Consider the following 113737-nt stretch of genomic DNA (forward strand, 5'->3'; position numbering starts at 1 on the left):
ACGCGCGGCCGCCTCCCCCGCTCGGTCATCCGACGGCCGAAGACGCGCACGACCTCGGAGATGCCGTCGGCCGCGACCTGCGGATCGACGTCCCACGCGAGGTCCGGGAGGCCGAGGGCCTGCGCGAGGTCGACCCGGTGCACGCACGTCTCGTGCAGCTGGCGGCGCGGCCAGAAGCCGGCGACCTCGTCGATGCGGGCGAAGTTGGGGACGGGCTCGTCGGGGTCAACGGCCTGCAGCGCGGCGATCAGCGCCGTGGCCGTGCCGGCGTACCACTCGTCGAGCGGCTCGGTGGCGCGCGCGTCGGGCTCCTCGGCGATGCGCTGGCCCGAGAGCACGATGGCCGCGGCCCAGCGGTGGATCGACCCGAGGTGGCGCACGAGGTCGGCGGTGGTCCATCCGGGACAGGCGGGCACGGGCTCGTCGCCCTCGATGCGTCCGACGAGGGAGGCGACGCCGGCCATCTCGCGGCCCAGCAGGATCAGCGGATCTTCCACGGTGCCCTTCCTACCGGTCGCCGACGAGCAGCTGAGCGAGGTGGACGGCCTGCACGTCGGCCAGGTCGTCGAGCTGGGTGCGGCAGCTGAAGCCGTCCGCGACGACGATCGCGTCGGGTCCGGCCTCCCGCACGGCCGGCATGAGCTGCTGCTCCGCGACCGCCACGGAGACCTCGTAGTGGCCCTTCTCGACGCCGAAGTTGCCGGCGAGTCCGCAGCAGCCGCCGACGCGCACGACGTGGGCGCCGGTGCGCGACAGCAGGCGCAGGTCGGCGTCGAACCCGATCACCGAGGCCTGGTGGCAGTGCGGCTGCACGACGAGGGTGCGGCCCGACAGGTCGGGAACCTCGAGCTCCTCGCGGTCGGCCAGCAGCTCGGCCAGGGTGAACACGCCCTTCGCCACCTCGGCCGCCCGGGGATCGTCGACGAGCTCGGGGGCGTCGGTGCGCAGGGCGGCCAGGCACGAGGGCTCGAGTCCCACCACCGGGATGCCGGCCTCGACGTACGGGTGCAGCTGCTCGACGGCCGCCGCCGCCAGCTCGGCAGCCTTGTCCAGCTGACCGGTGGAGATCCAGGTCAGGCCGCAGCACTGCTGGCGCTCGAGGAGGCGGATCTCGTAGCCCGCCGACTCCAGCAGTCGCACGGCGGCGCGGCCCGCGTCGGTGGAGAAGTACTCGGTGAAGGAGTCGGCCCACAGCAGCACCGGGTCGCCCCCGGTGGCCCGCTCCTCGCGGGACAGCACCTTCGACAGCGTGCGGGTCGCGAAGGTGGGGATGCTGCGGCGCTGGTCGATGCCCGCGACCCACCGGGCGACGTGGGCCAGGCCGGGAACGCGCAGGGCCAGGTTCGCCAGCCGCGCCACCGGCGCGGTGAGCCGGGCCCACATCGGCAGACGCCCCAGGACGTAGTGGCTCCGGGGCCGGATCCTGCCCTTGTACGTCTGGTGCAGTACCTCGGCCTTGTAGGTCGCCATGTCGACGCCCGTGGGACAGTCGCCGGCGCAGCCCTTGCACGACAGGCACAGGTCGAGTGCCTCGTGGACCTCGGGGCTGCTCCAGCCGCCGTCGACGAGCCGGCCGTCCACCATCTCCTGCAGCACGCGCGCGCGTCCGCGCGTGGAGTCCTTCTCCTGGCGAGTGGCCTGGAAGGAGGGGCACATGACGCCGGCGCCCGGCGCCGCGAGGCACTTGCCGACCCCGGTGCAGCGGTGGACCGCCGCGCCGAAGTCCCCGTCGTCGTGCAGCAGGCGCAGGCTGCGGCGCCGCTCGGGCATGCCGGCCGGCCACCCGGCGCCCATCCCGCGGAGGTCCTCGTCGAGGGGACGCGGACGCACGAGGACGCCGGGGTTCATGAGGTCGTCGGGGTCGAAGACCTGCTTGACCTGCTCGAACAGGCCGACCGCCTCGGGCGAGTACATGAGGGGCAGCAGCTCGGACCGCGCGCGGCCGTCGCCGTGCTCACCGGAGAACGAGCCGCCGTGCGACGCGGCCAGCGTGGCGGCGTCGGTGAGGAACGAGCGGAACCCGCGGCGGCCGTCGGGCGCGTCGAGCGGGAAGTCGATGCGCACGTGGACGCAGCCGTCGCCGAAGTGGCCGAACAGCGTGCCGTGCAGGCCGTGCTGGTCGAGCAGGGCCTCGAAGCCGCGGAGGTACTCCCCCAGCCGCTCGGGCGGGACGGCGGCATCCTCCCAGCCGGCGAGTGCCGGGCGGTCCCAGGCGCGGGACGCCAGGCCGGCGCCCTCCTCGCGGATCCGCCACAGCACCGACTGCTCGATCGGCGAGGTGACGTGGCGGTGCCCCATCGCGCCGGACTCGCGCACCACGCGGTCGGCGCGCGCCTGCAGCTCGGCCGCGTCGTCGCCGGCCAGCTCGACGTAGAGGTAGCCGTCGCCCGGCGGCAGATCCGGCACCGCCGAGGCACCGTGCGCGGCGCGGTAGACCTCGACGATGCGGCCACCGAGTCCCTCGCACGCGATCGGCTCGAAGGGCAGGATCGCCGGCACGTGGTCGGCAGCCTCGGCCATCGACGGGAACGACAGGACGACGAGGTGGCGCACCGGGGCGTCGGCGACGAGGTCGACGGTGGCGCCCAGCATCACCGCGAGCGTGCCCTCGGTGCCCGCCATGAAGGAGGCGACGTCGAAGCCCTTCTCGGGCAGCAGGTGCTCGAGGCTGTAGCCCGAGACCTGGCGGCCGAAGCGGCCGAACTCGGTGCGGATCGTCGAGAGGTTCGCGCCGACGAGAGAGCGCAGGCTCTCGAGCCGCTCCGAGGTCACGGCGACGTCGCGGCCCACCTGGAACCGCTCCCCCGCCATCGTCAGCAGGTCGAGCGCGGCGACGTTGTCGGCGCTGCGACCGTAGCCGAGCGCGCGGTTGCCGCAGGCGTTGTTGCCGATCATGCCGCCGACGGTGCAGCGCGTGTGGGTGGACGGGTCGGGTCCGTAGCGCAGCCCCGCCGGGGCCGCGGCCCGCTGGAGCGTCGCGTGGACGACGCCCGGCTCGACCTCGGCGGTGCGGGTGGCCTCGTCGATCGCGAGGATGCGGTTCATGTGGCGCGAGAAGTCGAGCACCACGCCGGTGCCGATGGCGTTGCCCGCGATGGACGTGCCCGCGCCGCGCGAGGTCAGCGGGGTGCCGGACGCCCGGCAGGCCTCGACGACCGCGTGGACCTCGTCGAGGTCGTGCGGCCGGACGACCACCTGGGGCTCGACGCGGTAGAGCGAGGCGTCGGAGCTGTAGAGCGCGCGGGCCAGCGACGAGGCGTCGACGTCGCGCACGCCCGACTGCTCGAGCCGGGCCAGCACGTCGCGACCGGTCTCGAGCCGCTCGAGGGGAGGCGTGGTCATGACTGTCCTTCGTCCGCGGGTTCCGTCAGTAGCATGCTACTGCCCGCTGCCTCGACCGCGGCGCGGACGTCCCCGGCCCAGCCGTCGTCGACCTCGTCCCCCACCCGGGCCACCTGGTGCATGAGCAGTGTGCCCGTGCGCTCGAGATGGGCGGCCATGGCCCGTCCGGCGGCCTCGGGATCGCCGTCCACGATCGCGATCGCGACGGGCTCGTGCTCCGCCGCGACCTCGGCGAGCGGACGCGAGCGGCCGAAGGTGGAGACGCCCCGGGCCTGGATCGAGTCGCGCAGCCGGGTGACCTCGGACTCGAGACGCGGGTTCCGCGCCGCGGAGGCGACGAGCGCGTGGAAGTCGCGGTCGACGCGGCTGAAGTCGGTCTCGCGGCCCGCGGCGGCGTGGTCGCGGGTGGCTGCCACGTTGGCGGCGAGCCGCTCGCGCAGGTCGCGGTCGGCCAGCCGCGCGGCGGCCGCGGCGGCCGGGACCTCCAGGAGCAGCCGCAGCTCGAAGACCTCGCGCACGTCGGCGACGGTGACGCCGCGGATGCGGACCCCGCGGTTGCGCTCGATCTCGACCAGGCCCAGGTCGGCCAGCCGCAGCACCGCCTCACGGACCGGCGTGCGCGAGACGTCGAGCTGCTCGGACAGCCGGTAGATCGAGTGCTGGGAGCCCGCCGCCAGCTCTCCCCCGACGATGCGCTCGCGCAGCAGGGCGAAGACGCGGTCGGTGGCGGTGGTGCGGGTGTCCACGGTCACACCCGACCTGGGTGCGCCGGGGTGGGGTCGAGCATGGACAGAACCATACGACGGCACCGGCTACCCTTGACTTCTCCTACTACCTGGCAAGGGGATCGATGCGCCGTCTGACCGCCGCCATCGCCGCGACGGCGGCGATCCTGACGCTGTCGAGCTGCACCACCGACGCCGGCGTGCCCAGCGCCGACCGGACGACCGTGCCGCCGGAGATCGACTCGCACGAGTCCGGCCCGGCCAGCCCGATCGCGTACGGCCTGAGCGTGCCCGCCGGCGCCACCCAACTGGGCCCGCTCGTCCGCTACCGCAGCGAGCGCCTCATCGCGGCGTACAAGCCCGAGCTCGATGCCGTGCGCGCCGAGCAGGCGCTGGAGGAGGCGGAGGAGGCCGAGGAGCAGGGCACCGAGGCCACCGAGACGCCGACCCCCACCCCCACGATCGACAACCGGCCCGAGGGCGACTTCTTCGAGGACCTCGAGGACCCGCCGAAGCCCGACACCTTCGTGTCGCTCATGCGCATCGACGGCAACCCCACGCTCGTGGTCCGCCGCCTGCTGGCCGAGCTGTCGGTGCTGCTGCCGGAGGCCGGCATCGTCACCGACGACCTCTCGGCCTACTGCAAGGCCAGCGACCGCCGCGTCACCGGTTGCTCGCTCGACGTCTCGGGCACCACGCCGGGCGGCCGCGACCTGCGCGTCCGGATGAGTGTCGATCCCGGCGACGTGTCCGCCCGCACCGGCAACTTCGCCTCGCTCGAGCGCCCCGTCATGCGCCTCGACGTCGCCTACGTCGGCGACCCGCGCGCCGGCCAGGAGGACCGGACGCCCGAGGACCTCGACAACCCGCCGCGCATCGAGGACACGGCCGAGAAGACCGACTGGATCTGGCCCAAGATGGACGAGGACGCCTCGGTCGACGAGCCCGTCATCGACGGCTTCTCGCCGCCGTCCAGCGCCACCGTCCTGCTGTCGGGGCAGCGCCCGCCGTTCGCCACGATGACCACGCTGCGGGCGTCGATCGCCACCGAGGTCGCCGAGAGGTTCACCAGCGAGCGCATTGAGGGCACCGTCCAGCGCGACGTGATGGCCGACCTCAACGAGGTCGTCATCTCCACGTGGGGCACCGGGGCCGACGGTCGCGAGGTCCGCACCGTGCACACGCTGTCGGCACGCGGCAATTACCTCTCGCTGTTCCTCAACCCCGCGTCCTGAGGCCTCGATCGCTCAGGCTGTCGAGGGACGGCTGAGCCTCTAGGGTTGAGGCGATGAGCGAGCGTCAGCGAGTGAACGATGCAGAGGCCCGAATCGCGCCTCCGGCCTACCCTGCGCTTCGTGAGGCGGTGGCGCGATGAGTCGTCTCGATCCGCTGCCGCTCAGCACCTCTGCACCCAAGGAGCGCGTCGCCTACCTCGACAACGCGCGGTACTGGGTCATGCTCCTGGTCGTCATCGGCCACTCCCTGACCGAGCTGGTGGTGATGGACTCCGCCCGCGGCGTCTACACGTGGATCTACCTGTTCCACATGCCGTTCTTCGTGCTGATCTCGGGCTACACGGCTCGTCACTACGTGGGCGACTTCCGCCAGATCCGGCGCATCGTGTCGACCCTGATCGTGCCGTACCTCATCGTCGAGACCGGCCTGCAGCTGATCACCCGCCACTACGACGGCGAGCCCGAGCACTTCATGATCCTGTCGCCGCAGTGGCTCGGCTGGTTCCTGGCCGCCCTGTTCATCTGGCGTCTGACGACCCCCATCTGGCGGGCCCTGAAGTACCCGATCACCACCGCCGTGCTGATCTCCCTGCTCGCCGGCCTCATCGAGATCCCCAACGTGCTGGCGCTGCCGAAGGTCCTCGGCCTGCTGCCGTTCTACGTCATCGGGCTGCACTTCGACCGCGAGGTCTTCCTGTGGCTGGGTCACGCGCGCAACCGCATCGTCGCGGCGGTGCTGCTGGGCGGCTCCTTCGTCGTCTGCCTGGCGTTCGCGCAGTCCTGGGCCGACCGCTGGCCGCTCACGACGTGGCTGCTGTGGAAGGCCCGCTACGACGAGCTCGGCGCGGGTCCGCTCGAGGGCATCGCGATCCGGGCGCTGCTGCTCGTGATCGCCTTCGTGCTCACGCTGGCCGCCCTCTCGCTCGTGCCGCGGGGCCGCTCGTGGACCACGACGATGGGCGGGCGCACCTTCTACTGCTACCTGCTGCACGGCTTCGTCATCCTGTGGCTCGACCGTCACTTCGACCTGTGGCAGCGCATCGAGCCCTACGGCGCCACCGCCGTGCTGGGCTGCATCGCCACCGCGACGATCGTGGCCAACCTGCTCATGACGAAGCCGGTCGCCACGGTGTTCCGCCCGATCTTCGAGCCGCGACTGACGTGGATGTTCCGCGACCCGAGCGAGGACACCCAGCACCTCCCGGGCGATCACCCCGACGTGTGGGACCGCGGCGTCGAGCGCACCCTCCCCCGCCGTGCGCACCGGCCGCCGAGTCACCACCACCTCCGCTGAGCCCGGCGCCTCCGCCCGGGCATGACGAAGGGGCCCTGCCGATCGGCAGGGCCCCTTCGCGTTGACTCAGCTGTCGAAGCTGAAGTCGTAGTCGTCCAACGCCACCGGCGCCGCGTCCGAGGCTCCGAACTGGTAGTCGAAGCTGTCGTAGCCCGTGACCGCGTAGGCGTTCTGACGCGCCTCCTCGGTGGGCTCGACCCGGATGTTGCGGTACCGCTCCAGGCCGGTGCCGGCCGGGATCAGCTTGCCGATGATGATGTTCTCCTTCAGACCGCGCAGCGAGTCCGACTTGCCCTGGATCGCGGCCTCGGTGAGGACGCGGGTCGTCTCCTGGAAGGAGGCGGCCGACAGCCAGGACTCGACGGCCAGCGAGGCCTTCGTGATGCCCATCAGGACCGGACGGCCCGAGGCGGGGGTGCCGCCCTCGGCCACGACGCGACGGTTCTCCTCCTCGAAGATCGCGCGGTCCGCGAGATCGCCGGGGATGAGCTTGGCGTCACCCTGCTCGATGACCGTCACGCGACGGAGCATCTGGCGCACGATGATCTCGATGTGCTTGTCGTGGATCGCCACGCCCTGGCTGCGGTAGACCTCCTGGACCTCGTCCACGAGGTGCTCCTGCGCCTTGCGGACACCCAGGATGCGCAGGACCTCCTGCGGATCGGGCGTACCGTGCGTGAGCTGCTGACCGACCTCGACGGAGTCGTTGTCCTGGACCAGCAGGCGCGCACGCTTGGTGACCGGGTACTCCATCGGCTCGGCGCCGTCGTCGGGCGTGACCACGATCTTGCGACCCTTGTCGGTGTCGTCGATCGTGATGCGGCCCGCGGCCTCGGTGATCGGGGCCTTGCCCTTGGGCTGACGGGCCTCGAAGAGCTCCACGACGCGCGGCAGACCGTGCGTGATGTCGTCACCGGCCACACCACCGGTGTGGAAGGTACGCATCGTCAGCTGGGTGCCGGGCTCACCGATCGACTGGGCCGCGATGGTGCCGACGGCCTCGCCGATGTCGACGAGCTTGCCGGTGGCCAGCGAACGGCCGTAGCACTTGGCGCAGGTGCCGGTCTTGGCGTCGCAGGTCAGGACCGTGCGCACCTTGATCGTCTCCACACCCGATGCGATGAGGTGGTTGATCTCGACGTCGCCGAGGTCCTCACCCGCACCGACCAGGACCTCGCCCGACTCCGGGTGGACGATGTCCACCGCGGCGTTGCGGGCGTAGGCCGACGTCTCGACGTTCTCGGCGGCGACGAGGGTGCCGTCGTCGAGACGCGTCGCGATCACCTTGGGCAGACCACGCTCGGTGCCGCAGTCCTCCTCGCGGATGATGACGTCCTGGCTGACGTCGACCAGACGACGGGTCAGGTATCCCGAGTCGGCCGTGCGCAGCGCGGTGTCGGCCAGGCCCTTGCGAGCACCGTGGGTCGCGATGAAGTACTCGACGACCGACAGGCCCTCGCGGTAGTTCGCCTTGATCGGGCGCGGGATGATCTCGCCCTTCGGGTTGGCGACCAGGCCTCGCATGGCGGCGATCTGACGCAGCTGCATCATGTTGCCTCGCGCACCGGAGTTGACCATCATCCAGATCGGGTTGTCCCCGCTGGCCTTGAACATCTCCTCCATCGTGCCCGCGACCTCGGCCGTGGCCTGGGTCCAGATCTCGATGAGCTCCTGGCGACGCTCGTCCTCGGTGATGAGACCGCGGTCGAACTGCTGCTGAACCTTGGCGGCCTGACCCTCGTACTTCTCGAGGATCTTGCCCTTCTCCTCGGGACTGACGACGTCGTCCATCGAGATCGTCACGCCCGAGCGGGTCGCCCAGTGGAAGCCGGCGTCCTTCAGGTTGTCCAGCGCGACGGCCACGTCGACCTTGCTGTAGCGCTCGGCGAGGTCGTTGACGATGACGCCGAGCTCCTTCTTGCCGACCTGGAAGTTGACGAACGGGTAGTCCTGCGGCAGGGCGTCGTTGAAGATCGCGCGACCGAGCGTGGTCTCGCGGATCTCGCCGTCGATGCGGATCTTCACCTTGCTCTGCAGCGTGATCTCGCCACGCTCGAACGCCATCGTCGCCTCGGCCGGCGAGCTGAACGCACGACCCTCGCCCACGTGACCGTCACGGTCCAGGGTCAGGAAGTACAGGCCGATGATCATGTCCTGGGTGGGCATGGTCACCGGACGGCCGTCCGACGGCTTGAGGATGTTGTTCGTCGAGAGCATCAGGACGCGGGCCTCGGCCTGCGCCTCGGCGCTCAGCGGCAGGTGCACGGCCATCTGGTCACCGTCGAAGTCGGCGTTGAAGGCCGAGCAGACGAGCGGGTGGATCTGGATGGCCTTGCCCTCGATGAGCTGCGGCTCGAACGCCTGGATGCCCAGACGGTGCAGGGTGGGCGCGCGGTTCAGCAGCACGGGGTGCTCGGTGATGACCTCTTCGAGGACGTCCCACACGACCGGGCGGGCCCGCTCGACCATGCGCTTGGCGCTCTTGATGTTCTGCGCGTGGTTCAGGTCGACCAGACGCTTCATCACGAACGGCTTGAACAGCTCGAGCGCCATCTGCTTGGGCAGACCGCACTGGTGCAGCTTGAGCTGCGGGCCGACGACGATGACCGAACGGCCCGAGTAGTCGACGCGCTTGCCGAGCAGGTTCTGACGGAAGCGACCCTGCTTGCCCTTGAGCATGTCGGAGATCGACTTCAGCGGACGGTTGCCCGGACCCGTGACGGGACGGCCACGACGGCCGTTGTCGAACAGCGAGTCGACGGCCTCCTGCAGCATCCGCTTCTCGTTGTTGACGATGATCTCGGGCGCGCCGAGGTCGAGCAGTCGCTTGAGGCGGTTGTTGCGGTTGATCACGCGGCGGTACAGGTCGTTGAGGTCGGAGGTCGCGAAGCGGCCACCGTCGAGCTGCACCATCGGGCGCAGCTCCGGCGGGATCACCGGGACGGCGTCCAGGACCATGCCTGCCGGGTTGTTCTCGCTGCCCATGAAGGCCGAGACGACCTTGAGGCGCTTGAGGGCACGCGTCTTGCGCTGGCCCTTGCCCGTGGCGATGATCTCGCGCAGCGACTCGGCCTCGGCCTGGAGGTCGAAGTCCTGGAGGCGCTTCTGGATCGCCGCGGCGCCCATGAAGCCCTCGAAGTACTTGCCGAAGCGGTACTGCATCTCGCGGAAGAGCAGCTCGTCACCCTCGAGGTCCTGGACCTTGAGGTTCTTGAACCGGTCCCAGACCTCCTGGATGCGCGCGATCTCACGGTCGTGACGGTCGCGCAGCTGGCCCATCTCGCGCTCGGCCGCGTCGCGGACCTTGCGCAGCTCGGCCGCCTTGGCGTCCTCGGCCTCGAGCGCCGCGACGTCCTCCTCGAGCTTGACGGCCCGAGTGTTGATCGCGTCGTTCTTGCGGTTCTCGATCTGGTCGATCTCCTGACGGATCCGACCCTCGAGGCTGTCGAGGTCGCGGTGACGCGCGTCCTCGTCGACCGAGGTGATCATGTAGGCCGCGAAGTAGATGACCTTCTCCAGGTCCTTCGGGGCGAGGTCCAGCAGGTAGCCCAGCCGACTCGGCACGCCCTTGAAGTACCAGATGTGCGTGACCGGGGCGGCGAGCTCGATGTGGCCCATCCGCTCACGGCGCACCTTGGAGCGGGTCACCTCGACGCCGCAGCGCTCACAGATGATGCCCTTGAAGCGCACGCGCTTGTACTTGCCGCAGTAGCACTCCCAGTCCCGGGTGGGACCGAAGATCTTCTCGCAGAAGAGTCCGTCACGCTCGGGCTTGAGCGTGCGGTAGTTGATCGTCTCCGGCTTCTTGACCTCGCCGAACGACCAGTTGCGGATGTCGTCGGCGGTCGCGAGACCGATCTTGAGCTGATCGAAGAAGTTCACGTCGAGCACGGTGTCTTCTTTCCCTTTCGAAAGGTGTGTGGAGTCCGGACTCAGAGCTCGTCGACGGACGACGGCTCGCGGCGGGACAGGTCGATACCGAGCTCCTCGGCGGCGCGGAAGAACTCCTCCTCGGAGTCCTTCATCTCGACGGCGGTGCCGTCGGCCGAGAGCACTTCGACGTTGAGACACAGCGACTGCATCTCCTTGACGAGAACCTTGAACGACTCCGGGATGCCCGGCTCGGGAACGTTCTCGCCCTTCACGATGGCTTCGTACACCTTGACGCGGCCGACGATGTCGTCGGACTTGATCGTCAGCAGCTCCTGCAGCGCGTACGCGGCGCCGTAGGCCTCGAGGGCCCAGACCTCCATCTCACCGAAGCGCTGGCCACCGAACTGGGCCTTACCGCCGAGCGGCTGCTGGGTGATCATCGAGTACGGGCCGGTCGAGCGCGCGTGGATCTTGTCGTCGACCAGGTGGTGCAGCTTCAGCATGTACATGTAGCCGACGCTGATCGGATCCGGGAACCGCTCGCCGGTGCGACCGTCGAACAGGCGCGCCTTGCCGTCGGGGCCGACCATGCGGTCGCCGTCGCGGTTCGGACGCGTGTTGGACAGCAGACCGGAGATCTCGTCCTCGCGAGCACCGTCGAACACCGGGGTGGCGATGTTCGTGTTCGGGTCGGCCGAGTCGGCACCGATCTTGCGCAGGCGCTCGGCCCACTCCTCCTTGGTGGAGTCGGGGACCTCCCAGCCGGCCTTGGCGATCCACCCGAGGTGGGTCTCCAGGACCTGGCCGACGTTCATGCGGCCGGGCACGCCGAGCGGGTTCAGGACGATGTCGACCGGCGATCCGTCCTCGAGGAACGGCATGTCCTCGACGGGCAGGATCTTGGCGATGACGCCCTTGTTGCCGTGGCGGCCGGCGAGCTTGTCGCCGTGGCTGATCTTGCGCTTCTGGGCCACGTAGACGCGGACCAGCTGGTTCACGCCGGGGCTCAGCTCGTCACCCTCGGACGCGTCGAAGACGCGGACGCCGATGACGGTGCCGGACTCGCCGTGCGGGACCTTGAGCGACGTGTCGCGCACCTCGCGCGCCTTCTCGCCGAAGATCGCGCGGAGCAGGCGCTCCTCGGGGGTCAGCTCGGTCTCGCCCTTGGGCGTGACCTTGCCGACGAGGATGTCGCCGTTGCCGACCTCGGCGCCGATGCGGATGATGCCGCGCTCGTCGAGGTTCGCGAGGGTCTCCTCGCTGACGTTCGGGACGTCGCGCGTGATCTCCTCGGGGCCCAGCTTGGTGTCGCGGGCGTCGACCTCGTGCTCCTCGATGTGGATCGAGGTCAGCAGGTCGTCCTGGACGACGCGCTGGGACAGGATGATCGCGTCCTCGTAGTTGTGACCCTGCCAGGGCATGAAGGCGACGAGCAGGTTGGTGCCCAGCGCCATCTCGCCCTCGTCGGTGCAGGGGCCGTCGGCCAGCGGCGTGCCGACCTCGACCCGCTGGCCCTCGCGCACCAGCGGACGCTGGTTCGTGCAGGTGCCCTGGTTCGAGCGACGGAACTTCGCCAGGCGGTACGTGGTGTACGTGCCCTCGTCCTCCATGATCTCGACGAGATCGGCGGAGACCTCCTTGACGACGCCGGCCTTCTTGGCGACGGTGACGTCGCCGGCGTCGACGGCGGCACGGAACTCCATGCCGGTGCCGACCAGGGGCGCGTCGTTGCGGATCAGCGGCACGGCCTGACGCTGCATGTTGGCGCCCATGAGCGCGCGGTTCGCGTCGTCGTGCTCGAGGAACGGGATCAGCGCGGTCGCGACCGACACCATCTGGCGCGGCGAGACGTCCATGTAGTCGACCTCGCCGGCCGGGCGGAGCTCGGCCTCGCCGCCACGCTGGCGCACCAGCACGGCGTCCTCGGCGAACGTGCCGTCCTCGTTGAGGACCGAGTTCGCCTGCGCGACGATGTAGCGGTCCTCGTCGGTGGCGGTCAGGTAGTCGATCTGGTCGCTGACCTTGCCGTCGACGACGCGGCGGTACGGCGTCTCGACGAAGCCGAACGGGTTGATCCGTCCGAACGACGCGAGCGAGCCGATCAGACCGATGTTCGGGCCCTCGGGCGTCTCGATCGGGCACATGCGGCCGTAGTGCGACGGGTGGACGTCGCGGACCTCGTAGCCGGCGCGCTCACGCGACAGACCACCCGGGCCGAGGGCCGACAGACGACGCTTGTGCGTCAGGCCCGCGAGCGGGTTGTTCTGGTCCATGAACTGCGACAGCTGGCTGGTGCCGAAGAACTCCTTCAGCGCCGCCGTGATCGGACGGATGTTGATCAGGGTCTGCGGCGTGATCGCCTCGACGTCCTGGGTCGTCATCCGCTCGCGCACGACGCGCTCCATGCGGGCCAGGCCGGTGCGGAGCTGGTTCTGGATCAGCTCGCCGACCGTGCGCATGCGACGGTTGCCGAAGTGGTCGATGTCGTCGGCCTCGACCGGGACGGTGCCGGCCGGGGTCTCGAGCTCGGTGGCGCCGTCGTGGAGGGCCACGACGTAGCGGATCGTGGCGACGATGTCGTCGAGCGTCAGCGTCTGCTGGTCGAACGCGGCGTCGGTGCCGAGCTTCTTGTTGATCTTGTGGCGACCGACCTTGGCCGTGTCGTACCGCTTCGGGTTGAAGTAGTAGTTCTCCAGCAGGGTCTGCGCGGCCTCGACACTCGGCGGCTCGCCCGGACGCAGCTTGCGGTAGATGTCGATGAGCGAGCGGCGGGTGACCTCGGCGTCGACCATCTCGTTGGTGACGGCGGTGTCGCGGGCCTTCTTCTCGAGCTCCTCGCGCACGATCTCGCTGCGGACGGAGTCCTTCTCCATCGTGATGCGGATCGACTCGTACTGGCCGAACTCCTCGACGATGCGCTCCTCGGTGAACCCGAGGGCCTTGAGGAGCATCGTGACGGACTGCTTGCGCTTGCGGTCGAGACGGACGCCGACGATGTCGCGCTTGTCGATCTCGAACTCCAGCCACGCACCGCGCGACGGGATGACGCGCGCCGTGAAGATGTCCTTGTCGGACGTCTTGTCGGGGGTGCGCTCGAAGTAGACGCCCGGCGAGCGGACGAGCTGGGAGACGACGACACGCTCGGTGCCGTTGATGATGAAGGTGCCCTTGTCGGTCATGAGCGGGAACTCGCCCATGAAGACGGTCTGGCTCTTGATCTCGCCGGTCTCGTTGTTCATGAACTCGGCGGTGACGAACAGGGGGGCGGCGTACGTGACGTCGCGGTCCTTGCAGTCCTCGACCGAGTACTTCGCGGGCTCGAAGCGGTGGTCGCGGAAGGACAGGCTCATCGTCTCGGAGAAGTCCTCGATGGGGCTGATCTCCTCGAAGATCTCCTCCAGGCCGGACTTGCCGGAGACGTCGTTGCGCCCGGCGGCCAGATCGGCCTCGACGCGCTCGCGCCAGGCATCGCTGCCGATCAGCCAGTCGAAGCTGTCGGTCTGCAGGGAGAGAAGCTCAGGAACCTCGAGCGGTTCGGCGATCTTCGCGAACGAGATGCGCGAGGTGGTGTTCGTGGGTGCGGCGGTACGCGAGGCGGCCAAGAGAAGTCCTTCCGAAGGAACTCGCATGCGGTGAACGTGGCGGTTCTGTACTCTTCAGTTGTCGTCGAGCGGCTCGTGCCGCTCCACCACACGGCTGGTGCCGTGTGCGCGCACGCTTCGGGAGCCCCGTCAAGTCCTGCACACAGCGAGCAGGACGGAACCAGGGCATGACAAAGTGGGCGCGAACCTCAAGCCTATCGCGCCGACACTCCGATATCAACCCCGGGTCTTGACATCGGCGCGATGATCGGGAACGATCATTCGTTTCCCCTTTGCTCCCGGCGAATTCGACACTCCCCCGGAAACGGCGAAGACGCCCGTCCCCCGAGGGGAACGAGCGCCTTCGCGCGAGCAGTCAGCCGAAGATCACTTGAGGGTGATCGTGGCGCCGGCGGCCTCGAGGGCCTCCTTGGCCTTGTCGGCGGTCTCCTTGTTGACACCCTCGAGGACGGCCTTGGGGGCGCCCTCGACGAGGTCCTTGGCCTCCTTCAGGCCCAGGCTCGTGAGGCCACGGACCTCCTTGATGACCTGGATCTTCTTGTCGCCGGCCGACTCGAGGACGACGTCGAACTCGTCCTTCTCCTCAGCGGCGGCGGCGTCGCCGCCGCCAGCGGCGGGAGCGCCCGCGGCAGCCACGGCCACCGGAGCGGCGGCGGTGACCTCGAAGGTCTCCTCGAACTGCTTCACGAACTCCGAGAGCTCGATCAGCGTCATCTCCTTGAAGGCATCCAACAGCTCGTCGGTGCTCAGCTTCGCCATGATTGGCGTCCTTTCTGCAATGAGACCCCGAGGGGGTCCCGATGGGAATCGGGCGGTTCAGCCCTCGGTGACGTCGGTCTCGACGTTCTCGGTGTCCGACTCGGCCGCGGGGGCCTCGTCGGCGGGTGCCTGCTCGGCGGTCTCGGCGGCGGGAGCACCCGCAGCCAGGACCGACGGATCGGCTTCGGCCTTCGCCTGCAGCGCCGCGATGGTGCGGGCCGCCTGCGACAGCGGGGCGTTGAACAGCCCCGCGGCCTTGGCCAGGTTGGCCTTGAGGCCACCAGCGAGCTTGGCGAGGAGGACCTCGCGCGACTCGAGGTCGGCCAGCTTGTTGATCTCGTCGGCGGAGAGCGTCTTCCCCTCGAGGAAGCCGCCCTTCAGGACGAGAGCGGGGTTAGCCTTCGCGAAGTCGCGCAGACCCTTCGCCGCATCGACCGGATCGCCCGTGATGAAGGCGATCGCGGTGGGACCGGTGAGCAACGACTCGTCGAGCTCGAGGCCGGCATCCCTCGCGGCGATCTTGGTCAGCGTGTTCTTGGCGACGGCATAGCTCGCGGCATCGCCAAGCGCGCGCCGCAGATCCTGCAGCTGCTTGACGTTGAGGCCGCGGTACTCGGTGAGCACCGCGCCGTTGGACTCGCGGAAGCTGTCCGCGAGCTCGGCGACGGCTGCTGCCTTGTCCGGGCGTGCCATGGGTCTCCTTCACTGTCATGCGAAGACCACCTGCACGAGAAGAGCGTCCCGTGCCACTGGCACAGGACGCTCGTGTGAACGCAGGGACGAACCCTGATCTGCACCTGCGCAGGTCGCCCTCTCGGGCACTTCGGGTGACTCGTGGGAGACACCACCGGCGGTCTTCGGCTCGTCCAGTCTAGGCGGCCGCCGGGGGTTCCTCCAAATCGGGGTCGCTCAGCCCTCGCGCGTGGGGTCGGCGGTCGGGAACGCGCCGAGGCCCTTCATGTCCGAGATCTCGTCCTTGGCCGGGGCCTCGACCTCGACGGGCTCACCCCACTTGCTCCAGGTGATGGTGCTCTCGGTGCCGGCCAGGTCCATCGTCATCTTGCGCAGGAGGTCGTCGGCGCCGACGTGCATGACGTAGCGCAGCTCCTTCGGCATCGACTTCGGCAGCTGCTGGCCCTGCTCCTCGAGCACCTTGGCGGTGTCGACCGCGACCTCGATCCTCGTCGTGTCGACGCCGTCGACCTGGCCGCCGTCGCCCTGGTTGTCGAACTCGACCAGCGCGGACTTGAAGGTCTCCAGCTGCGCCGTGGGGTCGGCCTGGTCGGCCATCGAGCCGTACTGCCTCGCCAGCGGGCTGTCGGGATCGGTGAGGTCGATCTTGGCGTACTTGCCGCCGGTCATCTCACCCATCTTGAGGTACATCACGCCCTCGACCAGGCGCAGGTCCATCGTCATCGCGCCCATGTCCATCGTGAGGTGCGAGGCGGAGTCGGTGACCGACTCGGCCATCTGCACGTCGCCGTTCATCGTGATGGACTGGCCGCCCATGCCGGAGGTCATCTCCATGTGAGCGCTGCCGGCCTCGAGCTGGGCCGCGCTGAGGCGCTCGACGAAGTTGTCCTGCGTGAGCTCGCCCTCGGCCGGAGCCGCGGCCGGCTCCTTCGCGGCGGCCGCGGCGCTGGGGCCGTCGGAGGCGGCCGGCGTGGTGTCACCGTCCCCGGAGCCGCCACAGGCGGAGGTGAGTGCCAGCAGGCCGGCGGCGAGCGAGATCCCGAGCGTCTTCCTCATGCCGCCGACCCTACCCGGCGGGCCCCACCCGCCCTGCATGCGAACGCGACGACGCCGCCCTCGCGAGGAGGACGGCGTCGTCGGGTGAACGTGAAGGCTCAGGCCTCCTCGTCGACCGCCCAGTTGCGCGAGCGCGAGGGGTCGACCGGGATGCCGGGGCCGTTCGTGGTGGAGATCGTGGCGCGCTTGATGTAGCGGCCCTTCGAGCTGGCCGGCTTGAGACGCAGGATCTCCTCGATGGCGGTGCCGTAGTTCTCGGCGAGCTGCTCGGCCGAGAACGACGCCTTGCCCACGATGAAGTGGACGTTGGCGTGACGGTCCACGCGGAACTCGATCTTGCCGCCCTTGATGTCGCCGACGGCCTTGGCCACGTCGGTGGTGACGGTGCCGGTCTTGGGGTTCGGCATCAGGTTGCGGGGGCCGAGGACACGACCGAGGCGGCCGACCTTGCCCATCATGTCGGGCGTGGCGACGACGGCGTCGAAGTCGAGCCAGCCCTCGTTGATCTTGTCGACGAGCTCGTCGGCACCGACGAAGTCGGCACCGGCCTCACGAGCGGCATCGGCGTTGGCGCCGGTGGCGAAGACCAGGACCCGGGCGGTCTTGCCGGTCCCGTGCGGCAGGTTGACGGTGCCACGCACCATCTGGTCCGCCTTGCGGGGATCGACGCCGAGACGCACGACGGCGTCGACGGTCGAGTCGTACTTGGTGGAGCCGGACTCCTTGGCCAGGGTGGTGGCCTGGAGCGGCGTGTAGAGCGCGTCGCGGTCGATCTTCTCGGCGACGGCGCGGTACGCCTTGCTGCGCTGTGTCATGACTGGCTTCTCTCTGTGTACCAGGTGTGGTGCGGGCCCAGCTGGCCCTTCCACGGGGGATGTTCGGGGTGGTTCAGCCGTCGATGGTGACGCCCATGGAGCGGGCGGTTCCCTCGACGATCTTCATGGCGCCGTCGATGTCGTTGGCGTTGATGTCGGGCATCTTCGTCTGGGCGATCTCGCGCACCTGATCCTTGGTGAGCTTGCCGACCTTGTCCTTGTTCGGGACGGACGAGCCCTTCGACAGGCCGGCGGCCTTCTTGATCAGCTCGGCGGCCGGCGGCGTCTTCGTGATGAAGGTGAACGAGCGGTCCTCGTAGATCGTGATCTCGACGGGGACGACGTTGCCGCGCATGGACTCGGTCTGGGCGTTGTACGCCTTGCAGAAGTCCATGATGTTGACGCCGTGCGGGCCGAGCGCGGTGCCGACGGGCGGCGCCGGGTTGGCCTGGCCGGCCTGCAGCTGCACCTTGACGACAGCTGCGACCTTCTTCTTGGGAGGCATTTCGGGTCCTTCTAACTGGTTGTGCGTTCTGTGTCCGTCACCGCTCGAACGGCTCGGCGACCGACCTTTGATCGCGGGGCGATCAAACCTTCTGGATGTAGTCGAACGGCAGCTCGACCGAGGTCTCGCGACCGAAGATCTCGACGAGGCCCTTGACCTTCTGGCCCTCGAGGTTGATCTCGGTGATCGTCGCGTGCAGCGTGGCGAACGGCCCGTCGATGACGAGGACCGAGTCGCCGGCGGCGAAGTCGCTGAACTCGACCTTGGCGGGCGCGCTCTGCTGCGGCTCGGCGGTGGCGGTGGCCTCCGCGGCGACCTCGGCCTCGACGGCCGGGGCGAGCATCTTCTCGACCTCGGACAGGCTCAGCGGCACCGGCTGGTGCGCGTTGCCGACGAATCCGGTGACCGACGGCGTGTGGCGCACGACGCCCCACGAGTCGTCGGTGAGGTCCATGCGGACGAGCACGTAGCCCGGGAGCACGGTGCGCTTGACGAGCTTGCGCTGGCCGTTCTTGATCTCGGCGACCTCTTCGGTCGGCACGACGATCTCGTGGATGTAGTCCTCGGCGTTGAGCGCGACCTTGCGGTTCTCGAGGTTCTGCTGGACGCGCTTCTCCATGCCGGCGTACGTGTGGATCACGTACCAGTCGCCGGGCTGGCTCCAGAGGCGGTCGCGGAACTCCTGCAGGGGGTCGACGGACTCCTCGTCGGCCGCGTCGGCCTCGGAGGTCTCGGTCGCGGCGTCGGTGTCGGCGTCGGCGGCCTCGTCCGCGCCCTCGGCGTCGGGGGTCTCGTCGGACGACGGCTCGTGCGCGGACGTCTCGTCCACGGGCGCGTCGGTCTCGTCGAATTCGGAGGTCAAGATGTCAGTCCTTGGTCTAGGCGAAGATGGCGAACGCGGCCTTGCCGAACGCGTAGTCCAGTGCGGAGACGAACGCCATCATGATCAGCACGAAGACGAGCACGACGAAGAAGTAGTTGACGACCTGCGGACGGGTCGGCCACACCACCTTGCGCAGCTCGGCGACCACCTGGCGGTAGAACGTGAGCGGGGACGTGCGCTTGGTGCGCGTCCCGGCCAGTTCGTGATTCTCGCTCACGGTGCTCCTTCGTCGAACGGTGTCGGCTCACCGCCGACCTTGCAGGGCACGAGGGACTTGAACCCCCAACCTTCGGTTTTGGAGACCGATGCGCTGCCAGTTGCGCCAGTGCCCTTTCGCCCGGTTCCGGGCATGACGAAACAGGGTGAGTTTCGCCGGTTTCGTCAAGTGTACGCGGCCGGGCCACGAATGCGAAACCGGGCTTCCCCGGTGTCCCCCGAGCCCCTCTCCCACGGCCGTGACACGATGGCCGCGTGCGGCCCCTGACGACTCTTCCCAAGGCTCACCTGCACCTGCACTTCACCGGGTCGATGCGTCACGGCACGCTCATCGAGCTGGCCGAGCGCGACGGCGTGCACCTGCCCTCGGCGCTCGTCGAGGAGTGGCCGCCGCAGCTCTCCGCCGCCGACGAGAAGGGCTGGTTCCGCTTCCAGCGACTCTACGACGTGGCGCGCTCGGTCCTGCGCACGGAGGACGACGTGCGCCGCCTCGTGCGCGAGGCCGCCGAGGACGACCTCGCCGACGGCTGCGTGTGGACCGAGATCCAGGTCGACCCCTCCGGCTTCGCCTCGCGCTTCGGCGGCATCACGGCGTTCACCGACCTCGTGCTGGACGCGGTGCGTGACGCCTCGGCCTCGACCGGTCTGGGCATGAGCCTGATCGTGGCCGCCAACCGCACCCGGCACCCGATGGACGCGCGCACCCTCGCCCGCCTCGCGGCGCAGTACGCGGGCCGCGGCGTGCACGGCTTCGGGCTGTCCAACGACGAGCGGCGGGGCGACACGGCCGCGTTCGGCCCGGCGTTCCGCATCGCCGACCGCGCGGGACTCGTGCTGGCGCCCCACGGCGGCGAGCTGCGCGGGCCCGACCACGTGCGCCAGTGCCTCACCCACCTCGCGCCCCATCGGCTGGGCCACGGCGTGCGGGCGGCCGAGGATCCCCGGCTGCTGGAGACGATCGCGAACGCCGGGATCGGCCTCGAGGTGTGCCCTGCCTCCAACGTCGCGCTCGGCGTCTACGCCACGATCGACGAGGTCCCGGTGCGCGACCTGCTCGAGGCCGGGGTCGACGTCGCCCTCGGCGCCGACGACCCCCTGCTGTTCGGCACCCGCCTCGCGGGCCAGTACGCCCTCCTGCGCGCCGCGCAGAACTTCAGCGACGAGGAGCTCGCCGAGCTGGCCCGGCGGTCGCTGCGCGCCTCGCACGCCCCGGACGACCTGCGCGCCTCCGCCCTCGCGGGTGTCGAGGCCTGGCTGACCGACGCACGTGGAACGATGGCGCCATGAGCGACAACCAGCCGCCGTACCCCGGCGATTCCTCGGGTCAGCAGCCGAACGACCCCACCCCGGGCCCCGAGCAGCCCGGACACTCCGGACAGCCCGCGTACCCCGGCCAGCAGCCCTACGGCGCCCAGCCCGGCCAGCCGTACCCCGGTCAGCAGCAGTGGGGCGCGCCCGGCCAGCAGCAGTGGGGCGCTCCCCCGCCCAAGCACCCCAAGGCCACCCTCGTGCTCATCCTGGGCATCCTGGGCCTCATCGTGTGCGGCGTCCTGGCGCCCTTCGCCTGGGTGATGGGCAACCGCGCCGTCGCCGAGATCGATGCGAACCCGGGCGTCTACGACGGTCGCGGCGAGGCGCAGGCCGGCCGCATCCTGGGCATCATCGGCAGCGTCCTGCTGATCATCGGCGTCGTGGTGTTCGTCTTCGTGATCGTGCTGATCATGATCGGCGTCGCGTCGTCCTCGACCAGCACGTCGGACTACTCCGACCTCTCGCTGATCTCGCTGTTCTCCTGAGTGCCGTCGGCGCCGGCTACAGGTCGGCGCCGACGAGCACCGGCTCGTTGACGAGCCGGATCCCGAACTCCCGCTGCACCCCGTCGCGCACCTCGCGCGCCAGGTCGAGCAGCTCGGCCGTGGTGGCGCCCCCGCGATTGGTGAGGGCCAGCACGTGCTTGCCGGAGAGGCCCACGGGGCCCCGGCCGAACCCCTTCTCGAAGCCCGCGTGGTCGATGAGCCACGCGGCACTGGTCTTGACCGACCCGTCGGGCTGCTCGAAGCGCGGAGCGCCCTCGGGCAGCGCCGTGGCCTCCTGCGCCGAGAGGATCGGGTTGGTGAAGAACGACCCGGCGCTCCACGTGTCGTGGTCGTCGGCGTCGAGCACCATCCCCTTGCCCCGCCGCAGCGCCAGCACCGTCTCGCGGACCTGCGCCAGGCGCGCCCTGGCGCCGACCTCGACGCCGAGGTGGCGGGCCAGCTCGGCGTAGCGCACGGGGGCGCTGAGCGCGCCGGCGAAGCGCAGCTGGAAGGCGACCGTGAGCACGACGAAGCGGCCGGGCTCGTCCTTGAAGCGGCTGTGCCGGTAGGCGAAGCCGAGGTCGGTGAACATGAGCGTGCGGACGCGCTGCTCGACGCGGTCCCACGTGCGGACGCTGACGATCGTGTCGGCGACCTCCTGGCCGTAGGCGCCCACGTTCTGGATCGGGGTGGCACCGACCGAGCCGGGGATGCCGGCGAGGGCCTCGACGCCCTCCCAGTCCTGCGCGACGGCGTGGGCGACGAACCCGTCCCAGCTCTCGCCGGCGGCCACGGTGACCATGGCGCCGCTGCACGCGTCGGCGGAGACCTCGATCCCGCGCGTGCGGATCAGCACGACGGTGCCCTCGAAGCCGTCGTCCGCGACGACGAGGTTGCTGCCGCCGCCGACCAGCAGGACGGGCTCGCCGGCCTCGTCGGCCGAGCGGACGGCGGCGATCAGCTCGTCCTCGGTGGTGGCCTCCACGACCTCTCGGGCCGGACCTCCCAGGCGCAGCGTGGTGACCTCGGACAAGTGCATGCCGGTGACGCTAGCAGGCGGCTTCGGGAGGCCTGACAAACGTCGACGACCCCCGTGCCCAGGGGCACGGGGGTCGTCGGAAGTCGGGTTCAGCGCGTCTCGCGGTGCGCCTGGTGGGCGTCGCAGCGCGGGCAGTACTTCTTGACCTCGAGGCGGTCGGGATCGTTGCGACGGTTCTTCTTCGTGATGTAGTTGCGTTCCTTGCACTCAGTGCAGGCCAAGGTGATCTTGGGACGAACGTCGGAGCTCTTGCTGGCCACGGTGTGCCTCTTCTGGTCGGTGCCCCACCCGTTCCCGGGCGGGTGATGTGATGCTGACTTGCCGGTTCGGTAGCTGGGGCGGGGCTCGAACCCGCGACCTCACGATTATGAGTCGTGCGCTCTGACCAACTGAGCTACCCAGCCACGGAGTTGCGAGTCGCCTCGCTCCTCAGAGCCCCTTTACGGAATCGAACCGTAGACCTTTTCCTTACCATGGAAACGCTCTGCCGACTGAGCTAAAGGGGCAAGCCGACAAGTAAAGATACCGGGTCAGGTGCCGGGTTCCCAAATCGGGGTGGGCACGTCGTGGTGCGCCCTTGGCATCGCAGGGATTATCGAGCGGCTCGGGCGAGCCGGGAGGGCCACGACGGGCCGCCGTAGATGAAGCCCGTGTACGCCTGGACGAGGTCGGCGCCGGCCTCGATCCGGGTCCTCACGTCGGCCTCGCCGGTGACCCCGCCGACGCCGATCAGCGTGAGTCCCTCGCCGGCCCGCGCGCGGATCCGGCGCAGCACCTCGGTGGCGCGCTCGGCCAGGATCGGCCCGGACAGGCCACCGGCGCCCGCGGCGTCGACGACCTCGCGTGACGTGCGCAGGGTGTCGGGCCGGGCGATCGTCGTGTTGGTGGCGCTGATGCCGTCGAGGCCGAGCTCGAGGACGAGGTCGGTGACCTGGTCGATGTCCTCGTCGGCGAGGTCGGGCGCGATCTTCACCACCAATGGCACGCGGCGGCCGTGGTTGCCGTCAGCGACGGCCTTGACCGCAGCCAGGATCGGCTCGAGCGACTCGACGGCCTGCAGGTCGCGCAGCCCGGGCGTGTTCGGGCTCGAGACGTTGACGACGAGGTAGTCCGCGTAGGGCGACAGCAGGCGCGCACTCTCGACGTAGTCCTGCGCGGCACGCTCGGCGGGGACGACCTTCGTCTTGCCGATGTTGACGCCGATGACGGCCCGCTGCCCGGCGGCGGTGCCGCGCAGGCGGTGCAGGCGCGCGGCCACCTGGGCCGCGCCGTCGTTGTTGAATCCCATCCGGTTGACGATCGCGTGGTCGTCGACGAGCCGGAACAGACGCGGGCGCTCGTTGCCGGGCTGCGGGCGGGCGGTGACCGTGCCGATCTCGACGTGGCCGAAGCCCAGGGCGAGCAGGCCGAGGACGCCGCGCGCGTTCTTGTCGAAGCCGGCGGCGAGGCCGAAGCGGTGCGGGAACTCGACGCCCATGACGGTGACGGGGCTCGGCTCGACGCGGTAGGCCAGCGAGGTCAGCGGGCGACCTGCGCGGATCGCGGCGAAGGCACGCTCGTGGATCCGCTCGGGATCCATGCGGGCGAAGACGGTGTCGAAGAGCGCGTCGTAGGCCACGGCGCCACCCTAGGCCACCGCCGACCTCACCCCTCCGGTGCGCGAGATCTGTGGCACTGTCCACCCTTTTCGCGCCGGATCCGCCCGAAACCAGTGGATGCCGCTACAGATCTGGCTGACCGGAGGTCAGTGGAGCCAGGCGGCGACCCACCAGAGGACGCCGTAGGGAGCGTCGGCGTAGGGGACGGAGACGCGCCAGCCGTCGCCCAGCTGTTCGCCGAGGTCCACCAGCGGCTCGATCCCCGACGCCCAGAGCTCGGCGCCGAGCTGCGGATCCAGCGCCGCGAGCCGCGAGCCGTCGCCGGAGCGCAGCGCGAGGTCGACGGTGTCGTCGAAGTCGAGCGCGCGCTCGTCGAGGTGACCGGGGGCCTTCTCGCCGCGCTTGGCGCTGCCGTTGGCCATGACGAGCAGCACCTCGGCGCCGTCCTCGACCCGGCCCGTGAAGCCGGCCGCGTCGAGCAGGGCTCGCGCCACCTCGGGGGCGAAGGGGTCGTCACCGACGACCGAGACCGCCTCGACGCCGCGCGTGATCGCCTGCACCGCCGCGACGGCGGAGACGCGGAGCTCGGCCACGGGGTCCTCGAGGCTCGCGTAGCGCGGCAGCAGCGCGGGCACGGGCGGCAGCACGACGAGTCGGCGGATCACGCGAGACCTCGGATCGCCCGGGCGGGCGGACGGCGCCCCGCGATCGTCCACGCCATGTCGACGACCTGGCGCGTCTCGGGCACCTGGTGCACGCGGTAGACGCGCGCCCCGGCCGTGGCGGCGACGGCGGTGGCCGCGAGCGTGCCCAGCAGGCGCTCTCCGACCGGCGCGTCGAGCGTCTCGCCGACGAAGTCCTTGTTCGACAGCGAGACGAGCACGGGCCAGCCGGTGTCGACCATCTCGCCGAGCCGTCGAGTGACCTCGAGCGAGTGGAACGTGTTCTTGCCGAAGTCGTGGGCCGGGTCGATCAGGAGGCTCTCACGGGCGACGCCGAGCGAGACGGCGCGCTCGGCCTGGGCCACCGTGGAGGCGATCGCGTCGGCGACCACGTCGTCGTACTCCAGCCGGTGCGGCCGGGTGCGGGGCGTGACGCCGCCGGTGTGCGTGCAGACCATCGCGACGTCGAACTCGGCGGCGACCTCGGCCAGGCCAGGGTCGGCACCGCCCCAGGCGTCGTTGAGCAGGTCGGCGCCGGCCTCGCAGACGGCACGGCCGACTTCGGCACGCCACGTGTCGACGCTGATCACGACGCCGGGGAACGCCGATCGCACGCGCTCGACGAAGCCGACGACGCGGCGCTTCTCCTCGTCCGCGTCGATCTCTACGCCGGGTGCCGCCTTGATGCCGCCGATGTCGACGATCTCTGCGCCCTCCTCGACGACCTGCTGCACGCGGTCGAACGCGGAGTCCTCGGCCCACGTGGCGCCCTTGTCGAAGAACGAGTCGGGGGTGCGGTTGACGATCGCCATCATCAGCGTGGCGTCGTCGGCGAAGGTGTGGCGGCCGAGGCGCAGGGTCATCGTGCGACCTCCGCGGCCGGCGGGCGCTCGGAGAGGTCGACCTCGCGCGCGATCTCCTCGAGACCGCGGAACTGGTGGAGCACGACGCGATCCTCCCCCACGCGGGCGTCGGAGCGCGACAACACGGCCGCGGTGAGCTGCACCGCCATGGGTCCGAGGTCCTGCAGCGACTGGTGCGAGTGGGCGCGGCGGCCGAGGTCGACCTGCGCGATCGCGTCGAGGCCGAGGCGGTCGGAGACGTCGATGAGGGCCGCGAGGTCGACGCCGTAGCCGACCGGGACGTGGAGGGTCTCGTAGACCGAACGGCGCACCGCCCACTCCCCCGCGAGCGGCTGCACCACGCGGCCGAGGTGCGGTCGGGCCAGCGCGAGCAGCGGACGGGCGACGAGCTCGGTGGCGCGACCGCCGCCCTGCGGGTCGTCGGCGGCGCCCGCGCGGAACGGCCGCTCGTAGAAGCCCTTGACGAGGGCGACCCCCGGGTCCGTGAGCAGCGGGCCGAGCAGGCCGGTGACGAAGTGCGTGTCCCACTCGGTGAGGTCGGCGTCGACGAACGCGAGGACGTCGCCCGTGGTGACGAGCTGCGACTTCCAGATGGACTCGCCCTTGCCGGCACGGTGGCCGAGGTCGGGGCGGATGTCGGCGAGGGAGTGGACGCGGGCACCTGCCTCCGCCGCGATCCGGGCCGTGTCGTCGGTCGAGCCGCCGTCGACGACGACGAGCTCGTCGACGAGGTCGGAGTCGCGGACGAATGCGTCGTGGATCCGGCCCACGACGTCGCCGACCGTGGCGGCCTCGTTGACCGCGGGGATCACGAGGCTGACTCGGGTGCCCGTCGCGCGCTTGGCGTCGAGCAGCCCGTCGAGGTCCCACGGACGCCGGAACGTGCGCCGGTCGAACCACGTGTCTGCCACGCGTTCACCGTACTCGTGGGGTCAGCGGGGGTCGCCGTCGACGACCACGCCGCCGAGCAGCCGCTCGACCGTGAAGCGCGCCTGGGCCGGCGACGGCACCGGGGCGTCGACCTCGGCCGCGGACTCCACGTCGTGGCCCAGTGCGGCGATCGCCTCGCGGCGGGCGTCCTCGAGAGCGGCCGCGACCTCGGCACGGGAGTGTCCCCCGGCGGGGCGGCGGGCCTCCTCGAGCAGGTCGAGCTCGTACGCGTCGGGCACGAGGTCGTAGAGGGCGTGCAGCGTCCAGTCCTCGCCCGGGCGGTCGTCGGTGGCGCTCATGCCACCGACGATAGGGGCCACCACCGACGGATGTGGGGGTGGGAAAAGGGACGAGCCCCCGACCGTCTCCGGTCGGGGGCTCGCGTCACGTGGCAGGTAGAGGATTCGAACCTCTGAAGGCAATGCCGGCTGATTTACAGTCAGCTCCCTTTGGCCGCTCGGGCAACCTGCCGCGACAGTCTGCAAGATTACCCCAGCGTCCCGCCGGGCCCGAAATCAGGGCCGCCTCGGAGCACCGCTCCCGCGCGGCGCGGCAGGCCGTAGGGTGGCCCCATGGCCGACTCCTCCTTCGACATCGTCAGCAAGATCGACCGCCAAGAGGCCGACAACGCCCTCAACCAGGCGGTCAAGGAGATCTCGACGCGCTACGACTTCAAGAACACCAACGCCTCCATCGAGTGGAAGGGCGAGTGGGGCGTGGAGATCACCGCGAACGCCGAGGAGCGCGCCCGCGCCATCCTCGACGTCTTCCAGACCAAGCTGGTCAAGCGGAACATCAGCCTCAAGGCCTTCGAGGCCGACGAGCCGCGCCAGTCGGGCAAGGACGTCAAGATCAACGGCACCTTCGGCGAGGGCATCAGCACCGAGCAGGCCAAGAAGGTCAGCAAGCTGATCCGCGACGAGGGGCCCAAGGGCGTGAAGGTGCAGATCCAGGGCGACGAGCTGCGCGTCACGAGCAAGTCCCGTGACGACCTGCAGGAGGTCATCGCGCTGGTCAAGAACGCCGACCTCGACTTCGCGGTGCAGTTCACCAACTACCGCTGATCCCCGGCCGCGGCGCCCGCCGCCTCTCACTTGTTACTCGTCCGTCCCGTGGCGGGGCACTGGCGCATGTTCCGGGCAGTGTAGAGAATCTCCCCACGGGGACCCCCGACCCCGAGGTCCGCTCTTCCCCGGCAGCGGATCACTGAAGAGGCCCCAGGTGACTCCCTCCCTGGGGCCTCTGCCTGCTCCCCGTCGTGTCGCGCAGTCTCCGCATTCTCCGGAAACTCGTTGAGGATTGAACTACATTCGAACGCGCGGGCCGTTGGGGAAGACCGCCCGCACTGGGGGAAAGGCCCCGGTGCCCGGTGGGAGGACGGCATCGGGGCACACCTCCCGACTACCGCTGAACCGTGACGCCGCGCTGGCGGGCGGCGCCCGCCACGAGGACCGCGGCGAGCAGCATGACCGCCGCGGCCGGGACGAGGGCCCACGCGGCGCTGAGCTCGTCCGCGACGAACCCGAGCGCCACTCCCCCGGCCGAGGCCGAGCCCAGGAACGCCATCGAGGTGACCGAGAGCGCCGTGGCGCGGTTCGCCTCGGTGACGCGGTCGTGCACGAGCGCGTTGTACGCGGCGCCGAACGACGTGTGCACGAGGTAGCAGAGCCAGAAGCCCGCGATCAGCGCGACCGGGCCGCCGGCGATCGCCATGATCGCGAGACCGATCGCCTCGGCGGCGCCGAGGATCGGCGCGAGGACTCCCGGACCGACCTCGCGCAGCACCCGAGAGGCCACCGTGGCACCGAGCGCCGCCAAGCCCCACGCGATCGACGACACGATGCCGAGCACGGTGCCCGCGCTGCTGGTGTCGGACGAGAACTCGGCGAGCCGCACCGGCATCAGCAGCTCGAGCCCCGCGACGGCAACACCGCACAGCAGCATCGCGGCGGTCAGCAGGCGCAGACGGCGGCCGAAGGCGACCCGCACGCCCGAGACGAGCGTCGCGCGCCAGCCGGGCGCGGCCTCCTCGGTGTGCTGGACCGACTCCATCAGCAGCCGCGCGCACCCGATCTGCACGACGACGATGGCGATCGACAGCGTGTAGGGCACGGCCAGCGCGACCCCGTCGGACCACGGGGCGACGTAGAGCAGACCCGCGGTGAGCACCGAGCCGACCGCGATGGCTCCGCTGATGACGCCACCGGCCAGGGCGAGCGCGGAGGGCACCTCGTCCGAGGCGCCGCGGGCGTTCTCGGCGTCGACGAACCACGACTCGAGCGCCCCGCTGTCGAGGGCCCTGAACAGGCCGCTGACGGCCCACGCCAGCGCGAACGCCAGCACCGACTGCGCCACGAGCGTGAGGCCGTAGGCCGCGATCGCCGCGACGCCCGACGCGATGAACACCGGCCGGCGCCCCCACGAGTCCGCGAGTGCCCCGCTGGGGATCTCCATGACCAGCACGACGACGCCCTGCGCGGCCATCGCCAGGCCGACCTCGGCGATCGTCAGACCGCGCTCCAAAGGCAGCAGCAGGGACACCGGCATGAGGAGCCCGGTGGCCAGCCAGCGCAGTCCGAGCAGCAGCAGGAACCGGCCTCTCACCCCCATGCCACGACTCTAGGACCACCCGCGGGGAAGACGGCGGCAGGAAAGGGTGTTGACTCAGCACGTGGCGACGACCAATTCCGACTCCAAGGCAGGGCTGATCTACGGGACGGCCGCCTACCTGTGCTGGGGCTTCTTCCCCCTCTACTGGCCCCTGCTCGAGCCCGCGTCGGCGTACGAGGTGCTCGCGCACCGCATCGTCTGGACCTTCGTCTTCTGCCTCGGCCTGCTGACCATCGCACGCAAGTGGGGCGCGTTCCGCGCGATCATCGGCCAGCGTCGGCTCATGGTGCCGCTCGCGCTCGCCTCGGTGGTCATCACCATCAACTGGGGTGCGTTCATCTGGGGCGTCACCAACGGTCACGTCATCGAGACGAGCCTCGGCTACTTCATCAACCCGCTCATGACCGTGCTGCTCGGCGTCTTCGTCCTGGGCGAGAGCCTGCGGCGCCTGCAGTGGGTCGCGGTCGGGCTGGGCATCCTCGCGGTGGTCGTGCTGACCGTGGACTACGGCCGTCCGCCGTGGGTCGCCCTCGTGCTGGCCACGAGCTTCGCGACCTATGGATTCCTCAAGAAGCGCGCGAACCTCGGCACGATCGAGGCGCTCTCGGTGGAGACGACGATCCTCACCCCGTTCGCCATCGCCTTCCTGGTGTTCCTCGGGGTCAACGGCACGCTGGCGTTCGGGCACGAGGGCGCGCTCAACACGGTGCTGCTGATGGGCACCGGCATCGTCACCGCGATCCCACTGCTGATGTTCGGCGCCGCCGCGATCAGGCTCTCGCTCACGACCATCGGCATCCTGCAGTACCTCGGACCGATCCTGCAGTTCATCTTCGGGCTGACGATCTTCGGCGAGCACATGGGCACGGCGCGCTGGATCGGCTTCGTGATCGTGTGGGCGGCACTGGTGATCTTCACCTACGACGCGATGCGCACGCGGCGTCGCGCCAAGCGCACCGCCGACGAGTGCGCGGCTGAGTCGACCGCGATCTGACCGCCTCCCCCGCGAGTGCGCGGTTCCGGCCGGCGGCGGAGGGCTGGTCAGCCGAGGCGGTCGGTGGCGCGGGTGCAGATGTCGTCGAGGGCGTCGCGGGCCGGGCCGGCCGGGAGCTTCGCGAGCAGGGCGCGGGCCGCGTCGGCCTCGGCACGGACGTAGGCGCGGGCGCGGTCCATCGCGGGGTGCTCGCGCAGGGCGCGGATGACCCACTGGACGTCGTCCTCGTCGGCGATCGGGCCCGAGAGCAGCTCGCGCAGGCGCTCGTCGCCCTCCACCGGCGCGGACTGCACCAGCAGGGTGGGCAGCGTGGGCACGCCCTCGCGCAGGTCGGTGCCGGGCACCTTGCCCGAGTCGTCGGCGTCGCTGGCGACGTCGATGATGTCGTCGGCCAGCTGGAAGGCGACGCCGATGCGCTCGCCGAACTCCAACAGCGTGGCCTCGACGTCCTCGCCCGCACCGGACATCATCGCGCCGAAGCGCGCGGCGGTGGCGATCAGGGAGCCCGTCTTGTCGGCCACCACCGAGAGGTAGTGCTCGAGCGGGTCGTCGTCGGGACCGGGACCGAGGGTCTCGCGCAGCTGGCCGTGCACCAGGCGGGCGAACGTCTCGGCCTGGATGCGGACGGCCTCGGGACCGAGGTCGGCCACGAGGGACGAGGCACGCGCGAACAGGAAGTCGCCCACCAGGATCGCGACCGAGTTGTTCCAGCGCGCGTTCGCGCTGGGAGCACCGCGGCGCATGGACGCCTCGTCCATCACGTCGTCGTGGTACAGCGTGGCGAGGTGCGTCAGCTCGACCACCACGGCCGCCGGGACGATGTGCGGAGCGGTGGGGTCGCCGAACTCGGCGCACAGCACCGTGAGCAGGGGGCGGAAGCGCTTGCCACCGGCCTGCAGCAGGTGCGAGGAGGCCTCGGCGACGAGGGGCTCGGGGCTGTGGGCCGAGGTGACGAGCAGGTCCTCGACCTGCTGCACGCCGGCCGAGACCCGCTGCTCCAACGCGTCATCCGCGAACGACCCGACGCTGGCCACGTCCCACTTCCTTCCCACGACCGCCGACGACATGCCCGCTAGCGCACGAAGGCGCCGGCGTTCTGGGCCAGATCGAGCATCGGACCCGGCAGGAGGCCGAGCACGACCGTCGTGATCACGGCCAAGGCAATCACCACGGTAGTCGTCACGCCCGCGACGGCCACGGTCGGCCCATCACCGACGGGGTCGGTGAAGAACATCAGCACGATCACGCGGACGTAGAAGTAGGCCGCGACGGCGCTGCACAGCACGCCGATGACGACGAGGAGCCAGGCCCCACCGCCCCACGCCGCGCTGAAGACGGCCCACTTGCCGTTGAAGCCCGCGGTGAGCGGGATGCCCGCGAACGACAGCATGAACACGGCGAACGAGCCCGCCAGGAACGGCGACTCCTTGCCGAGTCCGGCCCACTTCGACAGGTGGGTGGTCTCGCCCGCGGAGTCGCGCACGACCGTGACGATCGCGAACGCGCCGATCGTGGCCACGCCGTACGCCAGCAGGTAGAACAGCACCGAGGAGACCGACGTGATGGACAGGCCCTCCTGGTCGCCGAGGTAGGCGCCCGAGAGGCCCACCGTGAGGAAGCCGGCGTGCGCGATCGACGAGTACGCCAGCATGCGCTTGACGTCGGTCTGGCTGATCGCGACGATCGAGCCGACGAGCATCGTGAGGACCGCGACGACCCACAGGACGGGCCGCCAGTCCCACGACGCTCCGCCGAAGGCCACGAACAGCACGCGCATCATGGCGATGAACGCGGCGGCCTTGGTGGCCGCGGCCATGAAGGCCGTGACCGGCGTCGGGGCGCCCTGGTAGACGTCGGGGGTCCAGCTGTGGAACGGCACCGCGCCCACCTTGAACAGCAGGCCCACCAGCAGCAGCCCGATGGCCGCGAGCAGGATCGCGGTCTCGTCGCCGCGCGCCGAGACGGCCGTGTTGATCTCGGTCAGGTTGAGGCTGCCGGAGTAGCCGTAGGCCAGCGCCGCGCCGTAGAGGAAGAACGCCGACGAGAACGCACCCAGCAGGAAGTACTTCATCGCCGCTTCCTGGCTGAGCAGGCGACGACGACGCGCCACGCCGCACAGCACGTACAGCGGCAGCGACAGCACCTCGAGGGCGACGAACATCGTGATGAGGTCGTTCGAGACCGCGAACAGCATCATGCCGGCCAGCGCGAACGTCGCCAGCGGGAAGACCTCGGTGTGCTCGAGGCGGGCCGTGGTGGCCTCGGTCTCGCCGGGCGAGCCCGGGGCATCGGCGGCGCGGCCGATGAAGTCGCTGAGGCCGCCCTCGTGGCTGCGCTCGGCGAACATCAGGAACGACAGGATGCCGAAGATGAGCAGCATCGCCCACGTGAGGACGCCGGGACCGTCGACCGCGACGGCGCCCTCGCCCCCGACGGAGCCCAGGGCCGCCCAGCGACCCTCGGGCACCTCCTCGAGGCCGAGGTAGACCCACACGGTGAGGCCGAGCGTGATGATCGAGCCGAGCACCGCGACGACGGTCTGGGCGACGAAGCGCGCCCGGCGGGGCGCGACGACCTCCACGACGAGGCCGATCATCGCGACCGCGGCGATCGCGATCAGCGGCGACAGCTGGCCGTAGTCGAGGTCGGCCGCGGGGATGTCGGGGCCGGCGGCGGCCAGGGACCCGGGCAGGACGGACGCGAGCGTGCCGATCATTCGTGGGCTCCTTCCGTCTGGTCTGCGAGGTCGATGGGCGCGCGCTGCGGCGGATCGCCGACCCCCACCGTGGCCACGACCGGCTCGACGGCCGGGTCGATCACCTCGAGCAGCGGCTGGGGCACGAAGCCCAGGCCGATGATGAGCACGAGCGCGGGCGCGAGCGCCCCCACCTCGCGGCGCGACAGGTCGGTGAACCCAGCAGTGCCCTCGTTGAGCGGGCCGGTCATCGTGCGCTGGTACATGAGCAGGATGTAGACGGCGGCCAGCACGATGCCCAGCGTCGCCACGGTGGCGATCGGGATCGAGCGGCTGAAGGTGCCGACGAGCACGAGGAACTCCGACACGAACGGCGCCAGGCCGGGCAGCGAGAGGCTCGACAGGCCGCCGACGAGCAGCACGCCGGAGAGCACCGGGGCGACCTTCTGGACGCCGCCGTAGTCGCTGATGCGCGCCGAGCCGCGGCGGGCGATCATCATGCCCGCGACGAGGAACAGCACCGCGGTGGAGAGACCGTGGTTGAACATGTAGAGCACCGAGCCGGTCATCGACACCGACGTGAAGGCGAAGATGCCCAGGATGATGAAGCCGAAGTGCGACACCGACGTGAGCGCGATGAGTCGGCGCAGGTCGTCCTGCCCGATCGCGAGCAGCGCGCCGTACAGGATGCTGATGACCGCGAGGACGAGCACGACCGGGCTGGCCCACTCCGAGGCGCCCGGGAACAGCTCGAGGCACCAGCGGATCATGCCGAACGTGCCGATCTTGTCGATCACGCTGACCATCAGCACCGAGGTGCCGGGCGTCGCCGAGGCGGCCGCGTCGGGCAGCCACGTGTGCAGCGGCCACAGCGGCGCCTTGATCGCGAACGCGATGAAGAAGCCCAGGAACAGCAGGCGCTCGGTGGACTGCGACATCTCGAGGCTCATGAGGTCGGCATGCAGGAAGCTCGGGCCGCCCTGCTGCGTGGAGAGCACGTACAGACCCACGACCGACGCCAGCATGAGCAGGCCGCCGACGAGGTTGTAGACGAGGAACTTCACCGCGGCGTAGCTGCGCTGGCCCGTGCCGTGACCACCGATCAGGAAGTAGATCGGGATCAGGGTGGCCTCGAACAGCACGTAGAACGTGAAGACGTCGGTGGCGGCGAACACGCCGATCGCGAGCGCCTCCAGCACCAGCATCAGCGCGAAGTACGAGTTCGTCCCCGCGGGGTCGTCCTCCTTGTCGCGCCACGAGGCCAGCAGCACGATCGGCACGAGGACGGTGACCAGGAAGATCATCGTCAGGCCGATGCCGTTGACGCCGAGTGCCCAGTGGGCGCCGATCGCGCCGATCCACTCGTACTCCTCGGTCAGCTGGTAGCCGCCGCTCTCGATGTCGAACCGCGCGAGCAGCGCGAGCGACATGACGAGGGTCAGCAGCGACACGGCGACCGCGACGTACCGCGGCAGGACGGCGTCGACCGTGCGCGGCAGCAGCGCCACGACGAGCGCGCCGATGAGCGGGACGGCGATCAGCAGGGACAGCATCATGCGAGCGTCACCGCCAGCAGGCCCAGCAGGACCACGAGAGCACCTCCGAGCACCATCAGTGCATAGGAACGGACATAGCCGGTCTGCGGCTTGCGCAGCTCGCCGGAGACTTCACCGATGCGGTCGGCCGACCCCGACACGAGGCCGTCGATGACCTTCGCGTCGGCCCAGACGAGGGCTCGGGTGAGGTGGGTCGCGGGGCGGCCCACCAGCGCATCGTTCACGTTGTTGCCGTACAGCTCGGCGCGACCGGCCCGCGTGAAGATCGAGACCTCGGAGTCGGCGGGCGCCGTGTCGGCGATCTCGCGGCGTCCGTAGAGGACCCACGCGAGCGCCACGCCGGCCGCCACGACCGCCAGCACGATGAGTGTGATGACGAAGATCGGCACCCCGAACTCGTGGTGCTCGGTGTGGCCGGTGGCCGGCTCGAGCCACTTCTCGATCCAGTCGCCGAACGCCATCACGCCGGCCAGCAGCGAGAGCGCCGCCAGCACGATCAGCGGCACGGTCATCACGGCGGGAGACTCGTGCGGGTGCACGTCCTCGCGCCAGCGCTTCTCGCCGAAGAAGGTCATCAGCATGAGGCGCGTCATGTAGAACGCGGTGATGCCGGCGCCGACCAGGGCGGCGAGGCCCACCCAGATGTTCTCGCCCAGGGCCGCCTCGATGATCTTGTCCTTGGAGAAGAAGCCCGAGGTTCCCGGGAAGCCCAGGATCGCCAGGTAGCCGATGCCGAACGTGTAGAACGTGATCGGCATGGCCTGGCGCAGGCCGCCGTAGTGGCGCATGTCGACGTCGTCGTTCATGCCGTGCATGACCGAGCCGGCGCCGAGGAACATGTTGGCCTTGAAGAAGCCGTGCGTCAGCAGGTGGAAGATCGCGAAGGCGTAGCCCGCGGGGCCGAGGCCGGCGGCGAGCATCATGTAGCCGATCTGGCTCATCGTGGAGCCGGCGAGCGCCTTCTTGATGTCGTCCTTCGTGCAGCCGATCCAGGCGCCGGCCAGCAGCGTGATGAAGCCGACCGCGATGACGAAGCTGCGCGCGGTCTCCGAGGCGTCGAAGACGTCGTGCGAGCGGACCACCAGGTAGACGCCGGCGGTGACCATGGTGGCGGCGTGGATGAGCGCCGAGACCGGGGTGGGGCCCTCCATCGCGTCGAGCAGCCAGGCCTGCAGCGGGAACTGCGCCGACTTGCCGCACGCGCCCAGCAGCAGGAGAAGGCCGAGCGCGGTGGCGACGTTGCCCGAGACCGAGTGGACCTGCGCGTTCACCGCGGCGATCGAGCTGGTGCCGAACCAGGCGAACATCGTCATGATCGCCAGGGCCATGCCGAGGTCGCCGACGCGGTTGAGCACGAAGGCCTTCTTCGCGGCGGCTGCGGCCGACGGCTTGTGCTGCCAGAACCCGATGAGCAGGTAGGACGCCAGGCCGACGCCCTCCCAGCCGAGGAACAGCACGAGGTAGTCCGCTGCCAGGACGAGCGTCAGCATCGCCGCGATGAACAGGTTCAGGAAGGCGAAGAAGCGGCGGCGGCGCGGGTCGTGCGCCATGTACCCGATCGAGTACACGTGGATGAGCGTGCCGACGCCGGTGATCAGCAGGACGAACAGGCTCGAGAGCGTGTCGAACGTGAACGAGAAGTCCACGTGGAAGCGGCCCGCGTCGATCCACGTGCCGAGGGTGGTGGTGACCGAGCGGTCGCCGGAGTCGCGTCCGGCGAGCTCGATGAACATCACGAGGCCCAGCACGAACGACGCGGCCGAGCACGCGGTGGCGATGAGGTGACCGAAGCGGTCGGACTCCTTGCCCCACGTCAGCAGCAGCGCTGCGCCCGCCAGGGGGATGGCGATGAGCAGCCAGGAAAGTTCCAGCACGGCGTCTCCCTCAGGCCTTCAGCAGGTTCGCCTCGTCGACCGAAGTCGTCCGACGCGTGCGGTAGATGGACACGATGATGGCCAGGCCGATGGTGACCTCGGCGGCGGCGACGACCATGACGAAGAACGCCGCGACCTGGCCGTCGAGGTTGCCGTGCTGGCGCGCGAAGGTGACGAACGCGAGGTTCGTGGCGTTCAGCATGAGCTCGACGCACATGAACACGACGATCGCGTTGCGGCGCACGAGCACGCCGATCGCGCCGATCGAGAACAGCAGCATCGACAGGGTGAGGTACTCGGTCATGGCGTGACCCCCTCATCGTCGTCAGTGTCGGGCTTTCGGGTGTCGGGCTTCTCGGTGGTCAGCGGACGCTCGTCGGGATCGATGTCGCTGGCCGAGATCTCGCCGACCACGTGGGTGACGTCCTCGGCGCCGTGCACCTCGAACTGGTGGCGCGACACGAGCGTGCCGGGCACCGACTCGGGCAGCGGCGTGCCGTCGGGCAGCAGGGCCGGGGTGTCGACCGCGTTGTGGCGGGCGAAGACGCCGGGCGTGGGCGCGTTGCCGGGGTGCTTGCCGGACTCGGCGTAGTCGCGCATCCGGCGCTCCTGCAGCTCGGCCTGCGTGGGCGGGTCGACGAGGCGCTCGCGGTGCGCCAGCACCATGGCGCCCAGGACCGCGACGATCATCAGGGCCGCGGTGAACTCGAAGGCGATGACGTACTTGCTGAACAGCAGCGAGGCGAGTCCGTGCACGTTGCCGTTCGCGTTGGCCTCGCCGATGCCGACGACCGCCGAGGAGACCGACTGCGCGACCGCGAGGGCCAGCACGAGCGCGAACAGGATGCCCACGACCACGGCGGCCGCGCGCTGGCCCTTGATCGTCTCGACGACCGAGTCGGCGGTCTCGACGCCCACGAGCATCAGCACGAACAGGAACAGCATCATGATCGCGCCGGTGTAGACGATGATCTGCACCGCGAACAGGAACGGGGCGCCCTGCGCCGCGTAGAGCATCGCGAGGCTGATCATGACGACCGCCAGGCACAGCGCCGCGTGCACGGCCTTGCGCGCGAAGATCAGGCCCATCGCCGCCAGCACCATGACCGGGGCGAGGATCCAGAACGCCGTCACGAGGTCGCCTCCGTGCCGCTCGTGGTCTCGACGATCGGCAGCGACTTCCCGCGGTAGTAGTCCGTGTGGTCGTCGCTGATGAGCATCTCGTGCGGCGGCTCGACCATGCCGGGCAGCAGCGGCGCCAGCAGGTCGGACTTCTCGTAGATCAGGTCGGCGCGGTTGTCGTCGGCCAGCTCGTACTCGTTGGTCATCGTCAGCGCGCGCGTGGGGCAGGCCTCGATGCACAGGCCGCACAGGATGCAGCGCAGGTAGTTGATCTGGTAGACGCGGCCGTACCGCTCACCGGGGCTGAAGCGCTCGTCCTCGGTGTTGCTGGCGCCCTCGACGTAGATCGCGTCGGCGGGGCATGCCCAGGCGCACAGCTCGCAGCCGACGCACTTCTCCAGGCCGTCGGGCCAGCGGTTGAGCTGGTGACGTCCGTGGAAGCGCGGCGCCGTGGGCACCTTCTCGAACGGGTACTTCTCGGTGACGGGCTTCTTGAACATCGTCCGGAACGTCACGCCGAAGCCGGCGATCGGGTCCCAGAGCGTCTCCTTGAGCGTCGTCATGGTCACACTCCCCCATCGGTGGGTTGCGAGGTGGTCGGTGCGGAGGAAGCGGTGGCGCGCTGCGAGGGCAGCGGCGGCACCGGGTAGCCGCCGGCGAAGGCGTCGAACTCCGCGGGCTCCGGCTCGGGCTCCTCGTCCTCGTCGTCCCGCGAGGGCAGGAAGAAGGTGACGATGAGCAGGGCGCCGGCGACCGCCGCGGCGATCAGCATGGCGTTCTGGTCGAGCATGTCCTCGACCTGGAGCTTGCGGATGAACGCCAGCGCGACGATCCAGCCCAGCGCGATCGGGATGAGCCACTTCCAGCCGAAGTGCATGAACTGGTCGTAGCGCATGCGGGGCAGGGTGCCACGCAGCCAGATGTACATGAAGATGAAGCCGAGCGTCTTGAGGAAGAACCACAGGACGGGCCAGTAGCCCTCGTTCGCGCCCTCCCAGATCTGGGCGATGCCGAACGGGGCGCGCCAGCCGCCGAGGAACATCGTGGTGGCCAGCGCCGCGACGGTGACCATGTTGATGTACTCGGCCAGGAAGAACATCGCGAACTTGAACGACGAGTACTCGGTGTGGAAGCCGCCGACCAGCTCGCCCTCGGCCTCGGGGAGGTCGAAGGGGGCCCGGTTGGTCTCGCCGACCATCGCGATGACGTAGATGATGAACGACGGCAGCAGCGGGATGAAGAACCAGATGTCCTCCTGGGCCGCCACGATCTCCGACGTCGACATCGAGCCGGCGTAGATGAACACCGCGACGAGCGACAGGCCCATCGCCACCTCGTAGCTGATCACCTGGGCGCTCGAGCGCAGGCCGCCGAGCAGGGCGTAGATCGAGCCGGAGGACCAGCCGGCCAGCACGATGCCGTACACGCCGACCGAGGTGACGGCCAGGATGTAGAGCACCGCGACGGGCAGGTCGGTCAGCTGCAGCGGCGTCTCCTCGCCGAAGAAGTTCACGACCGGGCCGAACGGGATGACCGCCCAGGCCAGGAACGACGGCACCACCGCGATGATCGGGGCGACGTAGTAGACGACCTTGTCGGCGGCCTTGGGGAAGATCTCCTCCTTGAGGCCCAGCTTCACGCCGTCGGCGAGGCTCTGCAGCAGGCCGAAGGGGCCGTTCACGTTGGGGCCGATGCGGTGCTGCATGCGGGCCACGACGCGGCGCTCGAACCAGATGTTGAACAGCGTGTAGAGCACGAGGAACACGAAGATCAGCAGGGCCTTGAGGGCCACCACCCACCAGGGATCGTTGCCGAACAGCTCCATCATGCGATGCCTCCCGAGAGGACGACGCGGGCGCCGTGCCCGGCTCCGAGGGCGGCGCCGAGGTGGACGCCGGAGTTCGTGGGCGCCCAGACGACGCCGTCGGGCATGAAGGCGGCCTCCGCGACGAACGAGGCGGAGCCCGAGGGCCCGGTCAGGGTGGCCTCGGTGCCCGGGGCGACGCCGGCAGCGAGCAGCGTGGCCTCGCTGGCCCTCAGCACCGGGACGCGCGCGGTCTGGCGGTAGTGGTCGGCGCCGTCCTGGAGGCGGCCGTCGTCGACGAGCTGCTTCCAGGTGTCGAGCACGACCTTCTGCGCGGTGGACTTGGCGGCGGCCTGCTTGCGGGCGCGGAAGGCGGCGCGCTTGCCGTCCCACGGCCCGAGCTCGTGCCACTCGGCGGCGGCCTCGTCGACCGTGCGGATGCCGATCGGGCGACCCAGCTCCTCGGCGATGCCGGCCAGGACCCGCACGTCGGGAAGAGCAGGCGAATCGATCAGGACCTTCGCGAAGGGCCGCGGGCGACCCTCCCAGTTCACGAACGTGCCGGCCTTCTCGACCGGAGGCGCGACGGGCAGGACCACGTCGGCCAGCGCGGTGACGGCGGACTCGCGGACCTCGAGGCTGACGACGAAGTCGACGACCCGCAGCGCCTCGCGGGCGGCCGACGGATCGGCGAGGTCGTCGAGGTCGACGCCGCCCACGACGAGCGCGCCGAGCTCACCGGCGGCCGCGGCCGCGATGATCGCGTCGGTGTCGAGGCCGGCCTCGTCGGGCAGGCTCGGGACGCCCCAGTCGGCGGCGACGTCGGCACGCGCCTCGGCCGAGGCGACCGGGCGACCGCCGGGCAGCAGGGTGGGCAGGCAGCCGGCGTCGAGCGCCGAGCGGTCGCCGGCGCGGCGCGGGACCCAGGCCCAGCGGGCCCCGGTCTCGGTGGCCTTGGCGGCGACGGCGGAGAGACCGCCGGGGACCGTGGCGAGGCGCTCGCCGGCCAGGATGATCGCGCCGGGCTCGAGGGCCAGCTCGGCCAGCGCCGCGGGCTCCTGGCCGGGGATCGTCGGGACGAGCGTGCCACTCATCTTCGACAGGCCCCGCGTGGTGTGCGTGCCGAGGGCGACGACCTTGACGCCCTTGCGGCTGGCCTTGCGCAGGCGCAGGAACAGCGCCCCGGCCTCGTCCTCGGGCTCGAGGCCCACCAGGACGACCGTGGACGCCTTCTCGAGGTCGGCGAAGCGGACGCTCGCAGGCGTGCCGGCGACCTTGGCGGCGAGGAACTCGGTCTCCTCCTTGGCGGTGGCCCGCGTGCGGAAGTCGATGTTGTTCGTGCCGAGCGCGACCCGGGCGAACTTGGCGTACGCGTACGCGTCCTCGACCGTGAGGCGGCCGCCGGTCAGGACGGCCTTGCCGGCAGCGGCCGCGAGTCCGCGCGCCGCGACGGCGAGGGCTCCGGGCCACGACGTGGGCTCGAGCTCGCCCGTCTCGGGGTTGCGCACGAGCGGCGTGGTGAGCCGGTCGGCCTGGCGCGACCACGTGAACGCGAAGCGGTCCTTGTCGGTGATCCACTCCTCGTTGACCTCGGGGTCGTCGCCGGCGAGGCGGCGCATGACCTTGCCGCGGCGGTGGTCGACGCGGATGGCCGAGCCGCACGCGTCGTGCTCGGCGACCGACGGGACGCTGATGAGGTCGAACGGGCGCGAGCGGAAGCGGTAGTCGGCGCTGGTGAGCGCGCCCACCGGGCAGATCTGGATCGTGTTGCCGCTGAAGTACGAGCCGAACGGGACGTCCTCGGCGATGCCGATCTGCTGCTGGGCGCCGCGCTCGAGCAGCGCGATGAACGGGTCGCCCGCGATCTCGGACTGGAAGCGGGTGCAGCGCTGGCACAGGACGCAGCGCTCACGGTCGAGCAGGACGTTGCTCGACAGCGGCAGGGGCTTGGGGAACAGGCGCTTGGTCTCGATGAAGCGCGACTCCGAGGCGCCGTGCGACAGCGCCTGGTTCTGCAGGGGGCACTCGCCACCCTTGTCGCAGACGGGGCAGTCGAGCGGGTGGTTCGCCAGCAGGAACTCGAGGATGCCCTCCTGGGCCTTCTCGGCGACCGGCGACGTGACCTGCGTGCGCACGACCATGCCGGGCGCGACCTCGAGCGTGCACGAGGCCTGCGGCTTCGGCATCGGGCGGCCGTTGCCGGCGTCGGGCACCTCGACGAGGCACTGGCGGCAGGCGCCCACGGGCGCGAGCAGCGGGTGGTCGCAGAACCGCGGGATCTCGGTGCCGATGAGCTCGGCCGCACGGATCACCAGCGTGCCCTTGGGGACGCTGACCTCGACGTCGTCGATCGACAGCGTGACCAGGTCGACGGGCGTCGTGTCGGTCGGGTTCGGCTCGGTGACGGTCATCGGACGGCCTCCTTCGCGAACAGGGTCGAGGCGGCGGGCGGGAACAGCTCGCGGCTCGGCGTGGTCATGCCGGCCTCGAACTCCTCGCGGAAGTACTGGATCGCCGACGTGATCGGGCTCGTGGCGCCGTCGCCGAGGGCGCAGAACGCGCGGCCCAGGATGTTGTCGCACAGGTCGAGCAGCAGCTCGATGTCGCCGGACTGACCCTTGCCCTCGTCGACGCGGCGGAGCGTCTGCACGAGCCACCAGGTGCCCTCGCGGCACGGGGTGCACTTGCCGCAGGACTCGTGCTTGTAGAACTCGGTCCAGCGCAGGACGCAGCGCACGACCGACGTGGTCTGGTCGAAGATCTGCAGCGCGCGGGTGCCCAGCATCGAGCCGGCCGCGCCGACGCCCTCGAAGTCCAGCGGGACGTCGAGGTGCTCGGCCGTGAGCAGCGGCGTGGACGAGCCGCCGGGGGTCCAGAACTTCAGCTCCGAGCCCTCGCGCATGCCGCCGCCGAGCTCGAGCAGCTCGCGCAGCGTGATGCCCAACGGGGCCTCGTACTGGCCCGGCTTCGCGACGTGACCCGAGAGGCTGAAGATGCCGTGGCCCTTGGACTTCTCGGTGCCCATCGAGGCGAACCAGTCGGCGCCGCCGGCGATGATGCCCGGCACCGAGGCGACGGACTCGACGTTGTTGACCACGGTGGGCGAGGCGTAGAGGCCCGCCACCGCGGGGAACGGCGGACGCAGGCGGGGCTGGCCGCGGCGTCCCTCGAGCGAGTCGAGCAGCGCCGTCTCCTCACCGCAGATGTAGGCGCCGGCCCCGGCGTGGACGATGAGGTCGAGGTCGTAGCCGCTGCCGTGGATGTCGCGGCCCAGGTGGCCGGCCTCGTAGGCCTCGCGCACCGCGGCGCGCAGGCGGCGGATCACGTGCAGCACCTCGCCGCGCACGTAGATGAACGCGGTGTGGGCGCGGATCGCGCGCGAGGCGATGATGACGCCCTCCACGAGCACGTGGGGGTTGGCCATCATGAGCGGGATGTCCTTGCAGGTGCCCGGCTCGGACTCGTCGGCGTTGACCACGAGGTACTTCGGGTTCGGGTTGTCCTGCGGGATGAAGCCCCACTTCATGCCGGTGGGGAAGCCGGCGCCGCCGCGACCGCGCAGGCCGGCGTCCTTGACCTCCTCGATGATGGCGTCGGGGTCCATCGTGAGGGCCTTCTCGAGGCCGCGGTAGCCGCCGCGCTGCGTGTAGGCGTCGAGCGTCCAGGCGCGGTCGTCGGCCCAGTTGGCGGTGAGGACCGGGGTCAGCACGTCGGTCATTCGGTGTCCTCGCTCTCCTGCAGGTCGGCGCCACCCTCGACGTCGGTGTCCGTCTGGTCGGCCACGGTCTCGGACTCGGCGCGGCTCGTGTCCGCCTCGGCGACGGCCTCGGTGGCGGACTCGGGCGGAGCCTCGGAGCCGGACGCGTCGAGCGGCGGGGCCGCCCAGCCGCGCTGGTCGGCGATCTCGAGACCCACGAGCGAGGCGGGACCCGCGGCGGGGCCCTCGTCGACCAGACCGTCCTCGAAGCCGCCGATGACCCGCTCGGCCTCGCGCCACGAGGTGATCGTGGCGCCGCGTGTGGACTGCACGGTCTCGCCGGCGCGGAGCCGGTCGACGACGTCGATCGCGGAGTCGGGGGTCTGGTTGTCGAAGAACTCCCAGTTGACCATCATCACCGGGGCGAAGTCGCAGGCCGCGTTGCACTCGACGCGCTCGAGCGTGACCTGTCCGTCCTCGGTCGTCTCGTCGTTGCCGACGTCGAGGTGGCCGCAGAGACGCTCGAAGATCTCGTCGCCGCCCATCACGGCGCACAGCGTGTTGGTGCAGACGCCGACGTGGTGCGTGCCCATCGGACGGCGCTTGTACATCGTGTAGAAGGTGGCGACGGCGCTGACCTCGGCCTCGGTGAGGCCCAGGATCTGCCCGCACGCCTCGATGCCCTCGGAGGTCACGCGACCCTGCACGGACTGCACGATGTGCAGCATCGGCAGCAGCGCGCTGCGCGACTGCGGGTAGCGCGCCGCGAGCTCGCGGAGCTCGGCCAGCGTGGTCTCGCTCAGCGTCTCGGAGATCTGCTCGGTCACCGGTCAACGCCTCCCATCACGGGGTCGATCGAGGCGACCGCGACGATGACGTCGGAGAGCATGCCGCCCTCGCTCATCGCCGAGACGCCCTGCAGGTTCACGAACGACGGCTCGCGGAAGTGGACCCGGAACGGCCGGGTGCCTCCGTCGGACACCGCGTGGCACGCGATCTCGCCCTTCGGGGACTCGATCGGGAAGTAGGCCTGGCCGGCCGGCACCCGGAAGCCCTCGGTGACGAGCTTGAAGTGGTGGATCAGCGCCTCCATGGACTCGCCCATGATGTGCTGGATGTGCTGCGGCGAGTTGCCCTGGCCGTCGGCGCCCACCGACAGCTGCGACGGCCACGCGATCTTGCGGTCGGCGACCATGACGGGCTGGCCCTCGGTGCCGGCGAGGCGGTCGATGCACTGCTCGACGATCCGCAGCGACTCCCACATCTCCTGCTGGCGGATCATGAACCGGCCGTAGGCGTCGGGCTCGTCGCGGGTGACGACGTCGAACTCGTAGGTGTCGTAGCCCCAGTAGGGCTGCGTGCGGCGCAGGTCCCAGTCCATGCCGGTGGAGCGCAGGATCGGGCCGGTGATGCCGAGCGCCAGCACGCCGGCGAGGTCGAGGCGGCCGACCTTCTGGAGGCGGCCCTTGAAGATCGGGTTGGCGTTGCAGAGCGCCGCGTACTCGGGGAGGCGCTTCTTCAGCAGGGCGACGAGGTCGCGCAGGTGCTGGATCGAGCCGTCGGGCAGGTCCTGGGCCACGCCACCGGGGCGGAAGTACGCGTGGTTCATGCGCAGGCCCGTGATCAGCTCGAACGCCTTGAGGATCTCCTCGCGGTCGCGGAAGCCGCACGTCATCACGGTGAGGGCGCCGATCTCCATGCCGCCCGTGGCGATCGCGACGAGGTGGCTGGAGATGCGGTTCAGCTCGAGCATGAGCACCCGGATGACCGTGGCGCGCTCGGGGATCTGGTCCTCGATGTCGAGCAGCCGCTCGACCGCACCGACGTACGCGGCCTCGGTGGAGAACGGCGCGACGTAGTCCATGCGGGTGCAGAAGGTCACGCCCTGGGTCCAGGTGCGGAACTCCATGTTCTTCTCGATGCCGGTGTGCAGGTAGCCGATGCCGGCGCGGGCGTCGCGGACCTGCTCGCCGTCGATCTCGAGGATGAGGCGCAGCACGCCGTGCGTAGAGGGATGCTGCGGGCCCATGTTGATGACGAGGCGGTCGCCCTCGAGGGCGTCGGCCTCGATCGTGTCCCAGTCGCCGCCGGTGACGTTGAAGACGGGGCCGGAGGTGGACTCGGACGTGCCCGCGTACGGGTCGGTGGTGGTCTCGGTCATCAGCTGTACGACCTCCTGTTGTCCGGGGCGGGGATGAACCCGCCCTTGAACTCCACGTCGATTCCTCCGAGCGGGTAGTCCTTCCGCTGCGGGTGGCCGGGCCAGTCGTCCGGCATGAGGATCCGGGTCAGGTGCGGGTGACCGTCGAAGACGATCCCGAACATGTCCCACACCTCGCGCTCGTGCCAGTCGGCCGTGGGGTAGACCGCGACGACGCTGGGGACCGTGGGGTCCTCCTCGGGCGCGGTGACCTCGAGCCGGATCCGGCGGTTGTGGGTCATCGAGAGCAGGTGGTAGACCGCGTGCAGCTCGCGCCCGGTGTCGCCCGGGTAGTGCACGCCGCTGACGCCGCTGAACAGTTCGAAGCGCAGGCCCGCGTCGTCGCGCAGGTGCCAGGCGGCCCGGAGCAGCGACTCGCGACGGATGAAGAAGGTGATCTCGCCGCGGTGGACGACGACCTTCTCGATCGCGTCGTGCAGGCCCTCGCCCGAGGCGAGCCGCTCGGCGACCTCGTCGAACCAGCCGCCGTAGGGCGGCTGCGCGGCGCCGGGCATGACCACGGGACGGCGCAGTCCGCCGAAGCCGCTGGTGTCGCCGGTGCCGTGGACGCCGAAGGCGCCCTCACGGACCTCGATGACCTCGAGCTCGGTGGCGTCGCTCTTCTGCAGCTCGGCCCGCGTCTCGTGGGACGCGTCCTGGGTCTCATCGCTCATCGGAGAAGTCCCGTCTGCGAGGAGGTGGGCAGGGCGGCCAGGGCGGCGGCCTCCTGCTCACGGATCTCGGCGTTGCGGTCGGCGCCCAGCTGCGTGTGCTGGATCGAGTCGCGCAGCTTGAAGATCGCGTCGATGAGCATCTCGGGACGCGGCGGGCAGCCCGGCAGGTACATGTCGACCGGCACGACGTGGTCGACGCCCTGCACGATCGCGTAGTTGTTGAACATGCCGCCCGAGCTGGCGCAGACGCCCATCGCGAGCACCCACTTGGGGCCGGGCATCTGGTCGTAGATCTGGCGCAGGACGGGAGCCATCTTCTGGCTCACGCGACCCGCGACGATCATGAGGTCGGCCTGGCGCGGCGAGGGCCGAAAGACCTCCATGCCGAAGCGGCCGGAGTCGTAGCGTGGCGCGCCGAACGTCATCATCTCGATCGCGCAGCAGGCCAGGCCGAACGTGGCCGGCCAGAACGACGCCTTGCGGAAGTAGCCGGCGAGGCCCTCGACGGTCGAGAGCAGCACGCCACTGGGGAGTTTTTCCTCGAGGCCCATCAGGTCCAGTCCATTCCCCCGCGACGCCACTCATAGACGTACGCGATCGTGATGTTGAGCAGGAAGAGCATGACGGCGAAGAACGCGAACCAGCTCAGCTCGTCGAAGGCGACGGCGAACGGGTAGAGGAACACGATCTCGATGTCGAAGACGATGAACATCATCGCCGTGAAGAAGTACTTGATGGAGACCTTGCCGCCGCCCTCGGGCAGCGGGCTCGGCTCGATGCCGGACTCGTAGCGATCCATCTTGGCCCGGTTGTAGCGAGCCGGGCCGGTGAACGGCGCGATGCCGACGCTGAACAGCGCGAACGCGAACGCGATGCCACCCAGCACCAAGATCGGGATGTACTCGTTCACGGCACCTCCAGTCACCCTCGGACGAACCTTGTGAAGATCTTCACAGGCTCAGTGGACCTCACTCTAGTAACACCGAGGGGCACGATGTGAGTTAGGTAACACTTACGCGGCGTGGCGTCCGTCACGCCGAGGTGGAGGGGTCAGACGGGGCGCTCGGCGCGGTGCACCGCGACGATGCCGCCGGAGAGGTTCTCCCACGTCACGGGGCCCCATCCGGCCTCGGTCATCCGCACCGCGAGGCCGCGCTGGTCGGGCCACGAGCGGATCGACTCGGCGAGATAGACGTAGGACTCCGGGTTCGAGGAGACGCGTCGCGCGATCGGCGGCAGCGCCCGCATGAGGTAGTTGGAGTAGAGCGCCTCGAAGGGCTTCCACGTGGGGGTGGAGAACTCGCACACGACGATGCGGCCGCCGGGGCGCGTGACGCGGAGCAGCTCACGCAGGCCCTGGAGCGGGTCGTGGATGTTGCGCAGGCCGAAGGAGATCGTCACGGCGTCGAACACGCCGTCGGCGAAGGGCAGCGCCATGCCGTCGCCCGCGGTGAAGTCGAGGCCCGGGAACTGCTGCTTGCCGACCTCGAGCATGCCGATCGAGAAGTCGCACGGCACGACGTGAGCGCCCGCCTCGGCGAACGGGGCGCTGGAGGTGCCGGTGCCGGCGGCGAGGTCGAGGATGCGCTCGCCGCGCTGGGGATCGACGGTGGCGACGACCGTCTTGCGCCAGCGACGGTCCTGGCCGAGGGAGAGGACGTCGTTCGTGAGGTCGTACCGCGCCGCCACCGTGTCGAACATGCGCGCGACGTCGCGAGGATCCTTGTCCAGCCCTGCTCTCATGGCGCCACCTTCTCACGGTGGGCCTCGCCGGGCGCGCGCGTGGGGCGCGGAGAAGCGCCGGGCGTGACGTTTGCGGGCCGAATCGCCGCCCACGGCCCCGCGAACGTCGCGCCCAGTGCTGCGCACGCCCTCATCGCGCCGCGAGTAGGGTGGATCGGGTGAGCACGCTGGCGACCGACGGACGGCCCGAGCCACTCGTCGTACGGTCCCGCGAGATCGAGGATCCCGGCGCGCTGCTGGCCCTGCTGCCGCCCACCGCCGACGCCCTGGCCTGGGTGCACGGCGGCGACGGCATCGTCGGCTGGGGCCGCGCGGCCTCCTACTCCCCCGACCGGGACGACCGCTTCGACGCCGCCGACGACTGGTGGGCCGAGGTCGTCGACGCCTCCGTCGTGCGCGACGAGGTCGAGCTGCCCGGCAGCGGACTGGTCGCGTTCGGCAGCTTCACGTTCGCCGACGGACCCGGCTCGGTGCTCACCGTGCCCGAGGTCGTCGTGGGCCGCCGTGACGGCCGCTGCTGGGTCACCACGATCGGCCTCTCGCTGGGTCCGTCCCCCGCGCTCTCCACGTCCACGCCAACCGATCCCTCAGGCACCCTGTTCGCCGACGAGCCGGGCCGCCGCGACGACTGGGCGGCCACGGTCGAGGCCGCCGTCCGGCGCATCCAGTCCGGCGAGCTCGACAAGGTCGTCCTGGCCCGCTCGGTCGACGCCGCCTTCGAGGAGCCGCTCGACGTCCGGTCGCCGCTGGCCCGCCTCGCCTCGGCCTATCCGAGCTGCTGGACCTTCCACGTCGACGGCTTCTTCGGCTCCACCCCCGAGATGCTCGTGCGGCTGCAGGGCGGCCTCGTCACGTCGCGCGTCCTCGCCGGCACGATCCGCCGCACCGGCGACGACGCCCGCGACCTCTCGCTCGCGGCCTCGCTCGCCCGCTCCAGCAAGGACCTCGAGGAGCACGAGTACGCGGTCCGGTCCGTCGCCGACGCGCTGGCCCCGCACTGCACCGGCATGAACGTGCCCGAGTCGCCGTTCGTGCTGCACCTGCCCAACGTCATGCACCTGGCCACCGACGTCACCGGCGTGCTGCGTGACGACGCCGGCGTGCTGGCGCTCGTCGCCTCGCTGCACCCGTCGGCCGCGGTGGGCGGCACGCCCACGGCCGACGCCGTTCGCGTCATCGCCGAGATCGAGCAGCTCGACCGCGGCCGCTACGCCGGCCCGGTGGGCTGGATCGGTGCGTCGGGCGACGGCGAGTGGGGCATCGGCCTGCGCTCGGCGCAGGTGGCGCCCGACGGCCGCGGTGCGCGGCTGTTCGCCGGCTGCGGCATCGTGGCCGACTCCTCCCCCGCCGACGAGCTGGCCGAGGCCGACGCCAAGCTGATCCCCGTCCGCGACGCCCTGGCCTGACGGTCAGCCCACCAGCTGCGACCTCAGGCGGGACAGCTCCGCCGCGGGGTCCTCCGTGACGCCGCCGTGCACGGGTCCGGGCTGGACGACGGTGGACTTCGGCGCCTTGAGGAAGCCGAAGCGCTGTCCCAGCGGGCGGTCCGAGGCCTCGCCGCCCCGAGCGTCGCCGGCACACACGCCGCTCACGAACTCCAGGGCGGCGCAGACGCGATCCAGGTCCAGGCCGGGGGCGAACGCGGCGATCCGCTCCCGGTCCACCCCCCACTCGACGGCGAGGAAGTCGGCCTCCTGGCAGTAGAGGACGACGCCGACGTTCACGAACTCCTCCCGCTCGGGGCGTGGCACGCAGCGCAGGACGACGTACTGGTACGCGTAGGTGCTCATGCGTCCACCTCCGGGAGCCAGGCGGTGCTGTCGAGCCGCGCGGTGAGGAACTCGACGTACGCCTCGCGCAGCATCTGGGGCGTGACGTCGGGCGTCGTGGTCAGCCACTCGTCCGGGACCTCGGACACGACCTCCTCGAAGACCTCACGCGAGAGGACGCGCCGGGCCCGGACGTCAGCCTCCGCGACCTCGGCGAGGTGCGGACGCAGCACGTGGTCGGAGGAGTCCCAGGGCTGAGCGGCGAAGCGGGCCGGGTCGGTGACTCCGCGGCTCCACGCGTGGTGGAAGTACAGCGAGGCGCCGTGGTCGATGACCCACACGTCGCCGTGCCACACGAGCAGGTTGGGATTGCGCCAGCTGCGGTCCACGTTCGCGCAGAATGCGTCGAGCCACAGGATCATGCCGTGATCGGTGCCGCGGGCATCGACGTCGCCGTCGAACCCGAAGGAGCCCGGCAGGAAGTCGACGCCGAGGTTGAGGCCGATGCTGGCGTTCAGCAGGTCCTGCACCTCCTCGTCCGCCTCGTAGCGCGCGATGGCCTGGTCGAGCTCGAGCGCGACGAGGCGAGGCGTGAGCAGTCCCAGCCGTGTGGCCAGTCCACTCACGATGACCTCGGCGACGAGCACCCGGACGCCCTGCCCGGCTCCGGAGAACTTGCAGACGTACGTCCCGAGGTCGTCGCCCTCGACCACTCCGGGCAGGCTGCCGCCCTCACGCAGCGGCGTGACGTACCTGACCACCCCGACCCGCGAGATCACGCGCGCTCCTCCGACTCGTCGACCATGGCCCCATCATGGCCGACGTCCACCACGGGGCCCATCCCCGTCGGTGCGAGCCAGTAGCGTCGGCCCATGCGGATGGACGAGGCCGAGCGGCGGCGCCGACTCGCGGTCAGGCACGCGCTGGCGGCACCGGTCGACTCACCCGAGGACGTGACCGCGGCGGTCACCGCCCTGCACAGCACCGATCCCGCCTCGATGGTGCTGACGGTCCTGGCGCGGCTGCGCGAGCCCAGCATCGCCGAGGTCGAGCGGGCGCTCTACGAGGACCGCTCGCTCGTGCGCGTGCTGGCGATGCGCCGCACCGTCTTCGCGGTGCCCACCGCGGACTCCCCCGCCTACATCGCCTCCACGCAGCACTCGGTCGCCGGGCCCGAGTACCGCAAGCTGCGCGGGATGATCGCCGACTCGGGCATCGACGCGCCCGACGAGTGGCTGGCCTCGGCCCACGCCGCCGCGCTCGCGGCGTTCGACCGGCTCGAGGTCTTCAGCAGCGCCGAGCTCGCCGCCGCCGACCCGCTGCTGTCCACGCGCATCGAGATCGGCGCCGGCACCAAGTACGCCACGCAGCAGTCGATCGCCAGCCGGCTGCTCACCGTCATGTCGGCCGAGGGCCACGTCGTGCGCGCCCGGCCCACCGGCACGTGGGCGTCCACTCAGTTCCGCTGGGCGTCGATGCGGCGCTGGCTGCCCGACGTGGGCGACCTGCCCGACGCGGCCGATTCTCGCTCGCTCGTCGCCCGTCGCTGGCTGGCGCGCTTCGGTCCGGCCCGCCCCGAGGACCTGCAGTGGTGGACCGGCTGGACCAAGGGCCACACCACCGCCGCGCTCGCCACCCTCGACACGGCCGAGGTCGAGCTCGACGACGCCACCGGACTCGTCCTGGCCGACGACCTCGACCTCACGCCGGATCCCGGTCCGTGGGTGGCGCTGCTGCCGGCGCTCGACCCCACGACGATGGGGTGGAAGCACCGCTCCTGGTACCTCGGCGAGCACGGTCCGCGGGTCTTCGACACCACGGGCAACGCCGGTCCCACCGTCTGGCAGGACGGCCGGATCGTCGGCGGCTGGGCCATCCGCGACGATGGCACGGTGGCCGTGCGGCTGCTCGCCGACGTGGGCACCGACGCCGAGAAGGCGATCGAGCAGGAGGCCGAGGCCCTGGAGCGGCGCCTCGCGGGCACCGTGGTCAAGGCACGCGGCCGGCGCTGGACCCCGGTGGAGAAGGAGCTACGCGGCTGATTCGCTGAGCGGGGTCAGCTCGCGGTAGCGCGGGTCGAGACCGTCGCCGCTGGACCGCCCGGTGACCCGGCGCTTGATCCACGGGCCGAGGTACTCCACGGCCCACTGCAGCTGCGCCTTCACGCGCTCGAGCGCCGTCATCGGGGACGGGTCGGCCAGCACGAGCGGCTCGAGGTCGTGGTCCACGCCGAGGGCGTCGAGCACGGCGATCGCCATGCGCTGGTGGCCGGCGGGCGACATGTGCATCCGATCGGTGTCCCACAGGCGCGCGTCGCGGTAGTCGGTGAGGTTCCAGTAGTCCACCAGCGTCGCGCCGTGGCGCTCGGCGATCTCGCGGACGGCGTCGCGGTAGCGGACGAAGCGGGCCCGCACGACGGCGTAGATCCGCGAGCCGCCCGGGTCGGCCGGGGTGAACATCACGACGCGCGCACCCGAGGCGACGAGGCGCCCGATGACGCGGTCGTACTCGGCCAGGATCGCGTCGAGGTCGACCTTCGGCCGCATGATGTCGTTCGCGCCGGCGTAGATCGTGACGAGGTCGGGACGCAGCGCCAGGGCGGGCTCCAGCTGCTCGGCCGCGATCGGCATCAGCTTGCGTCCACGGATCGCGAGATTGGCGTACGAGAGGCCGCCGCCCTGCGCCCGATCGAGGGCCGCGGCGAACCGGTCGGCCCAGCCCCGCACGCCGTTCGGCAGGGCCGGATCGTCGTCGCCGACACCTTCGGTGAACGAGTCGCCCAGGGCCACATAGCGCGCAAAAGTCACCTCCCGAGACTACGCGCCGTCTCAAGTCCCGGTCCCCGGCCTCTCCATCGCCATGGGAACGACGCTTCCCTTCCAGATTGGAGAATCCGATGACCCCCCTCGTGAAGACCACCTCCCGCGCGCTGGCGCTCGGGACCACCGGCGCCCTGGTCGCCGGACTGATCGCCGCCGCGCCCGCGAGCGCCGCGGTGAACGTGGACGCACCGCCCACCAAGACCGTCAGCGGCGAGCTGTCCGGCCCCATCGGCATCGAGGACGACGCGGCCGGGAACGTCTACGTGGCGTCCCAGAACAACAACGCCGTCGTGGTGCACCGGGCGAACGCCTCGGGCGCCTCGGCTCCGCTGCGGCGGATCAGCGGCGCGGCCACGGGGCTGGCCTCGCCCCGCGACGTCGCCCTCGACGCGAACGGCTTCCTCTACGTCGTCAACCTCGCCGGGGACGTGCGCGTGTTCGCGCCGAACGCCAGCGGCAACGTCGCGCCGACGAAGACCTTCGGCACCGGCGCGGGCAACGCCTGGGGCATCGACATCGCCGGGGGCGAGATCTACGTGCGCAAGACGAACGCGTACAACGTCTACTCCCCCGCTGCGACCGGGTCCCCGGCGCCGACCGAGCGCGTGGTCACCGGGCTCGGCCAGGGCCGGTCGATCGTGGTCTCCGGACCTCGCGTGTGGACCGCCAACGGCACCCAGCTGCGGGCGTACTCCCGCACGGCGGACGGTGCCGCCACGCCGATCCAGTCGATCAACAACGCGCTGCCGAACACCGAGATCAACGGACTCGACGCGGACTCGGCCGGGCGCATCCACGTCGCGACGTTCAGCCCCGCCACGGTACGCGTGTTCGCACCGAACGCGGACGGGAACGACACGGCGCTGAAGATCCTCGGCGGACCCGCCTCGACGCTGAGCCAGTCGACGGGCCTCACGATCCTGGGCGGCGGATCGTTCGCCGTGGCCGACTTCGGCCAGGGTCGCTACCGGGTCTTCAAGAGCCTGTTCGTCAAGCCGGCCACCAAGCCCGGCAAGGTGCGGTCGCTGAAGGTCGGCGGCAAGCGCACCTCGAAGGTCCGCAAGGTCGTCTGGAAGGCTCCGTCGTCCAACGGCGGTGCGAAGATCACGTCCTACCGGATCGTGGTGAAGAAGGGCGGCAAGACCCTGCTCAAGCGCAACGTGAGCGGCTCGAGCCGCTCGCTGAAGATCAAGCGCTCGAAGCTGCGCAACGGCGTCAACACCGTCTACGTGCAGGCGAAGAACAGCAAGGGTCTCGGCCCGGCGGCCAAGAAGAGCTTCCGCGTGCGGAAGTGATCGCCACCCGAACGGCAGCACGCCCCGGACGCTCAGGGCCCGGGGCGTGCTGTCGCGTGTCAGCGCCGCTTCGGCAGCGTGCTGGACCCGCCGTGCATGACGGTGAGGATCTGCTGGAACCGGCTCTCGGTCTTCTCGTCGCGGGTGAGCGACTGCAGCATGAGGACGGGCTTCATCCGCTGCTTCGTGATGGCCTTCGGGTAGGTGAACTCGCGCAGGCCGTCGGGGCCGTGGATGCGGCCGAAGCCCGAGTCGCCCACGCCGCCGAACGGCAGGCCCGGGATCGCGGCGAAGGAGATCACCGAGTTCACCGAGGTCATGCCCGACCGGATCCGCGCAGCCACGTCCATGGCGCGCTTCTTGCCGAAGACCGCGCCGGCCAGGCCGTACTTCGTGGCGTTGGTCAGCTCGACGGCCTCGTCCATGTCCTTGACCGGGTTGACCACGAGGGTGGGGCCGAAGGTCTCCTCGGTGACCGCGAGCGAGTCCTCGGGCACGTGGGTGATGATCGTGGGCTGCACGTACTTGTCGCCGACCGCACCGGCGCCACCCAGGACCGCCTGGCCGCCGCGGGCGAGGGCGTCGTCGATGTGGCTGCGGATGACGTCGAGCTGCTTGGGCATCGTGGCGGGGCCGTAGACGCCGCCGTCGTCGTAGCCGGGACGGATGCCCTCGGCCTGCTTGAGCAGCTCGGCCATGAACGGGTCGAAGACCTTCTCGTGCACGTAGACGCGCTCGGTGCCGATGCAGGTCTGGCCCGCGTTCGACATGCCCGCCCACAGCGCCGCCTCGGCGGCCGACTGCAGGTCGGCGTCCTCGTCGACGATGAGCGAGTCCTTGCCGCCGGCCTCGATGACGACGGGCGTGAGGTTCTCGGCGCAGGCCGCCATCACCTTCTTGCCCGTGGCGGCCGAGCCGGTGAACGCGATCTTGTCGACGGCGGCGGTGCACAGGTGGTTGCCGGTCTCGCCCAGGCCGGTGACGAGGTTCAGGACGGGGCGGCCGTGCACGACCTCGGTGAACGTGTCCACGAGGAAGCGGCCGACGCCCGGCGTGTACTCGCTGGGCTTGAACACCACGGCGTTGCCGGCGGCCAGCGCGTACGCGATCGAGCCCATCGGCGTGAAGGTCGGGTAGTTCCACGGGCCGATCACGCCGACGACGCCGAGCGGCTTGTACTCGACGTAGGCGGTCTGGTTGGACATCAGCAGGCCGGTGCCGACCTTGTGGCGGCCGAGCACCTTGCCGGCGGACTTGGCGGCCCACGCGATGTGGTCGATCGCCAGGCCGGCCTCGAGCAGCGCGTCGCCGTGCGGCTTGCCGCCCTCGCGGTGCACCTGGTCGGCGAGCTGGCTGAGCCGGCGGGTCAGCACGCTGCGCCACTGGAGCAGGTACTCCTTGCGGCCGTCGAAGCCCAGGTCGCGCCACCAGGCGGAGGCCTCGCGCGCGGCCGCCACCGCGGCGTCGACCTCGGCCCGGCCGTCGATCGGGAAGGTGCCGACGACGTCGCCCGTGGCGGGGTTCAGCGAGTCGAACGTGGGCCGGGGACCCTCGGTGGTCTCCACGGAGGGCTCGATGGTGGCGGTCATGTCAGGCTCCTCGGATGAGATCGGCGACCTTCTCGCCGATCATGATGGTGGGTGCGTTGGTGTTGCCACGCGGGACACGCGGCATGACCGAGGCGTCGGCGACCCGCAGGCCGTCGACGCCGTGGACCTTCAGCTCGGGATCGACGACGCTGCCCTCGACGGTACCCATGGCACACGTGGAGGTCGGGTGGTACAGCGTCTGGCCCAGCCGCGAGACGACGTCGAGGATCTGGTCGTCGGTGGGGTTGCGCACGGCGGGCTCCCACGGCTCGTCGAGCATCCGCGCCATCGGGCCCTGCCAGATCATGTCGAGCATCCGGCGGTAGCCGCCGAGCATCGCGTCGAGGTCGGCGCGGTCGTCGAAGTACGCGGGGTCGATCTCGGGGTGCCACGACGGGTCGGCCGAGCGGAGCCGGATCTGGCCGCGGCTCTGCACGTTGACCAGCGTCGGCGCCACCGTGACCGAGCGGCGCACGGGCTCGTGCAGACCGTTGTCGTAGAAGCCGCTGGGCGCCACGTGGATCTGGATGTCGGGCAGGTCGAGGTCGTCGCGCGAGGCGAAGAACGCACCGCCCTCGCCGATGTTGGACACCAGCGGCCCCGTCTTGGTGGCCTTCCACCGCAGCATGTTCGCCACGGTGATCGCGTCGGCGAGGTCGGTGGTGTTGCGCGTGTAGACCAGGCTGCCGGCCACCGGGTGGTCCTGGAGGTTCTGGCCCACGCCCGGTGAGTCCACCACCACGTCGATGCCGACCTCGCGCAGGTGCGCGCCGGGGCCGACGCCCGAGAGCATGAGCAGCTGCGGGCTGTTGATCGCGCCGCCGGACAGGATGACCTCGCCGTCCGCCCGGACCACGTGCTCCTGGCCGTGCTTGCGGTAGGCGACGCCGGTGGCGCGGCCGTTCTCGATGAGGATGCGGGTCACGAAGGCCTCGGTGCGCACCGTGAGGTTCGGGCGACCCATCGCGGGCCGGATGTAGGCGTCGGCCACCGACCAGCGCTCGCCGCGGCGGTTCGTGACCTGGTAGACGCCGGCGCCCTCCTGCGTGGCGCCGTTGAAGTCGTCGTTCTGCTTCAGGCCCGCCGCGACGGCCGACTCGACGAACGCCGAGGTCAGCTCGTGGGTGAAGCGGCGGTCCTCGACGACCAGCGGGCCCTGCGTGCCGTGGTACGGCCCGGCGAGACGCTGGTTGGCCTCCGACTTCACGAAGTAGGGCAGCACGTCGTCGTAGCCCCAGCCGGTGGCGCCGTACGCGTCGCGCCACTCGTCGTAGTCGGCGGCGTTGCCGCGGATGTAGATCATCGCGTTGATCGAGGAGCTGCCGCCGAGGGTCCTGCCGCGCGGCCAGTAGGCGCGACGGCCGCCCAGGTGCTTCTGCGCGCTGGTCTCGTAGTTCCAGTCCCAGCGGGTCTTGAACAGCTGGCTGAAGCCGGCCGGGATCTTGATCATGTCGTCCTCGTCGGCGGGCCCCGCCTCGAGCAGCAGGACGCGCCGGTCGCGGTCCTCGCTCAGCCTCGCGGCGATCACGCCACCGGCACTTCCCGCACCGATGACGATGTGGTCGAACGCCTCGTCGGCCATGTCTGCTCCTGCCCAGCGCAACCCGGTGTGACGCTGGCCACAAACCTAGACGGCGGCGAGACCCGAGACAACCGATTGCAGGGCACGGCGTCCGGCGCGCTGGACCTGCACCTCGAGCACCTCGATCCCGACGGGCGCGCGCGACAGGTAGGCCGCCAGCTGACTCGCCTCGACGAGCCGGTGCTTGACCCCGTGCGCGGCGCACAGCGCGTCGATCCTCGTGCGCGTGGGCGTGCCGAAGACGCGCTCGAACGCCTGGGAGTACTCGGGCGATCCCTGCTCGAGCGTGTGGAAGATGCCACCGCCGTCGTCGTTGAGCACGACGATCGTCAGGTCGGGGCGCGGTTCGATCGGGCCGATGAGCAGGCCGTTGGCGCCGTGCAGGAACGTGAGGTCGCCCATCAGCGCGATCGCGCGGCCGTAGCTGGTGAGCGCGGCGCCGACCGCTGTCGAGACCGTGCCGTCGATGCCGGCGAGGCCCCGGTTCGCCAGGACGCGCGGGCCCGGCGCGCGCACGGGCGCGACGAGGTCGACGTCGCGGACGGTGTTGGACGAGCCGAGCACGAGGAGCCCGCGGGTGGCGGCCTTCCAGACCGCCTCCGCGACGGTGAACTGCTCGGCCTGCAGCAAAGCGTTCTGGATGCGGTCGCCCGCCTGCAGCCAGCTGCGCAGCCAGGACTCGTCGGTCACGCCGCCGCGCACGGAGATGCGGTCGGCGAACGTCACGTTGCCACCGGGGACGCCCGGGAACGTGGACGCGTCGCCGACGTGCACCGTGGGCAGGTTCGTCTTCGTCAGCAGGTTCGTCACGGGACGCGAGAGCGTGGGATGGCCGGCGCTGACGATGCGCTCGATCCGCTCGATCAGCCGCCCGCCCAGCACGACGCGGCCGCACGCCACCGAGGTGGGCGCGCCGCGCAGTCCCGACGAGGGCTCGGCGATGATCGGCCAGCCGGCCTGCTGCGCCGCGGCGGCGAGCGTGGGGTCGGCGCCGTCGCCCGCGACGACGAGGGTGCGGGGGCCGGTCTCCAGCACCTCGGTGCGGCCCGCGACGGGCTGGCTCATCGACCACGAGTTCTGCGGGAACTTCCACGAGACGGACTCGACGAGCGGCTCGTCGAGCTCGACGTTGAGGTGCACCGGGCCGCCGCCGCGCACCGCACCGGCCAGGCCGGTGATGCGGTCGGTGAAGGTGATGCCGGGGAACATGCCCGGCTGCACGGTGGTCTGGTTCGCGCCCGTGCCGCGCAGGGCGCCCGGGCGGTCGGCGGTGACGGCCAGGACGGGCACGTTCGCGTGCAGCGCCTCGAGCAGGGCGGGGTGCAGGTTGGCCACGGCGGTGCCGGACGTGGTGATGACGGGGGTGAGGCGGCCGGACGCCTTGGCCAGGCCGAGCGCCAGGAAGCCGGCCTCGCGCTCGTCGACGCGGACGTGCAGCCGGATGAGGCCCTGGTCGTCGGCGGCGTGCAGCGCCAGCGCGATCGGACCCGAGCGCGAGCCGGGAGACAGGACGGCGTCGGAGACCTCCTGCGCGAGGAGGGTCGCGACGAGCCGGCGTGCGGTCTCGACGGCTCTCTCGTCGGTCACAACGACTCCCGTACGTGGTCGAGGCGGGCCTGCCAGCGCTCGTCGACCTCGGCCGGGGCGGCGACCTTGGCGTAGGCCTCCTCGTCGAGCACGGGGCGCGTGGGCCACAGGCTGCCGTCCACCGGCTCGAGCGGCTCGGCGACGACGTCGCTGGTCAGGAGGTGGGCCGTGCCGATGCCGCACGCGTACGGAAGATCCGGCAGGGCCGCGGCGAGCGCGACGCTGGCGGCCAGCCCGATCGAGGTCTCGACCGCGCTGGAGACGCTGATCGGCATGTCGATCTGCTCGGCGATGCGCAGGCACGCGCGGACGCCGCCGAGCGGCTGCACCTTGAGCACCGCGATGTCGGCGGCGTCGAGGTCGCGCACGCGGAACGGGTCGGCGGCGCGGCGGATCGACTCGTCGGCCGCGATCGGGACGTCGACCTTGCGGCGCACCTGGGCCAGCTCCTCGACGGTGGCGCACGGCTGCTCGACGTACTCGAGGCCGCGGGCCACGTGGTCGAGCTTCTTGATGGCCTTGACCGCGTCCTTGACGCTCCACGCGCCGTTGGCGTCGATGCGGATCAGCACGCCGGGCAGGGCGTCGCGGATGGCGGCGATGCGCTCGATGTCGTTCTCGATCGTCTCGCCGGCCTCGGCGACCTTGATCTTGATGGTCCTGCAGCCGCTCTCGACGGCGGTGCGGGCGGCGGTGGCGCCGTCGCCGACTGCGGGGACGATGCCGTTGATCGGGACGCACTCGCGCACCGGCTCGGGCCACGGCTTGCACGCGGCCTCGACGGCGGCCTGCAGCCAGGGCAGCGAGGTGATGTGGTCGTACTCGGGGAACGGGCTGAACTCGGCCCACCCGGCCGGGCCCTCGGCGAGCATCCCCTGACGATTCTCGAGTCCACGGAACCGCGTGCGCATGGGGATCGAATAGGTACGGAACTCCACCCACGAGAGTATCCACGGTGAGGCGCTCAGGTTCCACTGCGCCTCGAACTTCGCGACGGGCGGAGTCGCGCGGACCTGCCTACGGTGGAGTCATGTCCGACATCGCCATCGTGGGAGGCCACGGCCAGGTGGCCCGCCTCCTCGTCCCTCTGCTCACCGACCGCGGCGACCTCCCGGTCGCCCTCGTCCGCAACCCCGACCACGCCGCCGACCTGCCCGGCGCGGCGATCCGGCTGCTCGACATCGAGAACGCCTCGGCCGAGGACTTCGCGACGGTCTTCACCGACTGCCACGCCGTGGTGTTCGCGGCCGGCGGCGGGCCCGACGGCAAGATCGAGCGGAAGAGGAGCGTCGACCTCGAGGGCTCGCTGAAGTCGATCGAGGCCGCGAAGTCGCTCGGCGTCAAGCGCTTCGTGCAGCTGTCGGCGATGGGCGTCGACACCGCCCCCGGAGACGACGTCGAGCCGGTGTGGAAGGCCTACGTCGAGGCCAAGCGCGACGCCGACACCGCCCTGCGCGAGAGCGGCCTCGACTGGACGATCGTGCGCCCCGGCGCCCTCACCGACGACGCCGGCACGGGCCGGGTCGAGGTGGGCGAGACCGTCGACCGCGGCGAGATCCCCCGCGCCGACGTGGCCGCCGTCCTCGCGGCCGTCCTCGCCGACGACAGCACCATCGGGAAGCAGTTCGAGGTCGTGGGCGGCGACACCCCCGTCGCCGACGCCCTCGCCTCGCTCTGAGGTCCGTCTGACGGTTTCCCCGGTGACGTGGGCTTCCCGGTGACGTGGGCTTCCCGGCAAGTGCCTCGCTCGGCCCCGACACCTCGACTGAACGAGGTTTCCTGTCACTTCGCGTGGTTCGCAAACCTCGTGAAGTGACAGTTTCCCCGGTTAACCGGGGAAACCGTCACCCGCCAGCGCGACGCGGTCGGGCTTGCCGTTCGGCAGGAGCGGGAGGGCGTCGAGGCGGTGGACGGCGCGAGGGGTCCAGGTGCGCGGGTGGCCAGCGCGTTCGAGGGCCGCCGCGGCCTGGGCGCGGTCGAGATCGCCCACGACGAACGCCACCACCGCCTGTCCCCACTCGGGGTCGGGCCGCGCGACGACCACGACGTCCAACACGCCCGGCTCGTCGCGCAGCGTGGACTCGACCGCGGCCAAAGGCACGTTCACCCCGCCGCTCACCGCCACCTGGTCGGCGCGACCCAGCACGTGCAGGCGACCGTCGTCGTCGATCCGGCCGAGGTCGTTCGTCACGAGCCACTCGCCGACGCCGTCGGCCAGCACGGCACCCGCGATCGCCACCCGGCCGTCGTCCTCGATCCGCAGCCGTACTCCGTCGAGTGGGATCCCGTCGTACACGCAGCCGCCGCACGTCTCGGTCATGCCGTAGGTCCGCACGATCCGCACGCCCGCCTCGGCCGCGCGCTCCAGCACGGCACGCGGCGCGGCGGCACCGCCGAGCAGCACCGCGTCGAACGAGGCGAGGTCGCCGGCCCGCCCGGACTCCACCAGCCGGAACAGCTGGGTGGGCACGAGCGAGGCGTAGCGTCGCGACCCCGTCATCGCCGCGGCGGCCGAGGCGATGTCGGCGTGCTCGTCCAGGAAGACCGGCTCGGTGCCCGCGACGATCGAGCGCACGAGCACCTGCAGCCCGCCCACCCCGGTCGGCGGCAGCGCCGAGAGCCACTGCGCCGGTCCGCCGAGCCGCGACAGTGCGGCGTGCGCCGACGCGAGGACCGCCGCGTGGGACAGCCGGAGAGGCTTCGGCTCGCCGGTGCTGCCCGACGTGTGCATGAGCAGCGGCTCGCCGCCACCCGTCACCCAGGGCCGCAGCAGCTCCAGCACCTCGCGTGCGGAACCGGCGACGGGAGACAGGGAGGCAGCCACCCGACCACTGTAGGACCGGGCCGACAGGCGCCTCCTACACTCACGGGGTGACCTCCCCGACCGGCCTGAAACTGTGGATCGAGGGCGCGCGGCTGCGCACGCTGCCCGCCGCCATCGCCCCCGTCGCCGTCGGCACCGGCGCCGCCGCCTACGACGACGGATTCGTCTGGTGGAAGGCGCTCGTGGCGCTCGGCGTCTCCCTCGCACTGCAGGTCGGGGTCAACTACGCCAACGACTACTCCGACGGCGTGAAGGGCACCGACGAGAACCGCGTCGGCCCGCTGCGCCTCGTCGGGTCAGGCCTCGTCGCGCCCGAGAAGGTCAAGCGCGCGGCGTTCGCGTTCCTCGGCCTCGGCGCCCTCCTCGGACTGGTCCTCGCCGCCACGTCGGGCTGGTGGCTGATCGCCGTCGGTGCCGTCGCGATCCTCGCGGCCTGGGGCTACACCGGTGGCTCGAAGCCGTACGGCTACCGGGCGCTCGGCGAGGTGAGCGTGTTCGTGTTCTTCGGCCTCGTGGCCGTCCTCGGCACCACCTACGTCCAGCTGGGCAGCATCAACGGCGTGAGCGTCGCGGGCGCGATCGGCGTCGGCTCGCTGGCCTGCGCGATCCTCGTGGCCAACAACCTGCGCGACATCCCCACCGACACCGAGACGGGCAAGCGCACCCTGGCCGTCGTGCTGGGCGACCGGCGCACGCGCTGGCTCTACGTCGGCCTGGTCCTCGTGGCGTTCGTCCTCGTCGTCGCCTGGTGCGCCACCCAGACCCCGTGGGCGCTGCTGGCCTGGCTGGGCATGCCCACCGCGGGCCGGGCCGCCTCGGCCGTCCGCTCGGGCGCGACGGGCCCGGCGCTGATCCCGGTGCTCAAGGAGACGGGCATCGCCGAGCTGGTCTACGCCGTGGGCCTGACCGTGGGCCTGTTCATCGGTCCGGTGTGAACGTGCCCGTCCGGGTGAGCTCGGACAGCTGCTGCAGGTAGGGCGTGGGGTCGAGGTCGTGCTCGGCCACCCATCGGTCGTCGAAGTAGGTGTGCGTGTAGCGGTCGCCGCCGTCGCACAGCAGCGTGACGATCGAGCCCTCGCATCCCTCCGCGACCATCCGCGAGGCCAGGCCGAGCGCCGCCCACATGTTGGTGCCGGTGGAGCCGCCGACGGGCCGGCCGATGAGGTCGGAGGTCCAGCGCATCGCGGCGATCGAGGCGGCGTCGGGCACCCGCACCATCTCGTCGACGACGCCGCCGACGAACGACGGCTCGACGCGCGGCCGGCCGATGCCCTCGATCCGCGGCGCCCGGTCGGTGGTGACGTCGGAGGAGTCGGTGTCCCAGCCGTCGTAGAACGCCGAGCCCTCGGGGTCGGCGACCAGCAGCCGGGTGTCGAAGCGGCGGTAGCGCACGAAGCGGCCGATCGTGGCCGACGTGCCGCCGGTGCCCGCGCTGACGACGATCCACTCCGGGATCGGGTGCGGCTCGGCCGACAGCTGGGCGAAGATCGACTCCGCGATGTTGTTGTTGCCGCGCCAGTCGGTGGCGCGCTCGGCGTAGGTGAACTGGTCCATGTAGTGGCCGTCGCACTCGTCGGCCAGCCGCTGCGCCTCGGCGTACATCCGCCGGGCGTCGTCGACGAAGTGACAGCGACCGCCGTACCACTCGATCAAGGAGATCTTCTCGGCGCTGGTGCTGCGCGGCATGACCGCCACGAACGGGAGCCCCAGCAGCCGCGCGAAGTAGGCCTCCGAGACCGCGGTGGAGCCGCTGGACGCCTCGACGATCGTGGTCCCGCGGTGGATCCAGCCGTTGCACAGGGCGTAGAGGAACAGCGAGCGCGCGAGGCGGTGCTTCAGGCTGCCGGTCGGGTGGACCGACTCGTCCTTGAGATAGATCTGCACGCCCGGGAACGGCAGGTCCAGGGCGTGCAGGTGGGTGTCGGCGCTGCGGTTGGCGTCGGCCTCGACGCGGCGGACCGCGTCGGCCAGCCAGGCGCGGTCGTCAGTCGACGTCTTCGGCACGCCGCGACTCCTCGATGCGGTCGTTGAGGGCCTGGGCGCGCTCCTGCAGCTTCACCGCCACCTGGTCGCGCAGGCCGCGCAGGGTGAACATCGCGATGACCGAGGACACCACGAGCGCGAGCAGCAGGACCCAGAGGTCGAGCACCGCGGTCGGGTCGAAGACGAGGCGGGAGATCCCGAACAGCACCGCCCACGTGACGAGGAAGACCCCGAGTCGAGCGAGCGTGTACGTCCAGAAGGCCTTCATGCCCCGGATTCTAGTCGCCGGGACCGAGCCTCCGGACGCGCGGGAGGCCGCCGCATCCGGGCGCGCGGCTGGAACCGGGTCGGTACGCTCTGGCCATGGGCAAGGTGTTCCTCGTGCTGGCGGCCGTGGTCCTCACGGTCTACAGCCTCTACGACCTCGTGGCGACGCCGCGGGACCGCGTGCAGCACCTGCCGAAGTGGGGCTGGGCCCTGCTGATCGTCCTCGCGCCGTACGCCGGCGCCGCCCTGTGGCTGATCTTCGGCGTGGCCAAGGGCCGCTCCCCCGGCAGTGGCCCGCGCAAGCGTCCGCCGCGGCCCCTCGGCCCCGACGACGACCCCGACTTCCTGCGCGGCCTCTGAGCCGCTGCCCCTCGGTGGGCGGTGAGTCCTCAACCGAACCCGCGGGTGCCCGGTGAGTCCTCAACCGATGGGGACTCCCATGCGGTTGCTGACGCACCGCCCCACCCCGGGAAGGGTTGACAGCTCACCGCCTCCTGAGGGGTCAGGCGTCCCAGCGGAAGACGCGCGCGGAGATGAGCGCGCACACGGCGGTGAAGCCGAGCAGGATCGCCATCGGCGCGATGATCGCCTCGACGCCCTGACCGCGCACCATCACGTCGAGCATCGCGTCGTTGAGGTGCCGCAGCGGCAGCAGCCGGCTGATGAACTGCAGCCAGTCCGGCGCCCCCTCCAGCGGGAAGAACGAGCCCGACAGGAACGCCATCGGCAGCACGATGAAGTTCGCCAGGCCGACGGCGCCCTCCTCAGTCTTGCTGATCGAGCCGGCCAGCATGCCGATCGAGAGGAACGCGAGCGTGCCCGCGAGGACGAGCGGGATCACGAGCGGCCACGAGCCGGTGAGCACGAGCCCGAACGCGCCGACGGCGAGGCCGAGGAAGATCGCGGTCTGGCCGAGCGCGACCGACACGCTGACGCCCACGCGGGCGAGCACCACCGACGAGGTCGGGATCGGCGCGAGCCGCAGCCGTCGCAGCAGGCCGGACTGGCGCCAGGCGACGAGGTTCACCGCGGCGCCGAACGTGGCGCTCATGGCGATGGCCCAGCCCAGCAGGCCGGGCGTGACGTACTGAATCGTCTCGAGGGACTCGTCCTCCACCTGACGCGGCTCGAGCGTGAACGCCGGCGTGGCGCCCGCGGCCGCGAGGTTGGCCGAGTCGACGACGCCCTGGAACGTGCCGCGCACGCGGGCCGCGGCGACCTGGTCCGCTTGCGAGAAGTGCACGACCATCCGGTCGCCCTCCTCGGTGACCACGGCGGCGATGTCGCCGTCGCGGACCTCCTGCAGCGCCTTCGCCTCGTCGGAGGACTTCGTGATCTCCACGCTCTCGTCGAGCGCCTTGCGTGCGTCGGCGGGCATGTCGTCGAGCGCGGCGACCGTGCCCACCTGGACGACCTCGAGCCGCGGGGCGCCCTGGTCGGTGAGGATGCCGCCGAAGAGCACGAGGAACATGAGCGGGAACAGCACCGCCCAGAACAGGGTCATGCGGTCGCGGACGAAGCCCTTGAACATCGCGCGCGAGAGCGAGAGCAGTGCGGTCACGAGCGGTACTTCCGTCCGGTCAGGCTCAGGAACACGTCCTCGAGCGTGGCGCCCGAGGCGGTGAGTCCGTTGAGGGCGTCGAGGCGGGCCAGCTCGGCGAGCACCTCGGCGGGGCGGCGGGTGGACAGGATCGTGCGGTCGGGGTGCACCTGCACCTCCTCGACGCCGGGGATGGCGCGGGCACCGGCCTCGTCGATCGCATCGGGCGCGAGGCTGATCCGGGTGGGCGCGTCGAGGCCGCGCACGAGCGCCGCGGGCGAGTCGAGCTCCAGCAGCCGGCCGCGGTCGACGATCGCGACCCGGTCGCACAGCACCTCGGCCTCCTCCATGTAGTGCGTCGTCAGCACGACGGTGCGTCCGGAGTCGTTGAGGCCGCGCAGGAAGTCCCACAGGTTACGTCGCGCCTGCGGGTCGAGCGCGGCGGTGGGCTCGTCGAGGAAGACCACCTCGGGATCGTGCACGAGCGCGCAGGCGATCGAGAGCCGCTGCGCCTGGCCGCCCGAGAGGTCCTCGACGCGCGAGTCGGCCTTCTCCTCAAGGCCGACCTGCTCGAGCAGGGCGTCGGCGCGGGCCGCGGGCACGTCGTAGAGCGCGGCGAACGTGGCCAGCTGCTCACGGGCGGTGAGGCGCTCGAAGAACGCCGAGGACTGCAGTTGGACGCCGAGGCGGCGCTGCAGCACGGGGTCGCGCTTCCACGGGTCGTGGCCGTCGATCGAGACCGAGCCCGCGTCGGGGTGACGCAGCCCCTCGATCATCTCCAGCGCGGTGGTCTTGCCCGCGCCGTTGGGTCCGAGGAGACCGAAGAACTCCCCCGGCTCGACGGTGAAGGTCAGGTCGTCGACGGCGGTCAGGTCGCCGTAGACCTTGGTGAGGCCGGCGACCTCGATGCGTGCGCCCATGAGCGCGAGGCTAACGGACGGCTCAGGCGTAGCTGTGCTGGCCCGAGACGAACAGGTTCACCACGTAGTAGCTGATGATGAACGTGACGAAGCCGATCAGCGCGAGGTAGGCGGCGCGCTTGCCCTTCCAGCCGGCCGTGACGCGCGCGTGCAGGTAGCCCGCGTAGACGATCCAGGTGATGAGCGCCCAGACCTCCTTGGGGTCCCAGCCCCAGTAGCGGCCCCAGGCCAGGTGGGCCCAGATCGGGCCGGAGATCAGCGCGCCGAAGGTCCACATCGGGAAGCCGATGGCGTTCATCCGGAAGGCGACCTGGTCGATCCGCGCGGACGTCGGGAAGCGGGCCAGGACGGGTCCGACCTTGCCGCGCTCCTCGGCGCGGACCTTCACGAGGTAGAGCACACTGGCTGCGGCGCCGACCATGAACATCGCCGCGGCGACCATGATCGAGCTGACGTGGATGTACTTCCAGAACGTGTTGAGCGCGGGCACGAGCGGGCCGGCGGGCGTGTAGCTGGAGATCGACATGCCCAGGATGAACAGGCTGACCCCCAGGACGACGCCGCCCATCCACTGGATGCGCGAGCGCCACACCATGATCAGGTAGACGGTCAGCGCGATGGCCGTGCCGGTGACGCCGAACTCGTACATGTTGCCGAACGGGGCGCGCTGCGTCGCCAGGGCGCGGGTGACCGAGCCGCCGATCAGCAGCAGGGTGCCCAGCACGGTGAGCGAGACGGCGATGCCGACGAGGCGGTCGGGCGTCTCGGGCTCGTCGTCGGCGTCGGCCGTGGCGACGGCGCCCTCGGACGCGCCGGCGGCGACGGCGACCGGGGCCTGGCGGCGGGCCGAGACCCACTCGGCCACATGGCAGAAGAACGCGATGCACAGGACGGCGAATGCCGAACCGGTGAGGTAGTTGGACAGCTGGGCCCACTGGTCGAGAGTCATGCCGGTTCCTTCGCGTGCTCGTCGCCCAGCTCCGCGTGCAGCCGGGTCAACAGGTCGTCGAGTTCTGCGGGGAGGTCGTCGCGCGGAACGCGATCGAGCGCTGCCACCTCCACCACGGTACGTGATCCGTCCCGGCGGGCTCGGATCCAGGTGCGCCGCGGGCGGACGATCAGCGAGGCCGTCAGGCCCAGGATGCCAACGCCCACGCCGAACAGCGGCAGCCACGGGACGGGCGTGTGACCGATCTGGAAGCGCGCGAACTGCTTCAGCTCGACGAACTCGATCGTCCCGCCGCCGGGGAGGTCCTGGCTCTCGCCCGGGCCGAGGTCGACGCGGAAGTTCCCGTCGCCCTCCTTCACCTGCGTCATGTTCGTGGTGTCGAGCGAGTAGACCGACTGCGAGACGCCCTCGTCGAGGCCGAGGTCGCCGGTCCACAGGTTCATGCCGATGCGCGGGTTGAGCGCGCCGGGGAACACCGAGACCGAGGGCTTGTCGGGGTCGGACGAGAACGCGGTCGGCAGGAAGAAGCCCTGGAAGCCGAGCTGCTCGCCGTCGGCGTCGGGCACCTTGACGACGCCCGTGGACGTGTAGGTGGAGTCGGCCGGCAGGAACGGCACGGGACCGTCGAACGCGACCCGCCCGGTGGAGTCGGTAACGCGGATGACCGGCGCGTAGCCCTGGCCGACGAGGAAGACGTCCTCGCCGCCCACCGCGAGCGGGTGGTTGACCTCGATCGAGAACTCGCCGTCGTCGTCGCTGCCGGCCTCGTTGTAGGTGCCGGTCGCGCGGAAGAGCTTCGGCGCGCCGCGCTGGTTGCCCTCGACGTAGAAGCGGGTCAGGACGTCCTCGAGCTGGATCGACCACGGGTCGAGGTCGGTCTGGGCGTCGAACATCGCGCCGGAGGAGAACTCGTCGTACTGCGAGAGCGTGTTGCTGAAGCCGCCGCCCTCGACCACGATCACGTTGCCGCGGTAGCCCCACAGCGCGGCGGCGGCCACGCCGAGCAGTGCCACGACGATGCAGATGTGGAAGACCAGGTTGCCCAGCTCGCGCAGGTAGCCCTTCTCGGCGCGCAGCTCGCCGGCGTCGTCGCTCTCCTGCACCACGTCGATGCGGGCGCGCGGCAGCGCGCGGCGACCGGCCTCGAGCACCTCGGCGACCGACTTCTCGGTCTCGAAGCGGTCGTTCGCGGGCAGCCGCCCGAAGTTGCGCGGCGCCTTCGGCGGGCGTGCCCTCAGGCCTTGGGCGTAGACCTTGCAGCGCGGCAGGATGCAGCCGATCAGCGACACCATCAGCAGCAGGTAGATGGCGCTGAACCACACCGAGGAGAACACGCTGAACATGCCCAGCTTCTCGAGCGCGGGCGCCAGCTTCGGGTGGTCGAGGTAGTACGCCTGGACCGCGCGGGCGTCGACGCCACGCTGCGGGATGAACGAGCCGGGGACGGCCGCGATCGCCAGCAGCAGCAGGAGCAGCAGGGCCGTGCGCATCGACGTCAGCTGGCGCCAGGCCCAGCGACCGAACTCGAGCGGGCGCAGCTCGGAGGCGACCTCGTTGCGCTTGTCGCGGGGAGTCACATCAGGACCTCGAATCCACTGATCCAGTGCTGCAGGGCGATGACCATGTCCTGCCACCAGCCGGTGATCAGCAGGACACCGGTGGCGATGAGCAGGGCGGCGCCGATGGCCGAGACGAGGCGCTGGTGGCGGCGCACCCACCCGGTGACGCGCAGGAACCGGCTCAGGAACAGGGCCGCGACGACGAACGGCAGGCCGAGGCCCAGGCAGTAGACGAGCGCGAGGAACGCGCCTCGCCCGGCCGTGGCCTCGTTCGCCGAGAGGGCCAGCACGGCGGTGAGCGTGGGGCCGATGCAGGGGGTCCAGCCGACACCGAACACGACGCCCAGCAGCGGCGCGGCGACGAGGCCGACGCGGCGGACGCCGTGCTTGCGGACGTCGCGCTGGAGCAGCGGGACCCAGCCCAGGAACGCCAGGCCCATCACCACGAGCAGGATGCCGGCGACGATCGAGATCTCACGCTGGTACGGCAGCAGCTGCTGGCCGGCGGCGCCGAACAGCGCTCCCCCGGCCACGAACACCGCGCTGAAGCCCAGCACGAAGAGCAGGGAGCCCGCCACGACCCGGCCGCGTCGCGCGGTCTCGAGCTCGGTGACGGCGACGCCGGAGACGTAGGACAGGTAGCCCGGCAGCAGCGGGACCACGCACGGGCTGAAGAAGGAGACGAGGCCGGCGAGCAGGGCGACGGGCACCGTGAGGACGAGGTTGCCCGAGGCAGCCGTGTCCAGGAACCACTCGGTGATGTCGCCAGAGATCACGACGTGCTCTTCTTGGTCTGCTCCACCAGACCACGCAGCGTCGCGTCGGTGAGCTCGCCCATCACGCGGGCGGCGACCTTGCCGTTCTTGTCGATGACCCACGTGGTGGGGATCGCGACCGACGGCAGCGAGTCGGCGAACGCGGCCTGGTTGCGACCCGCGGAGTCGTCGATGCTCGGGTAGTCGATGCCGAACTCGGCGTTGAACGCCTTGGCCGGCGCCGGGTTGTCCTTGGTCAGCAGGCCGAGGAACTGCACCTTCTCGTCGGCCAGCTCACTGGAGGCCTTCTGCAGCGCGGGCGCCTCGGCACGGCAGGGCGCGCACCACGAGCCCCACAGGTTGACGACGAGGACCTGCCCGGCGAAGTCGGCCGAGCTGATCTCGTTGCCGTCGAGGTCGGTGCCCTTCAGCTCGGGCGCGGGCTTGCGCTTGCCCGGGTCGATGAAGGTGATCTCGCCGTTGCCCGAGATGAAGCCGTCGTCGCCGGTGTCCTTGACCCCGCCGACGCACGCCGAGAGGACGAGCGCCATGAGCGCGACCACGAGGAGTCGCGCGGACTGCCTGTTCGTCATGCCCCGCCGACGAACTTCCCGCGCAGGGCGTCGGGGATGAGGTGACCGGCGGGCTCACTGTAGACGAGGCCCTTGAAGGTGTCGTCCTCGAAGGTCAGCGTCGTGAGGCTGGCGAGCGTGCACTGGCGGTTGCGCGGGTCGTGCGCGAAGCGGCCCTTCTCGTAGGACTTGCGCGCGATCCACACCGGCAGCTGGTGCGACACGATGAGCGCCTCGTGACCGCGGGCGGCCTCGCGGGCGTCGTCGATCGCCAGCAGCATGCGGCCGGCGATGTGCGCGTACGCCTCGCCCCAGGACGGACGGAACGGGTTCCACAGCCACGGCCAGAAGCGCGGGTTCAGGAACGCCTTCGGTCCGACGCCGACGGTGCGGCCCTCGAACTTGTTGCCCGCCTCGATGACGCGCTCGTCGGTGTGGATGTCGAGCTTGAGGATGTCCGCGACCGGCTTCGCGGTCTGCTGCGCGCGCTCCAGCGGCGAGGCGACCAGGTGCGTGATGTCGTGGGACGTCAGCGACTCGGCGACCGTGGCGGCCATCTCGTGGCCGAGGTCGGAGAGGTTGTAGCCGGCGAGACGGCCGTAGAGGACGCCCTCGGGGTTGTGGACCTCACCGTGGCGCATCAGGTGGACGATCGTGCGGGTGCTCATCTGGTTCCTTCGTGTCAGCGGGCCGCGGCGGCGGCCGCGCGGGCGGCGCCGGGGAGGGCTTCGGCCAGTCTAGAGAGGGGCTCGGAGTCGACGTCGGGGTCGTGCGCCGCGGAGAGGAACCAGGCCTCGTACGCGCTGGGCGGCAGGTAGACGCCGGCGTCGAGCATGGCGTGGAAGAACGCCGTGTAGGCGGCGGTGTCCTGGGACTGCGCGCCGGCGAAGTCGGCCACCGGCTCGGCGACGCCCCAGAAGACGCTGAACATCGTGCCGGCGGTCTGCAGGGTGTGCGGGACGCCCGCCTCGGCGAGGGCGTCGGAGACGAGCGACTGCACCTGCGTGGACGTCGCGTTCAGCCGGTCGTAGACCTCCGGGGTGGCCAAGCGCAGCGTGGTGAGGCCGGCGGTGGTGGCCACGGGGTTCCCCGACAGCGTGCCCGCCTGGTAGACCGGGCCGACCGGCGCGAGCAGGTCCATGACGTCGGCGCGCCCGCCGAACGCCGCGGCCGGGAAGCCACCGCCCATGACCTTGCCGAAGGTCATGAGGTCGGGCTGCCAGCCCTCGACCTTCCCGTCGATCTCCCAGTAGCCGCTGCGCGCGGCGCGGAAGCCGGTCATCACCTCGTCGGTGATGAACAGCGCGCCGTGCTCGGCGCACGTGCGGGCCAGGTGCTCGTTGAAGCCCGGGTGGGGCGGCACGACGCCCATGTTGCCCGCGGCGGCCTCGGTGATGACGCAGGCGATCTGGTCGCCGTACTCGGCGAAGGCCGCGTCGACGGCGGCCGGGTCGTTGTAGGGCAGCACGATCGTGTCGGCGGTGACGTGGGCCGGGACGCCGGGCGTGCCCGGGATGCCGAGGGTGACGACGCCCGAGCCGGCCTCGGCCAGCAGCGCATCCACGTGGCCGTGGTAGCAGCCGCTGAACTTCACGATGCGGTCGCGGCCGGTGAAGCCGCGCGCGAGGCGGATGGCCGACATCGTGGCCTCGGTGCCCGAGGAGACCATGCGGACGCGCTCGACCGGCGTGCGGCCGACGATCTCCTCGGCCAGCAGGACCTCGGGCTCGGCCGGGGTGCCGAAGCTGGTGCCGCGGGCCGCCGCAGCGGTGACGGCCTCGATGACCTCGGGGTGCGCGTGACCCAGCAGCATCGGCCCCCACGAGCCGACGAGGTCGACGTACCGGTTGTCGTCGGCGTCGGTCAGCCACGCGCCGTTGCCCGAGGCCATGAACCGCGGCGTGCCGCCGACGGCCCGGAAGGCGCGGACCGGCGAGTTCACCCCGCCGGGCGACACCTGCTGGGCGCGGGCGAACAGCTCCTCGGATGCGGTGGTGCTCATGCGTGCTCCTCTCGGGAGCGCTGCGGTGATGTCCGCGAGGACGTCACGGTCAGCGCGTCAGGCGGCGGGCGACCTCGGCCGCCCAGTAGGTCAGGACGATGTCGGCGCCCGCGCGGCGGATGCTGAGCAGCGACTCGTCGATGGCGCGCTCGCGGTCGATCCAGCCGTTCGCGGCGGCGGCCTCGATCATCGCGTACTCCCCCGACACCTGGTAGGCGGCGACGGGCACGTCCACGGCGGCCCGCACGTCGGCCACGATGTCGAGGTAGGACATGGCCGGCTTCACCATGACGATGTCGGCGCCCTGCTCGAGGTCGAGCAGCGTCTCGCGCAGCGACTCCCGGCGGTTGCCGGCGTCCTGCTGGTAGGTGCGGCGGTCGCCCTGCAGCGAGGAGTCGACGGCCTCGCGGAACGGGCCGTAGAACGCCGAGGCGTACTTCGCGGCGTAGGCCAGGATCACGACGTCCTCGTGGCCGGCGGCGTCGAGCTCGCGACGGATGACCTCGACCTGGCCGTCCATCATGCCGCTGGGTCCGACGACGTGGGCACCGGCCTGCGCCTGCGCCACGCCCATGCGCCCGTAGATCTCCACGGTGGCGTCGTTGTCCACGCGGCCGCGGTCGTCGAGCACGCCGCAGTGGCCGTGGTCGGTGAACTCGTCCAGGCACAGGTCGGCCATGACGAGCAGGTCGTCGCCGACCTCGGCGCGGGCGTCGGCGATCGCGGTGTTGAGGATGCCGTCGGGGTCGAGCGCGCCCGAGCCCACGGCGTCCTTGTGCTGGGGCACGCCGAACAGCATGACGCCGCCGAGGCCGAGCTCGACCGCCTCGGCGTAGGCCCGACGGGCGGACTCGCGCGAGTGCTGGACGACGCCCGGCATGCTGGCGATCGGCCGCGGCTCGTCGATCCCCTCGGCCACGAACATCGGCAGGACCAGCTGCGACGGCACCAGGTGCGTCTCGCGGACCAGCCGGCGCACGGCCGCGGTGGACCGCAGCCTGCGGGGGCGCTCGATCATGCTTGCCTCTCCTTCGGCGGGGCGCAGTTTCCCCGGTTAAGCGGGGAAACTGTCACTGAACGGGGTTCGCAAACCTCGTTCAGTGACAGGAAACCCACTTAACCGGGGAAACCGACAGTCTCAGGCCTTGCGGCGCGAGGACGGCTTCTTCTGCGAGGGACGCAGGACCGGCTCGCCGGCCTCCACGAACTGCAGGCGGCGCGCCTCGCCGAACTGCGCGAGGGCGTCGGCCAGCTCCTCCGCGGACGGCTTCTCGGCCATCACGTCGACGCGCAGGCCGTGCTCCTCGGCGGTCTTCGCCGTCGCGGGGCCGATGCAGGCGATGATCGTCGTCGCGTGCGGCTTGCCGGCGATGCCGACGAGGTTGCGCACGGTCGAGCTCGACGTGAACAGCACGGCGTCGAACTTGCCCGACTTGATCGCCTCGCGGGTGGGCGCCGGCGGCGGCGAGGCCCGGACGGTGCGGTAGGCGGTGACGTCGTCGACCTCCCAGCCCAGCTCGACCAGGCCGGCCGCGAGGGTCTCGGTGGCGATGTCGGCGCGCGGCAGGAAGACGCGGTTGATCGGGTCGAGCAGCTCGTCGAACGGCGGCCAGTCCTCGAGCAGGCCACGACCGGACTGCTCGCCCGAGGGCACGAGGTCGGGACGGATGCCCCAGGTCTCGATGGCCTCGGCGGTCTTCTCGCCGACGGCGGCGATCTTCAGGCCCGAGAAGGCGCGCGCGTCGAGTCCGTACTCCTCGAACTTCTCGCGGACGGCCTTGACGGCGTTGACGCTGGTGAAGGCGACCCACTCGTAGCGACCCTCGACGAGGCCGCGGACGGCCTTGTCCATCTGCTGCGGGTTGCGCGGCGGCTCGACCGAGATGGTGGGGACCTCCTCGGAGACCGCGCCGTACATCCGCAGGCGCGCCGCGAGCGACTGTGACTGCTCCTTCGTGCGGGGCACGAGCACGCGCCAGCCGTAGAGCGGCTTGGTCTCGAACCACGACAGCGCGTCGCGCTGGGCGACGACCTCGCCCACGACGACGATCGCCGGCGGGGTCATCTGCGCGGCCTTCGCGGCGTCGGCGATGCCGGCCAGCGTGGAGACCACGGTCTCCTGGCGGGTGGTGGTGCCCAGGCGCGTCATGGCGACGGGCGTCTCGGGCGAGCGGCCCGCCTCGACCAGGCCGGAGGCGACCTCGGCGATGCGGTTCACGGCCGAGAGCAGCACGAGCGTCTCGTGGCGGGCGGCCTCGGTCCAGTCGACCGAGGCGTCGCCGACGCTGACGACCTTGAACTCGCGGTGCTGCTTGTCGGTCAGCGGCACGCCGGCGTACGCCGGGACCGCGGAGACCGACGAGACGCCCGGGACGACCTCGAAGGAGATGCCGGCCTTGGCGCAGGCCGTCGCCTCCTCGGGGCCCGTGGCGTACGTGAACGGGTCGCCGACCATGAGGCGCACGACGTGGGCGCCGGTCTTGGCGTGCTTGACGACGAGCTTGCCGCGGGCGGCGTGCGTGAGGGTCTCGCCCGAGGCGTTCGTGCCGCCGTCGACGATCTCGGCACCGTTGGTGACGAGCGCCTCCTGCTCGGGGGACTCGACGATCACGACGTCGGCCTGGGCGAGCACCTCGGTGGCTCGCACGGTCAGCAGGCTGGCGTCGCCGGGGCCGGCACCGACGAAGCTGACCCGGCCCACAGGCTGGGTGCTGGTCGCGGTGGTGGCGGGGGACGTGGGCATCGCGGAGGTGGTGGACACGCTCTTCCTTGCTTTGTTCGGTGGCGGAGTCTCGTGCTGCGTGGTGGTGCTCATGGGGCGGTCACCGAGCCCATGAGCTGATCGGCGCCCTCGGCCAGCAGCTCCTCGGCGAGCCGGCGCCCGAGGGCGGCGGCTTCCGTGGGAGTACCGGAGGCGGACCGTCGGATGACGGGGTTGCCGGAGAGGTCTCCGACGACGGCGCGCAGCCAGAGCTCGTCTCCGTCGTCCCCCCAGACGACGTCGGCGAGAGCTCCGACGGGCGCGCTGCACCCGGCCTCGAGGGTGGCGAGGAGGGTGCGCTCGGCCGTGACGGCGGCCCGGGTGTCGGGATCGTCGATCACGGAGAGCAGGTCGAGGGTCGCGTCGTCATCGGCGCGGCACTCGACGGCGAGGGCTCCCTGTCCGGGAGCCGGCAGCATCTGCAGGGGGTCGAGGACCTCGGTGGCCTCGTCGGCACGGCCCAGCCGCAGCAGTCCGGCGCGGGCGAGCACGATCGCGTCGAGCTGGCCGCCGGTGACCTTGCCGATCCGGGTGTCGACGTTGCCGCGCAGCTCGGCGATCTCGATGCCGAGGCCGAGCGCGTTGAGCTGGCTGACCCGGCGCGGGCTGCCGGTGCCGACGCGGGAGCCGCGGGGCAGCTCGCCGAGGGTGAGCCCGTCGCGGGCGATCAGCACGTCGCGGGGGTCCTCGCGCTGCGGCACGGCGGCCAGGGCCAGGCCGTCGGCGTCACCGGTGGGCAGGTCCTTGAGCGAGTGGACGGCGAAGTCGACCGTGCCGTCGAGCACGGCCTCGCGGACCGCGGCGACGAACACGCCGGTGCCGCCGATCTGCGTGAGCGGCGCGCTGGAGCGGTCGCCCTCGGTGGAGATCATCACGAGCTCGACGTCGACGCCGTGGGCCTCGCGGATGCGGTCGGCCACCCAGCCGGACTGGGTGGTGGCCAGGGCGCTGGCGCGGGTTCCGAGTCGGAGGGTCATGCGTCTCCTCCGGGGTCGGTGACGGCCGTGACCGCCGACGGGTCGAGCTGGAACAGGTGGGCCAGCGCATCGGCGTACGTGAGGTTCTCGGGGCCCTCGACGAGCTCCTTGACGCGCACGGTGGGCTGGTGGATCAGCTTCTCGGCGACCCGGCGCATCGCGCGGCGGACCTCGTCGAGCTGGGCCTCGTCCAGGCCGGACAGGCGGGACTGCAGGCGCGCGGTCTCGGCGCTGACGACCTCGGTGGCCATGCTGCGCAGCGCGACCACGGTGGGGGTCACCTTGGCCTGCTGACGCGAGGCGAGGAACGCGTCGACCTCGGACTGCACGATGCGGCGGACCTGCTCGACGTCCTCGGCGACGGAGTCGGCGGTGGCGCGGGCGGCCAGCACCTCGATGTCGATGACCTCGACGCCCGGCAGGTCGCGGACCTCGTGGGCGACGTCGCGCGGCAGCGCGAGGTCGATCACGGTGAGCTCGCGGCCGTCGGCCGTGGCGCGCTCGATGCGCGGCGTGTCGAAGACGACGCCCGTGGCGCCGGTGCACGTGACGAGCACGTCGGCGGCGGACAGCTCGACGTCGAGCGACTCCCAGCGGACGGCGCTGACGCCGTGCGTGGCGACGAGCTCGAAGGCGCGCTGGAACGTGCGGTTGGCGACCCAGATGCGCGACGGGTCGACGCCGCGCTCGATCAGGGTGCGCACGGCGAGCAGGCTCATCGTGCCCGCGCCGGCGACGAGGAAGCGCTTCTGGTCGCCGATCACGGCGTCGCCCGCGGCGTCGAGCGCGGCGGTGACCAGCGACGGCGCGAGGCGGTCGATGCCGGTCTCGGCGTGACCGCGCTTGCCGATGCGCAGCGCCTGCTGGAACAGGGCGTTGAGGCTCGTGCCGGCGGTGGACTCGGCCTGCGCCTGGTGCAGCGTGCTGCGGACCTGGCCGAGGATCTGGCTCTCACCCAGGATCATCGAGTCGAGGCCGGCGGCGACGCGGAAGAGGTGCGCGACGGCGGCCTGGTCGTAGTGCACGTAGACGTACGGCAGCAAGGCCTCGCGGCGCAGGCCCGACTGGTCGGCGAGCAGCTGCGTGACCTCCTCGACCGAGCCGTGGAAGCGGTCGGCCTCCACGTAGACCTCGACCCGGTTGCAGGTCGAGATGACGGCCGACTCGGTCACGGCGGGGACGTCGAGCGCCTGGTGCGACAGCTTGACCGCCGCATCGGTGTCGAGGGACGCCTGCTCGAGCAGGTCGACGGGAGCGGAGCGGTGGGACAGGCCCACGACGAGCACGCTCATGCCGTCACCTCCGTAGAAAAGCGAAGGTACGGACGTGCCGGCATGAGGTGCCCCATGGTCACTCGCTGACGCTCGCTCATGAGATCACCGCCTCCTCGGTGGAACCCGCCTGGCGGCGGTGTGCGTGGTAGCCCAGGATCTGCAGCTCGGCGGCGACGTCGACCTGGCGCAGGTCGACCTCGGCCGGGACCCGCAGGGCCGTGGGCGCGAAGTTCAGGATGCTGCTGATGCCGGCCTCGACGAGGGCGTCGGCGACGCTCTGCGCCGCGGCAGGCGGGGTGGCGATGATGCCGAGCGAGACGGCGTCGCGCTCGACGATCCCCGGAAGGTCGTCGATCGAGAGCACCTCGTGCCCGCCGACGGTGGTGCCGATGAGCTCGGGGTCGGCGTCGACGACGGCGGCGACCTTGACGCCGCGGGCGCCGAAGCCCTGGTAGGCGGCCAGCGCCGAGCCCAGGTGACCGGCGCCGACGATGACGACGGGCCACGGCTGGGTCTGGCCCACGACGGCGGCGATGTGGCCGGCCAGGAAGCGCACGTCGTAGCCGACGCCGCGGGTGCCGTAGGAGCCCAGGTGCGACAGGTCCTTGCGGACGATCGCGGAGTTCACGCCGGCCGCGGTGGCCAGGTGCTCGGAGGAGCAGACGTCGGTTCCTCGCTCCGCGAGCTCATCGAGAGCCCGCAGGTACAGCGGGAGCCGGGCGACGGTCGCGTCGGGGATCCCAGCGGGGCTGCGAAGAATGGTCACGATGCTCCTGCGCCGCGGAATGACGGGAATTTTGGGCCGTGGCGCGCCGCCAGTCTAGGAGTTTGGGAACCCTTTCACAAAATCGGCGACGGCGACGCGGCCCGTTCAGCGGTCACTGGTGGGGAGCCCGTCGACCTGCGCGGTGATGCGGCTCCACAGGAACGGAGCCAGCGTCCGCGTGAACGTCGCGGTGAAATGGTGACGGTCGCGGTACACGTTCACGCCGCCGATCATCGCCGGGCAGACGTCCTCGAGGCAGTAGAAGTCGGTCATGTCGATCCGCTCGGCTCCCTTGGTCATCCGGGCGGCCTCGCCGAACGCGTCGCCGTACGGGAAGGCCTCGTCGCGCGGCACCGAGCACGTGGTCTCGTCCCACGAGTCGACGCGGTCGAGGCACTTCGCGGGCGGCGTGCCGTTGTCGGGGTTGTCGACGACGGCGGCCACCGGAATGCCCAGCTTCGTCGCCTTCGTCCACGCCTCCGAGAGCGCCTTCGCCTGCTGCGCCTGCGAGCCGGCGAGGTTGCGGGAGTAGCCCGTGGTGACGATGAGGTCGATGTCGTCCTGGTTCTGCTCGATCCACTCCTGGACGTTCTCGCGCCACGCGGGGCAGGTCTGCAGGACCTCGGGCACGGCCGTCCGTCCGGGCAGGTCGGTGGACCACGCGCAGCCACCCTTGAGCTGCGTGGTGAGCGAGAGCTCGTCGAGCTCGGCCAGACGCACGAAGCCCGGCAGCAGGGCGCGGGCGTGGGAGTCACCCAGCAGCACGACGTGGGGCCGGTCGCCCGAGCGCTCGCCGAAGTCGCAGGACTTGAGCTCGACCTGGTCGTTCTTGCCCCAGCACTCGCTGCGGCCGCCCCAGTCGCGGCTCACGTCGGGGCCGGCCGGCACCCGCATGGTCGCGAGCTCGGGGTTCTCGCAGTCGCCGGCGGGCGGCATCGACGCCGCGCCGAAGCACTTCGGCATGTCGGCGTTGACCCGGGCGGTGAACTCCTCGGCACGCTGCTCCTCGGCCTGACCGGCCTGGTAGCCGAACACGGAGAAGCCGACCACCAGGGCGGCGGCGAACACGGACACGAGCCCCGTGACCCGGGGGCGCCGGATGCCGAACCGGGTGCCGAAGCGGATCGGGTTCTCCACGAACCTCATCGTCAGCCAGGCCAACACGAACGTGCCGAGGAGGATGCCGACCCGTGGCCACAGGCCCAACTCCTCGCCCAGGATCTCGGGCAGCAGGATGATCGGCGGCCAGTGCCACAGGTACATCGAGTACGAGAGGTCGCCCGTGACCTGCACGGGCCGCCACGCCATGATCGGCGTCGGCGAGAGGCGGCCGGACGGGGTGCCCGCCGCGATCACCAGCAGCGTCGCCAGGACGGGCGCGATGGCGGCCGTGCCGGGGAACGGGGTGCTCTCGTCGTAGACGAGGGCGCACACCGCGATGACGCCGAAGCCGAGCCAGGAGGCCGCGATCGCCGTGGGTCTGGGCAGCCGGATCCGGTCGACGAGGGCGACCGCGAACAGCGCTCCGGCACCGAACTGCCACGCTCGCGCGGGGGTGGCGAAGTAGGCCAGCTGCGGGTGCTGCGAGGTCAGCCACAGCGAGAACAGGAAGCACGTCACCGTGACGACCGACAGGACGACCAGGACGGCCTTCGCGCGCGCCCAGCCGCGGCGCCGGGCCAGGGCGAGGGCCCCCACGATGAGCAACGGCCAGACGAGGTAGAACTGCTCCTCGACCGAGAGGGTCCAGTAGTGCTGGACCGCCGAGGGGACGCCGTCGGCGGCGAGGTAGTCCACCGAGTCGATCGCCAGCACCCAGTTCTCGACGTAGAGCGTCGAGCCGATGATCTCGCGGAAGTTCTGCGTCCACTGCGCCGGCGGCAGCCAGACGAGGACGCCGATCGCGGTGACGAACAGCACGAGGTAGGCCGCGGGCAGCAGACGCCGCGCGCGCCGCGCCCAGAACTGCGCCAGGTCGACGCGGTCCCGGCGCTCGACCTCGCGCATGAGGTGGCTCGTGATGAGGAAGCCGGAGATGACGAAGAAGACGTCGACGCCGATGTAGCCGCCGCTCAGCCGGCCGGGCCACAGGTGGAAGAGGACGACCGCCAGGACGGCGGCGGCCCTCAGGGCTTGGATCTCAGGACGCATCAGGTCAGCGGCCGCGCCGCAGCAGGCCCTTCAGGCCCTGGTTCGCCTCGAGGGCCTTGAGGCGCGCCTCGGCCTTCTTCGCGCGCGCCTCGGCCTGCGCGATGCCCTGGTGGGCGGCCCGCGCCGCGTTCCAGACGCGGAGGTCCATCAGCTCGGGCTCGGTGGAGCGGGGCCGGACGACCAGGCCGGGACGCGCCTCGACCTGCGCGACCGCGCGGTCGAACGGGGTCTCCCCCGCCGGCAGGTCGAGCGCGTGACGCAGGCCGTGCCTCTCCAGGAAGCCGGCGAAGCGGGCGAGGCGCTCGGGGTGGTTGCCGATGAGGGCCGCGTAGTCCGAGCGCTCGAAGATCCGCTCGGGCGTGTCCTCGAGTCGGTGCTCGGTGACCTGCGTGTGCGGGATCTCGAAGTACTCGCACAGCTCGCGGGTGCGGCTGTCGTGCACGATCACGTGCGCCGGCGTGCCCGCCAGCAGCGACGAGATGTTGCCGTGGATGCGGTGGCCGACCGTGAAGTCGCGCGCGGCCATCGACTCGATCCACGTGGGCGCGTGGCAGTGCAGCACGGCCTTGTTGTCGGCGATGACGTCGTGGCGCATCGAGCCGGGGTACTCGCGCGAGCCGGCCTTGACCGCGGGGCCGCCGAGCATCGCGTCGAGGTCGCGGATCTCCTGCGCGACGAACTCGGCACGGGGGTGGCGCTTGAAGACGTCGGCGACCCAGCCGTCGGGGATCGGCACGTGCGGCGTCAGGTTCAGGCTGACCTTGGTGCTCTTGTCGAACGTGGGCGCGGTGTCGCGGACGTGCAGGTCGCGGCCGCGCAGGAACATCGACGGGCAGCCGATGACGTCGACCTCGGAGAAGCCGAGGTCGGACAGGTAGGCGGCGGTGCGCTCGCCGCGCACGCCGATCGAGGGGCCGTGGGCCAGCACCGCGCGCATGAAGCGCCGGGCGGCCGCGTCGACCTCCTCGGAGCGCTCGGGGGTGCCGTCCAGCTGGAACTGGCCACCGACGCCGAGGATCGTGACCGGGACCGTGAGGCGCTCGATCGCCGAGGTCAGGTCGCCGAGCTGGGGCAGATAGCCGCGGCGGAACGCGTTGGCCAGCGGGATGACGACGTGCCGCTGCTCCTCGTTGAGGCGATCGACGCTGCGCATCAGCGTGTTGAGGTTGTTCGCCTCGACGTCGACGCCGTCCACCATCACCGAGCGCTGCGCGGACGCGGCGAAGATGAGGTTGCCGGAGTTCTTGCCGCATCCGGCGCGGAACCGCTTCATCGACGGCGGGTCCAGCGGGTCGACGTAACGGCGGACGTAGATGCGATCTGACACGCCTAGAAGTTTCCCCGACCGCGACAAGGAACGCTAATGCGCCCCGCCGCGGGCCCGGCTCAGCCGCGGGCGAGCGCCGCGCGCAGGCGCGTGGGATCCACGCGCCAGAAGTCGTGCTGGCGTCCGTCGACGAAGGTCACCGGCACCTGCTCGGTGAACCGCTCCTGCAGGTCGGGCTCGGTGTCGATGTCGACCCGCACCCAGTCGTCGCCGGTCTCGGCCACGAGCTGCGCGACGACCTGCTCGGCGGCCTCGCACAGGTGGCAGCCCTCACGGGAGTAGACGACGACGCGAGCGTCGTCGGCGTGCGCGATCGTCATGCCGCCACGCCCGCGGAAAGACGACAGTACGAGCGTGCCGGCATGACCGACCGCATGTTCGCTCGCTCGTGCTCGCTCATGCCGGCTCCGAGCGCACGAGGGCGCGCAGGCGTCCCTTCGCGACCTTGCCGGTGGGCGAGTGCGGCAGCGCGGCCACCACGATGACGCGCGACGGCACCTTGAAGCGCGCCAGGCGCTCGGCGGCGATCGTGCGCACGGCCTCCTCGACCGGGGCGGCGTCTCCCTCGGGGTCGTCGGGCACGACGAACGCGACGACGGCCTCGCCGGTGCGCTCGTCCTCCACGCCGATCACGGCGACGGACTCCACGCCGGGCGCGTCGACGATCGCCTCCTCGATCTCGGAGGGGTACACGTTGAAGCCCGAGACGTTGATCGTCTCCTTGAGCCGGTCCACGAGGACGAGGTTGTCCTGGTCGTCCAGCAGGCCGATGTCACCCGTGGCCCACCAGCCGTCGGCGTCGGGGCCGTCCGAGCCGTCGGGCCAGTAGCCGGAGAACAGGTTGGCGCCGCGGACGAAGACCTGGGCGGGGTCGCCGGGGGCGGCCGGCTGGCCGAGGAAGTCGCGCAGCGCGATCTCGACACCGGGCAGCGGACGGCCCACCGAGCCCGCGGGCGGCAGCTGGCCGGGCTCGCGACCGTCGCCGACCGTGGTGGTGACGACCGGCGAGGTCTCGGTGAGGCCGTAGCCCTGCTCGACCGGCTTGCCCGACAGGGCGTGGAACGCCTGCGCCAGGTCGGGGTCGAGGGCGGAGGCGCCCGAGACGATGAGCCGGACGTTCGCGAACGCCTCGGCGAGGCCCTCGAGTCCGACGAGCGCCTGGATAACCTGCGGCGCGAGGGGGAGGTTGGTGATGCCGTGGTCGACGATGTCGCCGAGCAGCGCACCGGGGTGGAACTCCTCGATCAGCACGACGGTGGCGCCCGCGCGGACCGACAGCGCGAGCACGCAGTTGAGTCCGTAGACGTGGAACATCGGCAGCAGTCCGAGGACGACGTCGTCGGAGGTGATGACCGGCGGCGACTCGATCTGCAGCAGCTGGTCGATGTCGGCGGCCAGCGCGCGGTGCGTGAGCATCACGCCGCGCGGCAGGCCGGTGGCGCCGGAGGTGAAGAGCACGACGGCGAGCGACTCGGGGTCGCGCGGCGCGACGGGGGCGGCGTCCCTGGCCTGGTCGAGGAGGGCACCGAAGCGCAGCTCGCCCTCCTGCGGGGCGGCCCGGTGGACCACGATGAGGGAGTCCCCGGTGTCGGCCTGGCGCACCTGGGTGATCGACTGGGCGTCGCCGACGACGATCTTGGGCGAGCAGGCCGCGACCATGCGCGAGATCTCGCGGGGCGTGGCGCGCGGGTTGATCGGCACGGCGACGAGACCGCCGCGGAGCACGCCGTAGTAGGCGACCGCGAGGTCGATGCCGTTGGACATGACGAGGGCGACGCGCTGGCCGGCCAGGACGCCGCGCGCGAGGAGGGTCTGGGCCACGCGATCGGCCCACTGGTCGAACTCGGCCCACGTGACCCGGCGGTCGGTGCGGGGCTCGATCAGGGCGATGCCCTCGGGGTCGCGACGCGCGGTCTCACGCAGATCGTCACTCACGTTGACGGTCATGCCGACGAGTCAACCACACCTGCTGGCCGCACAACGCCGTTACAGTGATCGCCATGTCCCCGCGACGACCGCCCGAAGGACCACGGAACCTGCAGTCGCGCTCGATCCTGGCCGGCCAGGCCGCAGCGGCGGCCGCGGAGGTCGAACAGGCGCTCGCGCAGCCGGTGGACCCCACCGCGGCGGCGTTCTTCGACGTGGACAACACGATCATGCAGGGCGCGTCGATCTTCCTGCTCGCCCGCGGGCTGCACCGGCGCCAGTTCTTCACCACGCGCGACATCGCCCGGGCCGCCTGGCAGCAGGCCTACTTCAAGTACGTCGGCGTGGAGGACCCCGAGCACATCGAGCAGGCCCGCAGCGCCGCGCTCAAGTTCATCGCCGGGCACGAGGTCCGCGAGCTCGAGGAGATCGGCGAGGAGGTCTTCGACGAGTACATGGCCGAGAAGATCTGGCCCGGCACCCGCGCGATGGCCCAGTGGCACCTCGACCGCGGGCAGCGCGTGTGGCTGATGACCGCGGCGCCCGTCGAGATCGCCCAGGTCATCGCGCGCCGGCTCGGCCTCACGGGCGGGCTGGGCACCGTCGCCGAGCACGTCGACGGCGTCTACACGGGCCGGCTCGTCGGCGACATGCTGCACGGCGAGGGCAAGTCCGTGGCCGTCCGGGCACTCGCGGAGTCCGAGGGTCTCGACCTCGAGCGCTGCTACGCGTACTCCGACTCCTCGAACGACATCCCGATGCTGTCCCTCGTCGGGCACCCCTGCGCCGTGAACCCCGACGGCCACCTGCGCTCGCACGCCAAGGCCAACGGCTGGCTCGTCCGCGACTACCGCACGGGCCGCAAGGTGGCCGCCGCCAGCCTGAAGGCCGGCGCCGTGGGCGCCGCCGCCTCGGCCACCTACCTCGTCGGCAAGCGGCTCCGCCGCCGCCTCTAGTCCGCCGGGGGTCGGCGGTGCTCGGGCAGGACGCCGAGGCGGTCGTAGTCCTCGTCGGAGAGCCGGGGCAGCGGGTCGTGGTCGCCCGGCGCGAGGGCGGGCAGCAGCATCGCGACGTAGCGGCGGCGCACCGTGGGCGAGGCGACGGGCGAGTTCAGGCCCAGCACGATCATCCGCAGCAGCCAGTAGATGTCGACCGGCTCGAGGTCGGCGCGCAGGACGCCCGTGACCTGGCCGCGGCGGAGCAGATCGACGAAGGGCTCGCCCAGCTCCTCGAGGGCCTCGTCGGTGACGTGGCTGGCGCCGACCTCGCTCAGCACCGGCGCGTAGCGCCCGATGACCTCGACGAAGCGCTCGGCGACCTCGAGCAGGTCGGCGTCCTCGTCCTCGGCGCCGTCGACGAGCGGCATGAGCTCCTCGGCGAAGATCCGACCGAACGCTGCGCTCTCGAGCGCGGCGCGGTTCGGGAAGTGGCGGTAGACCGTGGCGACGCCGACGCCGGCTTCGGTGGCGATTCGCTCCATCGACGGGGAGGCGTCGTCGGCCCAGAGCCGCTGCACGGCGGCGAGGATGCGCTCGGCGTTCTCGCGCGAGTCACGTCGTGACATACGTCTCCTCACCTCCTCTGGCCTCGTTTCACCCCCCATTCTACGATGTGAGAGTCACCTATCACTTCGTGAGGAACACCCGTGTCGACACTCCTGTACCGCTGGGGCAAGTCCGCCTTCGCTCACCCGTTCCGCTTCCTCGGCGCCTGGCTGGTCCTGCTGGCCGTGATCGTCGGCTCGATCGCCGTCAACGCACCGAAGCTCAGCGGCGAGGTGACGATCAACGGCGTCGCCGCGCAGGAGGTGCTGGAGCAGCTCGAGGAGGAGATGCCCGCCGCCGCGGGTGGCGCGGGCCAGATCGTCTACCGCGCCCCGGACGGCGTCAGCTTCTTCGACGAGCAGTCCGCCGGGCTGCTCGCCCAGTCGATGCAGGAGATCTACGGGAACGACACGGTCGTGAACCCGGCCGACCTCGCGGGCTCGGCCGAGGCGCAGGCCGCCGCCCAGCAGGAGATGGCCGCGCAGGTGAAGGCCGCCGAGCAGGCCGCGGCCGCCGCGCGCGCCGGCCAGGAGCTCGACCAGCCGCTGCCCCTCGTCGTGGGCGGTCAGCTCGTCCCGGGAGTGACGATCTCGCCCGACGGCACCGTCGCGATGGCGCAGTTCCAGTTCACGAAACAGACCACCGACCTGCCCGAGGGCACGATCCACGACGTCCTCGAGGCCGCCGAGGCGCCGGTCGAGGCCGCTGACATCCAGGTGCTCCCCGGCGCCTCCCTGCAGGAGCTGCCCGAGGTCGCGGGCATCGGCGAGGCCGTCGGCATCGTCATCGCCGCGGTCGTGCTGTTCCTCGTCCTCGGCTCGGTCGTCGCGGCCGGCCTGCCCCTGCTGACCGCCATCCTCGGCGTCGGCGTGGGCGTCGGCGGCGCGTACGCGCTCGGCCACTTCTACGAGCTCGGCTCGATGAGCGTCGTCCTGGGCCTCATGCTCGGCCTGGCCGTCGGCATCGACTACGCGCTCTTCATCGTCAACCGCCAGCGCCGCCTCATCATGCGCGAGCGGCTCAGCGCCCACGAGGCCACCGGACGCGCCGTCGGCACCGCCGGCAGCGCCGTGTTCTTCGCCGGCACCACCGTGATCATCGCGCTCGCCGCCCTCGTGGTCATCGGCATCAGCCTGCTCACCACGATGGCGATCATCGCCGCCGCCACGATCGCGGTGGCCGTGCTCGTCGCCCTCACCGCCCTGCCGGCCCTGCTCGGCCTGGTCGGTGAGCGGATCGTGTCGGAGAAGGCCCGCTCGCAGTTCGCCGAGCGCGAGGCCGAGGGCAACGACCACGCCACGGCGCGCCGCTGGGCGACGTTCCTGTCCAAGAACCGCTTCGTCGCCGCGGCCGTCGTCGTGGTCACCACGCTCGTCATCGCCATCCCCGCGCTCGACATGCGACTCGGCCTGCCGTCGAGCGAGAACTACAACGCCGGCTCCGACCAGCGCGAGAGCTACGAGACGGTGAGCGACGCGTTCGGCGAGGGCCTCAACGGCCCGCTGCTCGTGGTGCTGTCGTCGCGCACCGACCAGCCGATCGACCAGCAGGCCGCCGGCGCGGTCCTGGCCGAGCTCGGCCAGGTGAAGGACGTGGCCTCGGCCAACGCCGCCGGCATGAGCGAGGACGGCCGCACCGTGCTGGTCTCGGTCATCCCGCGCGAGGGCCCGACGGACCCGTCCACCGAGACGCTCGTGCACGAGCTGCGCGACCGCTCGAGCGAGTTCTCGCAGCAGTACGACATCGACCTCGGCGTCACCGGCCAGACGGCCATGGGCATCGACATCGCCGAGAAGATGAGCGAGGTCATGCCGATCTACCTCGCGATCGTCATCGTGCTGTCGCTCATCGTCCTGACGATCGTGTTCCGCTCGATCATCGTGCCGCTCAAGGCCACCGCCGGCTTCCTGCTGACGATCCTGGCCACGCTCGGCGCCACGACCGCCGTGTTCCAGTGGGGCTGGCTGAACAGCCTCTTCGGCCTGGACTCGACGGGCCCGGTGATGGCCCTGCTGCCGATCCTCGTCACGGGCATCGCGTACGGCCTGGCGATGGACTACCAGGTGTTCCTGGTGTCCTCGATGCGCGAGTCGTGGGTGCACGGCCACAGCGGGCGCGAGTCCGTGATCGACGGCTTCAGCCACTCCAGCCGCGTCGTCGTGGCGGCCGCCGTGATCATGACCGCCGTCTTCGCCGGCTTCATCTTCAACGGCGACCCGATGATCAAGCAGATCGGCTTCGCCCTCGCCGTCGCGATCGCGATCGACGCGTTCCTCGTGCGCATGACGCTCGTGCCCGCGCTGATGGCGATGTTCGGCGACCGCGCCTGGCGACTGCCGAAGTGGCTCGATCGCGCGCTGCCCGACCTCGACATCGAGGGAGACCAGCTGCTGAAGCGCCTCGGCGCCAAGCAGCCCTGACCCGCTCGGCGGTGGCGTGCGTGGGTCGTGTCGTCCCCCGCACGCCACCGCCGGCGATCTTTTTCTCGTCCGGATGTAACGCCGGACGCGAGTCGTGACAGGTCTCGGGTGTCAGCAGTTCTCGGACTGCCCACCACCTGAGGAGATTCACATGACTCACCGCGCTCGCATCGGTGCGCTCGCCGCCGGCCTGGCCCTGGCCCTCGGCCCGCTCGCGGCCCCGGCCGCCCACGCCGATCGCCCGACCACGTCGGAGCCCTGCGCCACCCAGACCACTCAGGTCGAGCGCGCCGAGGCCCAGCTGGCCAAGGTGAACGCCGTGTTCGCCCAGCAGCAGGCGAAGGTCAAGAAGGCGAAGAAGGAAGTCCGCCAGGCCGACACCGCCTCGGAGAAGCGCAAGGCCGTCAAGAAGCTCAAGGTCGCGAAGGATCGCCGCACCAAGGTCGCCAAGACCAAGAAGGCGCAGGTCCAGCGCGTCGCCAAGGCCAAGGCGCGCCTCGCCAAGTGCCTGGCCAACCAGCCCGCCGCCTGAGCGAGGCACAGACTCGCCCGCGTCGCGGGACGAGGGAGGCCGGTCCGCCCCAACCCCCGGGGCGGGCCGGCATCTTCCTGTCAGGGGGTCTCAGCCGCGAGGCGACGCGTCGACCGAGCGCGCCGGGGTGCGGCCGGCGAGCTTGCGCAGGCCCCGATGCCGCGCCACGCGTACGGACACCGCGCTGACGCCCAGGACGTCGGCCGCCGTGGAGAGGTCCATCCCCATCCCGTCGACCAGGCCCACGGCAGCCCGCTCGCGCGGGGGCAGCGAAGCGAGCATCGATCGCAGCCAGTCCTGACCCTCCACCTCGGGCCCGTGGTCGGGGACGACCTCGTGGAGCTCGTCGGTCTCCACCGGCAGGGTGTTGCGTCGCTGCGAGGTCCGGCGCGAGTTCGCGCTGATCCGCCGGGCGATGCCGAACAGCCAGCCGCCGAAGTCGGCGGCGGTGCCCTCGAACTGCGAGACCTTCGTGGCGGCGACGTACCAGGCCTCGCTGGCGACGTCCTCCGGCGACGCGGCGGTGTCTCCGGTGGGCCGGGTCTGCAGCCACGTGACGAGCCGGCCCGCGTGGGCGCGGTAGAGCTCGCGCCACGCGTCGGGCTCGCCGCACTTGGCGGCCTTGATGACGGCGTCGTCAGTCATCGGCGGCCTGCGCGTTCTTGTCCTTCTCGGGCTTGGCCGAGGGCTTCTCGGGCTTCGGCTTGGTGGAGCCGTTGCCGTCGCCGTTGCCGTTGCCGTTGCCGCGCTCTCGAGCCTCCTCGGACGAGCCCCGGCCCGAGGGGTCCTTGTCCTGCCCGCGGTGCTGGCCGTTGTCGCCCTTGTCCTGACTGCGAGTGTCGCCCTGACCGCGGTCCTTGGCCGGGGGCTGGTCGACGGGCGCCGCGGTGTCGTCACCCGGGTCCTTCGGTGCGGGGTCCGACGGCGATCGGTCGGCAGAGTCGGAGACGTCGCCCGCGCCCGATCCACGGTCGGCACCCGCAGGGGTGACGACCTTTCCGGCGGGATCGAGGTCGGCTCCGCCACCCGATGTGGAGCCGCCGTCCTGACGGTCCCGCGGGGGCGGCTCAGTGGGCGTGACGATGACGTCGCGCAGTGGCGAGGGCGGCAGCAGCGGCACGTCGATCGCGCCGACCGCCCAGGCGCCGCCCACCGAGATGACGCTGACGCCGAGGAAGGACCCCACGACGAGGGCCAGCCGCCGACCACGACTGCGCGTGGGTGCCGTCGAGGCGTGGCTGCGCGCCGCCATCGCGAGGCGGAACACGAGGTCGTCGGACGGCTCGAGCGTGGGGGCGTCGAGGCGCAGGTCCGGCCGTCGGTCAGGCATGTCGGCTCCTCGACTCAGATGAAGGGATTGCCACGCTCGACGAGCAGGCTGTAGAGCGTCTGCTGGATGGTCTCGCGGACCTGGTCGGTCACGTTGAACAGCAGCATCGGGTCGTCGGCCGACTCGGGCGCGTAGGCGTCGGTGCGTACCGGCTCGCCGAACTCGATGATCCACTTGCTCGGCAGCGGGATCAGGCCGAGCGGCCCGAACAGCGGGAAGAACGGCGTGATGGGGATGTACGGCACCCCGAGCAGCCGCGCGAGCGACGGGATGTTGCCCACGAGCGGGTAGATCTCCTCGGCGCCCACGATCGAGACCGGCACGATCGGCACCTGCGCCCGCATCGCGGACGACACGAAGCCACCGCGTCCGAACCGCTGGAGCTTGTAGCGCTCGCTGAACGGCTTGCCGATGCCCTTGAACCCCTCGGGCCACACCGCGGCGAGCTCGCCGGAGGTCAGCAGCCGCTCGGCGTCCTCGGCGCAGGCGAGCGTGGCGCCCATCTTGCGCGCGACCTGGCCGACGTAGGGCAGCCGGAAGACGAGGTCGGCGCCGAGCGGCCGGATCGGGCGACCGGTGTGCTTGCGCACGGCGTAGCCCGTGATGAGGCCGTCGACCGGGACGGTGCCGGAGTGGTTGGCCACCAGCAGCGCGCCGCCGTCGGTGGGGATGTTCTCGACGCCGCGCACCTCGAGCCGGAACCAGCTCTCGGCCAGCGGCTCGACGAGGTGCGACAGCAGGTCGAGCACCTCGGGGTCGAGGCCGAACTCGTCGACCTCGTAGGAGCCGGAGAGGCGGCGACGCAGGCTGCCGACGATCTCGAGCACCTTGACCTGCCAGTCCGTGCCCATGAGCCGGCGGGCGCCCTCGGCGAAGGCGGCGGCGACGTCCTCGGGGTCGATGTCGGCGGTGGCCTCGCGCGGCGGCTCCTGGCGGTGGTCCTGCCCCTCGTCCTCGGGCACCGCGCGCAGGTGACGCTCGCGGGTGCGTCCGGTGGTGGGCTGCTCGGGCTCGACCGGCGACGGCGTGGCCTTCTTCGGTGCCGCCTTCTTGGCGGAGGCGGCCTTCGTCGTGGTGGTCTTCGCGGCGGCCTTCTTGGCCGCCGTCTTCTTCGCGGCGGTCTTCTTCGCGGTCTGGGGCGCGTCCTGCTTCGGCGCGGCCGAGCGGGCCGAGGCGGAGGTCGCGGCGTCGGCCTGGGCGGCCGAGGTGGGCTTGGTGCCCGAGGTCTTCGCGGCCTTCTTCGCGGCGGACTTGCCGGTGGCCTTCCTGGCCGCCGGACCGGCGAGCGAGCGCGCGGCTCGCGACGGGGACGTGGAGCCATTGCCCCGTCCCGGCCGGCCGGAGATGCCGATGCCCTTCAGGTCGTCCTTCATCCGGTGATCCCCCATGCGTGCAGCAGGCCCGGGCGCGCCGTCTCGGCGTACCACTCGAAGGTCTCGCGGGTCGTGTGCCGGGGACGGTAGCCGAAGATCTCGTGCAGCGCCGTGGTGTCGAGCACCCGGCCGTACGTGAGCAGGCGGTGCACGCCCGGCGACACGTCGGATCCCATGTAGTGCACCATCCGGCGCAGCACCGAGCCGAAGCCCAGCGGCAGCAGCGGGAGCGTGGGCTTGCCCATGATCCGGGCAGCCTGGCTGAGCATGAGGATCCCGTCGCCGGCCACGTTGAAGGTGCCGGGGTGGTCCTCGTGCGCGGCCATCGCGATGACCTCGAGGGCGTCCTGCGGGTGCAGCAGCTGCAGGCGCGCGTCGAAGCCCATCGGCACCGGCAGGACCGGGTTGGAGAAGTACGTCCCGAGCACGGTCGGGAAGTGCGGCGACAGCCACTGCGCCATGCGCAGGGTGGTCACGCAGACGTCGGGACGGCGGCGCGCGAAGCCGCGCGTGTAGCCCTCGACCTCGACGATGTCCTTGGCGAACCCGGACTTGGTGCCGCCGCGCGCCGTCGCGGACTCGGTGAACACCGCGGGGTCGCGCGGGGACGCGCCGTACACGGCCGCACTGCTGGCCAGGACGACGCGCTTGACCGTCTCGGAGCGCTGACAGGCGGCGAGCACCTGCATCGTGCCGATGACGTTGATCTCCTTGGTGGCGCTGCCGCCCGCGCGTGAGCGCATCGGCGCCAGGTCCGCGTGGACGACGGTGTCGACGTCCTCGACGGCGAGCACCTTGGAGATGACGGGCGTGCGGATGTCCGCACGCACGAACTTGACTGACCCGAGATCGTCGGTGGGCAGGGTCGTGTCGACGGCGACGACCCTGACATCCTCCGCTTCAGCGATGCGCCGGGCGGCCTGAGCCACGCCCGGCGTGGCCGCGCCCGTGACGAGGACGACCCCGGCCATCGGTCACTTGCCCAGACGGCGGCGCTGCACTCGCGTGCGCTTGAGCATCTTGCGGTGCTTCTTCTTCGACATCCGCTTGCGGCGCTTCTTGATGACAGAACCCACGACTCACCTCGATCTGATCTTTCACACAGGACAGACCAACACTAGGCGATCGCACCCCGTCGGCGCACACGCGGTGGGCGCTCGGGGGCGAAGTCCTGTCGGTCCGCCCCCCACGGACCCCAGGTTGCGTCAGCCGGCTTGGTAGAACGACTTCTGCAGCAGCTCCTCGACCGCGTGCTCGGGCACGCGGAAGGAGCGACCGACACGCACGGCCTCGAGCTCACCCGAGTGCACGAGTCGGTACACCGTCATCTTCGAGACACGGATCTGGTCCGCGACCTCGGCGACGGTCATGAAGCGGGTTCCCTCAGTCATCTCACACCATCCTCCCAGGGCACGCGCGCTCTCCGGCTTCCCCACCGGAGAGTGAGCGCGCGTGCTTGATGGAAGCGTAGTGGCACGTGAGTCACCTGTGAACGGAAAACTTGAAACTCTCAGGAAACTCACGTACCTTCGGCCGCCGCAGCCGTCCTTGTGTACCGCGGCCGTACCGCGAAACTCGTGGTTTCACCGGGAATTTCAGTCAGTACGACGGGTCGAGGCCGTTCAGCGGAAAACTCTCGGTGCGCGTCGCCTGGATCGAGCGGTCGAGCCACGACGCGGGGTCGTAGCCGTCCTCCCAGCGGCGGTAGAGGGCCCGGCGACCATCGGTCATCCGCGTCGGGGCGGGCTGGCCGCGCAGCTGCTCCACGGCCCGGCGCCAGGCCTCGGGCGTCTCGGTCTCGGGCGGCAGCGGGTTGCCGCTGACGATCGACAGCAGGTGTCCCCAGGCGCGCGGCACGACGTCGACCACGGCGTAGCCGCCGCCACCGGTGGCCAGCCAGCGCCCGCCGGTGAGCTCCTCGGCGAGGTCGCGGACGGCGAGGTACGAGGCGCGCTGGCCGTCGACGCTCAGCATGAGGTTGGTCAGCGGGTCGTCCATGTGGGAGTCGCAGCCGTGCTGGCTGACGATGACCTCCGGCGCGAACTCGCGCACGATCGGCGGCACGACCGCGTGGAACGCGCGCAGCCAGCCCGCGTCGGACGTGCCGGGCGGCAGCGGGACGTTGACCGCCGAGCCCTCGGCGCCCTCGGCGCCCACCTCGGTGGAGTAGCCCGTGCCCGGGAAGAGGGTCTGCGGGGACTCGTGCAGGGAGATCGTCAGGACCCGCGGGTCGTGGTAGAAGATCGCCTGCACGCCGTCGCCGTGATGGGCGTCGACGTCGATGTAGACGATCTTCTTCGCACCGTGGTCGAGCATCCACTGGATGCCCATCGCCACGTCGTTGTAGACGCAGAAGCCGCTCGCCCGTCCGGGCATCGCATGGTGCAGGCCGCCGCTGACGTTGATCGCCCGCTTGCGCTCACCGGTCCAGACCAGGCGCGCGGCCTCGAGGCTGGCTCCGGCGATGAGCGCGCTGGCGTCGTGCATCCCGCGGAACACGGGGTTGTCCTCGGTGCCGAGACCGTGCGCGGGGTCGGAGTGCGTGGGGTGCTTGCTCAGGTTGACGACGCGCTCGACGTAGTCGGGCGTGTGGACGCTCAGCAGCTCGCTCTCGGTGGCGGGACGGGCGCCGACGACGTCGAGGTCCTCCAGGACGCCCAGCTCCTCGGCGAGCGCCATCGTCAGCTTCACGCGGACGGGCGCCATCGGGTGCGACGGCCCGAAGTCGTAGTCGGTGAGGTGCTCGTCGAACACCACCGCGGCGCGATCGTCCATGTCGTCAGCCTAGTTCCGCGGAGCGGGCGATCGCGGCCAGAACGCCAGCGCGGATCCCCTCGCCGACGCCGTGCTGGTCGAACGTGGTGATCGCCGCGTGGGTGGTGCCGTTCGGGGAGGTGACGCGGCGGCGCAGCTCCTCGGGCGACTCGTCCGAGCCGGCCAGCAGCTCGGAGGCCCCGACGAGGGTCTGCACGGTCAGCGCGCGCGCCGCCTCGGGGTCGAGGCCTCCCTCGATGCCCGCGGCGATCATGTGCTCGGCGAGGTGGAACAGGTAGGCCGGGCCGGAGCCCGAGACGGCCGTGACGGCGTCCTGGTGCGACTCGTCCACCACGACGACCTCGCCGCCGGAGCGGAGGAGGTCGACGACCGCGTCGAGCCTCTCGACGGGGACGCGGCTGCCGGGCGAGACGCCGAACATGCCGCGGCCGATGACGGCGGGCGTGTTCGGCATCGCACGGACCACGGCGACGCCCTCGGGCAGCGCGGCCTCGATCGTGGCGGTGCGGACTCCGGCGGCCAGCGAGACCACGGTGGCGCCGTCCCCGGCCACCGCCGAGATCTCGGGCAGGACCGAGGCCACGTCCTGCGGCTTCACGACCAGCAGGATCATCTCGGCCCCGGCGACCGCGGCGACGTCGTCCGACGTCTCGTGGCCCCGGGCCTCCAGCTCGGCACGCCGCTCGGCGCTGCGCTCCACGACGACGATGTCGTCCCGGCCCGCGCGGGCCATCGCCTCGGCCAGCGTGCCTCCCATGACACCGCCACCGATGACCGCGATCCTCATGGGACCGAGGGTAGTTGGCGGTGGGCCCGGCCCGGCCAGCGGGCGTGACGGGCGTCTCTCAGGCGTCGATGCCGAGGACCGCGAGGGCCTCGTCCACGGACTGCACGATCGTGAACAGCTCCTCGTCGCGCGGACCGATGAAGCCCTCGGCCGCGCCGTGCGACACGATCTCGCGCAGCGGGCCGTAGTAGCCCTCGGTGTCGACCACGACGATCGGCTTGTCGTGGAAGCCGAGCTGGCGCCACGTGAGGATCTCGAAGAACTCCTCGTAGGTTCCGAGCCCGCCGGGCAGGACGACGAACGCGTCGGAGAGCTCGTGCATGAGGGCCTTGCGCTCGTGCATCGTCTCCACGACGTGCATGTCCGGGTCCTCGGTACGGCCGCCCTCGCGCTCCAGCAGCGACTGCGGGATGACCCCGACGACGCGGCCGCCGTGCTCGCGGGCGGCGCGGGAGGCCGCGCCCATGATGCCGATGCCGCCGCCGCCGAACACCAGGTCCACGCCCGCGCGGGCCAGGGCGGTGCCGAGCTGCTCGGCGGCCCGGAGGTACTCGGGCCGGGCCCCGTCGCGGGCGCCGCAGAACACGCAGACGGCGTCGATGCTGGTCTCGCTCATGGCACTCACGGTGCCAGTCTGGGGCGAACGCCCGGCGACGGCCCGGCAACCGCGCGATGACGGCGCGCCGCCTGCGCCTATCGTGGCCCGGTGCGCATCGACCCCTTCGTCGTGATGATCCTCGGCCTGGCCGGCCTCGGGATCGTGCTGCCGGCGCAGGGCGAGGTGCTCGAGGTCGTCAACGTGCTCGTGCAGGTCGGCATCGTCGCGCTGTTCTTCCTCTACGGCGCGCGGCTGTCGACGGCCGAGGTCGTGCACGGGCTGACCGCGTGGCGGGTCCACGTCCTGATCGTCGCGGTCACGTTCGTCGTCTTCCCGCTGCTGGGCCTGGCGCTGTCGCCGCTGGCGCCCTCGGTGATCTCGCAGCAGCTGCTGACCGCGCTCGTGTTCCTGTGCCTGGTCCCCTCGACCGTCCAGTCGTCGGTGGCGTTCACGTCGATCGCCGGCGGCGACCGCGCGATCGCCGTCGTCGCGGCCTCGACCTCCAGCCTGCTCGGCGTGTTCCTCACGCCCCTGCTGGTGGCCCTGCTCCTCGGTGGCGACGTCACGGTGGACGCGGAGGCGATCCTGCGCATCGTCGGCCTGCTCCTGCTGCCGTTCCTCGCGGGCCAGGTGGCGCGGCGCTGGCTGCGACCGTGGCTCGTGCGGCACGACGTGGGACTGCGCCGCTTCGACCGGTCCACCGTGCTGCTGGTGGTCTACGCCGGCTTCAGCCGCGGCACGAACGCCGACGTGTGGGACGTCCTGGACTGGGGCGACGGCGCCGTCGTCGCCGGGGTCTGCGCGGGCCTGCTCGCCGTCTCGTCGCTCGTGTGCTGGCTGGCGGGGCGCCGGTTCGGCCGCGGGGCGCAGGTGGCGATCTACTTCTGCGGCACGAACAAGTCGCTCGCCGCGGGCCTGCCGATGGCCAGCGTGCTGTTCTCGGCCACCACGTTCCCGCTCATGATCCTGCCGCTGATGGTCTACCACCAGCTCCAGCTCGTGGTCGGCTCGATCGTCGCCACCAGACTGTCGGGGCACGGTCGTAGCGTGCAGCCATGACTGTCACACCCGCGATGATCACGTGCGACACGACCGACGCCCTGGCGTTGGCCACCTGGTGGGCCGAGCAGACCGGCGGCACCATCACCGAGGAGAACGACGGCTGGTACGTCATCGTCTCGGTCCCCGACAGCCCCACGCTGGCGTTCCAGAAGGTCGAGGACCCCACGCCGGGCAAGAACCGGCTGCACCTCGACGTTCTCGCGGACGACCTCGATGCCGAGGTCGCGCGGCTGCGCGAGGCCGGCGCGGGGCTCGTGGCCGAGCGCGGCGACGCGAGCTTCCGGTGGGTCACGCTGACCGATCCCGCCGGTAACGAGTTCTGCGTCGCGCAGCGGTCCTGAGCCGGCTCAGACCGGCGTCGGCGCGAGGTGCAGGCGTGCGTACGCCAGTGCCTCCAGCAGGTCCGCATCGCGGTCGTCCGACTTGCGGGTGTTGACCTCCACCACGACGTGGCCCGTGAAGCCGCGGTCGGCGAGGTGGCCCAGCAGGCGGTCGCAGCCCTGCGTGCCGCGGCCCGGGATGAGGTGCTCGTCCTTGATCGAGCCCGACCCGTCGGCGAGGTGGATGTGCCGCAGCCGGTCGCCGAGGTCGTCGATCAGCTGCATCGAGTCGATCCGCGAGGTGGCGCTGTGCGAGAAGTCCACCGTGACGTTCTCGTACTCGAACGGCACCGGGTCCCAGCCGGGCGCGTAGGCCTGGAACTCGCGCTTGCCCGAGCGCCACGGATACATGTTCTCCACGGCGAAGGCCACGTCGTACTCGTCCTCGAGCCGGGCGATGCCCTCGACGAAGCCGCGCGCGTACTCGCGCTGCCACCGGAACGGCGGGTGCACGACCACGGTGTCGGCGCCCACGTCGAGCGCCATCTCGGCGCTGCGGTGGATCTTGCCCCATGGGTCGGTGCCCCACACGCGCTGCGTCACCAGCAGGCACGGCGCGTGGATCGAGACGACCGGGATGTCGTGCGCCTGGGCCAGCGCCTTGATCGCGGTGGTGTCGGCACTGACCTCGTCGAGGCCCACCATGACCTCGACACCGTCGTAGCCCAGGCGCGCCGCGGTCGCGAAGCCCGCCGCCGTGCCGTCGGGATAGACCGACGACGTCGACAGCGAGACCCTCGGCTGGCTCACACTCACGCCTTCCAGACTAGGGCGGCACTGGTCACAGGTGGTCCAGGTACTCGATCAGCACGCCCTCGCGCAGGGCCCACGGGCAGATCTGGAGCTCGTCGACGCCGAACAGCTCCATGGTGGCCTCGGCGACCACGGCACCCGCGCGCATCTGGTGCGCGCGCATCGCCGAGACGCCCGGCATCGCGGCGATCTGCTCATCGGTGGCGACCCGCAGCTCCTGGCCCAGGCTCACGAGATCGCGGTGCTTGAGCGTGCGCCGGACGTAGGGCCCCTCCCCCGACGGCGCGGCGCCGCACATGCGCGCCAGCGAGCGGAAGGTCTTGCTGGTGGCCACGGCGCGGTCGAAGGGACCGCCGCGCAGCAGCGGGCCGGCGACGGCGCCGATCTCCCGGCGCACCTCGCGGCGCAGGTCGTCGTGGTCCATCCCGCGGTCGAGCCACTCGCGGGTGAGCCGGCCGGCGCCCAGCGGCAGCGACGTGGCGGTCTCGGGCTCCTCGTCGGCGCCGACGGCCAGCTCGAGCGAGCCGCCGCCGATGTCGAACACGCCGAGGCGGCCCGACGACCAGCCGAACCAGCGGCGCACCGCCAGGAAGGTCAGCCGCGCCTCGTCCTCGCCGGGCAGGATCTGCAGCTGCGTCCCACTGGCCTCGGCGACCCGCGCGATCACCTCGTCGGCGTTGCCCGCGTCGCGCACGGCGGAGGTCGCGAACGCCAGCACGCGCTCGGCGCCCTTGTCCTCGGCCTGCGAGGCGGCCTCGGTCACGTACTTCACGAGTCGGTCGGTGCCTTCTGCCGTGAGATGGCCGCCGGCGTCGAGGTTCTCGGCGAGGCGCAGTGGCTCGCTGAACGAGTGGGCCGGGATCGGCGGTCCGCCACGGAACGCGTCGACGATGAGCAGGTGCCCGGTGTTGGAACCGATGTCGAGGACGCCGATGCGCATGGGCCTCAGTGTGACATCGCTGCGGCGGGCTGCGCAGGCGAGCGCGGCGGCTCGAACACTCCGGTGCGCGCGATCTCGCGGTAGAGCACGGGCGCGAGCGTGGCCGCGTAGGACGCCGAGACGTGGTTGTAGTCGCGGTAGACGTTGACCCCGCCGATCACCGCGGGGCACACGTCGTCGTGGCAGAACAGCGGCTCGGTGTCGACGAAGTGGGCGCCGTCGACCTGCTCGGCCGCGGGGCCGAACGGGTCGAACTCGGGCACGACGTCGTCGAGCGGGACGTCGCACTGCGACCAGTCCGTGGAGCCGAGGGCGGCGAGGCAGTCGACGGTGTCGTCCGGCATCCGCGGGTTGTCGCGCAGCGCCACGATCGGCACGCCGGCGCGCGTGACGGGCTCCCACGCCTCGACGTGGCTGGCCACCTGGCGGCCCTTCGGGCCCTTCATGCGGCCGTTGTACGAGGTGGTCACGACGACGTCGTAGTCGGTCGCGTGCTCGTCCAGCCAGTCGGCGAGCTTGCCGCGCCACTCGTCGCACAGCGGACCACGCTGGGTGTCCTTGCGGTCGACGACCGGCAGGGTGCTCCAGCCACAGCTGGCCTTCGCCGCGGCGTCCACCGAGACGACGCCCTGCTCCGCGAGACGTCGGAAGGCGCCGAACAGCACGCGGGCATGCGAGTCGCCCAGCACGAGGATCTTCGGGGCGTCCTCGGCCGGCTTCGCGCCGGGGGCCAGGTCGCAGATGTTGAGGTTGGCGTCGCCCGGATCGGACCAGCACTCGAGGTAGGCCACGAAGTCCCGACCGGCGCGGCTGACGTCGGGCCGGATCACGCCGTCCAGGTCAGGGTTCGCGCACGACTCCCCGTCGGTCAGGGCCGCCATCGTCATCGCGCCGAAGCAGTCCGGCTCGTCGGCGGTCATGAGCGCCTCGACCCGCGAGACGTCGCTCTCGATGGCCTCGACCCGGTCCGTCCCGGGCACCGTGACGAGGAACGCCGCCAGCACCGCGGCGGCGGCGACCGTGACCCACAGGCCTCCGTGGTCGACGAGTGCGCGCAGGCCCGCGACGAGCGCCACCGTGACGACCGCGGCCAGGCCGACGAGCAGGAGGAGCTCCGCGCGGTCGCGCAGCCCGATCTCACGGCCGGCGATCTCGGGGGCGAATCGCAGGGCGGGGCCGGCCCAGCAGAGGCCGGCCCAGGCGATCGCGGCGAGCCAGCCGGACAGCCGCGGGCCGAGCCACGTGGCGGGCGAACCGTGAGCGGGTCCCGACGCGGCCAGGAGGACGCCGGCCATGGCGCCGACCACGGTCAGCAGGAGGTCTCCGGACACGAGCACGGCGACCGCTCCGACGCCGAGCCCCGTGCCCCACGCGATGAGCGCCATCGGGCGCCCGAGCGCCGCGTCGCCCGCCCGCGACAGGGCGAGCGCCACGAGGACGCCGAGGCCCACGGGCCAGAACCGGGCGCCGAGGTGCAGCGCCGGGTCGAACGCCCACCAGACGAAGGAGGCGGCGGACAGGACCAGGACGATGAGGCTCAGCCCGCTGGCGAGCCGGTCGGCGACGAGGCGCAGGACCAGCACGACGACGGCGGACTGCACGAGCAGCGAGACGAGCCAGAAGGTGGCCACGGGCGAGTCGGCGGCGACGGTGCGCACGTTGGTGAGTGCGAGCGCGGCGTCGCGGACGTCGTGCAGGAGCGGCGCCCAGTCACGGACGTCCATCCAGCGCTGCACGGCCAGGCCGGTGGCGACGAGCACGAGCAGGGGCGACACGAGGAGCCGCAGGCCGGTGCCGATCACGTTGGCGAGGGGACGGTCGCGCTCGACGAGCAGGACCTGGGCGAACAGCGCGCCGGCCACGACCAGGAGGACCTCGACCGCGACGTCGGCCCCGGGAAGGCGTCCGGGCCAGTACACGCCGAGCACGAAGAGGGCCGCCGCGGCGGCCGCGATCGTGCACCACGCGGTGGTGAGTCGTCCCCCGGTCACGTTCGTCAACCCTACGTGGCCGGTCCACGTGACCTACCCTGACTCCGTGCCCGAGGTCGACCTGGGATTCCCCCGCTCGTTCGTGGAGTTCGCGAACCCCGACGACGCCACCGAGGTCTTCCGCTGCGACCTCACGTGGCTCACGTCGCGCTGGACCTGCATCTTCGGCGCGGGGTGCGCGGGCATCTACGCCTCCGCGCCCGACTCGGGCTGCTGCACCCTGGGCGCGCACTTCAGCGACGAGGACGACCACGCCCGCGTCGCCGGGTTCGTCGAGCAGCTCGACCCCACCGAGTGGGAGCTGCACGACCTCGGCCGCGCCGAGGGCTGGACCGAGCGCGACGCCGACGGCGAGCTCAAGACGCGGGTCGCGGACGGCGCCTGCATCTTCCACAACTCGCGCGACTTCCCCGGCGGCTACGGCTGCGCCCTGCACGCCCACGCCCTCGCCACGGGGCTCGAGCCGCACACCACGAAGCCCGACGTGTGCTGGCAGCTGCCGCTGCGCCGCGAGTTCCGCGAGGTCGACCCCGGCGACGGCTCGCACTACACCGAGGTCAGCATCGGCGAGTACACCCGCACGGGCTGGGGCCCGGGTGGTGCCGATCTCGACTGGTACTGCTCGTCGAACACCGAGGCGCACGTCGCGCCCGAGCCCGTCTACCTCGGCAGCCGCGCCGAGCTGACGGCACTCATGGGCGAGGCCGGCTACGCCGAGCTGGTGGGTCACTGTGAGCGCTTCGTCGCCGCGGGTCGCCCGGTGCCGCACCCCGCCGACCCAAGGTGACCCTGACTGAGACGGCGATCACGTGACGGGCAACAATGCCGTATGCACCTCGATCACCTGTCGTTCGCCGTCGGACCCGCGGGCCTCATCGCGACCACGACCGAGCTGAGCGAGAAGTTCGGCGCCGTGTTCCAGGCGGGTGGCATCCACCCCCGCTTCGGCACCAACAACATGATCCTGCCGCTGAGGAACCACCAGTACCTGGAGGTCGTCGAGGCGCTCGAGCACCCCGCGTCGGACAAGGCTCCGTTCGGCCAGGCCGTGCGCGCCCGCTCCGAGCTCGGCGGCGGCTGGCTCGGCTGGTGCGTCTCGGTCGAGGACATCACCCCGGTGGAGCACCGCATCGGCCGTCACGCCGTGCCGGGCAACCGTCACCGTCCCGACGGCCTCAACCTCACGTGGAAGCAGATCGGCGTCCACGGCATGCGCGCCGATCCGCAGCTGCCGTTCGTCATCTCGTGGGACATCCCCGAGGACGAGCACCCCTCGCAGATGGCGGAGTCCGAGGTCACGCTGACGGCCCTGGAGATCGCCGGCAGCCCCGAGCGGCTGGCCGACTGGCTCGGCGAGCCCGCCGTCGGCGCGCTCGAGCAGATCGAGGTCCGCTGGGTCGCCCCGAACGGCGCGCCGGGCATCCTCGCCGCCGAGTTCGACACCCCGAACGGCATCGTCCGGGTCTGATCGCCGCGGGGTCGCCGGCTTGTCGGTGGCCCCTCCTACGCTGTCTTCCATGCCGCCCAAGACCGCGTCCGCCTTCGCCTGCTCCGAGTGCGGCTGGACCACCGCGAAGTGGGTCGGCCGCTGTGGTGAGTGCCATGCGTGGGGCACGGTCGACGTCGCCGGCGGCAGCTCGCGCACCGGCCGCACCAGCGCCGGACCGGTCTCCAGCCCCGCCGTCCCGATCGCCGAGGTCACCGCCACCGAGGCGGCCGCGATGGGCTCGGGCATCCCCGAGCTCGACCGCGTGCTCGGCGGTGGCGTCGTCCCCGGCGCGGTCATGCTGATGGCGGGCGAGCCGGGCGTCGGCAAGTCCACGCTGCTGCTCGAGGTCGCGGCCCGCTGGGCGCGCGCCGGGCGCCGCACCCTCTACGTCTCGGGCGAGGAGTCCGCGGCCCAGGTGCGCCTGCGGGCCGAGCGCACGGGGGCCTTGGCCGACGAGCTGTTCCTCGCCGCCGAGACCGACCTCGGCGGTCTGCTCACGCACATCGACGCGGTCAAGCCCAGCCTGCTGATCGTCGACTCGGTCCAGACCATCGGGTCGGCGTCGGTCGACGGCGTGCCCGGCGGCGTCACCCAGGTGCGCGAGGTCGCCGCCACGGTCATCGGCCGCGCGAAGGCCGAGGGCATCGCCACGCTGCTGGTCGGCCACGTCACGAAGGACGGATCGGTCGCCGGACCGCGCGTGCTCGAGCACCTCGTCGACGTCGTGCTGCAGTTCGAGGGCGACCGCACCAGCCGGCTGCGCCTGCTGCGCGCCACCAAGAACCGCTTCGGCCCGGTCGACGAGATCGGCTGCTTCGACCTCGTCGACGCCGGCATCGTCGAGGTGCCCGACCCCACAGGCCTGTTCGTGTCCCGCCACGAGTCGCCGGTCGCGGGCACGTGCGTCACCGTCACGATGGAGGGCCGCCGGCCGCTGCTGGCCGAGGTGCAGGCGCTCACGGTCGCGGCCACCACGCCGTCGCCGCGGCGCTCGTCCAGCGGCCTGGACTCCTCGCGCGTCTCGATGCTGCTCGCGGTGCTGAGCAAGACGGGCGTCTCGCTGGGCAACCAGGACGTCTACACCGCCTCGGTCGGCGGTGCCCGACTGCACGAGCCGGCCGTCGACCTCGCGGTCGCGCTGGCCGTGATCTCGGCCGCCGGGGGCTCGCCGCTGCCCGGCGGACTCGTCGCGATCGGCGAGGTCGGACTGGCCGGCGAGGTCCGGCCCGTACGCGGGCTCGAGGCCCGCCTGCGCGAGGCCGCGCGCATCGGCTTCACCCACGCGATCGTCCCCACCGGCACCGAGAGCCTCGACCGCGTCGGCCTGAAGGTGCTGCGAACCGGAGATCTCGCCGCTGCGCTCCGGGCGCTGCCCTAGGATGAGGCCGACCACTACGTGAGCGAGAGCGAGAGACGTCGTGCCGGCTTCCGACCTGCGGGCGACCCTGAGCTCCGTCGCGCCCGGAACGGCGCTGCGTGAGGGTCTGGAGCGCATCATGCGAGGGCGCACCGGCGCCCTGATCGTGATCGGTCAGGACCGCGTGGTCGACTCGATCTCCACGGGCGGCTTCGCCCTTGACGTCCCGTTCACCGCCACCGGCGTCCGCGAGCTGGCGAAGATGGACGGCGCGATCATCCTCGACTCCTCGGCCACCCGGATCATGCGCGCCGCCGTCCACCTCATGCCCGACCCGTCGATCCCGACCACCGAGTCCGGCACCCGCCACCGCACCGCCGAGCGCGTGGCCCGCCAGACCGGCGTCCCGGTCATCTCGGTCTCGGCGTCGATGCACACGATCGCGCTCTACCAGGACGACCAGCGCTACGTGCTGGAGGAGCCCACCGTCGTCGTCAGCCGGGCGAACCAGGCGCTCCAGACACTCGAGCGCTACCGCACGCGCCTCGACGAGGTCTCCGACGCGCTGTCGGCCCTCGAGGTCGAGGACCTCGTCACCGTCCGCGACGTCACCGCCGTCGCCCAGCGCCTCGAGATGGTGCGCCGCATCTCCGACGAGATCGAGATGTACGTGCTCGAGCTCGGCTCCGACGGCCGTTTGCTCTCGCTCCAGCTGAACGAGCTCGTGGGCGGCGTCGACGCCGAGCGCACGCTCGTGGTCCGCGACTACCTGCCGCCGGGCTCGGACGAGCAGGCCGCGAAGGTTCTCGACGCGCTGGCCGAGCTGGAGTCCCAGGAGGTCCTCGACCTCGGCATCGTCGCCTCGGCGCTGCACATCGGCGACGGCAACTCGCTCGATGCCTCGGTGTCGCCGCACGGCTACCGGCTGCTGGCGCGCATCCCGCGCCTGCCCGGCTCGGTGGTGGAGCGCCTCATCACGCACTTCGGCACGCTCCAGCGCCTGCTGGGCGCCAGCCTCGACGACCTGCAGGCCGTGGAGGGCGTGGGCGACCTGCGCGCCCGCGGCGTCCGCGACGGCCTCTCGCGCCTCGCCGAGTCCAGCATCCTCGAGCGCTACGTCTGACGCTCAGTCGTTGCCGGCGGTCGAGCTGGCGGTCGGCCGCGCCGGTGTCGGCTGCGACGCCGGCTTCTTCGTGGGCGCCGTCGTGGGTTGGGTGGTGGCCTTGGTCTCGGGTGTCTCGGGCGTCTCGGGAGCGCGCCGCGCGAGCTTGAACGTGACCTCGCCGGGCTCGCCGCCGTACGTGCCGATCTTGAGCGTGTAGGTGCCCGGGGGCGCGAAGCCCTCGCTGGTGCCGCAGCCCGCGCCGGAACCGCGGCCGGTCCACTCGACCGACGTGACCGTGCTCCAGCCGGCCGGGATCGCGACGGCCTCGTCGAAGAACGCTGCCCGGCAGACCGAGGAGTCGTAGATGGGCGCGCGCTCGGTGTCGACCACGGCGAGCAGCTCGCTCGCGCTGGGGCGGAAGGTGCAGGCGGCGCCGTCGAGCGCGGTCAGCATGAGGTCCATCCGGACCGGACCGCCGGCGAACTGACCGGTCGGCACGGAGGGGACGATGCGCACGTTGTCGGGCTCGCACAGGGCCGCATCGGTCTCGATCGCGACGGAGACCTGGTCGGCGGGCGGCGCGGTGGTGGGCGGGCTGCTGGGAGTGGTCGGGGTGGGCGTGGGCTGCGTGGCGGCGGCCGGCTTCGGCTCGTCGTCGCCCATCAGCTCGACGACCTTCACCACGCCCCAGGCGAGCGCGAGCAGGGCTGCCAGCACGAGGAGCCGACGACGCCAGAAGACGTCGCGTCCGACCGGCCTGTTGCTCACCGCACCACGTTATCCGTCCGTCCCGGCGTGAAAGGATCGACGCGCCATGCCTGCCACCACTCCCCCGCCCCGCGAGCTGCACGAGCGCATCATCGACTGGTTCGGCGTCCATCGACGGAGCCTGCCGTGGCGCGACGACCCGGCGCCGTGGCGCGTCATGGTCTCCGAGCTCATGCTCCAGCAGACGCCCGTCGTGCGGGTGCTGCCGGTGTTCGAGGCGTGGATGGAGCGCTGGCCGACCCCGGCGGATCTCGCGGCCGAGCCCTCGGGCGAGGCGGTGCGCGCCTGGGGTCGCTTGGGGTACCCGCGGCGCGCGCTGCGCCTGCACGCCGCGGCCACCGCGATCGTCGCCGACCACGGCGGCGAGGTGCCGAGCACGTATGAAGAGCTGCTGACCCTGCCGGGCGTCGGCGACTACACGGCGGCCGCGATCGCCTCGTTCGCGTACGGGCGGCGGGCGGTCGTCCTCGACACGAACGTGCGGCGGGTGTTCGCCCGGGTGGTCGAGGGCGTGCAGTACCCGGCGCCCACGGTGCGGCGGGCCGAGCGCGACCTCGCGACCTCGCTGCTGCCCGACGACGAGGACCGGGCGGCCGCCTGGGCCGCGGCGACGATGGAGCTCGGCGCGCTGGTGTGCACCGCGCGCTCGCCCCGCTGCGAGGCCTGCCCGGTCGCCGACCTGTGTCGCTGGCGCGCGGCCGGCTACCCCGAGCACGACGGACCGCCGCGACGCGGCCAGGCCTGGCACGGCACCGACCGCCAGTGCCGCGGCGCCCTGATGGCCGTGGTCCGCGACGCCGACGGTCCGGTGGCACCCGAGGTCGTCGCCGCCTCCTGGTCGGACGCCGCCCAGCGCGAGCGCTGCCTCGACTCCCTCCTCGACGACGGGCTCCTCGACCTCACCCCCGACGGCCGCCTCACCCTCCCCGGCTGACCCCGCCCCGCCCGCCTGCCCCGGCCCGCCCGCCTGCCCCTCCGCGAGTGGCGCCACTCGGCGTCGGCGGTCGACCGGAGGCCGCAGCTACGGGGCGGAGGCCTCGATGGCGCGGACGAGGATCTCGCGCAGCACGTCCTGCTTGCGGGCGTTGTACTCCATGACGTGCCCACCGCCGGCGGAGGCGGCCAGCTTCGCGGCGGCGTAGCGGTCGCGGTCGTCGGGATGGGTGCGCAGCCAGTCACGGAAGATGCGGTGCCGGACGGGCTCGGTCGCCTCCGGCCCGAACACGTGCACGTTGGCCCGGGGGTCCGCGCACCGCAGCAGTCGGTGCCCCTGCCACCACGGCTCCCGTACCGCCAGCACCAGACCGACGGCCTCGAGCGCAGGCACGTACGCCGCCTCGTCGTCGGGGTCGGGGACGATGACGTCGACGTCCACGATCGGCTTCGCGGGCAGCCCCGGCACCGAGGTCGAGCCGACGTGCTCCACCACCACCGACGGACCGAGCGCCCCGGCGATCTGCGCACGCAGCGCCTCGAAGTCGCTCGCCCACCGCGGATCCGGCTCGGCGATCGTCAGGTCGGTCCCGGGCCCGAACCCCTCGACCCACGGACTCGCCCCGGCCGGCGCCGGCGCCTCGCTGAAGTCCAGCAGCCTCTCGCGGTCCACCCACCGACCGTAGCCGCTCACTTCACGAGGTTTTCTGTCACTTCGCGAGGTTCGCGAACCTCGTGAAGTGACAGTTTCCCCGGTTAACCGGGGAAACTTCCATCCCCGCGCACGACGAAGGGCCCGGGTCAGGTGACCCGGGCCCTTCGTTCAGGCGGTGCTCAGTCGTCGGAGCTCGCGCCGGCCTCGACGGCCGGCGGGACCTCGGGCAGCTCGAGGTCGGCCTTCGACGTGCCGGTGAAGGTGAACTCACCGTCCACGAAGTCGACCAGGACGATCTGACCGGCGTGGAGATCCCCGTAGAGGAGCTTCTCGGCCAGGGCGTCCTCGACCTCGCGCTGCACGGTGCGACGCAGCGGACGCGCGCCCAGGACCGGGTCGAACCCGACCTTGGCGAGCTGCTCCTTGGCCGCGGACGTGAGCTCGATGTCGATGTCCTTCTCGCCGAGGCGCTGCTCGAGCGAGCCGATCATCATGTCGACCATCTGCAGGATCTCGTCCTGCGTCAGCGGCGGGAACACGATGACCTCGTCGACACGGTTGAGGAACTCGGGACGGAAGTGCTGCTTGAGCTCCGTCGAGACGCGCTCCTTCATCCGCTCGTACGTGCCGACCGCGTCTCCGGCCTGGGCGAAGCCCAGGTTGACGCCCTTGGAGATCTCACGCGCACCGAGGTTGGTGGTCATGATGATCACGGCGTTCTTGAAGTTGACGACGCGACCCTGACCGTCGGTGAGGTGACCCTCCTCGAGGATCTGCAGGAGCGAGTTGAAGATGTCCGGGTGGGCCTTCTCGATCTCGTCGAACAGGACCACGCTGAACGGCTTGCGGCGCACCTTCTCGGTGAGCTGGCCGCCCTCTTCGTAGCCGACGTAGCCCGGAGGCGAGCCGAACAGGCGCGACACCGTGTGCTTCTCGCTGAACTCGCTCATGTCGAGCTGGATCAGCGCCTCGTCGTCGCCGAAGAGGAAGTTCGCCAGCGCCTTGGACAGCCACGTCTTGCCGACGCCCGAGGGGCCGGCGAAGATGAACGATCCACCGGGACGGCGGGGGTCCTTCAGGCCGGCACGCGTGCGGCGGATCGCCCGGGACAGGGCCTTGATGGCCTCGTCCTGACCGATGACGCGCTTGTGCAGCTCCTCCTCCATGTGCAGGAGTCGGCTGGACTCCTCCTCGCTGAGTTGGCCGACCGGGATGCCGGTCGCCTTGGCCAAGACCTCGGCGATGAGGTGCTCGTCGACGACCGCGACCTGGTCGAGGTCGCCGGACTTCCAGGCGCGCTCACGCTCGTGCTTGGCGGCGATGAGCTTCTTCTCCTCGTCGCGCAGGCTGGCGGCGAGCTCGAAGTCCTGGGCGTCGATCGCGCTCTCCTTGCGGCGGCGAACGTCGGCGATCTGCTCGTCGAACTCCTTGAACTCCGGCGGAGCGGCGGCGCGACGGATGCGCAGGCGCGCACCGGCCTCGTCGATCAGGTCGATCGCCTTGTCCGGCAGGAACCGGTCGCTCACGTAGCGGTCGGCCATGGTGGCCGCCGCGACGAGCGCGTCGTCGGTGATCGAGACCCGGTGGTGGGCCTCGTAGCGATCACGCAGCCCCTTGAGGATCTCGATGGAGTCGACGACGGACGGCTCGTTGACCAGCACCGGCTGGAAGCGGCGGTTGAGGGCCGCGTCCTTCTCGAAGTGCTTGCGGTACTCGTCGAGCGTCGTGGCGCCGATGGTCTGCAGCTCGCCGCGGGCCAGCATCGGCTTGAGGATGCTGGCGGCGTCGATCGCGCCCTCGGCGGCACCCGCACCCACCAGGGTGTGGATCTCGTCGATGAACAAGATGATGTCGCCGCGCGTGCGGATCTCCTTGAGCACCTTCTTGAGGCGCTCCTCGAAGTCACCGCGGTAGCGCGAGCCGGCCACGAGGGCGCCGAGGTCAAGCGTGTAGATCTGCTTGTCCTTGAGCGTCTCGGGCACGTCGCCGCGCACGATGTCCTGCGCCAGGGACTCGACGACGGCGGTCTTGCCGACGCCGGGCTCGCCCACGAGGACAGGGTTGTTCTTGGTGCGACGGCTCAGCGTCTGCATGACGCGCTCGGCCTCGTCGTCCCGGCCGATGACCGGGTCGAGCTTGCCCTCGCGGGCGGCCTGCGTCAGGTTGCGGCCGAACTGGTCGAGCACGGCGCTGGAGGCGGCGGGGGCCTCGGGGGCCGAGCCGGTGGCCTCGGACTCCTTGCCCTGGAAGCCGCTGACCAGCTGGATGACCTGCTGGCGGACGCGGTTGAGATCGGCGCCCAGCTTCACCAGGACCTGGGCGGCGACGCCCTCGCCCTCGCGGATCAGGCCGAGCAGGATGTGCTCGGTGCCGATGTAGGTGTGGCCCAGCTGCAGCGCCTCGCGCAGGCTCAGCTCGAGCACCTTCTTGGCGCGCGGAGTGAACGGGATGTGCCCGCTGGGTGCCTGCTGGCCCTGACCGATGATGTCCTCGACCTGGCCGCGGACGGCTTCGAGCGAGATGTCAAGGCTTTCCAGTGCCTTTGCGGCAACGCCCTCACCCTCGTGGATGAGGCCCAGCAGGATGTGCTCGGTGCCGATGTAGTTGTGGCTGAGCATGCGCGCTTCTTCCTGCGCGAGCACCACGACTCGTCGGGCCCGGTCGGTGAATCTTTCGAACATGTCGGTCCCCTCTGCTGGACTGGTCTTTTCAGCATAGACGGGTCTGGGTGACCCGCCTCGCCGTGTCCAGTTGCTTAACTCAACCGTCATGCACCCGTCGGGCTTCCACTGTTCGCTGTCGGCGGAATCGGGCCGGGAGTGCGGCGTTCCCGCGGCGGCTCAGCGCATGAGCGAGTCCCGGGCCGGAGGTGCCGCCGCATGGGCCGCCGAGGCCGCCGGCTTGCCGACGAGCGCGGTCTCGATGCTGAGCCCGCCCGACGCGGAGCGCTCGCCGACCACCTTCACGGGGTTGGCGTACGGCGCGACCGAGCCGGTGACCTCGAAGCGGGCACGCCCGTCGTCGAGTTCGGCGCGGCCCACGTGGACGACACGGCCGCTCGGCCGAACGAGCCACAGCCACGGCCGGGTGCCGCCCGTCGCGTCGCGGTCGTCGCTGAGCACGTAGCAGTCCAGCGAGTAACGCTCCGAGCACACGCGCTCGCGCACCATCACGCCGAGCATCTGCGGCACCGACAGGTCGGCCTCGCCGACCTCATCGGCCAGGGCCACGGCGCCGGCGGCGCCCGAGCAGGTGAACGTCAGCAGGTCGCTCGGCCGGAACCCGAGCGCCGGCACCTCGGCGCGGACGGCCTCCAGCACGGTCGCGCGGGACACCTTGGCCCGCCCGCCGAACGTGATCTCCTCGCCGCGACGGCGGCCGAAGTCGGTGACCTCGGCGGTGGCCGGGACCAGCACCTCGGGCCGGTGGGCGCGGTAGCCGATGAGCATCCGTGCGGTCAGGACAGCGCGCCCGGCGGGCGTCGCGAGCGGCGGCTGCGACCGCGCGAGGTCGGGCAGCGCCGACTCGTCGCCGACCCGCGCCAGCGACTGGGCAGCCCGGCGCACGACCGTCGGATCGGTGTCGGCGAGCGCCCGCGTGAGGGCCTCGGGGACCTCGGGGTCGCGCCGGCGTCCCAAGGTCACGGCCGCGAGCGAACGCACCCGCGGCTCGGCATGGGCGGTGAGCAGCTCGACGGCCACCGGGGTGGCGCGCTCGGAGCCGCGTCGGGCCAGGGCGGCCAGGGACTCCTTCGCGATGTCGCCGCGAGAGCGGTGGGCCAGCTCGACGAGCTCGTCGTCGCCGCGCTGGTCCCAGGGAGTGAGGTCAGGCATGATGCGTCCTTTCGGGAGCGGGGCTCACTGGCCCGCGCGGGTCTGGCAGCGGCCGCGCACGGTGCTGCCCTGGCCCGACGTCAGCAGGACCGAGCTGCGGGCGCTCACCGCGCAGCGCGTCTGGGCCATGAGGTTCTCCCGCGCCGACGTGGCCGTCGGGCAGGCGTCCCCGTGGTTGTGGGAGAGGTCGAGGAAGTGGCCGAGCTCGTGGGCGGCGGTGCGCGAGAAGCCCTCCGCCGCGCGGCCGACCTCGCCGCCGACGAGACCGTCGGACTTGCCTCCCTTGCCGCAGTCGCCGGGCACCGGCGAGATGCCGACGAAGTCGTCGCTGATGTTGGCGACCAGGAACATGTCGATCCCGTCGTTCGGGACGCCCCAGTCGTCGGACAGGTCGTCGGCCTCGGACTCGCTGCCGATGTCCTCGTAGCCGTCGGCCGCGGGCACGTCGATCCAGAAGTACTGCACGCGCCCGAGGCCGAGCGAGGCGTCGGCGTAGATGCGGCGGATCCGGTGCACGGCGTAGTCCACGCGCTCGTCCGCCTCCGACAGGGTGACCGACGCGGCGTCGAAGCCGACCTCGATCAGGTTGAGGTGGACGTGCTTGCGCTCCAGGGCGGTGAACGCCTCGCCCAGGGTGACCTGGACCGGAGTTCCCGTGGCCGGGTCGGGCGGCGGCGTGCCGCGCCAGAACCCGAGCACGTCGCGCATCACCGAGAGGTCGCCCGTGCCGCCGAGGCCCATCGCACTCATCGCCTGGCGCACCGAGCGGACGCTCATGGCGTGACCTCGGACTCGAGCGCAGTGACGCGGGCCGTGAGGTCGGCGATCGCGGCGGTGGCGGCGGTGAGCTCGGTCGTCAGCGCGGTCACCTGGCCCTGCAGGGACGTCAGCGTCGCCGCGACGTCCTGGCCGGCGACGACGGCGCCGTCGGGCATCGTCACGCGCCCGTTGACGACCACGCCGCCGGTGTAGTCGCGGTCCCAGTTCAGCACCAGGGTGTCCCCGAAGCCGTGGACGAGCGCGCGCCGGAACGGGTTGCGCCGCAGCGAGCCGAAGATCCGCCCGCGACGGTCCGCGCCGCCGTCGAGCATGAAGTCGGTGCCGAACTGCTGGTGGATGCGGCTGCGCACGATCAGCCAGTCCCGGTTGTTGAAGCCGGAGATCTGCTTGCACGCGTTGACGCTGACGCCGCCGGGGTAGTCGTGGTCCCAGTTGAGGGTCAGGCCGTCGTCGAAGTCGTGGACGAGGGCCCGCCGGAATGGCGTGTTGGTCCGGCGGCGCGCGGCCGCGTCGAGGATGAGGTCGTTCGCCGTGGCGCGCACGACGAGCCCCTCCAAGTGGATGATGTCGCCTTCGAAGCGGATGTCGGTCATCTCGGTGGTCCTGTCGGGAGGTGGGGGTGCTGGCGGGGAGGCGCCCGGTGCCGGGACTGATACCCGGCACCGGACGCGCTCAGCTCGGCATGACGTCGTAGCCGCCGGGGCCGGGGGCCGGCGGGTCCTCGACCTTCGCGAGCGTGTTGATGCTGACGTGCGGCCACTTGATGCGGCCCGGGCCGCCGTCGAAGCGGTCGAAGAAGTCCAGCTGCACGACCTGGGCGTACTGCAGCCGCAGGTCGATGCCGCCGTCCGCGTTGCGGACCTCCTGGATCCAGAAGGTCGACTTCATCTCCGAGGCGTTGGCCTGGCGCACGATGAACGGGATGTTCGAGATGCCGCCGGTGGCGACGGTGCTGTCGAACTCGAGCCGGGTGGTGCGCACGATGTCGACGCCCTCGTTCGCCGCCTTGAGCAGCGCGGTCGAGTCCACGGGGTTGAACAGCCCGCGGAACGGCGCGTCGCGGAAGTGCTTGTAGGGCTGCAGGTACGGGTTGGCGTCGACGTCCTGGTTGACGCCCAGCGGCAGGGCGTTGATGCCCGGGATCGTCGGCGGACCGTCCGATACCGTCGCGACGCCCAGGCCCAGCACCGAGTCGCCGTGCGGGATCGTGGCGAGCCGGGCGATGTCCACGACGTCCTCGTCGAGCGGGTCGGTCATGCTCAGGAAGAGACCCGGCTCGTGGTGGATCGCAGTGTCCGGCGCGCCGGTCAGGCTCGTCGACGGGAAGTCGTCGGAGACGATCTGCTTGATGCCCTGCTCGTAGTCGAGCGCGACGAGCAGCTGGTCGGCGTTCGGCGTGAGCCCAGCCGCCGCCGGGGCGATGCCGCGGTTCGGCACCGCCTTGTCGACGAGGCTGAACGTCAGCTTCTCGTTGTACTGGTTCATCAGCAGCCGGTACGGCGGCCGGAACGTCGCACCCTGCGGCGGGCCGAAGGGCAGCGCGATCATGTTCCAGCCCCGGCCCGCGAGGTCGGGCTCGTTGGACCAGGTGCCGGGCAGGAGCTTGAACGGACCGAGGTCCTCGTCGCCGGGCACGGCCTGCTCGACGGTGCGGAAGCGGCCGCGCAGGGCCTCCAGCTGTTCGGTCTTGGTTCTCATGGGGGACCCCCGGGGTGTGGAAGAGCTCCGCCGCCGACGCCCCGAGCGCGTGCCGGCGGACTGACGTCGTTGACGAGGTCCGCCCCGGAGCACCTGATACCCGATCGCGTCCTAGGTTGGGTCCATGAGTGCCGACATCCGCGCCAGGGTCCAGCAGCTCCTCCCCGGGATCCGCCGGGACCTCGAGGACCTCGTCCGCATCCCCTCGGTGAGCGCCGACCCGGCGCGGGCGGACGACGTGCGCCGCAGCGCCGAGGCGGTCGCGGAGCTGCTGCGTGCCGAGGACTTCGGCAGCGTGGACATCGTCAGCGCACGCGAGGACGGCGGCGCCCCGGCCGTCATCGCCCACAAGGCCGGACCGGCCGGCGCTCCCACCGTGCTGCTCTACGCCCACCACGACGTGCAGCCCGAGAACGACCACGCGGAGTGGGACTCGCCGCCGTTCGAGCCGACCGAGCGCGACGGGCGGCTCTACGCCCGCGGCGCGGCCGACGACAAGGCCGGCATCGCCGCGCACCTCGGCGCCGTGCGCGTCTTCGGCGACGACCTGCCCGTCAGCGTCACCCTGTTCGTCGAGGGCGAGGAGGAGGTCGGCTCGGACACCCTGCCCGAGCTGCTGCGCCGGCACCGCGACCGGCTCGCGGCCGACGTCATCGTCATCGCCGACTCGGCCAACTGGGACATCGGCGTGCCCGCCCTCACCACGAGCCTGCGTGGCCTCGTCCGCGCGGACATCGAGGTCCGCACCCTGACCCACGCCGTGCACTCGGGCATGTGGGGCGGGCTCGTGCCCGACGCCCTGATCACCCTGAGTCGGCTGATCGCCTCGTTCCACGACGACGCGGGCGACCTCGTGATCGAGGGCCTGCACCACGGCCCCGCCGCCGACGTCGAGTACCCCGAGGAGCGGCTGCGCGCCGAGTCCGGCGCGAACCCCGGCGTCGAGTGGATCGGCACGGGCGCCGTGGTGGAGCGCCTCTGGACCAGGCCCGCGCTGTCGATCACGGGTCTCGACGCGCCCGCCGTGGACGGCGCGAGCAACACCCTCGTCCCCTCCGCCCGGGCCAAGGTCTCGCTGCGGATCGCGCCCGGCGACACCGCCGAGAACGCGCTGGAGTGCCTGCGTCGTCACTGCGAGCAGCACGTGCCGTGGGGCGCCGAGCTCGGCTTCACCGCGGTGGACACCGGCGAGGCGACCTCGATCGACGCCACCGGACCCGCCTACGACGCGGCCCGCGCCGCCTTCACCGAGGCCTGGGACGGCACCGCGCCCGTGGACATGGGCATCGGCGGCTCGATCCCGTTCATCGCCGAGTTCCTCGAGACGTTCCCGCAGGCCAGCGTGCTGGTGACGGGCGTCGAGGACCCCGACACCCGCGCGCACGGCGCCAACGAGGGCCTGCACCTCGCGGAGTTCGAGCGCGTGGTCCTCGCCGAGGCCTTCCTGCTGCGGAACCTGGCCCGCGACTGACTACTCGCGGCGCTGCACCGGGAAGAGGATGGCCTCCCGGATGCCGATGCCCTGGAGCAGCATGACGAGGCGGTCGACGCCCAGGCCGATGCCGCCGGCGGGCGGCATGCCGAACTCGAGCGCGCGCAGGAAGTCCTCGTCGACGTCCATCGCCTCGGGGTCGCCGGCCGCCGCAAGACGCGCCTGCTCCTCGAGCCGCTCGCGCTGGATCACCGGGTCGTTGAGCTCGGAGTACGCCGGCGCCAGCTCGACGCCGTTGATGATGAGGTCCCACGCCTCGACCAGGCCCGGCGTGGTGCGGTGCTTCTTCGCCAGCGGGCGCACGGCCTCGGGGTAGTCGCACACGAACGTGGGCTGGATCAGCGTGTGCTCGACGAGCTTCTCGAAGAGCTCGAGCACGACCTCGCCCGCGCCCCAGCCGTCCTGCAGGGCGACGCCGTGGTCGCGCGCGACCTCGCGGACCTTCGCCTCGGGCGTGTGCACGTCGATCGCGGCGCCCGTGGCCTCGGCCACCAGCTCGTGGATCGTGGCGCGGCGCCACGGGGCCTCGAGGTCGATCTCGGTGCCGTCACGGCCCGGGACCACGGTCTTGCCCACCGCGCGCGCGGCGTCGACGACGAGGTCGCGGACCAGCTCGGCCATCGTGTCGTAGGAGCCGTACGCCTCGTACGCCTCGAGCATCATGAACTCGGGGTTGTGGGTGTTGTCGACGCCCTCGTTGCGGAAGGTCTTGCCGATCTCGTAGACCTTGTCGATGCCGCCCACCAGGCCACGCTTGAGGTGCAGCTCGAGGGCGATGCGCAGCAGCACCGGCTCGTCGAACGCGTTGAGGTGCGTGTGGAACGGGCGGGCCGCGGCGCCGCCGTTGGTGTGCTGCAGGACCGGCGTCTCGACCTCGATGTAGCCGTGACGATCGAGCGTGGCGCGCAGCGACTTCAGCACGGAGGCCTTCACGCGCACGTTCTGGCGCGCGTCCTCGCGGACGATCAGGTCGAGGTAGCGCATGCGGGTGCGGGCCTCGTCCGAGAGCGGCTTGTGCTCGATGGGCAGGGGACGGAGCGTCTTGGCCGCGATCTGCCAGCGGGTGGCCATGACCGAGAGCTCGCCGCGA

At 71.4% G+C, this 113737-nt stretch carries 107 protein-coding genes and 4 tRNA genes (2 of these 111 only partly in view); 23 read left to right on the forward strand and 88 right to left on the reverse strand.

From position 1 onward, the window contains the following. The 3 genes in view from O3S82_RS14465 to O3S82_RS14475 are tightly spaced (at most 10 nt apart) and all read right to left on the reverse strand, a layout consistent with a single transcriptional unit that may run on beyond the window. Positions 1-497, reverse strand: partial view of a maleylpyruvate isomerase family mycothiol-dependent enzyme gene (locus tag O3S82_RS14465; RefSeq protein WP_269303748.1) — the 5' portion only. Its footprint begins 235 nt before the window's first position; the window shows 497 of its 732 coding nt (coding positions 1-497); the start codon lies at positions 495-497; its stop codon lies beyond the left edge, outside the window. Between the two features lie 10 nt (positions 498-507). Next, positions 508-3342, reverse strand: a complete 2835-nt coding sequence (locus O3S82_RS14470) for an FAD-binding and (Fe-S)-binding domain-containing protein (protein WP_269303750.1) — start codon at positions 3340-3342, stop codon at positions 508-510. Then, a complete protein-coding gene (locus O3S82_RS14475; RefSeq protein ID WP_269303752.1) occupies positions 3339-4088 on the reverse strand; it encodes a GntR family transcriptional regulator in 750 nt (249 codons plus the stop codon). Before O3S82_RS14475 ends, O3S82_RS14470 begins: the two co-directional genes overlap by 4 nt. A 104-nt stretch (positions 4089-4192) precedes the next feature. Here O3S82_RS14475 and O3S82_RS14480 point away from each other — a divergent pair, with 104 nt between their 5' ends. Next, the gene (locus O3S82_RS14480; RefSeq protein WP_269303754.1) at positions 4193-5302 is read left to right on the forward strand and encodes a hypothetical protein; all 1110 of its coding nucleotides are present in this window, start codon (positions 4193-4195) and stop codon (positions 5300-5302) included. Between the two features lie 136 nt (positions 5303-5438). After that, positions 5439-6596 carry an acyltransferase family protein gene (locus O3S82_RS14485; RefSeq protein ID WP_269303756.1) on the forward strand — a complete coding sequence of 386 codons (1158 nt, stop codon included), beginning with the start codon at positions 5439-5441 and terminating at the stop codon, positions 6594-6596. A gap of 66 nt (positions 6597-6662) precedes the next feature. On the opposite strand, the gene O3S82_RS14490 is transcribed toward O3S82_RS14485, so the two are convergent. The 10 genes from O3S82_RS14490 to O3S82_RS14535 form a co-directional block, all read right to left on the reverse strand. After that, positions 6663-10487, reverse strand: a complete 3825-nt coding sequence (locus tag O3S82_RS14490; protein WP_269303758.1) for a DNA-directed RNA polymerase subunit beta' — start codon at positions 10485-10487, stop codon at positions 6663-6665. Between the two features lie 41 nt (positions 10488-10528). Next, positions 10529-14071: a DNA-directed RNA polymerase subunit beta gene (gene rpoB, locus O3S82_RS14495; protein WP_179422705.1), complete on the reverse strand. Its 3543-nt coding sequence runs from the start codon at positions 14069-14071 to the stop codon at positions 10529-10531. A 366-nt stretch (positions 14072-14437) separates the two neighbouring features. Beyond that, the gene (rplL, locus tag O3S82_RS14500) at positions 14438-14830 is read right to left on the reverse strand and encodes a 50S ribosomal protein L7/L12 (RefSeq protein WP_179422703.1); all 393 of its coding nucleotides are present in this window, start codon (positions 14828-14830) and stop codon (positions 14438-14440) included. Between the two features lie 57 nt (positions 14831-14887). Beyond that, positions 14888-15523: a 50S ribosomal protein L10 gene (rplJ, locus tag O3S82_RS14505; RefSeq protein WP_179422701.1), complete on the reverse strand. Its 636-nt coding sequence runs from the start codon at positions 15521-15523 to the stop codon at positions 14888-14890. A 216-nt stretch (positions 15524-15739) separates the two neighbouring features. Beyond that, entirely contained in the window at positions 15740-16579 is an 840-nt protein-coding gene (locus tag O3S82_RS14510; RefSeq protein WP_269303761.1) for a hypothetical protein, read from the reverse strand. A 98-nt stretch (positions 16580-16677) separates the two neighbouring features. After that, positions 16678-17394, reverse strand: coding sequence for a 50S ribosomal protein L1 (gene rplA / locus O3S82_RS14515; RefSeq protein WP_179422697.1), 717 nt, complete (start codon positions 17392-17394; stop codon positions 16678-16680). Positions 17395-17467: 73 nt separating this feature from the next. Further along, positions 17468-17899, reverse strand: a complete 432-nt coding sequence (gene rplK, locus O3S82_RS14520) for a 50S ribosomal protein L11 (protein ID WP_179422695.1) — start codon at positions 17897-17899, stop codon at positions 17468-17470. Between the two features lie 82 nt (positions 17900-17981). Further along, entirely contained in the window at positions 17982-18761 is a 780-nt protein-coding gene (gene nusG / locus O3S82_RS14525) for a transcription termination/antitermination protein NusG (protein WP_269303764.1), read from the reverse strand. A gap of 16 nt (positions 18762-18777) precedes the next feature. Beyond that, the gene (secE, locus tag O3S82_RS14530; RefSeq protein WP_179422693.1) at positions 18778-18999 is read right to left on the reverse strand and encodes a preprotein translocase subunit SecE; all 222 of its coding nucleotides are present in this window, start codon (positions 18997-18999) and stop codon (positions 18778-18780) included. A 42-nt stretch (positions 19000-19041) separates the two neighbouring features. Continuing rightward, a tRNA-Trp gene (locus O3S82_RS14535) sits at positions 19042-19114 on the reverse strand. 139 nt (positions 19115-19253) lie between these two features. Between O3S82_RS14535 and O3S82_RS14540 the strand changes: the two genes are divergently transcribed. Further along, complete coding sequence (locus O3S82_RS14540) at positions 19254-20285, forward strand: adenosine deaminase (RefSeq protein ID WP_269303766.1); 1032 nt, start codon at positions 19254-19256, stop codon at positions 20283-20285. Continuing rightward, positions 20282-20794, forward strand: a complete 513-nt coding sequence (locus tag O3S82_RS14545; RefSeq protein ID WP_179422689.1) for a DUF4190 domain-containing protein — start codon at positions 20282-20284, stop codon at positions 20792-20794. Before O3S82_RS14540 ends, O3S82_RS14545 begins: the two co-directional genes overlap by 4 nt. A 16-nt stretch (positions 20795-20810) precedes the next feature. Here the strand turns inward: O3S82_RS14545 and O3S82_RS14550 are convergent, their stop codons facing one another. The 10 genes from O3S82_RS14550 to O3S82_RS14595 all read right to left on the reverse strand — a co-directional run bounded on the left by O3S82_RS14550 (position 20811) and on the right by O3S82_RS14595 (position 26357). Beyond that, positions 20811-21833 (reverse strand): UDP-N-acetylmuramate dehydrogenase, encoded by a 1023-nt coding sequence (locus O3S82_RS14550; RefSeq protein ID WP_269303769.1) that lies wholly within the window; start codon positions 21831-21833, stop codon positions 20811-20813. An 89-nt stretch (positions 21834-21922) separates the two neighbouring features. Then, positions 21923-22093 (reverse strand): 50S ribosomal protein L33, encoded by a 171-nt coding sequence (gene rpmG / locus O3S82_RS14555; RefSeq protein WP_179422685.1) that lies wholly within the window; start codon positions 22091-22093, stop codon positions 21923-21925. 70 nt (positions 22094-22163) lie between these two features. Then, positions 22164-22237, reverse strand: a tRNA-Met gene (locus tag O3S82_RS14560). A 29-nt stretch (positions 22238-22266) separates the two neighbouring features. After that, positions 22267-22339: transfer RNA gene (locus O3S82_RS14565), tRNA-Thr, on the reverse strand. An 86-nt stretch (positions 22340-22425) separates the two neighbouring features. Then, positions 22426-23451 (reverse strand): quinone-dependent dihydroorotate dehydrogenase, encoded by a 1026-nt coding sequence (locus O3S82_RS14570; RefSeq protein ID WP_269303772.1) that lies wholly within the window; start codon positions 23449-23451, stop codon positions 22426-22428. A 126-nt stretch (positions 23452-23577) separates the two neighbouring features. Continuing rightward, positions 23578-24096 (reverse strand): hypothetical protein, encoded by a 519-nt coding sequence (locus tag O3S82_RS14575; RefSeq protein WP_269303774.1) that lies wholly within the window; start codon positions 24094-24096, stop codon positions 23578-23580. Continuing rightward, positions 24093-24956: a dihydropteroate synthase gene (folP, locus tag O3S82_RS14580; protein WP_179422681.1), complete on the reverse strand. Its 864-nt coding sequence runs from the start codon at positions 24954-24956 to the stop codon at positions 24093-24095. Before folP ends, O3S82_RS14575 begins: the two co-directional genes overlap by 4 nt. Beyond that, the gene (locus tag O3S82_RS14585; protein ID WP_269303776.1) at positions 24953-25867 is read right to left on the reverse strand and encodes a glucosyl-3-phosphoglycerate synthase; all 915 of its coding nucleotides are present in this window, start codon (positions 25865-25867) and stop codon (positions 24953-24955) included. Before O3S82_RS14585 ends, folP begins: the two co-directional genes overlap by 4 nt. A 21-nt stretch (positions 25868-25888) precedes the next feature. Continuing rightward, complete coding sequence (locus O3S82_RS14590; RefSeq protein WP_269303778.1) at positions 25889-26185, reverse strand: hypothetical protein; 297 nt, start codon at positions 26183-26185, stop codon at positions 25889-25891. Positions 26186-26275: 90 nt separating this feature from the next. Continuing rightward, positions 26276-26357: transfer RNA gene (locus O3S82_RS14595), tRNA-Tyr, on the reverse strand. Positions 26358-26458: 101 nt separating this feature from the next. On the opposite strand from O3S82_RS14595, the gene O3S82_RS14600 reads away from it, so the two are divergent. Then, a complete protein-coding gene (locus O3S82_RS14600) occupies positions 26459-26950 on the forward strand; it encodes a YajQ family cyclic di-GMP-binding protein (protein WP_179422674.1) in 492 nt (163 codons plus the stop codon). A 337-nt stretch (positions 26951-27287) separates the two neighbouring features. Here the strand turns inward: O3S82_RS14600 and O3S82_RS14605 are convergent, their stop codons facing one another. Next, positions 27288-28496, reverse strand: coding sequence for an MFS transporter (locus tag O3S82_RS14605; RefSeq protein ID WP_269303781.1), 1209 nt, complete (start codon positions 28494-28496; stop codon positions 27288-27290). Positions 28497-28557: 61 nt separating this feature from the next. Here O3S82_RS14605 and rarD point away from each other — a divergent pair, with 61 nt between their 5' ends. Beyond that, positions 28558-29490 (forward strand): EamA family transporter RarD, encoded by a 933-nt coding sequence (gene rarD / locus O3S82_RS14610; RefSeq protein WP_179422670.1) that lies wholly within the window; start codon positions 28558-28560, stop codon positions 29488-29490. 47 nt (positions 29491-29537) lie between these two features. Here the strand turns inward: rarD and O3S82_RS14615 are convergent, their stop codons facing one another. The 16 genes from O3S82_RS14615 to O3S82_RS14690 form a co-directional block, all read right to left on the reverse strand. After that, positions 29538-30524, reverse strand: coding sequence for a polyprenyl synthetase family protein (locus O3S82_RS14615; protein ID WP_269303784.1), 987 nt, complete (start codon positions 30522-30524; stop codon positions 29538-29540). 38 nt (positions 30525-30562) lie between these two features. Then, on the reverse strand, positions 30563-32206 hold the full coding sequence (gene nuoN / locus O3S82_RS14620) for an NADH-quinone oxidoreductase subunit NuoN (protein ID WP_269303785.1): 1644 nt from the start codon (positions 32204-32206) through the stop codon (positions 30563-30565). After that, a complete protein-coding gene (locus tag O3S82_RS14625; RefSeq protein ID WP_179422664.1) occupies positions 32203-33741 on the reverse strand; it encodes an NADH-quinone oxidoreductase subunit M in 1539 nt (512 codons plus the stop codon). Before O3S82_RS14625 ends, nuoN begins: the two co-directional genes overlap by 4 nt. Then, positions 33738-35615 carry an NADH-quinone oxidoreductase subunit L gene (gene nuoL / locus O3S82_RS14630; protein WP_269303787.1) on the reverse strand — a complete coding sequence of 626 codons (1878 nt, stop codon included), beginning with the start codon at positions 35613-35615 and terminating at the stop codon, positions 33738-33740. The genes O3S82_RS14625 and nuoL overlap by 4 nt, the downstream gene beginning before the upstream one ends. A 10-nt stretch (positions 35616-35625) precedes the next feature. Continuing rightward, positions 35626-35919, reverse strand: a complete 294-nt coding sequence (nuoK, locus tag O3S82_RS14635) for an NADH-quinone oxidoreductase subunit NuoK (RefSeq protein WP_179422660.1) — start codon at positions 35917-35919, stop codon at positions 35626-35628. Continuing rightward, complete coding sequence (locus O3S82_RS14640; RefSeq protein ID WP_331283449.1) at positions 35916-36749, reverse strand: NADH-quinone oxidoreductase subunit J; 834 nt, start codon at positions 36747-36749, stop codon at positions 35916-35918. The genes nuoK and O3S82_RS14640 overlap by 4 nt, the downstream gene beginning before the upstream one ends. Beyond that, positions 36746-37300, reverse strand: a complete 555-nt coding sequence (nuoI, locus tag O3S82_RS14645; protein ID WP_179422656.1) for an NADH-quinone oxidoreductase subunit NuoI — start codon at positions 37298-37300, stop codon at positions 36746-36748. Before nuoI ends, O3S82_RS14640 begins: the two co-directional genes overlap by 4 nt. A 2-nt stretch (positions 37301-37302) precedes the next feature. After that, a complete protein-coding gene (gene nuoH, locus O3S82_RS14650) occupies positions 37303-38565 on the reverse strand; it encodes an NADH-quinone oxidoreductase subunit NuoH (RefSeq protein WP_269303788.1) in 1263 nt (420 codons plus the stop codon). After that, positions 38562-40952, reverse strand: coding sequence for an NADH-quinone oxidoreductase subunit G (locus O3S82_RS14655; RefSeq protein WP_269303789.1), 2391 nt, complete (start codon positions 40950-40952; stop codon positions 38562-38564). Before O3S82_RS14655 ends, nuoH begins: the two co-directional genes overlap by 4 nt. Next, positions 40949-42259, reverse strand: a complete 1311-nt coding sequence (gene nuoF, locus O3S82_RS14660) for an NADH-quinone oxidoreductase subunit NuoF (RefSeq protein ID WP_269303791.1) — start codon at positions 42257-42259, stop codon at positions 40949-40951. The genes O3S82_RS14655 and nuoF overlap by 4 nt, the downstream gene beginning before the upstream one ends. After that, a complete protein-coding gene (nuoE, locus tag O3S82_RS14665) occupies positions 42256-43065 on the reverse strand; it encodes an NADH-quinone oxidoreductase subunit NuoE (protein WP_269303793.1) in 810 nt (269 codons plus the stop codon). Before nuoE ends, nuoF begins: the two co-directional genes overlap by 4 nt. Then, complete coding sequence (locus O3S82_RS14670) at positions 43062-44399, reverse strand: NADH-quinone oxidoreductase subunit D (RefSeq protein ID WP_269303795.1); 1338 nt, start codon at positions 44397-44399, stop codon at positions 43062-43064. The genes nuoE and O3S82_RS14670 overlap by 4 nt, the downstream gene beginning before the upstream one ends. Beyond that, positions 44399-45112 (reverse strand): NADH-quinone oxidoreductase subunit C, encoded by a 714-nt coding sequence (locus tag O3S82_RS14675; protein WP_269303797.1) that lies wholly within the window; start codon positions 45110-45112, stop codon positions 44399-44401. The genes O3S82_RS14670 and O3S82_RS14675 overlap by 1 nt, the downstream gene beginning before the upstream one ends. Next, the gene (locus tag O3S82_RS14680; protein WP_179422642.1) at positions 45109-45663 is read right to left on the reverse strand and encodes a NuoB/complex I 20 kDa subunit family protein; all 555 of its coding nucleotides are present in this window, start codon (positions 45661-45663) and stop codon (positions 45109-45111) included. The genes O3S82_RS14675 and O3S82_RS14680 overlap by 4 nt, the downstream gene beginning before the upstream one ends. Next, positions 45663-46022, reverse strand: a complete 360-nt coding sequence (locus O3S82_RS14685) for an NADH-quinone oxidoreductase subunit A (protein WP_179422640.1) — start codon at positions 46020-46022, stop codon at positions 45663-45665. The genes O3S82_RS14680 and O3S82_RS14685 overlap by 1 nt, the downstream gene beginning before the upstream one ends. A 140-nt stretch (positions 46023-46162) precedes the next feature. Beyond that, positions 46163-46855 carry a demethylmenaquinone methyltransferase gene (locus O3S82_RS14690; protein WP_269303799.1) on the reverse strand — a complete coding sequence of 231 codons (693 nt, stop codon included), beginning with the start codon at positions 46853-46855 and terminating at the stop codon, positions 46163-46165. 158 nt (positions 46856-47013) lie between these two features. On the opposite strand from O3S82_RS14690, the gene O3S82_RS14695 reads away from it, so the two are divergent. Beyond that, positions 47014-48261 (forward strand): isochorismate synthase, encoded by a 1248-nt coding sequence (locus tag O3S82_RS14695; RefSeq protein WP_269303801.1) that lies wholly within the window; start codon positions 47014-47016, stop codon positions 48259-48261. 3 nt (positions 48262-48264) lie between these two features. Here the strand turns inward: O3S82_RS14695 and O3S82_RS14700 are convergent, their stop codons facing one another. Further along, positions 48265-48645, reverse strand: a complete 381-nt coding sequence (locus O3S82_RS14700; protein WP_179422634.1) for a DUF3037 domain-containing protein — start codon at positions 48643-48645, stop codon at positions 48265-48267. After that, entirely contained in the window at positions 48642-49403 is a 762-nt protein-coding gene (locus tag O3S82_RS14705; protein ID WP_269303803.1) for a HipA family kinase, read from the reverse strand. Before O3S82_RS14705 ends, O3S82_RS14700 begins: the two co-directional genes overlap by 4 nt. Positions 49404-49496: 93 nt before the next feature. Here O3S82_RS14705 and O3S82_RS14710 point away from each other — a divergent pair, with 93 nt between their 5' ends. Beyond that, a complete protein-coding gene (locus tag O3S82_RS14710; protein WP_269303805.1) occupies positions 49497-50666 on the forward strand; it encodes a winged helix DNA-binding domain-containing protein in 1170 nt (389 codons plus the stop codon). Here O3S82_RS14710 and O3S82_RS14715 read toward each other — a convergent pair. Continuing rightward, entirely contained in the window at positions 50655-51431 is a 777-nt protein-coding gene (locus tag O3S82_RS14715; RefSeq protein ID WP_269303807.1) for an SGNH/GDSL hydrolase family protein, read from the reverse strand. The two genes, O3S82_RS14710 and O3S82_RS14715, sit on opposite strands and share 12 nt — an antisense overlap. Positions 51432-51520: 89 nt before the next feature. Here O3S82_RS14715 and O3S82_RS14720 point away from each other — a divergent pair, with 89 nt between their 5' ends. After that, the gene (locus O3S82_RS14720; protein WP_269303809.1) at positions 51521-52741 is read left to right on the forward strand and encodes a hypothetical protein; all 1221 of its coding nucleotides are present in this window, start codon (positions 51521-51523) and stop codon (positions 52739-52741) included. A gap of 59 nt (positions 52742-52800) precedes the next feature. On the opposite strand, the gene O3S82_RS14725 is transcribed toward O3S82_RS14720, so the two are convergent. Genes O3S82_RS14725 through O3S82_RS14740 form a run of 4 tightly spaced genes read right to left on the reverse strand, consistent with a single transcriptional unit; the run spans position 52801 to position 58437 of the window. Further along, positions 52801-54330, reverse strand: a complete 1530-nt coding sequence (locus tag O3S82_RS14725) for an aldehyde dehydrogenase family protein (protein WP_179422626.1) — start codon at positions 54328-54330, stop codon at positions 52801-52803. A gap of 1 nt (position 54331) precedes the next feature. Beyond that, entirely contained in the window at positions 54332-55912 is a 1581-nt protein-coding gene (locus O3S82_RS14730) for a GMC family oxidoreductase (RefSeq protein WP_269303812.1), read from the reverse strand. Between the two features lie 45 nt (positions 55913-55957). Then, positions 55958-57499: a 2-succinyl-5-enolpyruvyl-6-hydroxy-3-cyclohexene-1-carboxylic-acid synthase gene (menD, locus tag O3S82_RS14735; RefSeq protein ID WP_269303813.1), complete on the reverse strand. Its 1542-nt coding sequence runs from the start codon at positions 57497-57499 to the stop codon at positions 55958-55960. Further along, positions 57496-58437, reverse strand: coding sequence for an o-succinylbenzoate synthase (locus O3S82_RS14740; protein WP_269303815.1), 942 nt, complete (start codon positions 58435-58437; stop codon positions 57496-57498). The genes menD and O3S82_RS14740 overlap by 4 nt, the downstream gene beginning before the upstream one ends. Positions 58438-58529: 92 nt before the next feature. On the opposite strand from O3S82_RS14740, the gene O3S82_RS14745 reads away from it, so the two are divergent. Further along, a complete protein-coding gene (locus O3S82_RS14745; RefSeq protein ID WP_179422618.1) occupies positions 58530-59177 on the forward strand; it encodes an SDR family oxidoreductase in 648 nt (215 codons plus the stop codon). A gap of 150 nt (positions 59178-59327) precedes the next feature. On the opposite strand, the gene O3S82_RS14750 is transcribed toward O3S82_RS14745, so the two are convergent. Continuing rightward, complete coding sequence (locus tag O3S82_RS14750) at positions 59328-60323, reverse strand: AMP-binding protein (protein ID WP_269303818.1); 996 nt, start codon at positions 60321-60323, stop codon at positions 59328-59330. A gap of 47 nt (positions 60324-60370) precedes the next feature. Here O3S82_RS14750 and O3S82_RS14755 point away from each other — a divergent pair, with 47 nt between their 5' ends. Continuing rightward, the gene (locus O3S82_RS14755) at positions 60371-61258 is read left to right on the forward strand and encodes a 1,4-dihydroxy-2-naphthoate polyprenyltransferase (RefSeq protein WP_269303820.1); all 888 of its coding nucleotides are present in this window, start codon (positions 60371-60373) and stop codon (positions 61256-61258) included. Here O3S82_RS14755 and O3S82_RS14760 read toward each other — a convergent pair. Beyond that, the gene (locus O3S82_RS14760; RefSeq protein WP_179422616.1) at positions 61242-62327 is read right to left on the reverse strand and encodes a PLP-dependent cysteine synthase family protein; all 1086 of its coding nucleotides are present in this window, start codon (positions 62325-62327) and stop codon (positions 61242-61244) included. The genes O3S82_RS14755 and O3S82_RS14760 overlap by 17 nt on opposite strands. Continuing rightward, entirely contained in the window at positions 62308-62574 is a 267-nt protein-coding gene (locus O3S82_RS14765; protein WP_179422614.1) for a DUF4229 domain-containing protein, read from the reverse strand. The genes O3S82_RS14760 and O3S82_RS14765 overlap by 20 nt, the downstream gene beginning before the upstream one ends. A gap of 95 nt (positions 62575-62669) precedes the next feature. Here O3S82_RS14765 and O3S82_RS14770 point away from each other — a divergent pair, with 95 nt between their 5' ends. Further along, a complete protein-coding gene (locus O3S82_RS14770) occupies positions 62670-62933 on the forward strand; it encodes a PLD nuclease N-terminal domain-containing protein (protein ID WP_179422612.1) in 264 nt (87 codons plus the stop codon). Positions 62934-63075: 142 nt separating this feature from the next. Here O3S82_RS14770 and O3S82_RS14775 read toward each other — a convergent pair whose 3' ends face one another. From O3S82_RS14775 to O3S82_RS14855, 17 genes are all read right to left on the reverse strand, one after another. After that, entirely contained in the window at positions 63076-64134 is a 1059-nt protein-coding gene (locus tag O3S82_RS14775; RefSeq protein ID WP_269303821.1) for an ABC transporter permease, read from the reverse strand. Then, positions 64131-65033 carry an ABC transporter ATP-binding protein gene (locus O3S82_RS14780; RefSeq protein ID WP_179422610.1) on the reverse strand — a complete coding sequence of 301 codons (903 nt, stop codon included), beginning with the start codon at positions 65031-65033 and terminating at the stop codon, positions 64131-64133. The genes O3S82_RS14775 and O3S82_RS14780 overlap by 4 nt, the downstream gene beginning before the upstream one ends. Before the next feature lie 22 nt (positions 65034-65055). After that, positions 65056-65982 carry a c-type cytochrome biogenesis protein CcsB gene (gene ccsB, locus O3S82_RS14785; protein WP_179422608.1) on the reverse strand — a complete coding sequence of 309 codons (927 nt, stop codon included), beginning with the start codon at positions 65980-65982 and terminating at the stop codon, positions 65056-65058. Next, on the reverse strand, positions 65979-67559 hold the full coding sequence (resB, locus tag O3S82_RS14790) for a cytochrome c biogenesis protein ResB (RefSeq protein ID WP_269303822.1): 1581 nt from the start codon (positions 67557-67559) through the stop codon (positions 65979-65981). Before resB ends, ccsB begins: the two co-directional genes overlap by 4 nt. Next, the gene (locus tag O3S82_RS14795; protein ID WP_269303824.1) at positions 67556-68317 is read right to left on the reverse strand and encodes a cytochrome c biogenesis CcdA family protein; all 762 of its coding nucleotides are present in this window, start codon (positions 68315-68317) and stop codon (positions 67556-67558) included. Before O3S82_RS14795 ends, resB begins: the two co-directional genes overlap by 4 nt. Then, a complete protein-coding gene (locus O3S82_RS14800) occupies positions 68314-68889 on the reverse strand; it encodes a TlpA family protein disulfide reductase (RefSeq protein ID WP_269303826.1) in 576 nt (191 codons plus the stop codon). The genes O3S82_RS14795 and O3S82_RS14800 overlap by 4 nt, the downstream gene beginning before the upstream one ends. After that, positions 68886-69536: a histidine phosphatase family protein gene (locus O3S82_RS14805; RefSeq protein WP_269303828.1), complete on the reverse strand. Its 651-nt coding sequence runs from the start codon at positions 69534-69536 to the stop codon at positions 68886-68888. The genes O3S82_RS14800 and O3S82_RS14805 overlap by 4 nt, the downstream gene beginning before the upstream one ends. A gap of 14 nt (positions 69537-69550) precedes the next feature. Then, positions 69551-70870 (reverse strand): glutamate-1-semialdehyde 2,1-aminomutase, encoded by a 1320-nt coding sequence (gene hemL, locus O3S82_RS14810; RefSeq protein WP_269303830.1) that lies wholly within the window; start codon positions 70868-70870, stop codon positions 69551-69553. A 49-nt stretch (positions 70871-70919) separates the two neighbouring features. Continuing rightward, positions 70920-71888 carry a porphobilinogen synthase gene (hemB, locus tag O3S82_RS14815; RefSeq protein ID WP_269303832.1) on the reverse strand — a complete coding sequence of 323 codons (969 nt, stop codon included), beginning with the start codon at positions 71886-71888 and terminating at the stop codon, positions 70920-70922. A gap of 120 nt (positions 71889-72008) precedes the next feature. Further along, positions 72009-73685: a uroporphyrinogen-III synthase gene (locus tag O3S82_RS14820; RefSeq protein WP_425545970.1), complete on the reverse strand. Its 1677-nt coding sequence runs from the start codon at positions 73683-73685 to the stop codon at positions 72009-72011. Beyond that, positions 73682-74608 (reverse strand): hydroxymethylbilane synthase, encoded by a 927-nt coding sequence (gene hemC, locus O3S82_RS14825; RefSeq protein WP_269303833.1) that lies wholly within the window; start codon positions 74606-74608, stop codon positions 73682-73684. Before hemC ends, O3S82_RS14820 begins: the two co-directional genes overlap by 4 nt. Further along, entirely contained in the window at positions 74605-75900 is a 1296-nt protein-coding gene (locus O3S82_RS14830; RefSeq protein WP_179422594.1) for a glutamyl-tRNA reductase, read from the reverse strand. The genes hemC and O3S82_RS14830 overlap by 4 nt, the downstream gene beginning before the upstream one ends. Before the next feature lie 76 nt (positions 75901-75976). Further along, positions 75977-76648 carry a redox-sensing transcriptional repressor Rex gene (locus O3S82_RS14835; RefSeq protein ID WP_269303835.1) on the reverse strand — a complete coding sequence of 224 codons (672 nt, stop codon included), beginning with the start codon at positions 76646-76648 and terminating at the stop codon, positions 75977-75979. A gap of 105 nt (positions 76649-76753) precedes the next feature. Then, positions 76754-78799, reverse strand: a complete 2046-nt coding sequence (locus O3S82_RS14840; protein ID WP_269303837.1) for an acyltransferase family protein — start codon at positions 78797-78799, stop codon at positions 76754-76756. Positions 78800-78803: 4 nt separating this feature from the next. Next, on the reverse strand, positions 78804-80126 hold the full coding sequence (locus tag O3S82_RS14845; RefSeq protein ID WP_179422588.1) for a polysaccharide pyruvyl transferase family protein: 1323 nt from the start codon (positions 80124-80126) through the stop codon (positions 78804-78806). Positions 80127-80185: 59 nt separating this feature from the next. Beyond that, positions 80186-80446, reverse strand: coding sequence for a glutaredoxin family protein (locus tag O3S82_RS14850; protein WP_179422586.1), 261 nt, complete (start codon positions 80444-80446; stop codon positions 80186-80188). A gap of 76 nt (positions 80447-80522) precedes the next feature. Beyond that, on the reverse strand, positions 80523-82073 hold the full coding sequence (locus O3S82_RS14855) for a class I adenylate-forming enzyme family protein (protein ID WP_179422584.1): 1551 nt from the start codon (positions 82071-82073) through the stop codon (positions 80523-80525). A gap of 53 nt (positions 82074-82126) precedes the next feature. Between O3S82_RS14855 and O3S82_RS14860 the strand changes: the two genes are divergently transcribed. Beyond that, positions 82127-83008 (forward strand): HAD family hydrolase, encoded by an 882-nt coding sequence (locus tag O3S82_RS14860; RefSeq protein WP_179422582.1) that lies wholly within the window; start codon positions 82127-82129, stop codon positions 83006-83008. On the opposite strand, the gene O3S82_RS14865 is transcribed toward O3S82_RS14860, so the two are convergent. Beyond that, entirely contained in the window at positions 83005-83616 is a 612-nt protein-coding gene (locus tag O3S82_RS14865; RefSeq protein ID WP_179422580.1) for a TetR/AcrR family transcriptional regulator, read from the reverse strand. The genes O3S82_RS14860 and O3S82_RS14865 overlap by 4 nt on opposite strands. A gap of 81 nt (positions 83617-83697) precedes the next feature. Between O3S82_RS14865 and O3S82_RS14870 the strand changes: the two genes are divergently transcribed. Together O3S82_RS14870 and O3S82_RS14875 are read left to right on the forward strand one after the other, a co-directional pair. Further along, positions 83698-86016 (forward strand): MMPL family transporter, encoded by a 2319-nt coding sequence (locus O3S82_RS14870; protein WP_269303840.1) that lies wholly within the window; start codon positions 83698-83700, stop codon positions 86014-86016. Positions 86017-86167: 151 nt separating this feature from the next. Further along, on the forward strand, positions 86168-86548 hold the full coding sequence (locus O3S82_RS14875) for a hypothetical protein (RefSeq protein WP_269303842.1): 381 nt from the start codon (positions 86168-86170) through the stop codon (positions 86546-86548). Positions 86549-86638: 90 nt separating this feature from the next. Here O3S82_RS14875 and O3S82_RS14880 read toward each other — a convergent pair whose 3' ends face one another. From O3S82_RS14880 to O3S82_RS14920, 9 genes are all read right to left on the reverse strand, one after another. Next, positions 86639-87193: an RNA polymerase sigma factor gene (locus O3S82_RS14880; protein WP_179422574.1), complete on the reverse strand. Its 555-nt coding sequence runs from the start codon at positions 87191-87193 to the stop codon at positions 86639-86641. Further along, on the reverse strand, positions 87186-87878 hold the full coding sequence (locus tag O3S82_RS14885) for a hypothetical protein (protein ID WP_269303845.1): 693 nt from the start codon (positions 87876-87878) through the stop codon (positions 87186-87188). Before O3S82_RS14885 ends, O3S82_RS14880 begins: the two co-directional genes overlap by 8 nt. 14 nt (positions 87879-87892) lie before the next feature. Next, a complete protein-coding gene (locus O3S82_RS14890; protein ID WP_269303847.1) occupies positions 87893-89251 on the reverse strand; it encodes a lysophospholipid acyltransferase family protein in 1359 nt (452 codons plus the stop codon). Further along, positions 89248-90222 (reverse strand): NAD-dependent epimerase/dehydratase family protein, encoded by a 975-nt coding sequence (locus O3S82_RS14895; RefSeq protein WP_179422568.1) that lies wholly within the window; start codon positions 90220-90222, stop codon positions 89248-89250. Before O3S82_RS14895 ends, O3S82_RS14890 begins: the two co-directional genes overlap by 4 nt. A 3-nt stretch (positions 90223-90225) precedes the next feature. Further along, positions 90226-90327: a 30S ribosomal protein bS22 gene (locus O3S82_RS14900; protein WP_019143756.1), complete on the reverse strand. Its 102-nt coding sequence runs from the start codon at positions 90325-90327 to the stop codon at positions 90226-90228. A gap of 129 nt (positions 90328-90456) precedes the next feature. Next, complete coding sequence (locus tag O3S82_RS14905) at positions 90457-90642, reverse strand: helix-turn-helix domain-containing protein (RefSeq protein ID WP_179422566.1); 186 nt, start codon at positions 90640-90642, stop codon at positions 90457-90459. Between the two features lie 208 nt (positions 90643-90850). Continuing rightward, complete coding sequence (locus tag O3S82_RS14910) at positions 90851-92026, reverse strand: acetoin utilization protein AcuC (protein ID WP_269303854.1); 1176 nt, start codon at positions 92024-92026, stop codon at positions 90851-90853. A 4-nt stretch (positions 92027-92030) separates the two neighbouring features. Continuing rightward, entirely contained in the window at positions 92031-92813 is a 783-nt protein-coding gene (gene proC / locus O3S82_RS14915) for a pyrroline-5-carboxylate reductase (RefSeq protein WP_179422562.1), read from the reverse strand. Between the two features lie 58 nt (positions 92814-92871). Then, complete coding sequence (locus O3S82_RS14920) at positions 92872-93429, reverse strand: TIGR00730 family Rossman fold protein (protein WP_269303856.1); 558 nt, start codon at positions 93427-93429, stop codon at positions 92872-92874. A 90-nt stretch (positions 93430-93519) separates the two neighbouring features. Between O3S82_RS14920 and O3S82_RS14925 the strand changes: the two genes are divergently transcribed. Next, on the forward strand, positions 93520-94470 hold the full coding sequence (locus tag O3S82_RS14925; RefSeq protein WP_269303858.1) for a bile acid:sodium symporter family protein: 951 nt from the start codon (positions 93520-93522) through the stop codon (positions 94468-94470). After that, on the forward strand, positions 94467-94814 hold the full coding sequence (locus O3S82_RS14930) for a VOC family protein (RefSeq protein WP_179422558.1): 348 nt from the start codon (positions 94467-94469) through the stop codon (positions 94812-94814). Before O3S82_RS14925 ends, O3S82_RS14930 begins: the two co-directional genes overlap by 4 nt. Before the next feature lie 6 nt (positions 94815-94820). Here the strand turns inward: O3S82_RS14930 and O3S82_RS14935 are convergent, their stop codons facing one another. The 3 genes from O3S82_RS14935 to O3S82_RS14945 are packed head-to-tail and all read right to left on the reverse strand — an operon-like array spanning position 94821 to position 98537. Next, positions 94821-95609, reverse strand: coding sequence for a sugar phosphate isomerase/epimerase family protein (locus O3S82_RS14935; protein ID WP_331283450.1), 789 nt, complete (start codon positions 95607-95609; stop codon positions 94821-94823). A 25-nt stretch (positions 95610-95634) separates the two neighbouring features. Next, positions 95635-96546: a Ppx/GppA phosphatase family protein gene (locus O3S82_RS14940; protein WP_179422556.1), complete on the reverse strand. Its 912-nt coding sequence runs from the start codon at positions 96544-96546 to the stop codon at positions 95635-95637. Positions 96547-96551: 5 nt separating this feature from the next. Next, a complete protein-coding gene (locus O3S82_RS14945; protein WP_269303861.1) occupies positions 96552-98537 on the reverse strand; it encodes an SGNH hydrolase domain-containing protein in 1986 nt (661 codons plus the stop codon). Positions 98538-98583: 46 nt separating this feature from the next. Between O3S82_RS14945 and O3S82_RS14950 the strand changes: the two genes are divergently transcribed. From O3S82_RS14950 to disA, 4 genes are read left to right on the forward strand one after another with little or no spacing between them, the layout of a single operon-like run. After that, the gene (locus O3S82_RS14950; RefSeq protein ID WP_269303863.1) at positions 98584-99324 is read left to right on the forward strand and encodes a hypothetical protein; all 741 of its coding nucleotides are present in this window, start codon (positions 98584-98586) and stop codon (positions 99322-99324) included. A 42-nt stretch (positions 99325-99366) separates the two neighbouring features. Beyond that, positions 99367-100005 carry a VOC family protein gene (locus O3S82_RS14955; RefSeq protein WP_179422550.1) on the forward strand — a complete coding sequence of 213 codons (639 nt, stop codon included), beginning with the start codon at positions 99367-99369 and terminating at the stop codon, positions 100003-100005. Positions 100006-100054: 49 nt separating this feature from the next. Beyond that, positions 100055-101404 carry a DNA repair protein RadA gene (gene radA / locus O3S82_RS14960; protein ID WP_179422548.1) on the forward strand — a complete coding sequence of 450 codons (1350 nt, stop codon included), beginning with the start codon at positions 100055-100057 and terminating at the stop codon, positions 101402-101404. 40 nt (positions 101405-101444) lie between these two features. Next, on the forward strand, positions 101445-102506 hold the full coding sequence (disA, locus tag O3S82_RS14965) for a DNA integrity scanning diadenylate cyclase DisA (RefSeq protein WP_179422546.1): 1062 nt from the start codon (positions 101445-101447) through the stop codon (positions 102504-102506). Between the two features lie 3 nt (positions 102507-102509). Here the strand turns inward: disA and O3S82_RS14970 are convergent, their stop codons facing one another. Next, positions 102510-103256, reverse strand: a complete 747-nt coding sequence (locus O3S82_RS14970) for a hypothetical protein (protein WP_269303868.1) — start codon at positions 103254-103256, stop codon at positions 102510-102512. 46 nt (positions 103257-103302) lie between these two features. Here O3S82_RS14970 and O3S82_RS14975 point away from each other — a divergent pair, with 46 nt between their 5' ends. After that, complete coding sequence (locus O3S82_RS14975) at positions 103303-104190, forward strand: A/G-specific adenine glycosylase (protein WP_179422542.1); 888 nt, start codon at positions 103303-103305, stop codon at positions 104188-104190. 87 nt (positions 104191-104277) lie between these two features. On the opposite strand, the gene O3S82_RS14980 is transcribed toward O3S82_RS14975, so the two are convergent. The 6 genes from O3S82_RS14980 to O3S82_RS15005 form a co-directional block, all read right to left on the reverse strand. Beyond that, on the reverse strand, positions 104278-104862 hold the full coding sequence (locus O3S82_RS14980) for a GrpB family protein (RefSeq protein WP_269303870.1): 585 nt from the start codon (positions 104860-104862) through the stop codon (positions 104278-104280). Between the two features lie 161 nt (positions 104863-105023). Next, a complete protein-coding gene (locus O3S82_RS14985; RefSeq protein WP_269303872.1) occupies positions 105024-107525 on the reverse strand; it encodes an ATP-dependent Clp protease ATP-binding subunit in 2502 nt (833 codons plus the stop codon). Positions 107526-107684: 159 nt separating this feature from the next. Next, on the reverse strand, positions 107685-108677 hold the full coding sequence (locus tag O3S82_RS14990) for a HEAT repeat domain-containing protein (RefSeq protein WP_269303874.1): 993 nt from the start codon (positions 108675-108677) through the stop codon (positions 107685-107687). 24 nt (positions 108678-108701) lie between these two features. Continuing rightward, positions 108702-109454 carry a hypothetical protein gene (locus tag O3S82_RS14995; RefSeq protein ID WP_269303875.1) on the reverse strand — a complete coding sequence of 251 codons (753 nt, stop codon included), beginning with the start codon at positions 109452-109454 and terminating at the stop codon, positions 108702-108704. Further along, positions 109451-110050 (reverse strand): hypothetical protein, encoded by a 600-nt coding sequence (locus O3S82_RS15000; RefSeq protein ID WP_269303877.1) that lies wholly within the window; start codon positions 110048-110050, stop codon positions 109451-109453. The genes O3S82_RS14995 and O3S82_RS15000 overlap by 4 nt, the downstream gene beginning before the upstream one ends. Positions 110051-110129: 79 nt before the next feature. Continuing rightward, the gene (locus O3S82_RS15005; protein WP_269303878.1) at positions 110130-111155 is read right to left on the reverse strand and encodes a heme-binding protein; all 1026 of its coding nucleotides are present in this window, start codon (positions 111153-111155) and stop codon (positions 110130-110132) included. Between the two features lie 124 nt (positions 111156-111279). On the opposite strand from O3S82_RS15005, the gene O3S82_RS15010 reads away from it, so the two are divergent. After that, entirely contained in the window at positions 111280-112626 is a 1347-nt protein-coding gene (locus tag O3S82_RS15010; RefSeq protein ID WP_269303880.1) for a dipeptidase, read from the forward strand. Here the strand turns inward: O3S82_RS15010 and lysS are convergent, their stop codons facing one another. Continuing rightward, positions 112627-113737, reverse strand: partial view of a lysine--tRNA ligase gene (lysS, locus tag O3S82_RS15015; protein ID WP_179427899.1) — the 3' portion only. Its footprint extends 347 nt past the window's final position; 1111 of the gene's 1458 nt are visible here — the last part of the coding sequence; the start codon falls outside the window, past its right edge; it ends in the stop codon at positions 112627-112629.

Source organism: Aeromicrobium sp. HA (assembly GCF_027171405.1).
GTDB lineage: Bacteria > Actinomycetota > Actinomycetes > Propionibacteriales > Nocardioidaceae > Aeromicrobium > Aeromicrobium tamlense.

Bases quoted from the DNA above. Each gene is read 5' to 3' on its own strand.
- O3S82_RS14470 (WP_269303750.1), bottom strand. From the start codon at position 3,342: ATGACCACGCCTCCCCTCGAGCGGCTCGAGACCGGTCGCGACGTGCTG.
- O3S82_RS14480 (WP_269303754.1), top strand. From the start codon at position 4,193: ATGCGCCGTCTGACCGCCGCCATCGCCGCGACGGCGGCGATCCTGACG.
- O3S82_RS14485 (WP_269303756.1), top strand. From the start codon at position 5,439: ATGAGTCGTCTCGATCCGCTGCCGCTCAGCACCTCTGCACCCAAGGAG.
- rplL (WP_179422703.1), bottom strand. From the start codon at position 14,830: ATGGCGAAGCTGAGCACCGACGAGCTGTTGGATGCCTTCAAGGAGATG.
- rplJ (WP_179422701.1), bottom strand. From the start codon at position 15,523: ATGGCACGCCCGGACAAGGCAGCAGCCGTCGCCGAGCTCGCGGACAGC.
- O3S82_RS14510 (WP_269303761.1), bottom strand. From the start codon at position 16,579: ATGAGGAAGACGCTCGGGATCTCGCTCGCCGCCGGCCTGCTGGCACTC.
- rplA (WP_179422697.1), bottom strand. From the start codon at position 17,394: ATGACACAGCGCAGCAAGGCGTACCGCGCCGTCGCCGAGAAGATCGAC.
- rplK (WP_179422695.1), bottom strand. From the start codon at position 17,899: ATGCCTCCCAAGAAGAAGGTCGCAGCTGTCGTCAAGGTGCAGCTGCAG.
- O3S82_RS14545 (WP_179422689.1), top strand. From the start codon at position 20,282: ATGAGCGACAACCAGCCGCCGTACCCCGGCGATTCCTCGGGTCAGCAG.
- O3S82_RS14550 (WP_269303769.1), bottom strand. From the start codon at position 21,833: ATGCACTTGTCCGAGGTCACCACGCTGCGCCTGGGAGGTCCGGCCCGA.
- folP (WP_179422681.1), bottom strand. From the start codon at position 24,956: ATGACCCTGCGCCTCGGCCGCCACACCTTCGCCGACGACGCCACGCTG.
- O3S82_RS14590 (WP_269303778.1), bottom strand. From the start codon at position 26,185: ATGAGCGCCACCGACGACCGCCCGGGCGAGGACTGGACGCTGCACGCC.
- O3S82_RS14600 (WP_179422674.1), top strand. From the start codon at position 26,459: ATGGCCGACTCCTCCTTCGACATCGTCAGCAAGATCGACCGCCAAGAG.
- O3S82_RS14605 (WP_269303781.1), bottom strand. From the start codon at position 28,496: ATGGGGGTGAGAGGCCGGTTCCTGCTGCTGCTCGGACTGCGCTGGCTG.
- nuoN (WP_269303785.1), bottom strand. From the start codon at position 32,206: ATGATCGGCACGCTCGCGTCCGTCCTGCCCGGGTCCCTGGCCGCCGCC.
- O3S82_RS14625 (WP_179422664.1), bottom strand. From the start codon at position 33,741: ATGATGCTGTCCCTGCTGATCGCCGTCCCGCTCATCGGCGCGCTCGTC.
- nuoK (WP_179422660.1), bottom strand. From the start codon at position 35,919: ATGACCGAGTACCTCACCCTGTCGATGCTGCTGTTCTCGATCGGCGCG.
- nuoI (WP_179422656.1), bottom strand. From the start codon at position 37,300: ATGACGACGCTCAAGGAGACGCTCTGGGACCCGATCGCCGGCTTCGGC.
- nuoH (WP_269303788.1), bottom strand. From the start codon at position 38,565: ATGATGGAGCTGTTCGGCAACGATCCCTGGTGGGTGGTGGCCCTCAAG.
- O3S82_RS14655 (WP_269303789.1), bottom strand. From the start codon at position 40,952: ATGACCGTCACCGAGCCGAACCCGACCGACACGACGCCCGTCGACCTG.
- nuoF (WP_269303791.1), bottom strand. From the start codon at position 42,259: ATGACCGACGTGCTGACCCCGGTCCTCACCGCCAACTGGGCCGACGAC.
- O3S82_RS14670 (WP_269303795.1), bottom strand. From the start codon at position 44,399: ATGACCGAGACCACCACCGACCCGTACGCGGGCACGTCCGAGTCCACC.
- O3S82_RS14675 (WP_269303797.1), bottom strand. From the start codon at position 45,112: ATGAGCGATGAGACCCAGGACGCGTCCCACGAGACGCGGGCCGAGCTG.
- O3S82_RS14680 (WP_179422642.1), bottom strand. From the start codon at position 45,663: ATGGGCCTCGAGGAAAAACTCCCCAGTGGCGTGCTGCTCTCGACCGTC.
- O3S82_RS14690 (WP_269303799.1), bottom strand. From the start codon at position 46,855: ATGAGAGCAGGGCTGGACAAGGATCCTCGCGACGTCGCGCGCATGTTC.
- O3S82_RS14700 (WP_179422634.1), bottom strand. From the start codon at position 48,645: ATGAGCACCTACGCGTACCAGTACGTCGTCCTGCGCTGCGTGCCACGC.
- O3S82_RS14710 (WP_269303805.1), top strand. From the start codon at position 49,497: ATGCGGATGGACGAGGCCGAGCGGCGGCGCCGACTCGCGGTCAGGCAC.
- O3S82_RS14720 (WP_269303809.1), top strand. From the start codon at position 51,521: ATGACCCCCCTCGTGAAGACCACCTCCCGCGCGCTGGCGCTCGGGACC.
- O3S82_RS14725 (WP_179422626.1), bottom strand. From the start codon at position 54,330: ATGACCGCCACCATCGAGCCCTCCGTGGAGACCACCGAGGGTCCCCGG.
- O3S82_RS14730 (WP_269303812.1), bottom strand. From the start codon at position 55,912: ATGGCCGACGAGGCGTTCGACCACATCGTCATCGGTGCGGGAAGTGCC.
- O3S82_RS14745 (WP_179422618.1), top strand. From the start codon at position 58,530: ATGTCCGACATCGCCATCGTGGGAGGCCACGGCCAGGTGGCCCGCCTC.
- O3S82_RS14765 (WP_179422614.1), bottom strand. From the start codon at position 62,574: ATGAAGGCCTTCTGGACGTACACGCTCGCTCGACTCGGGGTCTTCCTC.
- O3S82_RS14770 (WP_179422612.1), top strand. From the start codon at position 62,670: ATGGGCAAGGTGTTCCTCGTGCTGGCGGCCGTGGTCCTCACGGTCTAC.
- O3S82_RS14780 (WP_179422610.1), bottom strand. From the start codon at position 65,033: ATGGGCGCACGCATCGAGGTCGCCGGCCTCACCAAGGTCTACGGCGAC.
- ccsB (WP_179422608.1), bottom strand. From the start codon at position 65,982: ATGACTCTCGACCAGTGGGCCCAGCTGTCCAACTACCTCACCGGTTCG.
- O3S82_RS14800 (WP_269303826.1), bottom strand. From the start codon at position 68,889: ATGACGAACAGGCAGTCCGCGCGACTCCTCGTGGTCGCGCTCATGGCG.
- O3S82_RS14805 (WP_269303828.1), bottom strand. From the start codon at position 69,536: ATGAGCACCCGCACGATCGTCCACCTGATGCGCCACGGTGAGGTCCAC.
- hemL (WP_269303830.1), bottom strand. From the start codon at position 70,870: ATGAGCACCACCGCATCCGAGGAGCTGTTCGCCCGCGCCCAGCAGGTG.
- hemB (WP_269303832.1), bottom strand. From the start codon at position 71,888: ATGATCGAGCGCCCCCGCAGGCTGCGGTCCACCGCGGCCGTGCGCCGG.
- O3S82_RS14820 (WP_425545970.1), bottom strand. From the start codon at position 73,685: ATGAGCACCACCACGCAGCACGAGACTCCGCCACCGAACAAAGCAAGG.
- hemC (WP_269303833.1), bottom strand. From the start codon at position 74,608: ATGACCCTCCGACTCGGAACCCGCGCCAGCGCCCTGGCCACCACCCAG.
- O3S82_RS14830 (WP_179422594.1), bottom strand. From the start codon at position 75,900: ATGAGCGTGCTCGTCGTGGGCCTGTCCCACCGCTCCGCTCCCGTCGAC.
- O3S82_RS14840 (WP_269303837.1), bottom strand. From the start codon at position 78,799: ATGCGTCCTGAGATCCAAGCCCTGAGGGCCGCCGCCGTCCTGGCGGTC.
- O3S82_RS14850 (WP_179422586.1), bottom strand. From the start codon at position 80,446: ATGACGATCGCGCACGCCGACGACGCTCGCGTCGTCGTCTACTCCCGT.
- O3S82_RS14855 (WP_179422584.1), bottom strand. From the start codon at position 82,073: ATGACCGTCAACGTGAGTGACGATCTGCGTGAGACCGCGCGTCGCGAC.
- O3S82_RS14860 (WP_179422582.1), top strand. From the start codon at position 82,127: ATGTCCCCGCGACGACCGCCCGAAGGACCACGGAACCTGCAGTCGCGC.
- O3S82_RS14865 (WP_179422580.1), bottom strand. From the start codon at position 83,616: ATGTCACGACGTGACTCGCGCGAGAACGCCGAGCGCATCCTCGCCGCC.
- O3S82_RS14875 (WP_269303842.1), top strand. From the start codon at position 86,168: ATGACTCACCGCGCTCGCATCGGTGCGCTCGCCGCCGGCCTGGCCCTG.
- O3S82_RS14880 (WP_179422574.1), bottom strand. From the start codon at position 87,193: ATGACTGACGACGCCGTCATCAAGGCCGCCAAGTGCGGCGAGCCCGAC.
- O3S82_RS14885 (WP_269303845.1), bottom strand. From the start codon at position 87,878: ATGCCTGACCGACGGCCGGACCTGCGCCTCGACGCCCCCACGCTCGAG.
- O3S82_RS14890 (WP_269303847.1), bottom strand. From the start codon at position 89,251: ATGAAGGACGACCTGAAGGGCATCGGCATCTCCGGCCGGCCGGGACGG.
- O3S82_RS14895 (WP_179422568.1), bottom strand. From the start codon at position 90,222: ATGGCCGGGGTCGTCCTCGTCACGGGCGCGGCCACGCCGGGCGTGGCT.
- O3S82_RS14905 (WP_179422566.1), bottom strand. From the start codon at position 90,642: ATGACTGAGGGAACCCGCTTCATGACCGTCGCCGAGGTCGCGGACCAG.
- O3S82_RS14910 (WP_269303854.1), bottom strand. From the start codon at position 92,026: ATGGACGATCGCGCCGCGGTGGTGTTCGACGAGCACCTCACCGACTAC.
- proC (WP_179422562.1), bottom strand. From the start codon at position 92,813: ATGAGGATCGCGGTCATCGGTGGCGGTGTCATGGGAGGCACGCTGGCC.
- O3S82_RS14920 (WP_269303856.1), bottom strand. From the start codon at position 93,429: ATGAGCGAGACCAGCATCGACGCCGTCTGCGTGTTCTGCGGCGCCCGC.
- O3S82_RS14930 (WP_179422558.1), top strand. From the start codon at position 94,467: ATGACTGTCACACCCGCGATGATCACGTGCGACACGACCGACGCCCTG.
- O3S82_RS14940 (WP_179422556.1), bottom strand. From the start codon at position 96,546: ATGCGCATCGGCGTCCTCGACATCGGTTCCAACACCGGGCACCTGCTC.
- O3S82_RS14955 (WP_179422550.1), top strand. From the start codon at position 99,367: ATGCACCTCGATCACCTGTCGTTCGCCGTCGGACCCGCGGGCCTCATC.
- radA (WP_179422548.1), top strand. From the start codon at position 100,055: ATGCCGCCCAAGACCGCGTCCGCCTTCGCCTGCTCCGAGTGCGGCTGG.
- O3S82_RS14975 (WP_179422542.1), top strand. From the start codon at position 103,303: ATGCCTGCCACCACTCCCCCGCCCCGCGAGCTGCACGAGCGCATCATC.
- O3S82_RS14985 (WP_269303872.1), bottom strand. From the start codon at position 107,525: ATGTTCGAAAGATTCACCGACCGGGCCCGACGAGTCGTGGTGCTCGCG.
- O3S82_RS14990 (WP_269303874.1), bottom strand. From the start codon at position 108,677: ATGCCTGACCTCACTCCCTGGGACCAGCGCGGCGACGACGAGCTCGTC.
- O3S82_RS14995 (WP_269303875.1), bottom strand. From the start codon at position 109,454: ATGAGCGTCCGCTCGGTGCGCCAGGCGATGAGTGCGATGGGCCTCGGC.
- O3S82_RS15000 (WP_269303877.1), bottom strand. From the start codon at position 110,050: ATGACCGACATCCGCTTCGAAGGCGACATCATCCACTTGGAGGGGCTC.
- O3S82_RS15005 (WP_269303878.1), bottom strand. From the start codon at position 111,155: ATGAGAACCAAGACCGAACAGCTGGAGGCCCTGCGCGGCCGCTTCCGC.
- O3S82_RS15010 (WP_269303880.1), top strand. From the start codon at position 111,280: ATGAGTGCCGACATCCGCGCCAGGGTCCAGCAGCTCCTCCCCGGGATC.